This is a genomic window from Brevibacillus sedimenti, from assembly GCF_020923495.1.
Classification (GTDB): domain Bacteria; phylum Bacillota; class Bacilli; order Brevibacillales; family Brevibacillaceae; genus Brevibacillus; species Brevibacillus aydinogluensis.
The window spans coordinates 2049660-2165002 of sequence record NZ_CP064048.1 but is presented as its reverse complement, the minus strand read 5'-3'; the positions used below and the strand labels follow the sequence as shown (position 1 = coordinate 2165002).

Genomic DNA, 115343 nt, shown 5'->3' with positions numbered 1-115343 from the left:
CTTGCGTCCCTGTCAATCGTGACTTACACTGATGCGTAGAAGTGATTGGCCGGCAATGCCGACAGCAGGACATTGCCCGCCGGGGACGCCTGTCCCCAAGCGCACCGACAAAGGAGTGGCAGCCCTTTATGCTAATCGTGGAAGACCAAAACCGGGAGCTGCTGGACAGCCTGCGTGTCCATCTCGTAGATGCGCTTAGGCGGCACAAGCGCAAACCGTATCTGCCCGTCTGGGGTGAACTGTTTTGGGCGTTGCGGGAGATTGCCAAAACCGGACAACGGCTTGGCCAAGACATCCTCATCTACCCGATCCAGCCGATCGGAACCCTTCTGTACCGCTATCAATCCGACAAGTTCCAGGTCGACATCCCCGATCCCGGCATCACGATTTCGCTGACCGCCGAGCAGTTGATTGACGCACTGATCAACGGCAGCTTTGCGCCGATCGAATCCTTTCCCGTTCACAAACCGCCCTCCCTCGGCTAGACACCTGTCTGCCAGCTTTTGGAGGGGTTTTGACAACGAAACATAAAAAAGAGGCGGTCCCTCCTGCACAGTTTTGGACCGCCGTCACGAACTCCCCAAGTTCGTACATACTAGGAATTGTACTATGCTTTTCGCTTATCGAAAAGTGTCGTCTTTTGTTTTCTTCGTAATTTGTAAAAAACTGCACCATGGCGGGACGCGATTTTCAGGCGCGTGCTAACGTTTATCTTGCTTCTGCTCTGCTCCCGGCAGGATGTACAGGGTTTGATTTCCATTTATTTACTTTTTCTGCATACTATTTTTTCCTATCTGTCCGCACACCGCGGATGGGAAGACTGCCCTCTCCGCCAGCATGAAGATAAAAAAAAAGCTGCCTGTATGGTACAGGCAGTCCCTAGAAAGGGAGGGGTAATACGTGATGAATCAACTTTACAGACGGCAATACGGTCAAAAGGTTGCTGGAACTGGCTTTTTTACGAGCCTGGACCTATGCAAATGGTACAATCATCACAGCACAGTTTGTCCACAATATCAACAAGGGGGAAGTCATTCGTGAATCGTTTGTCGGAGGAAGAAAAACGGGGCGTGTACAAGGCCATCGTAAATCGCAGGGACATCCGTACATTTCTGGACAAACCGGTTCCAGACGAAAAGCTGTTTGCCATCCTGCAGGCCGGCCACCACGCTCCGTCTGTCGGCTTCATGCAGCCGTGGAATTTTGTCATCATCCGCGACGCGGCGACGAAACAGCAGCTGGCAGAGATCGTGCAAAAAGAGCGGCGGGCGCTGGCCATCCACTACGAGGGGACGGACAGGGAACTCGCCTTTTTGGACTTAAAAATCGAAGGGATCAAGGAAGCGCCGATTACTCTCTGCGTCACCTGCGATCCCACCCGAGGCGGGGACCACGTGCTGGGGCGCAACTCCATACCGGAAACGGACATCATGTCCGTAAGCTGCGCCATCCAAAACATGTGGCTGGCCGCTTATGCGGAAGGCCTGGCCATGGGCTGGGTCAGTTTCTACAAAAAGCCGGATGTGCGCCGCATCCTCGGCATCCCGCCGCATGTGGAACCAGTTGCCCTGCTGTCCATCGGCTACACCGACCACTATCCGGAACGGCCGCTGCTGGAAATCTTCCAATGGGAGCGCAGGCTTGACCTGGAGAAGCTCATTTTCGAGGAAAAATGGGGTCAGGTGCCGGACAGCGTGAAGATTGGTCAGAAGTAAGCACCGCACAAACACACAAAAAAGACAGGGCTGTCCCGTCCAGCAGCATCTGCCACCGACGGGTACAACCCTGTTTTTCGTAGATACACATTTGTCATACGCGATGCTTTGGCTTCACGAACGAGGCCGTGTCCGGTTCGTCGGGAGCGCCTCCAGCGGATTGTCAGGCCAGTAGTGTTTGGGGTAACGCCCTTTCAGATCCTTCTTCACGTCAAAATAGGCGCTGCGCCAAAAGCTGGCCAGATCGCGCGTCACCTGCACGGGGCGATGTGCCGGCGACAGCAGGTGGAGCGTCAGCGGCACCCTCCCCGGGCAATCCGGGGGTTTCCTTCAACCCGAACAGCTCCTGCAGCCGCACAGCCAGCACCGGAGCCTCGGGATCGCTGTAGTCGACGGGGATGCGCGATCCGCTGGGCACGACGATATGCGTCGGGGCGTATTCATCCAGTTCGCGCCGCTGCTCCCAGGAGAGCATCCCGGCGAAGATGTCGGTCAAGGAGAGGCGCTGCAAATCGTCGCGGCTTTTCAAACCGTACAGGTGCGGCCCGAGCCAGTCAGGCAGCGAAGCCGACAGCGCCTCCTCCGACACGTCCGGCCAGCCCTCCTCGTGCCGGCTCATGAACAACAGCCGCTGCCAAAACTGGCGGGCCTGCTTGGTCCACGGCAGGATGTTCAGCCCTTCTTCGGCGATCCCGCGAAGCAGCGCAGCCGCGGTCGCTTCCGGATCGGGGTCGGCCAGCGGTACGTCTTTCAGCACCAGGGCCCCCAGCCGTTTCCGTTGTCTCGCCCGCACGGCCTGCGCCTCGCGATCCCAGTATACGGCCGTCTCCGCCTCGATCTGGTCGGCGAAGTGCCGCTCCAGATCGGATATGTCGACCGGAGCAGCAAGATGCACACGTCCTTCCGTTCCCAGATCGTCCAGTTCGGCTGCCACCAGCCAGGGAGCCTGGGCCAACGGCTGCTGCCCGGCCAGTGCTGCCCCGCGGCCGTTGCGCAACAGAAACCGCCCGCTGTCGCGCCTCCGCGCGATTCGATCGGGGTAGGCGAAAGCGAGCAAAAGTCCGCACGCGTCTACGTCGTCGCCGCTGTTTTCAGCAATTCCCGCCTCACGCTTCCAGTGGTTCGCCTCAGCGAGAATCCGTCGGATGGCAGCCGCATCCACCGTGTACCCAGGCGGTGCGGCATCCCCGGGCCGCCCTCCCGCCGCTGCCTGTCGCAGCGTCTCCACCCGCAGGCGCAGATCGGCGTCGGCCGGATGATGACCGCTGCGCAAAATATCCCGTTCGCTCAGAAGTGCCGCCAGTTCGCAGGCCAATCCGCCCAGACCGAGGGGAATGGCCTTTAGGATCATGTGCGCAAGACGGGGATGCAGACCAAGCTCTGCCATCCGCCGTCCGTGCGGGGTAATCGCCCCGCTTTTCTCCAGCGCGCCGAGCTGCACGAGCAGGTCACGCGCCTGCGCAAGGGCGGCAGCCGGAGGCGAGTCGAGCCAGCGCAGCTCAGCCGGGTCCGCGACGCCCCAGGCAGCCAGTTCGAGCGCCAGCGGAGCCAGATCCGATTCCAGAATCTCGGGCGTGTTTCGCAATGCCAGGTGCCGGTGCTCCTGCTCTGTCCACAGCCGGTAGCATACGCCGGGGCCGAGACGGCCTGCCCGGCCCCGCCGCTGCTCGGCCGACGCCTGCGACACCCGGATCGTTTCCAGCCGGGCCATGCCTGTGCGCGGCGAAAAGCGCGGCACCCGCGCCAGGCCGCTGTCAATCACCACCCGGACCCCTTCCACCGTCAGGCTGGTCTCGGCGATGGAAGTGGCGAGGACAATTTTGCGCTCACCCGGCCGCCCCGGAGCAATCGCCCGGTCCTGTACCTCCTGCGGCAGATTTCCGTAGAGGGGGGCCACCCGGACGGAGGCGCCCAACTCCAGCTCGGCGAGCCTTTCTTCCACCCTGCGAATCTCTCCCGCTCCCGGCAAAAAGACCAGGATATCTCCCGGTTCCGACGCGAGCGCTTCCTGAATCCGGCGGACGACGACCGGCTTGATCGCCCCCTCCACCCGGCGATCCAGATAGCGCGTCTCCACCGGATAGGCTCGTCCTTCGCTCGTCAGCACCGGCGCATCGCCCAACAGCGCAGCCACCGGCTCGGCATCCAACGTGGCCGACATGACCAGGATGCGCAGATCGTCGCGCAGTACGGACTGAGCCTCCAGGCACAGGGCCAATCCCAGGTCGGCATGAAGGCTGCGCTCGTGAAATTCGTCAAAAATGACCAATCCCGTGTCCTCAAGTGCCGGGTCGGCCTGCAGCATCCGCGTCAGCACGCCCTCGGTAACCACTTCGATGCGCGTGGCAGGCCCGACCCGGGTATCCAGGCGCACCCGGTATCCCACGGTGTCACCCACCTGTTCCCCCAGCGAGGCGGCCATGTAGCGCGCCGCCGCTCGCGCAGCCAGACGGCGCGGTTCCAACATCAGAATGCGTCGTCCGGCCAGCCACGGCTCGTCGAGCAGGGCAAGCGGCACCCGGGTCGTTTTCCCCGCCCCGGGCGCAGCCACCAGCACCGCGCTGCTGCGGGTGCGAAGCGCCTCTTTCAACGCCGGGATGATCGAATCGACGGGCAATGTATTCATGCGATCACCTCATGTTTGTTTCAGCCGCGAACATCCTGTTCCACCTCTGCTATTATAGCCGCTTCGCCGGCGGTCGGCACGCGCTTTGACTCATGATGGGAGTGCGGGCCCGGCGGCCTTATGCTGTCAGCGCTCCGTAACGTAAGTATCGGGAGACAGCGCGGTCACAAACGGGCTCACCTCGCCGACAGCATACAGGTGCAGTTCATGCATCGCCCGCGTACAGGCAGTGTAAAACAGCCTGCGTTCCGCCTCCCGCCCGTACGTCACCCGAGACGCATCGTAGATGATGACCGCGTCGAATTCGACGCCTTTGGCCAGATAGGACGGGATGACGAGCACGCCCGGCTCAAAGGAGACCGTCTCCTTGCTGATCAGGCGCACCGGCAGCCGGCTGCTGAGTGCTGCGTACGCGTCCCGACTTTCCCGGGCGGTTTTGCAGATGACCGCAATCGTCCGGTGTCCCGCGTCTTGAAGCGCGCGGATGCGGGCGACAATCTTTTCCGCCAGATCGCTCGGATCGGCAGCTTGTGTCAAGGTTGGCTTTACGCCGTCCCGGTTAAACGGCTGAATCACTTCGCCCCCGGCGATCAGCCCGCGGGTAAACTCGACGATCTGCAGCGTGGACCGGTAGCTCCGCGTCAGCACGATCATCTCGGTCTGTCCGTCTTCGTACAGCGATGCGAGCGGGGAAAAGTCGGTTTGCGCATCGACGTGGGCGTAAATCGCCTGGTTCAGGTCGCCGAGCACGGTCATGCTGCTGTGCGGAAACAGCCGCCGGAGAAAAGCAAACTGAAACGGGGAGTAGTCCTGTGCCTCATCGATGAACACGTGCCGGACCGACGTGTTGGTGTGAAAGCCTTCGATCAACTCTTTTGCATACAAATACGGCGTGGCGTCCTCCCAGAACAGCTCGGACCGATCCAGCATCTCCACGGTCCTGGCGCATATCTCCGCCCACTGCTGCGGCCAGGGGAGATCGTTTGCTAAACGCATCGCGTACTGCGGATCGGCAAACAACTGCCGGTACACGGCCTTCATGTTGACAAAACCAAACTGCTTCACCCACCGGCGCAGCGGCTCGAAGTGCTCGTTGACGACCGTGGCGGCAAGCAATTCCCGTTCGCGCTCAAAGTCGTCAAACGACTCGGCGGTAAAGCGCTTTTCCCGCCGAAGCTGTTGATAGGCGCGGTAATACGCCTCCCGATCAAGCAGGTCGATCTCGTCTTCCACCCACGGCTGTGTCCGCTCCTGGCGCTCCTGCTTTCGCAATTCTTCCAGCAGCCACTCTGCCGTCAGCCTCAAGCGGTTGGGGAGGCGCAGCGAGGGATCGAGCGAGTAAAAATGCTCCCGGATTTGCTCGGCGACAATCAGGGTCCTGCCGCGGAAGGTCACATCCGCAAAGAGCAACCCCGCTTGCCGGAGCGATTCCACGTAGCGCTCGATCACCTGCTTGAAGGCGGCAGACGCCTTGAAGCGAATGCCTTCCATGCGGGCGTCATACCCCGGCTCGTCCATGGCGGTGTAGGCGTATTCCATCTGCGCAAACGGATCTTCGATGCGAAACGTCTCCCCCAGCCTGTGCTCCACGTACTCCTGAAACGTCGTCTGCTGCATGTTTTCCTCACCCAATTCGGGCAGGACGGTGGACACGTAGCTGTTAAACAGCGGATTGGGGGAAAACAGCACGATCTGCTCCGCCCGCAGCGTGTTCCGGTACCGGTAGAGAAGATAGGCCACCCGCTGCAGAGCGGCAGACGTCTTGCCGCTTCCCGCTGCTCCCTGTACGACGAGCAGCCGGCTTCGCTCGTTGCGGATAATGCGGTTTTGTTCTTTTTGAATCGTGGCCACGATGCTTTTCATCTGCCCGTCCGCCTGTCTGCCGAGCACTTCCTGCAGCAGTTCGTCGCCGATGGTGACCCCCGTGTCAAACATGCTCTGAATCCGGCCGTCACGGATGATGTACTGCCGCTTCAACTCCATCGTGCCGGTAATCGTACCGCCAGGAGTCTCGTACTGCGCTGGTCCGGGCGGGTAGTCGTAATACAGGCTGGACACCGGCGCGCGCCAATCGTAGATCAGAAACTGTTCGTCCTGTTCGTCGAGCAGGGAGGCGATTCCCAGGTAGATGCGCTCCGGAGTTTGCTCCCCGTCTTCGACAAAGTCGATTCGCCCGAAATACGGCGACTGTTTCAGTTTCTTCAGCGTGGCAAGCTGCCTGCTCGCATGGCGGTGGCTGCGTTCCCGCTCCGACAATACCTCAGCCTGCTGCTTGATGCTCGCGTACGTCTCTATCGCTTCCATCATATCGTCAACGTTGACCGTCACATCGTCCCAAAAGTTTTTACGGATCTCCACGATGTCCGCCCGCACGTTGCTGACATGCTCCTCAAGACTGTTGATTTTCCGGTCAATCACGCCGATGACACGTTCAACACGTTCTTTTTCTTCCCGCCACTCTCTCTCCGTCACGCTCATCGTATCGCTCCTCTTCAGCAAAATTTTGGACCACAGTGTTTGACAATCCACATCATTTGTGATAAGATTATATTGGGATATATTATTCAGTTTTTGTTGGTGGGTAGTGGCCACTCCTCATTCTAACACAGACGGATGCAAAACACAATGCGGGCGGCGCCAGAAGAACTTGTCCCATTCCCACGGCGATGAAATGAACGAAATATCAGCTAGAAAGCGATAGAGCAAACGGAGACGCGTGAATCGTCTCCGTTTTTCATAGATGCTGCCAATACTAATACCATAAATTTCCATGATAGAGCAAGCAACTTTCTCGTGAACTTTTGGAGGATGGACGAGGATCATACAAAATCGGTGAACGCATCCAATTTACCAGAGCAATTGAAACAGCCGGCGGTCCATGAGATTGGTGTCGATCGGACATTCCCTCGCGTTTTCGCCGTACTGCCATGCCCACACCTGTGCCGGGCAGGGGGGACGGACGGGTGCATACGCCGGTGCTTGACGCGAAGATGACGGGCCCGGCGTAGGCTCCTGGCTCCACAGTACGGTTCGCGTTCGCACCCTTTCGCTCCTTTCCTGCGCGAGACAATACGCTCGGGAAAAGGCGGGTTGACTCGGATCACAGTAAATCCCCGGACGATATCCTCCCTGATCGATTGCATCCACCCACCCGCGAATCCACGCTTCATCGACCTGAAACCGTTTCTCGATGTTGGCAAACAGGATGGTTCCCTTGGGAATCCCGAGCAGTTGAGCGTAGTACATGCTGTTTCTCGCAATGATTCGCCCCTGGTCATAGCCGACCGCTCGGGTGAATTTACTGTAAATCGGCAGGATTTTCACGCCGTTGCGATGCAGAAAAGACGCTTCCGCCTTCGTCAGTCCGTCGGCTGCATTGGGGACAGTTGCCAAATACCTTCCCCAGTAGGCAGGTTTGCCGAAGTTGCGCACTACACATTGATACAACTCATTTCCCACTCGGGAAGCTGAATCTACTCCCCACAGCATTGGTTCCGGCATGTGCGCTGTCCTCCCTCACACGTTGTTACCTCCATGTATATGGAGACAGCAGGAGAAACGCCAGCCCTGCAATCATTGCAAGCCCCTGCCCGCATCCCGTTTTGGCGCGGATGCGATCCGCTGCTTTGCCGGTCGTCAAAAGAGCGAGCGGGAACCAACACCCATTCCACCACGGACTTTGTCTGCATACTGAAAAATAACACTGACTTTCCCCTCGAGCAGTTTACAATATATGTTACAGGCTGCCTGGTTTTCCTGTTCGTTTTATAGGAGTGCGCTCCCTACATAAACAACATCATGCAAGGGGGAGAGAAATCTTGCGAAAACCGATCCTTCTAACCTTTCTGTTCATTTTGGTTGTATGCGGCGTTTATTTGATCGTGGACAGAATGACATACACGTCGTTTGCAGACATCGTAGAGGATCAAATACAACCAAATGACGAGGTTACAATCAGAATGGAGAGATATTCGGACGACGCAACCACAAAGATCGTTGATCAGGACAAGGTCAAAAACATACTTACAGATTTCTCAACCATGAGGTTGCAAAAGGTTAACGACTTCACGTCTCGTGGGGCTTATGCCATAAGGTTATATGTGAACGGTTCATATCGGTTTGGCATGGAACTTCTTGAAGATCACAACTACATACGGATCAGTCATGACAAGCGTGTAAATGTTTATAAAATCGTCAACGATGTCGATCCATTTACCGTACTTAAAATGCATCAGCTTGAGTTTCATACACTCGATCAAAAAACAAGTCAGCCATAAGCACGTGCGCCTGTCAGAAGCGTACTTTTGGCTGACTCCATATGTCGTGGGCACAGCCCGTAAAAGAGTTGTGCTTGTTTATTGGCCCAAAAAAGTTATCTAACGGCGTAATGACCTACACCTGACATAATGATTTTCCCCGAAGCCATTTAAAATTTTTTGAAACAAAACGTGTTTTCTGCCGTCTCCTATATGTGAGCAGCGAATCGTATTGGCGGTGAATTGGGTGTTTAATAAAATCGCAGTTGTGTCTTGTGCAGCAGTCAGTCTTGTAATCGGCATTTCCGTTTTCACATCTCAAACATTGTTTTCGTCAGATGTGGCACATAGTCAAAGTAATTCTTCAATTGGAAAAGACCAGATAAAGCAATGGATACAAGCGCAAAGCAAAGAGAAGAATCACTACTTTGAGCATCTTGCTTTCCAAGAAGTGAACATCGACCATGACGTTGATGTGGAAATTGCAGCAACCTTGACTGGCGGCACCAACATTGGCTCGTTTTTCATTTTTGACAAACAGAAAAATGAGGAATACAAACTGATTGCCGAACGGAAATGGAAAATTGATAATCTTACGGTACAGGAGCCAGCTACGGTGATACAAGATAAGAAGTTATACCAGATTGTTTATCATTCTGGCGGGACAGGTGCCCATACCGAAACCGTTGTGCTCTGGTATTTGGATGATAACGGGAATTTTGTTGAAGCTTGGGAACATCCGATAAAAGAAATTTCTACTTTTCAAGATGAATATTACGCCAAAATAAGCACCTTTCACATCGATGGCGATTATCTGTCACCGCCGGGATATAATTGACCCAGGTTCGCCGGAAAGAAAATGACCCACCCATAGCGAATATATCCCCTTCGTAATTAACGGCCAAGTTAATCTTCGGAGGGAGACACATGCTAAGGAGTGGGATAGTGATATCGTTACATACCATGAGGGCAGAAGGCAAGAGTATTCGTGAAATTGCCCGTCTAACGGGGCATTCTCGAAATACAGTTCGCCGATATCTCCGGGGTGAATTCTCCCCCGAAAAGGGAACCCGTAAATCTCGTGGTTCCAAGCTTGATCCGTATAAACCGTTCCTGCAGGAACGTCTTCAAGAAGGTATCTATAACTGCGAGGTTTTATTCGATCTTCTACGAGAAAAGGGGTATACCGGGGGACGTACCATCTTGAAAGACTATGTGAAGGACTTCCGTCCTCCCAAACAAGTTCCCGCTGTTCTTCGTTACGAGACGAAACCTGGTGAATATGCACAGGTCGACTGGGGACTGTGTGATTACGTAGATTTGGACGGTACAGTCCGAAAAGTGCCGGTATTTGTCATGGTATTGGGGTACTCTCGTTCCACCTATATAGAGTTCACTAAGCGTTGTGACATTCACAGCTTTCTTCGTTGCTTGATTCATGCTTTTGAATATTTTGGGGGCATCCCAAAGGTAATGCTGACCGACCAGATGAAAACCGTCGTACTGGGCATGGGAGATGATCGAAAACCTCGCTGGCATCCGCTTTTTGCCGACTTTGCTGCAGCGATTGGGCTTGTTCCAAAAGTATGCAAAGTTCGACGCCCCGAAACAAAGGGAAAAGTGGAACGAGGCGTTCAATACGTAAAAAACAACTTTCTTCCTGGCAAACGCTTCGTTGATTTACAGGATCTCAATCAACAAGCCCTACACTGGTGCGAGCGGATTAACCGCCGTATTCATGGAACAACCGGCGAACGTCCCATCGACCGACTCCGTGAGGAAAATCTGTCGCCTATCCCTTCAGCTGAACGATGGGAAAAATACTTGCATGAACCGAGACAGGTCAGCCGAGACGGATTTGTTAGCTACGATGGTGTACGATATGGGGTTCCATGGAGGTACAGTGGACGTGAGGGTACCGTGCGAGAAGTGAATGGGTGGGTGGAAATCTGGGCCGACGGCACATGTATTGCTCGACACCAAAAGGTCTATCGATCCCGTGCAACTGTTTTTTGTGAAAACCAGTATGCAGGTCTTACGACTGCTCAAGGATATGCCTATCCACGTCCGCAAGCCCGACAGATTTCATCGCAGCAAGTGGAAGTGCGTTCGCTGGATGTCTATGAGCAGCTGACGGGGGTGGGAGCATGATTGAACTGGAACAGGCACGGCTACGTCTTGAGGAACTTGGGCTTCAGCAAGCGGCTCTACTCTTGGATGCCCATTTGGAAGCGGCAAGTCATGGACAGCCCACCTATCTGTCCTTTCTCAACATGCTTCTAGATGCAGAGATAGCGGAACGTCAAAAACGGAATATGGAGGTACGCACCAAACTCGCACACTTGCCTTACCGAAAAACGCTGGAGGAGTTCGATTTTGCTTTCCAACCCAGCATTGACGAACGGTTGATTCGAGAGCTGGCCACGATGACTTTTGTAACCCGACACGAGAATGTCTTGTTCTTAGGGCCTCCCGGAGTAGGAAAAAGTCATCTGGCGGTGGCGTTGGCTGTAGAAGCCATCTCGCAAGGGATATCCGTTTACTTTGTCAGTCTCTCGCAACTCATCGAAGATCTGCGAAAAGCTTACACGGAAAACAGGCTGGATAAACGCCTACGCATCTATATTCGACCAAAGCTCCTGATTATTGACGAAATTGGTTACTTACCGTTTGACAGTTTGGCAGCTAACCTCTTTTTCCAGGTAGTAAGTGCAAGATACGAGAGAGGGAGTATTCTGTTGACCAGCAACAAGAGTTTCGGTGAATGGGGGGAACTGATGGGCGATCCGATACTTGCTACGGCTATCCTGGATCGGCTCTTACACCATTCCCACATCGTCAATATTAGGGGGAATAGTTACCGACTTCGTGAGAAGATGAGGACTGGAGCCTACGGCTCCCCCTCTACCACCTAACCAACAAAAAATCGCCGGGTGGGTCAATTCTAAACCGGCGATGGTGGGTCAAAATAAAGTCGGCGTTGACATTATCTCTATGTCTTTTCCACCGAATACAAGCGCCCGCTTGACAGCACAATTACGCCGCAATTTACACACACAGCCACAATGTATAAATTTAATGGCACATTGTTTGAGTCTGCTGAATAAAAAACAATGAAAAAAGCCCAAGAATGCGGAAATACCAACATTCTTGGGTTTATTAAATTCAACTTTTTCTCGGAAATTCGCAGTTTTCGGGGATGGCCACGTGTAATCGCACTCTTTTGTACGTTTTCATAGAGTTGTTAATTTCGAAATTCAAGTTTGCTATGATTCCTGGTTAAGATTCTAAGCCCACCATATATAAGATATCCAATTATACAACCTGTCATATTCAACATGATATCATCAACATCAAAAAAACCCAACATTGTAACAAATTGAAAAACCTCAATTCCAATTACACTGATGAAACAGATCAACAACGTCTTGGAAACTTTCCGGAACTTTGTAAAAATAGCAGGGATTAAGAACCCTAATGGACAGAACGCAATAATATTCCCCAAAATATTTCTGTAGGCAAAGTGTTCCCTCCGGTGTCATTTTTGCTTTCCATGCTTGCGAGACTTGGAGCGACATTGATCTTTTTCCTGTTTCCTAATACCAAAAACAATAAGGAAAGGTAAACATGGTATCCACCTTTCCTTATTTATTAAATAATCAAATACATTTTGTAAATTATCAGCTAACCCCACCAGTCGCACTGCAATAAAATTCTACAGTTATATTGTGATTTGAAGTAATGCCATTCAGGGTTAATTTTCCCCCAACAGTAATCTCATAAGTACGACCGCCATCGATTAGTCTCGGCACATACCCTGTTTGTGTCCAAGTTCCTTTTGATGCTTTCGAGGTGATAGAATTAATTCCAGCAAACACTTGTCTATTCGCATAAGGATTATATTCTGTTTCAAACGAACCCGTAATGCTTATCGTTACAGCCGTACCGTTAGCATCAATCGTTGCTGATTTCGTTTTTGAAACAGCTTGAACACCAAGGGATGGTCCTTCAGCGGGCACAGATTCAGTTATCGTTACAGTTGGATTTGCCCTCGCAATTGCTAATTTTCGAAATTCATCGGGTTCAACCCAATCTTCCTCAGAAAACTTATGCAAAGGTACAACTTCCAAATTTGCATTAGGATACTCCGCATTTACCTCTTTGACGATTTCAACATATTGCTTGTGATACGCTTCTTTTTGTTTTTGTGTCAATTCTGAAGAATAAGCGGATACCCCTCCGCCTGCCCCAAATACGAGTATTAATGCAAGTAGAGATGATACGAAGTTTGACACCTTACCAAACGATTTCATATTATCCCTCCTTTGTTAACACACTTCCAAATCATAGCGGAAATTGTAATATATTTCAAGTGCTTACAGAAAATTATTTGCATATTTCTATTCATGCACGCTGAAAGGTGTCTGTTGATGCCAGAAAGATATTGCCATTCGACTAGGGATTGCAAAGAATTTTGAGCAAATATGCATTCAAAGGGGTGCTTCCTGGTCCATTGCAGCTTCGTAACTGCTTGACATTCCTTTGAGGACTGTCTGTTTCGCTTCTTTTGCTCGATCTAATACGAATTATTGACATCCTCAATCTCCCAACTCCCCTGGAAATAACAAAAACCCTTGGTTTCCCAAGGGTTTCCTTCATCGTATGGTGGAGCATAGCGGGTTCGAACCGCTGACCTCTACACTGCCAGTGTAGCGCTCTCCCAGCTGAGCTAATGCCCCGTATCTCGTTGTTTTCTTTGGAACATCTCGTTCCTTACCACGAGATTGATTATAGCACATGCTGTCTTCAAAGATCAATAGGATTTTAAAAAAATTTTTCACCCTGACGAAACGCACTGCCCTGCATGCACCCACCAAGCGTAACGGACGGGCCATCTCTTCCGTATATGTACATAGGAACACACTCGGCTGACTGCTGCACGGCATACGCACACCGACCGAGAACACGATGGACAAGCGGATTGCGAACAGATCATCCGAAACGCTCACAAATCCTTGGCAACCGGAGGATACTCATGATACCGACATCATCCATCCCAATCGTACACCCCTGGAAAAAACACCTGCGCATCTGGGCAGCCGTCTGCCTGGCGGCGGCCGCGCTGTGGGCGGGTTACGTTTTGTGGCGGATCGATCAGACGAGCCGCAGCGCTGCACCGCAAAAAGCGGACGTGGCCATCGTGCTGGGAGCGGCCGTGTGGGGAGACCAGCCCAGTCCGGGGCTGCGGGAGCGGCTGGATTTGGCACTGCAGTTATACCGGGAAGGATACGTGCCCACCCTGATCGTCTCGGGCGGACTGGGTGACGGCAAAGGCGTGACAGAGGCTCAGGTCATGCGCAATTACCTGGTGGAGCAGGGCGTGCCGGCCGACCGCATCCTGATGGAATCCGAGGCGACCAACACGTATGAAAACCTGCTGTTCAGCCGGCAGATCATGCAGCAAAACGGCCTGCACAACGCGCTCGTCGTCAGCCACGACTATCACCTCGCCCGGGCGATGGACATGACGCGAGCGCTGGGCATATCCGCCCACCCCGTCGGGACGAAGTCCAACGTGATGTACAGGCCGTATCACTTGGTGCGAGAGGTGCTGGCGTACACCAAATGGCGGCTTACGTATCTGGGGAGTCAGCTTTCGATGCGCTGATTCTTGCGCATGATCAAATACACGTCCACGTAATGGCGGATCCGCTCCATGATGCGGGCCGCCTTTGTTCGTTCAATCCGGTTGCCGTTGGAGATGGAAAGATGCTCCTCCAATTCCTCCAGCGAGTAGTTGGAGGTGAACAGCGTCGGCAGGTGGTTGTTGACACGCTGGTTGAGGATGACGCCCAGCACTTCATCGCGCACCCAGGGGGTGAGGTTTTCGGCGCCGATGTCGTCCAGGATGAGCACGGGCACCTCCTTTAAAAGCTCCAGCTTGCCGGCGTATGACTGATCGGACAGCGAATCCTTCATCTCACGGACAAAATCGGGCACGTACACCATGAGCGAAGCGATGTTGCGCTCCGACAGCTCGCGGGCGATCGCCCCCATGATGTAGCTTTTGCCCACGCCAAACGGCCCGTGCAGATACAGTCCCTTTACCCGTTCGCCGCTGCCGACCGTCTGGCAAAACCGGATGGCCGCTGCCACAGCCGCCCTGTTTGCCTGGTCCAGTTCCAGCCGGTCAAAGCTGGCGGCCATCGTCTCCTCGGAGACGTAGTAGCTGCGCATCAAGCGGCGGCGGCGCATGTCTTCCTCATACGCCTGCTGCTTGTCGCAGGGAGAGATGGCGCTGACGATGGCCCCGTTTCTCACGCTGAGCTGGCTCCGGTGGCCCTTGACCAAGTTGGGGCACTGTTCCAGTCCCGGACAGTGCTCACACCAGTACTGCTCCTTTACCGCCGTGTAGACGCCGGACAGGGCCCGCAGGTAGTCGTCGCGGGACAAGTCTGGGTGTGCCTGTTGAAACGACTGCAAATAGGCGGAGGAGCGAAACATCTTGTCCAACTGCTGCTCCGGCGTCAGCAGGTGGCGCGGCGTCCGCTTGGCCAGTTCCTGCATGAATTGGCTGATCGATTCCATCCCTCATCACACTCCTCTCTGCCGTCTGCGCAGCGATTCCAACATGGTTTTCAACTCGGGATCGTCCTGGATGGACTGACCTTTGACCGTCTCCTGCGGTTCGCGCTCCTGAGAAAGCTGCCATTCCACGGAAGCAGGCAGCTTGTCCTGCAGGATGGGGCGACCGCTGCGGCGAACAGCGGTGTCTGTTTCCCGCTTCGGCCGCTTCGCCTTTTCCGTGTGCTGCGCCCGCTGGTCGGCGCGCTCCAGGATCTGCCGCACGGCTTCGTCCACGGTCGTGATCCGCTTCGCCTTCCAACTGTCGCGGATCGTCTCCATGTAGGCTTTGGGCAGTTCCATCTGCATGCTCTGCAGCGTGTGAAGCAGCAGCGCATTGGCCACCTCCACGGTCAGCCCGTCGCCAAACACCAGATTTTCCGCCCGTTCCAAAAAGACCCGGCTCACCCGGCCGCCTACCACCCGCTCCAACAGGGACAGGGGCGAGAGCTGCCGGCAGACGCGGGCAAACGCTTCGCTGCCCGGTTCCGGCAGGCGGCCAGGCCCCCACTCGTCATCGCCCGGGGCAGACGTCGCCGGTGTGCGGTGCAGCTTGTCGTCCGTGTAGCGCTGCACCAGCCGCTTGCGCAGGACATCCTTGTCCAGGCTGCCGTCCGGTTTGTACAGGGTCCAGTCGCGCAGTTCCTGCCCCAATCCCCAACTGTCCAGTTGATAAAAGTGGAACAGCTTGTACAAAAACTCCACGCTGTCTCCGGAAAAAACCTTGTCCGGGGAGGCGTTGTCCGGCAGGTAGTGGCGCAGTGAGGAAGCGCTGAGCCGGTGGTGGACCGCTGCTTCAACATCCGACTTCATCGGAGCCGCCGGATAGCGGGTCTCCATCTGCGCGAGAAACTGTTCCCGCTCCGATCCTTTGTGCACTTCCAACTCGGACGGTTTTAACGATTGAAACACTTCGTAAAAATCCTTGGTCACCGTCTCCGCCACCGGGTACTCCTGTTCCAGAGCGGCTCCCAGCGGGTCGGCGTACCGCTGCCGCAGCTGCCGGAAGCGGACGTTTTCGATTTTGTTCAATAGCATCACGGACAGCACGTAGTCGGCAAAAAACTCGTTTGGCGTCAGCGGCGGTTTTACCAGGTATTCGTAAAAATAGTCCCGCTGCTGATTCTCCCGCCTGCGAACAGCCAAAAGGCCCAGTGCCTCCAGCCGCTCCCGCGCCGCCAGCAAGCGGTCTAGCGAGAGATCGGTCATCAGCATCAGGCTGCGATGCGTGCTCTCCACCGCCGCTCCGTTCGCCTCCTGCACCTCGTGCACCAGCAGTTGGTAGAGAGAAAACGACTCCACACCGATGATCGGCAGGTAGAGCTGGGTGACGAAGCCCATTTCGGCAAAGCTGAGCGGACGTGCCAGCCGCACCAGATATCGATCTTTCGGCAGTAATTCGTTCCACACGAGACGAGGCATTGATCCTTTTCCTTCCTGACTAGTCTGGTTTCCCTATTATATCATGTCCGGCCGGTGATAGATACGACAGCGGAATGAAGGGGAAAAAAGGCAGCAGGAAAGACGCTCTTGCACATCGCAAGGGCGTCTACCCGATTGATTATAGGTTTCCCACTCCGCTGCCTTACTCCGCCTGCCCCGTTTTGCGCGCCTGGGACAGCAGTTCTTCCAGTTCCTTCATAAACACGTTGATGTCCTTGAACTGACGGTAAACGGAAGCGAATCGGACATAGGCCACTTCGTCGACGTGGTACAGCCGCTCCATCACTTTTTCCCCGACGTCCTTGCTGGGGATTTCCGACAGGCCGCTGCTGCGCAGTTCCTTTTCGATCTCGTTGACGACATTCTCCAACACTTCCAGCGGCACCGGCCGCTTTTCACAGGCCCGCACCAGGCCGCGAAGCACCTTTTCCCGGCTAAATTCTTCACGGGTGCCGTCTTTTTTAATAATCAACAGCGGCGTCTCCTCGACCACCTCAAACGTGGTAAAGCGGCGTTCACATTTTTCACATTCGCGCCGGCGGCGAATGGATTTGTTATTGTTAAAAGGTCGGGAATCTAGTACCCTGGTCCCATTGTAATCGCAAAACGGACAGCGCATTGCGGAATCAACTCCAATTATGACGGTACTTTCATTCAGTGTCCCTCAATTTCCCGCCGGAAGTCAAGTCAATCCTTGTACCTATTTCACGTCTGAGCCAATTGGAGTAAAATTTAAGTACAAGTTGGAGGGATTCCTATGCGCTTAGTTTCAGTAAGACAAGCCCGCCCGGGGATGAAGGTGGGCCGTACGATCTTTACCGAAGATGGGAAAACGTTACTAGGGGTAGGCGTCACCCTTACGGAACGGCTGATTAATGGGCTGACCCGCGCCGGCATCGACTCGCTGTACGTAGAAGACGAGCGTACGGAAGACATCGTCGTGGAGGAGGTCATCCGGCCGGAAACCCGCCAGACTGCCGTTGAAGCGATTGTCAAAACTGTCAAGCAAATCACCAACTCGAACAAGCTGGCCCGAAAGGTTTCGCTCAACGAAATGGGGCTTCTCTTTCAGCAGGCATGCAATTCCATCTTGGACGACATGATGGGCAATCATCAGCTCTTGCTCCATCTGACCAGTATTTCTACCCATTCTCCCTCGCTCTACCATCACTCGGTCAACGTGGCGGTGCTGGCGGCAGCAGTCGGCATGTCGCTAGGCTACAGCCGCAGCCAACTGATGGATTTGAGCATCGGCGCGATGCTTCACGACATCGGCAAGGTGCAGCTGCCGCCGGAATTGTTGCAAAAGCAGGAGCGCTGGAACGACGAAGAGCAGGAGATCGCCAAGCAGCACACCATGCTGGGATTCAACCTCCTGCGCAAGCAGCATGACATCTCGCTGTTGTCCGCACACGTCTGCCTGCAGCACCACGAGCGGTTGGACGGCAGCGGCTACCCGCAGGGGTTGAAAGGCAAGAACATTCACGAGTACGCGCAGATCGTCGGCATCTGTGACGTCTACGATTCGCTCACGTCTCCACGCCCATGGCGCAAACGGTACATGCCGCAGGACGCGCTGGAATACCTCTTCGGAGCGGGTGGACACCTGTTTGAGCATCATCTGATCAAAGCCTTCAGCAAGCACATCGCCGTCTTCCCGATCGGCAGCAGCGTCGTGCTGAACACCGGCGAGGTGGGCGTCGTCTGCCGGGTCGACCCGGACTACTGCCACCGTCCCACTGTCCGCGTCTTGAAGGACGGCCGCGGCAACGACTTGCGTGTGCCCTACGAACTGGATCTGAAGTCGCAAATTAACCTGTTTATCGTCGGCTTTGAAGACGAAGAATTGTTCTCGCTCGAAGGGCTTGTGCAGCCCAGTGCGAATTGAGTCACATAATAACCCCGCCTGGCTGTGCCTGACACTGCGCCGGGCGGGGTCTTCTTCTTTCTTCCGACTTCGAAAGACAGGGCGTTTCACGCTACCTGGCTTCCTTGTCACTCGAATCCGCTCGTACCTCCCTCTTCTTGCTCAAATCAGGACTGATATCCATCCATCCCTTCGGCTCAATGATCTGAAACTTGGAAGTGTCAATCTCTTTGTCAATGGCCAGCCGAAGCACTTCGATCTGATTTGAGACGGTACCTTTATCATCGGTCTCAAGCAGTTTCAACAACACGCCCGTTTCCTGATCAACCCACATCTTGAATCTGCTGGCCTGGTGTTTTTCGGCCAGTATACCGGATAGTGTACCTTCCAGTACTACTGCCGTTCGATCCAGATATGGTTCCGTCCCCACCATTTTGTGCGGATGCCGATAAAGCCAAAAGCCGTAAGCCTGCGGAAAAATGACATCGTGAGCCTCATGTGCATAGGAGGGATCTTTTCTGTATTCATAGACAGGGATTCCCTCTTCATCGATATAGTAACGGGGGCCTTTCTGGATTTTGCTTTCCTTCGTCACCGTTTTTATTTTCTGCTGTTTGACAAATGCCTTTTCCTGTTCGTATAAATGGATCATGGTCTCGCCGTTTGAGATGTGCTCACTTTGCTTCCCTGTCACGTTGCTTTTTACCTTTACATAGCTTCCAGGTGTATCGCCCGCGGATACGTCAAATTCCACAACCTCATCGACGCCAAGCGGCTTTTGCATGATCCGGTACGTCCCTTGAATGGTCGTGTAATAATCAATGGCATTGAGCATTTTATCCCGAATCGCTTCAGCAGTGATCTGTTGACGTGCCGATTGCTTTTCTGCATGTTGCTGAACTGCCGCTTCATTTGAAGGCTGCGACAAAACCTTTCCTGCATCTCCACCAGCGCCATGGGCGACTGACGTGAGGAGTAAACAAATACCTGTGCAGCCTGCTATCATCATTTTTTTTGACATGATCTGCCCTCCTTGTCCCATACCTTCCACCTTTCACTCGCGGTGTATTGATTGACAGTCTCCACATATTCAGACGTGTATGGAGCCGCAGCGCTTCACTTTCATTTATTATGGCAAAAATTTCTTACACACAGGATGTCAGTTCCCATTTGTTGTTCACCAGCGGCGGTTTGCATCCGCCCTGCGAATGCTTGCTGGTTGGCGGATATGCGCGGCACGCGAAATCGCAAAAAACCCCCTGGACCACCGCAAGGGTCCCAGGGGGGTTGTTGCCTGTTTACGGGCAGGTTAGTTCGCGGCTACGGCTGCCGCCTCTTTTGTCCGGGCGCGGTTGGCATCCTCGGACACGTGACGCACCAGATCGACCACGCGGCAGGAGTAGCCCCACTCGTTGTCGTACCAGGCGATCACTTTTACCTGGTTGGTGCCCATTACCATCGTGGAGAGGCCGTCGATGATGGACGAGTGATCGTTGCCATTGAAGTCGCTGGAGACCAGCGGTTCATCGCAAAATTCGATGTAGCCCTTCATGCTGCCCTCGCTCGCTTCACGCAGCACGCGGTTTACCTCTTCCACGGTTACCGGCTTCTTGGTGTTGATGACCAGGTCGACGACGGAGACGTTCGGCGTCGGGACGCGCAGGGCGAAACCGTTCAACTTGCCGTTCAGCTCCGGCAGCACCTTGCCCACGGCACGGGCGGCACCGGTCGTGGTCGGAATGATCGACTCACCAGCAGCGCGTGCGCGGCGCAGGTCCTTGTGCGGGTTGTCGATGTTTACCTGGTCGTTGGTGATGGAGTGAACCGTCGTCATCAGGCCCTGTTCGATGCCAAACGCTTCATGCAGCACCTTGGCCACCGGCGCCAGGCAGTTGGTGGTGCAGGAGGCGTTGGAGATGATGTGATGCTTCTCGTGGTCGTAAATGTCTTCGTTGACGCCCATGACAATGGTCACATCTTCTTCCTTCGCCGGTGCAGTGATGACCACCTTTTTCGCGCCGCTTTTCAGGTGCTTGCCGGCGCCTTCGCGGTCCTTGAACTTGCCGGTGGCCTCCACGACGATCTCCACGCCCAGTTCGCCCCACGGCAGATTGAGCGGATCGCGGTCGGACAGCACGACAGTCGGCTTGCCGTCTACGATAATCTTGTTGTCCTGTACTTCTACTTTATGAGGAAAACGCCCGTGAATGGTGTCGTATTTCAACAGATGAGCGAGTGTTTCAGGGGGATAACTGGCATTGATCGCAACGATCTCAATGTTGGGGTCTTGAACGGCGCGGCGAAAAACCATTCGTCCGATACGTCCGAAACCATTAATACCGATTTTGATTGTCATAATAAGAAACCCCTTCCTGCATTAAGTTACGCTATTCCTTACTTTCATTATAATAAGTATGACACAATTATCAATGTGTTTTACTCAAAAAATAAATATTTGGACGATTTGTCATCCTGTTTTTGGCTCGGTTATGGAGGACGAGCAGCGGCGTGATCGCTGCAAGCACGACAAAAGCCGCTTTCCCCCAAAGGAGAAAGCAGCTCTGACTGAAGACAATATGTACTTCGTGATCAATGAGATTCCGCAAGGAAACCTTTCCATCATTGTCAGGCCGAAAGGCCTGCATATTAATCAACCGAAGGTGGAGATAAAGTTCGGGCATGGAGTGATGGGCCAAGCGAGCTCCTTTGACGACCGGCTCAGCGGAAAAGCGCAGACGCGGGGAAAAACAGGGGGCACAAGTCTCACTTCATTGAAATACCCAGATGTTTGCCCCCTGCCCGCGTCTCGTTTTGGAGCGGAAGCAATCAGCTTCTTTGCTGGTCGTCAAGAGAGCGAGCGGGCCCGATCACCCATGCGCCATGGACTTTGTCTACACGCTGAGCCGCTTTCCCCCAAAGGAGAAAGCGGCTTTACTGCATTTCTTTGGAATAGATGTTGCGGTATCGGTCGTGGTAGTAGAGCACCCGCTGTACGTACAGGCGCGTTTCGCTGAACGGGATGTCTCCGAGCGTATCTCGCTCTCCGTTCCACTGCTCGCGCGTGAGCCATGCGTTTACCTTGCCGGGACCGGCGTTATAGGCGGCAATGGTTTTGACCACGTCGCCCTGAAACCTCTGCTGCAAGTAGGACAGGTACCAGGTCCCGATGTGGATATTCATCTTGGGATCGTACAGGTAATCCTTTTGCTTTGGCTGAAAGCCCGCCTGTTCCACAATCCATTTGGCCGTGTCGGGCATGATCTGCATCAGCCCGATCGCTCCCTTTTTCGAGACGTTGTCCGGCTTGAAGCCGCTCTCCGAACGGATGATGGCCAAAATCAGGAAGGGGTCTACCTGGTAGCGACGGGACGCCTCCAGAATCTCGTTTTGATACTTGATCGGATACATCCACTTCCAGACCAAGGGGGAGTTGATCAGCAAAAAGACGCCCATCAGCACGATCAGGACGCCTGCGGCTCGCCTGCCTCGCTTCATCCCGACAGCTCCGTCTTCAATTCTGCCAGCAGGCGCTCCACCTGCCGTTCCGTCTCTTCCCGCGTCCCGGTGTTGTCGATCAGAAAATCGGCGAGCTGTTTTTTCTGCTCAATGGGCCACTGCGCCCTCAGCCGCTTGTGCGCCTGTTCCTCATCCAGCTCGTCCCGCTCCAACATCCGCGCCAACTGTACAGAGGCCGGCGCGTACACCACGACAATTTTATCCACCAGATGCTGCAACTTGCTCTCAAACAACAAGGGAATATCCATAAACACGATGTCAGCGCCGTTCCGTTCCGCTGCTTCCGCCTCTTCCCGCATCACCCGGCGGACTTCCGGGTGGACGATGGCGTTCAGCTTCTGCCGCTCCGCTTCGTCGGAAAAGACGATTTCCCCCAGCTTCTTGCGGTTGATCTGGCCGTCAGCCAGCAGGATGTCCCTGCCGAAGTGACGAACGATCGCCTCGTAGGCAGGTTTGCCTTTCTCCACAACTTCGCGGGCGATCTGGTCAGCGTCAATGACAGGAATGCCGCGCTCCCGCAGCATGGCCGTCACCGTACTTTTTCCCGTGGCGATGCCTCCTGTCAACCCTAGAATCATGCCCGTTTTCCTCCTCGTCTGATGGGCTTGCCAACTTTTTGACAGGCGGGACAGATGTGCGTCCCCCTGCCGCCGACCACGAACCGGACGATCTCCGTTCCACAGCGGGTACACGGCTGCCCTTTGCGTCCGTATACCAACAGCGACTGCTGAAACATGCCCATCTCGCCCTGGCCGTTGACGTACGACTTGATCGAACTGCCGCCCTGTGCCACCGCCTCTTTCAGCGTGGTAACGATGCTTTCGTGCAGCTTGGCCACCTGTTTGGCGGTCAGGCTGCCTGCCGGCAGTTCCGGGTGGATGCCTGCCCGAAAGAGGGATTCGTCCACATAAATATTCCCCAACCCGACAATACATTCCTGATTCAACAGCAGCGGCTTGATCTTGGTCGTCCGCCCCTTGAGCAGACGGCCCAGCACGTCCGGCGTAAAGCTGTCCTCCAGCGGTTCGACGCCCAGTTTGGCCAGCGGCCCTTCACTCGTTTCCATCCCAATCGGAAACAGATCCATCGTCCCGAACTGGCGAACATCCCGGTAGCGCAGTTCGGTGCCGTCGGTAAAATGGAAAATCACGTGCGTGTGCTTCTCCACCGGGTCCTCAGCCTGGTACAGGCCGTAGCGCCCCTCCATGCGCAGATGGGAGACAAGCACGTCCTTGTCCAGAAAAAACTGGATGAACTTGGCCCGCCGCTTGATCTCACGAATGGTCTGGCCGGCCAGCTGCGCCTTGAACGCTTCCACGTCGTCCGGGCGGCGCACAATCCGCGGCAGCGTCACGCTGACGCGTTCGATCGTCTTGCCCAACACGAGGGTGCGCAGGGTGCGGACGACCGTTTCCACCTCTGGCAGTTCCGGCATGGGTCTCCTCCTCTCGTTTCTCTCTTGATGCTGTTCCGGTTACTTCGCGTCGTACCAGGTGCGTCCGTAATGCACGTCCACTTTCAGCGGCACGTCCAACTTGAGCGCGTTTTCCATCACGTCCGGCACCAGCTTCTGCATGACGGCCAATTCCGCTTCCGGCACTTCGAAGACCAGTTCGTCGTGCACCTGCAGAAGCATCCGGCTCTTCAGGCCTTTTTCACGGATGCTCTCTTGCATCCGGATCATCGCCAGTTTGATGATGTCGGCGGCCGTTCCCTGGATTGGGGTGTTCATGGCCGTCCGCTCCGCAAACGAGCGCAAATTGAAATTGCTGCTCTTGATGTCCGGCAGGTAGCGGCGTCGGTGCAGGAGCGTGGTGACGTAGCCGTCCTGCTTCGCTTGCTTCACGATCTCTTCCATGTACCGTTTCACGCCGGAAAAGACGGCGAAGTAGCGTTCGATGAAGTCCGCTGCTTCCTTGCGCGTGATGTTCAGGTTTTGCGACAAGCCGTAGTCGCTGATCCCGTAGACGATGCCGAAGTTGACCGCCTTGGCCTGACGGCGCATCAGCGGCGTGACCTCCGCCTCGCTCACCCCAAACACGTCCATCGCCGTCCGCGTGTGAATGTCCATCCCCTTGCGGAAGGCGTCAATCAGGTTTTCATCCCCGGAGATGTGGGCGAGAACGCGCAGTTCGATCTGCGAGTAGTCGGCAGCCAGCATGTACCAACCTGCTTCGGAAGGAATGAACGCCTCGCGGATTTTCCGGCCTTCCTCCAGGCGGATGGGAATGTTTTGCAGGTTGGGCTCGGTGCTGGACAGGCGGCCGGTCGCCGTGGTGGCCTGGTTGAACCGCGTGTGAATCTTGCCCGTCTTGGCGTGAATCTCCTTGGTCAGCCCCTCGATGTACGTGGAGCGCAACTTGCCCAACTGGCGGAAGTGGAGAATTTCCCCGATGATCGGATGGTACGGCGCCAGCTTTTCCAATACGTCGGCACTGGTGGACGGGCCGGTCTTCGTCTTCTTCAGCACCGGCAGATCCAGTTTGTCGTACAGGATCTCCCCCAACTGCTTTGGCGAATTGATGTTGAACGGCGTCCCGGCCAGCTCGTGAATCTTTGCCGTCAACGTCTCCAACTGGCTGTCCAGCTCTTCGCCCATCTCCAACAGCCGCTCGCGGTTGATTTTGACTCCCTGCTTTTCCATCGCGGCCAGGACCAGACTGAGCGGCGCTTCCAGATCGGTGAGCAGTTCGTTCAGCTTGTGCTGCGCCAGCTCATCCCGCAGTTTTGGCACGCTCTGCCAGATCGCAGCCGCTTTGCGCGCCACGTGTTCGCTGAGGACGCTCGTCTCCGGCACCTGCCGCTTGGCTCCTTTGCCAAACACCTCATCGTCCGGCAGCACGCCTACCTCGGCGTACTGGGCCGCGACACCGTCGAGGGTGGGATTGCTCTCCGTCGCATTCAGCAGGTAGGAGGCCAGGTAGACGTCAAAGCCGATGCCGGCTGCCTCCATGCCGTGCCAGGACAGTCCCACCGTGTCCCGCTTGCCGTCAAACACCCATTTTTCCTTGGTGTCGTCGGCCAGCCATTCGCGAAATGCCTGCCACTCCACGGCCACGTCGTACGGCACGTAGAACGAGATGCCGTCTGCGGCCAGACCGAAGCCGAGGATCGGCGCATGGTGGTAGTTGTCTCCGTCCATCTCCACGTACAGCGCCATGGGCGACGTCAGTTTTTCGGCATAGCTGTCTGTTCTGCCGCCCTCCACTACCTCGAAGGAAAACGGCGCGCGCTCTTGTCCCGACTGGCCCCCATCTTTCGGGGCGGCCGTCTTTACCTTGGACAGCAGCGACTTGAACTCCATTTTTTTGAAAAACTCGGTGACAGCCGCCGCATCGTAGCCGGAATACACCGTCTGTTCCACGTCCAGATCGACGGGGGCGTCCCGCATGATGGTCGCCAGCGCCTTGCTCATCCTGGCCTGCTCCACGTTTTCACGCAGGTTTTCCTGCAGCTTTTTGCCGGAGATCCGGTCGATGTTCTCCAGCACCGCTTCCACCGATCCGTATTCGCGCAAAAGCTTCAGCGCAGTCTTTTCCCCCACGCCGGGCACGCCCGGGATGTTGTCCGAGGCATCGCCCATCAGCCCCTTCAGGTCGATGATCTGAAGCGGCTGCAACCCGTACTTGTCCGCGATCTCCTTGGGCGTATACAGCTCCATCTCACTTACGCCCTTGCGCGTCAACGCTACGGATACATTGTCGGAGACCAGCTGGAGCATGTCCTTGTCCCCGGTAATCACCGTCGTCTTCCAGCCCGATTCGTCCGCCCGCCGGGTGAGCGTCCCGATGATGTCATCCGCTTCGTATCCTTCCAGTTCAAAGCGCCGGATGGAAAATGCGTCCAGCAGCTCGCGAATCAGCGGAAACTGCTCCGACAGCTCCGGCGGCGTCTTGGCCCTGCCGCCCTTGTATTCGGCAAACTCGCTGTGGCGAAACACGACTTTGCTCGCGTCAAACGCGACCAGCATGTGCGTCGGCTGCATCTCTTCCAGCACCTTGAGCAGCATGGTGGTGAAGCCAAGCACCGCGTTGGTATGCAGTCCCGCCGACGTGGACAGCAGCGGGAGCGCGTAAAACGCCCGGTTGGCGATGCTGTTCCCGTCAATCAACACAAAGTGGCTCAACTCGTACGACTCCTCTCGTTCCATCACTATTCCTTCAGTTTACCACAGGGGCACACCCCTGGCAAAACAAGTCTCCATCAGCGGCAGGGCCTGCGGGTAAGCATTCCTCTGCTTGAACAAACTAGGAAAAAACAGCGGAAAGAAGGCGATCACATGCGCAAACGAACCTGGGGGGCAGCCCTGCTCGCCGCTTGTCTGTTCTCCTGCACGGCAGGGGCGCACGCCCTCGCTCCCGGTGCTACCCCGGCGAAAACGGCCGCCAAGAAAGTGGCAGTAGTCATTGACGACTTGGGAAACAACATGGCGGGCACGGACGACATTCTCAACCTGCCCGTTCCCCTGACGGTCGCGGTGATGCCGTTTTTGCCCAGCACCAAACGGGACGCGGAGCTGGCCCATCGAAAGGGACACGACGTGTTTGTCCACCTGCCGATGGAGCCGGTAAACGGAAAGCGTTCCTGGCTGGGACCCGGAGCGATCACCACTGACCTGAGCGACGAGGAGATTCGCGACCGCGTCCGCAAGGCGATTGACGATGTTCCGCACGCGATCGGTTTGAACAACCACATGGGCTCCAAGGCAACAGCCGACGAGCGCGTCATGCGGGCGGTGCTGAGCGTGTGCAAGGAACGCGGCATGATCTACCTGGACAGCAAAACGACCCATCGCAGTGTCGCAGCCAAAATTGCCAAGGAGCTGGGCGTGCCGTTTTTGGAAAACGAACTGTTTCTGGACTCCGTCTACACCGTCTCGCACATTACCCGCCAAATGGAAACGCTGTGCCAGCGCATGAAAGACCGCCCCGTCAATATCGCCATCGGCCATGTCGGGCCGCCCGGCAAGAAAACGGCCTCTGTTCTGCGCCAGTACATTCCGCGCATACAACAGGAGGCGGCGATTGTCACCGTCTCTGGGCTGTTGAACAGCGTTACGCCTTAGCCGTTTCCAACCGGCTGATCTCGTCGCTTGCGGCTGTTGGCCTCCGCTCATCGCCTTGCACCTCGCCGGTGAGCGGACGGTCTTCATCGCTTCCGGCGTTCTCCCAGGAGTTTGTTGGAGCGGCCAGGCGATCGGCAGGCCCCACGCTTTGTTCGTGGCCTCCCAATGTCTAGCGATTGTGAATGTTTCGATAGACCTGTAAAATAGAGAGCATGCGATCTCCTTAGGACAAGAAGGTGTAGGCATGAACACTCCAAACGAAAAACCCTGGATACCGCCCTATCTCGCCCTCTTTTTCGGCGTGGCGGCCGTCTCCACCTCGGCCATCTTCGTCAAGCTGGCCAGTGCGCCGGCGCCTGTAATCGCCACGTACCGGCTGGTATTTTCCGTGCTGCTGACGCTGCCGCTGCTGTTCTGGAACCGCGGTGCCATCGGCGAAATGGTGCGGATGCCGAGAAGGCAGTGGCTGCTCTGTCTCCTGTCGGGGGCCTTTTTGGCCAGCCACTTCCTGCTCTGGTTTGAATCGCTCAACTTTACGTCCGTCGCCAGCTCTACCGTGCTGGTCACGTTGCAGCCGCTGTTTGCCTTCGTCGGCGGGTATTTCTTCTTTGGCGAGCGAATCCGCCCCCTGGCCCTGACGGGAGGGTTGCTGGCCATCGCCGGCAGCTTCGTCATCGGCTGGGGAGACTTTCGCGTCGGCGGCATGGCGCTGTGGGGAGACTTTCTGGCGCTGATGGGCGCCGCCACCGTCACCGGCTACTGGCTGGTTGGCCAGTACGTGCGGCAGCACCTGTCCTCGTTTTCCTACACACTCGTCGTCTACACGATCACCAGCGTGCTGCTGGTGGCGTACGATCTGGTGCTGGGGTACCCGCTGGCCGGTTACCGGGCCGAGGACTGGGGCTGGTTTTTCTGCCTCGCCTTGTTTCCGACGCTGCTCGGCCACTCGATTTTCAACTGGGTGATCAAATGGCTAAACACCACGACGATCTCCATGGGGATTTTGGGGGAACCGGTCGGAACGGCGATTCTGGCGTACCTCATCCTGGGGGAAGGGGTTACCCTTTCGCAATGGGTCGGCGGCCTGATCATTCTCACCGGCATCTACCTGTTCATCCGCTGCAATACAGCCAAAGGAGTGGAGTCTGATGAAGCAACCGCCGCATCGTCGGAAAAGCTTGCGTGAATTCGTGAGCGGTCTTGGCATCTGGGCCAAAATCGGCTGGACCATCCTGCTCGGCTACATCGTCGGCCGGATCATCTACTGGCTCAGCAAACTGTTCTAAAGTGCGTCGAAAATCCAGCAAAAACAGCAGCCGCTCAGGCTGCTGCTTTTTGCTGCTCTTGTGCCGCCTCTTTCTTGGGCGGCTTTTTGTGCATAAAGAAAATAAACGGGATGGACAAAAAGATTGGAATGGCCGACACGAGCAGGGCGTCGGCAATCCCCCGAACGACTGCCTCCTTGGCAATCATCCCGGCCAAAACGGATGCGGCTCCTCCCTGGGCGGTCGCGGCGTCCACCCCCGCCTGCATGAACAGCCCGGTCAGACCCTGGAGCGCCTCGCTCGCCGTGGTGGACGTCACAGACACGCTGTCCGAAATCGCCGCGGCGTGAAAGGACTGGCGCGAGCTCATGATCGTCGTCAGGATGGCAATGCCAAACGAGCTCATCACCTGCCGGATCACGTTGGACAGGGAGGATGCCTTCCCGACGCTGGCGCGGGGAATGGCGTTCATCCCCGCCGTGGACAGCGTCTGCATGCACAGCCCGATGCCGATCCCGCGAATCGTCAGCACCGTATTCAACCAACCGTGCGGCGTGTCGGCGGTCAAGGTGTGCAATTCATAAGTGGTCACCCCCATGACCAGCATGCCCACCAGGCCGACGGGACCGATCCCGTACTTGTCAAACAGCTTGCCGCTAATCGGCATCATCAACGCCATGGCAATCGACTGCGGCATCAGCAGAAGCCCGGAGTCCACCGCCGACATGCCCTGAATGTTTTGCAGAAAGATCGGCATCATGAATATCCCGCCCATCATCCCCATCATGACAAAACTGGAGCTGATGACGCTTAACGTAAACACAGGGATTTTCAGCAGGCTGAAGTCTAGCAGGGGAGACTCCCTGCCCGTCTCCACCCAAACGAACAGCACCAGGCTGCTAATTGCGACAAACAGCAAACTGACGATGAAAAATGAGTCCCATCCTTCCGACTGGCCCTTGCTCAGCGCGAGCAGCAGCGTCCCGAAGCCGATGATGGAAAGAATCGCTCCCGGAAAGTCAAACTTCAAATCCGGCTTTTTCGGCGTTTCCTTCAACAGGGCGCTGCTCATCACCACGGCGAACACGCCAAACGGAACGCCCAGCAGGAACAGGAACTGCCAGTTGAGGTATTCGACAATGTACCCGCCCAGCGTCGGCCCGACCGCCGGCGCCACCATCGCGGCGATGCCAAACAGCCCCAGAGCCAGTCCCATCTTCTCCCGCGGGACAATCATGTAGATCATCGACATCCCGATCGGCATAATCATCCCGCCGCTCAAACCCTGGATGACGCGGAAGGCGATCAGGCTGGTGTCGTTCCATGCCAGCGCGCAGAGGACGGACGAAGCTGTAAATGCGATCAGTGAGAGCAAAAAGATCCGCTTGTACCCGTATTTGTCGCCCAGCAGGCCGCTCATCGGGATCATGACGGCGTTGGCCAGCATGTAACCGGTCAACACCCATTGGATCGTGTCCGTCGTGGAGCCAAACACGTTTACCAGCGTAGGCAGGGCGACGTTGATCAAACTGTTGTTCAAAATGGCGACGAAGGTGCCCATGAGAATGGCCAAAAGCGAAATCCACATCTCGCTTCCGCTGTTCCCATGGCGCTGTGCCGCTGCTTCCGCCATGATTCTCCCTCCCGTCAGTTGACGATCACTTTGCTGCCCTCGGCCAAATCGTCACCAGGATTCAGCACGAGCTGGTCGCCAGCGGCTACCCCTTTGGTCACTGCAACCCAATCGCCCTTGATTTCCCCGACAGTCACCTCTACCTGATGCACGATGTCGCGGTCCACTTTGTACACGAATTGCTTGTTCTCCTTGGTCACGACGGCCGAGGAGGGGATTTTCACTTCGCTGTCGGTCGCCTGGTTTGGCAGGTACACCTCCGCCAGCATCCCTGCCCGCAGCGCGCCATCCTTGTTGTCCAAACGCACCTTGATCGGGAAAGAGCTGCTGTTGGTATCGGAGATCGGGCTGACGAACTCCACCGTACCCTTGAGCGTACGATTGTCCACTTTCACATCAACTGCCGAACCGACTTTCACCTGGTTGATCTGCTCCTGGGGCACGCTGGCCTCTACTTTGACCTGATCCATCTGGACCAGCACCAGCAGCGGAACGCCCGGCTGGGCCATCTCGCCGGGATCGATGCTGCGGCGAGCCACGATGCCGGAGATCGGGGCGACAATCTTGGTATTTTCATAAGTGCTTTTGGCCAGTTGCAAACCGGATTGCAGACGTTTCACTTCTGCCTCCAGCGCGGCCACGGAATTGGCTGTCGGTCCCGCCTTGGCCAAATCGTATTGAGCCTTGGCCTGATCGTACCCCGTCCGCGCTTTTTCCAGCTCCAGCGTCACCTTTTCCAGATCGGCCTGGGAGATCGCGCCGGAATCGTACAACGCCTTCATCCGATTGTAGCTGCTCTCGGCTACCTCCAGCGCCGCTTTTGCCTGCTCCACGCCGCTCTCCAGACGCTGCAGCTCCTGGCTGCGCGCGCCGGCCTGGGTGTCGAGCAGACGCGCCTGGGCGCTGGCGATGGCGGCTTCCGCCTGTCTGATTTGCTCCAGGTAATCGTTCGCTTCCAACGAGACGAGCACGTCGCCCTTCTTCACGACCGAGCCTTCCTTCACGTGCACCTGCTCCACTTTCCCTGCCAGTTTGGAGACCACCTGAATTTCTTCTGCCGGTGCGATCTTTCCGCTTGCGATCGAGCCGGCCTGATTCGATTCCAGCTTCCACACTTTCACGACCGGCTGGCTTTCTTCCGGCCCGGCTGTCGTTTCACTGCAACCTGCGGCGAGCAGCGAACAGGCCGCCACAATAATCCCCACTTGTTTCCATTTCATTGTCTTCATCACTTACATCCCCTTTACGTGCACTTTGATTTCCGCATTCAGACCAGGGGTCAGTTGGATTCCGGCGGCATTGTCAATCGCCACCTTTATCGGAATCCGCTGCGTCACTTTGGTAAAGTTGCCGCTGGTGTTAACGGACGGCAGCAGCGCAAAGGTGGAGTTGGTGGCTTGGCCGATTTCGGACAGGTGACCGGTCAGCTGTTTGCCCGGGTAAGCGTCCAGCGTGATGTCCACTTTCTGCCCCAGCTTGAGGCGGCCAAGCTCCGTCTCTTCCACATTGGCGGAAATGTACAGGTTATTCTCGTCCACCACCATGGCTACTGCCTGACCGGGAGAGACAACCTCTCCTTCCTTTGCCAGCGTCTTGATCACCGTGCCGGTAATGGGTGCCCGCAGCACCGCGTTTTCCAACAGGTTGGTCGTCAGATTGGTCGTATCCTGCTGTCCGACGATCTGATCCGCCACGACGACATCCCCCTCGTGAACCTTCAGCGACGTCAGCTTGCCGGAAATCCGCGGCATCACGCGGTAAATGTCACCGGCGACGCGGGCGTCCTGTGTGGTGACGTAGTGGCTCCCCTGATACCAGTAGTAGTAACCGATGCCGCCCCCTCCTGCTACCATCAGGAGCAGGATGATGTACAAGACAAGTTTTCGCTTCATGGTTTCTCCTCAACTTTCTCTTTCCAGTTTTTCGATCAGCGTCTCGAGTACATGGACGATTTGATCCATCTCCTCATCGGAAATGTCTTTGAACAACTTGTTGAAATACTCTTCGGAAAAGATCGGGATCTGCTCGACCTTTTCCTTCACCTTGCCCGTGCCGCGAATCCAGACTACCCGCCGGTCCTTTTTGTCGCGGACGCGTTCAACCATTTGTTCCCGCTCCAGCCGGTCGATAATGCCCGAGACCGTGCTGTAGGACAGGTCGACCGCCTTGCTGATCTGACCGATCGTCTTGGGCTCGCATTGGATTTGCTTGAGCACCATCAATTGCGGCACAGTCAATCCGAATTTCGCCAATTCTTTGGTCGCGATAGTAGTCAGCGTTTTGTTAAGCCGCTTTAACAGATCTCTCACCAAGATCGGCTTGCTCATCATGCGCCTCCTTTCGTTCAGAATTATTTCGCACCCGAAATTTTAAACACGAAATATATATTACGCCTTTTTCAAATCCTTGACAATACGTTATTCGTGCGCACAGCACATCCGACAAGCCGCCTCGGGCGCAGCGGCCCAAACAAAAACAGCACCTCGCAACGGGTGCTGTCCGGACTGAAGCCAATCGTTGAAGTTCCACGAGGAAACGCTCCTCCATCGTTTCCAGGCCGGAAGGCCTGCACATTGATCAACCGAAGGTGCAGAAAAAGGACATGGCATGGAGTGATGGGCCAAGTGAGCTCCTTTGACGACCTGCCCAGCGGAAAAACGAAAGACGTGGGGGATACAGGGGGCACAAGTCTCACTTCCTCGAACTACCCAGATGTTTGCCCCCTGCCCGCGTCGCGTTTTGAAGCGGACGCTGCCAACTTCTCTGCTGGTCGTCAAGAGAGCGAGCGGGCCCGATCACCCATGCGCCACGGACTTTGTCTACACGCTGACAGCACCTCGCAACGGGTGCTGTCTAGTCCGGAAGCTGCGGATCTGCCGGCGTTTCTTCCGGCATGTGATTGCGCACACTGGGCACATGCCTGGGTTCGTATTCGATTTCCGGGAATGAATGGATGGTAACCGTGATCTGTCCGTTTCCGGAATAGGCGCGAATCAGGATGGGATACGCGTACTTGTTCTGAAACACAAAATCAGGCCCGTTCCAGCTCACTGTGGCGTCCCGCCCGGGCGGGACGTACGCGACGTGGCGGCTGTGGGAGTATCGCTGCAAAATGTGCATGCCGGCGCGATCGACAGCGTTGTACAGGGTAGACGATACCTGACAGATACCCCCGCCGATCCCCTCGGACAGTTCTCCCCTGACAATAATTGGCGCTTCCAGATACCCCTTTTGCCGAGTGCGTGGGCCAACCACCTTGTTAAAGGAAAAGATTTCTCCGGGCAGGACGACGTAATTGTTAATCGCCTTGGCAGCCAGCATGATGTTATGAGAACGGTTTTTGTTCCGGGGATTGTAATAGGTGGAGTAGCCTCCGATGAACTTTTGCCGCACCTGGTTCAGCAGTTCGCGGTCCACCTTGGGCATCACCTCGCGAATGGCGGGCGTGATGCTTTTCGAACCGCTTCCGTAAAAGTAGTCGTAGACCTGTTCGGTAAACGCTTTTTCATGCAGCGCCCGTCCCCGCTTCTCGGGAACGATCCTGCCTGCTCCGTCAATCGTGGCGTTCACCGGTGCCTGGTACACCTGTTCCGCCACGCTTTTGATAACCCTCTCCAGCTTTGCTTCGTCCACCAGGGGAACTCCTGAAAACGGCAGCGTATAGTCGGCGCGGTCGAGTATGGCAATCGTCTCTTCTCCCCATTCGACCCGCAAAAAATCAGTCGCATCCAGCGGATTGGCCATCAAGAGCAGTGCCAACACAACAGGGAAACCCATCCGGACTGCTCACCTCCTCCGCATAGTATGAGCAGCCGAACGGGTTTCATGCGCACGGGCGGCAGCCGAACGTCAGGCCAGCCGCGCGGTCAGTTCACGCACAATGGACTGATGAACAGCCTCCACTTTATCACGGTCGGCCGCCTGTCCGTAGATGTCAGCCAGGCGATGGCGGCATATCTGCGCTTCGGCCAGGCTGGCGGTTCCCTTTTTCATCGCGGCGGCGTAGCGCCCCCTGATCTCGGCAAGTTGGTCGGCAAACACCTCGTCAGTGCCCGGCTCGATGGCCCGGGCGTACATGTCGATCACTTCGTCACTGCTTCGGTCGGGGAAGTACTCATGCGGCGCCGTGCTGTCAAAAATGGCGATGCTTTTTTCGGGCAGGATCACCATGTCCAGGCTGTTCGGGTCCAGTCCGCAGTGGTACACTTCGGCGTCGAAACCGCGCCGCTTTGCTTCCGCCACCAGTTTGTTCAGCATCGTCGACTTGCCGGAACCGGGTCGCCCTTTGATAAAGTAGCGTTTGCCGATGTCGGCGGTCAGATTGGCGATGTGATCAACCGGTCCGGACGGTGTGGCTGCGCCCAGATACATGTGCCGGATGCGGGCGTTCTTTGGCAGGGTTTCCTCTCCAAAAAACAGCTCCGTCACTTCTTCTGCGACGCGGTTGGCTTTTTCCCGATTCAGGCGAGAGATGTAGATTTCCTCCCACTCGTCGTGGATGGCAAGCGCCTGGGCAAACGCTTCGTACGCTTCCTGCGTCTTTTGGTACAGCGCTTCGTACCAGGTCGCAATCAGATTCCTGCGGGGAGCCAGGCGATTTGTGTCAATCACAGCCTGCAAGTTGACATAGGACTCAATCAGCCCCGGCGCCCTCGGCTGAAGCACACGCGGATAGCTCCCATCCACCACGGCGGCCCGCAGATCAGAGAAAATCACTCCGTCAAAGGCGCCGTTGACAAACGGGGAATGAATCCACTCCACGCTGCCGGCGCGGGGGGCAAGTTCGTCACCAATCTGCTTGATCAGCGTTGAAGCCAGGCCTTCCACTCCGCCAGTCAGGACAAACAGGCAGTCCATCTCCGCCAGGACGGAATCAAAAAAACAACGGTATCCTCTGGCCGTATTGCCGCCCGCGAATATATGTCGCTCCTTTGTATTCATTGACAACCCCTCCTGGATGTTGTGTGTCATGTCGGATCGGTTTATCCTATGCGATCATGAACCGATAGGCTTCTGCCCACGGCAAGAAAATGTGCGCCTTGCAGCCGTAAAAAAACCGGACAGCCCGCGGACTGCCCGGTATGATGGGCGTTACTTGTTCAGATCGGTCATCTTGCCGGTGTTGAGGTAAAAGATCCACTCGCAGATGTTGGTGACGTGGTCGGCGATCCGCTCCAGGTACTGGGCCACAAACAGCAGGTGAGTGCCCTGGCTGATGGACTGCTTGTTGCTGCTCATCACGTCGATCAGATCGCGGAAAATCGTCGAAAACAGCTTGTCGACGGCGTCGTCGCGAAGGGCAACTTCTCTGGCCGCTTCCTTGTCGCGGGTGATGTAGGCGTTCAGGCAGTCTCGCACCATGGCCTTGACGTGGTCTGCCATCAGCGGAATGTCGATCAGCGGCTTGACGTACGGCTCCACCATCAGCCGGCGCGTCGTCCTGGCGATGGCAACAGCGTGGTCGCCCATCCGCTCCAGATCGGTCACCAGCTTCAGCATCGTGCCCAAACGGCGCAGGTCGCTGCCCACCGGCTGCTGCAGCGCGATCAGGCGAAAGCAGCCGATTTCGATCTGATGCTCCAGTTCGTTGATCATCGTGTCATGCTCAATAACCTGTTGGGCCAAATCCGCGTCCCGTTCGACCAGACTTTTGATCGCCTTGTGGATGGCTTCCTCCACCAGCGTGCCCATGGACATCAGGCTGCGGTGCAGAACATCCAGTTGTTCCTCAAATGCGTGCCGCGTCATAGCTTCCCCTCCAATCTGTACACCCAATGCTACAGGGGGATTGTATACAGGGAGTGAAGAGATTGTTAGCATTGTGTAAAGTTAACAGCATGGCGGCAAGGCGGCCAAAGAAAAAGCGAGAGCCCTGCGACTCTCGCTTTACGATGATCCTTCTGACGGCAGCGTCACTGTAAACGTGGTTCCCTTTCCTTCCACGCTTTCCACGCTGATCTGGCCATGCAGGTTTTCCACCAGGTGCTTGACGATGGCAAGCCCCAGGCCGGTGCCGCCGGAATCGCGGCTGCGCGCCTTGTCCACGCGATAAAACCGTTCAAAGATGCGCGGGATGTCCTGCTCCGGGATGCCGATGCCGGTGTCCTCCACCTGAATCTGCACCTGCGCCCCCAGCTGTTTGACGCGCAGCGTGATAGAGCCGCCTTCCGGAGTATAGGCCAAGGCGTTGGACATGAGGTTGAGCACGATCTGCTGCAGGCAGTCCTTGTCCGTCGTCAGCCAGACCGCCGGCTCCGGGTCCGGCAGGGTGAGCGACAACCGTTTGCGGTTCACCTGCTCCTGCACGATTGCGGCCGTCGAGGCGATCAGCTCCTGCACATGGACCGGGGTCATCTGCAGTTGGATGCGCTTCTGCTCGATATTGGAGAGGTCGAGAACATCGCGGATCATGCGGTACAGCCGCTCACTTTCGTCGTAGATGATTTGCAGGAAATTGCGGCAGGTTTCCTTATCCTGCATAGCGCCATCCAGGAGCGTCTCGGTAAACCCCTTGATGGACGTGATCGGCGTCCTGAGCTCGTGCGAGACATTGGCGACAAATTCACTGCGCATCTTCTCCAGGCGGCGAATCTCGGTGATGTCGTGCAGGACGACAACCACACCTTTTGCCTCTCCCTTGAAGTTGATGTACGGCGCAAAGCTCACGTCCAGGATGCGTTCCTGCGGGTAGTAGATGTGCACCTCCTGGCGGAACTTTTCCCCCGTGTCCAGGCAGCGGTCGATGTACTGGCTAAGCCCAAAACTTTTGCTCGCCTCAATGTGCAGCCGGCCGACGAGATCGTGTCCGGACGTGCCGAGCAGCTTCTCAACGGCCGGATTGACCAGCATGATCCGCCGCTCTTCGGAGATGAAGATCACCCCGCTGGTCATGTTGGTAAGCACGCCGGTGAGGCGTTGCTGATTTTCGGAGATTTCGTACATCTGCTGTTCCAGACTGGAGGCCATGAAGTTGATGGCACCCGCCAATTGGCCGATCTCGTCATTGGACTTGATCCGCACCCGGCTTTCGTAGTGGCGCTGGGTAATATTGCGGGCCACCCGGGTAATTTCCTCAATCGGGCGAATGATGCTGTAGGAGATGCGCGAGACGACAATCGCCCCGACTACCAGCGTCACCAGTAGTCCCGTAAGCAGGCTGTACCACATGTTGTGGACGGTGTCGGTGATGTCTTTCATCGACATGGAGGAACGGACGGCCCCGATGGTCTTGTCTCCCTCTTTGACAGGCACGGCCACGTACATCATGTCGTAGCCCATCGTTTCGCTGTAGCGGCGGGAAATGCCAATGTCCCCGTTCAGCGCCGCGACATATTCCGGCCGGTCGGCGTGATTTTCCATCTCCTCCTTATGTGTGCTGTTGTCATAGAGCACCCTCCCCGTCCGGTCGATGATCGTAAGGCGCACCTCTTCCGGGGCTACCTGGCTCACACGGTCAGCCAGCATCTTCACGTCGGAAAAGACCTCGGGAGAGCGAACTACCTGGGCCACCAGTTTGGACTCCCGGGAAAGCAGTTCATGCAGCGTCTGCAGGTAGGATTGCTCCAACACCTTCGCAAAATAGGTTCCCATCAGCACAAGGACCAGCGAGATGAGTCCGAGAATGGTCATGGTCAGTTTGATGCGAAAGCGCGTCAAGGAAATGGCCTCCCGTCATCCTTCCAGTTTGTAACCCAACCCGCGCACCGTTTTGATGTAGCGGGGATTTTTCGTGTCGTCCTCCAACTTCTCGCGCAGATGGCTGACATGGACGTCGACAATGCGCGAGTCCCCGATGAAATCGTAGTTCCAGACCGCGTTCAGCAGTTGATCGCGGGTCAGCACGCGGCCGGGATGGCTGGCCAGGTAGTGGAGCAGTTCAAACTCCTTGGGCGTCAACTCCACCTTGTCGTCCCGCCGGTACACCTCGAATTTTTCCGGATAGATGCGGATCTCGCCAAACTGCAGCATCACTTCGTCCAGCGCCGCCGCCGATTCGTTCCCCGTCTGGACGCGTCGCATGATCGCCTTGACGCGGGCGATCACTTCCCGCGGGCTGAACGGCTTGGTCAGGTAATCGTCCGCTCCCAGTTCCAGGCCGAGAATTTTGTCCAGTTCGTCGTCCTTGGCGGTCAGCATCAGAATCGGCGTGTTGTTCCGCTCCTGCCTAAGCGTCTTGCACACATCCATGCCGTCCATTTTCGGCAGCATCAAGTCCAGTATGATAAAATCGGGCTGTTCACTTCTGATCACGTCCAACGCCTGTTTGCCGTCGTACGCGGTCACTACCTGAAACCCCGCTTTTTCCAGATTAAACTGCAGCAGCTTCACAATCGACACTTCGTCGTCTACAACCAAAATTTTGGTCACAAGCCAGTACCCCCCAGGTTTTGCGTCCTTCTCTCGCTAGCTAGCTTTACCAAAACAACGAAAAAACTCAATTTTAGTCTGCCAGATGCCCAAACAGCTTTACAAGTTAATTTTCAGTAAAGAATAACCGCCTGGAGTTTGTCTGCAAAAAATAACCTGAGCCCGGTACAATACCGAGCTCAGGCATCTTGAGGGCTTGTTTACCTTCTGTCACTTGACAGGGGAATACCGGTTTGCCGGACGTACTGCTCACTTAGTTAGTTGAGCACGTTCATCACGTTGCGAACCGATTGGACAGATTTGTCGAGCGCCGCTTTTTCTTCCGGCGTCAGATCCAGCTCGATCACTTTTTCCAGGCCGTTTCCGCCCAGCAGGGTCGGTACGCCCAGATAGAGGTCGCTGTATCCGTATTCGCCTTCCAGGTAGGCGATCGCCGGCAGAATGCGCTTCTTGTCTTTCAGGATCGCTTCCGCCATTTGCACCAGGGAAGCGGCCGGCGCATAGTAAGCGGAGCCATTACCCAGCAGATTGACGATCTCGCCGCCGCCTTTGCGGGTGCGTTCCACGATGGCATCCAGACGATCTTTCGGGATCAGTTTTTCCAACGGTATGCCGCCTGCGTAGGAGTAGCGCACCAGCGGCACCATGTCATCCCCGTGACCGCCCAGCACAAATCCGGTTACGTCTTCTACGGAGACGTTCAGTTCCATCGCCACGAAAGTGCGGAAACGGGCGGTGTCCAGCACGCCGGATTGGCCGATGACCCGCTCCTTCGGGAACCCGGACGTTTTGAAGAAGGTGTAGGTCATCGCGTCTACCGGGTTGGACAGCACGATCACGATGGAGTTGGGCGCATAGGTTTTCACCTGTTCAGCCACGGAGCGCATGATGCCCGCGTTGGTGTTCACCAGGTCGTCGCGGGACATGCCCGGTTTACGCGCAATGCCTGCAGTGATGATCACGAGGTCGGCATCTTTGATGTCAGCGTAGTTGGCCGTACCGGTGATGTTGGCGTCAAAGCCCAGCACCGGCGAGGATTCCATCATGTCCAGCGCTTTCCCCTTGGTCGGGTTTTCCAGTTGCGGAATGTCAACCAGCACGATGTCTCCCAGTTCTTTTTGCGCCAGGATGAATGCCGTGGTAGCACCGGTAAAGCCGCTGCCGATGACAGCGATTTTTTTGCGTTGGAATGCCATATTGGTTCGCCTCCAATTATTTTGAAGTGCAAAAGCCGGTGATCGTCTCGCTTACATCTCTGTTGGATTGATTACATGTTTTTGATCAGGGCATCGGCAAACTCGGAGCATTTCAGCTCAGTTGCGCCTTCCATCAGACGAGCGAAGTCGTAGGTTACGGTCTTCGCGGAGATGGTTTTTTCCATGGAGGAAATGATCAGGTCTGCCGCTTCGTTCCAGCCCAGGTGACGCAGCATCATTTCGCCGGACAGGATGACGGAAGACGGGTTTACCTTGTCCAGACCTGCGTATTTCGGAGCAGTACCGTGGGTTGCCTCAAATACGGCATGGCCGGTCAGGTAGTTGATGTTGGCGCCAGGTGCGATACCGATGCCGCCCACTTGCGCTGCCAGTGCGTCGGAGATGTAGTCGCCGTTCAGGTTGAGTGTAGCCACGACATCGTACTCAGCCGGACGGGTCAGGATTTGCTGCAGGAACGCGTCGGCAATCACGTCTTTTACGATGATTTTGCCTGCTGCTTCTGCTTCTTTTTGCGCCTTGTCAGCGTCGCCGCCTTCCGCTTTGATGCGGTCGTATTGTGCCCAGGTGAACACTTTGTCGCCAAATTCGCGCTCAGCCAGTTCGTAGCCCCAGTTTTTGAACGCGCCTTCGGTGAACTTCATGATGTTGCCTTTGTGCACCAGCGTGACGGATTTGCGCTTGTTGGCCAGCGCGTAGTTGATTGCCGCGCGCACCAGACGTTCGGTCCCCTCTTTGGAAACCGGCTTGATGCCGATACCGGAGGTTTCCGGGAAGCGGATTTTTTTCACGCCCATTTCCTTTTGCAGGAATTCGATAACCTTTTTCACTTCCGGGGTGCCTTCCGCCCACTCGACACCGGCATAGATATCCTCGGTGTTTTCGCGGAAAATGACCATATCAGTCAATTCAGGATGTTTCACCGGAGACGGAACGCCTTGGAAGTAGCGAACCGGACGCACGCACGCGTACAGGTCCAGCTCCTGGCGCAGTGCCACGTTGATGGAGCGGATGCCGCCGCCGACCGGCGTGGTGAGCGGACCCTTGATTGCGATCAGGTATTCGCGAACAGCAGTCAGGGTATCCTCCGGCAACCACTCGCCGAATTGGTTGAACGCTTTTTCTCCTGCATATACCTCAAACCAGGCGATTTTCTTTTCGCCTTTGTACGCCTTTTCCACGGCCGCATCCAGTACGCGGACAGCCGCTTTCCAGATGTCGGGACCGGTACCGTCACCTTCGATGAACGGGATGATCGGGTTGTTGGGAACCACCAGTTTTCCGTTGTCTACCGTGATTTTTTCACCGGCAGCAGGCTGCGACAGGGTTTTAAACACAAGAATCCCTCCAGTGTGAAAAAGTAGTGAAAGATATTTCCAGACGTAGGAGAACTACCACGCGACGTGGTAGTTCTCAAGCTTGCGCTCAGGAGTGTCGCACCGCTTTGGCGGCCGCCTCCTCCACGCTCGGAAAAGCAAAGGTCTTAGCGCTGGTCGATCGGCACGTAATGCCGGTTGACCGGTCCGGTGTAGTCAGCGCGCGGACGGATCAGGCGGTTGTTTTCATACTGCTCCATGATGTGCGCGGTCCAACCGGACATGCGGCTGATGGCAAAGATCGGCGTGAACAGGTCGCTTTCCAGTCCGAGCGAGGTGTAAACAGACGCGGAGTAGAAATCGACGTTCGGCTTCAGGCCTTTTTCGCCGGTTACCATTTCTTCGATTTTGACGGACATCTCGTAGAGGTCGGAACGGCCCACTTGTGCCGTCAGCTCTTTGGACATTTGTTTCAGCCACTTGGCACGCGGGTCGCCGTCCTTGTACACGCGGTGTCCGAAGCCCATGATCTTTTCCTTGTTGTCCAGTTTTTTGCGGATGTAGGATTCCACGTTGTCGATGGTGCCAATTTCCGCCAGCATGGCTGCCACCGCTTCGTTTGCGCCGCCGTGGAGCGGCCCTTTCAGCGTGCCGATGGCAGAGACGATGCCGGAGTAGATGTCAGTCAGAGTTGCGACAGTGACGCGCGCGGAGAACGTAGACGCGTTGAACTCGTGATCTGCGTGCAGAATCAGCGCAACGTCAAATGCCTTCACGGCCGTCTCCGACGGTTCTTCCCCGTCAACATGTACAGGAAGTTTTTCGCGATGCTGTAAGACGGATTGGGGGCAACCGGCTCCATTCCCTTGCGGATTCGCGCAAACGCTGCCACCAGGGTAGGAGTTTGTGCCACCAGTCGAATCGACTTGCGGTAGTTGGCCTCCGGAGACATGTCCTGCGCCTCTTGGTCGTAGAGCGCTAGCGAAGAGACAGCTGTGCGCAACGCCGCCATGGGGTGTACGCCTTTCGGATAAGTGCGGATGCTGTCGATGACTTCTTTCGGCACCGCAGCATTTTCACCCAACTGCTTTTTCAAAGCCTCCAGCTGATCGCGCTTCGGTAGGGCTCCATGCCAGAGCAGGTATACGACTTCTTCAAAGGTAGCGTTTTCAGCGAGTTCGTCGATGTTGATGCCTCCGTAGCTGAGCACACCGTCGACGATGGAACAGATCGAAGATTGAGCGGCAACAACGCCTTCCAGTCCACGAGTAGCTGTCATGTAACTCTCTCCTTTTCCACTCTAAGCTATATGAAGTTGTCAGGATGAAGTAGGGGCGGTTCTTTTTACTACCCCCCTCCGCTGTGAATGAAGTGCTGAGGTTCATCATTCGCTTTCTCGTCGGGCCGAAAGAGGAGGAGAGACCGGATGGCCTTGCAACTGCATGGCAATAAAAAGAATCCAACCGTAATTCGACACAATTATAAAAGATTATAGCGATTTTGTGAATGAAAAAAGTACAACTTGCCCGGAAAGCGCAAGGTCCAGCCAAAACTTGTCAGCCCCGGAAAGCATGCTGCATAATAGGTACATGGAAGTTCGCCGTCCCCTTGGGGCCAGAAAGGAGAACGCGTTTGAATCGGGAAAACTGGGTGGAACGCCTCTTTCAACTGCTTCGATTAATCTGGGTCTGTCTGCTCGTGTACGCGGGCTTCAAGCTGACCCAATTTGCATTACCCTTACTTTACCCATTTCTCATCTCGTTAGTCATCGCGCTGATCATCCACCGACCGGTCACCTATCTGACGAAAAAGGCTCGGATCCCCCGTTGGCTGTCGGTGACCGTCGCGCTGCTTCTGCTGATGGTGCTTACCGCCGGCGTCGTCACCCTGGTCGTCACCGAGACGGTCGTCGAGATCGGGGAACTGGCCAGACAGCTGCCCGGGTTTGCCAACGAGCTGGGCACGTACCTGCAGCGGACGATCTCCCAAGACTTCCTGATGGGGTTGTACAACCAGGTGCAATGGTTCTACGAGCAGCTAGACCCCAGTTACAAGGAAAAGATCGACAGCACCGTGGGCAAAGGGATCACCTCGATCACCCAGGCCGGTCAGCACCTGATCGTGCAGTTCCTGGAAGGGCTGAAAAACCTGCTCCTCTCGCTGCCGAACCTGGCGACTGTGCTGGTGATTTCGATCTTGGGCGCCTTCTTCATTGCCAAGGACTTCTTCCTCTGGGAAGCGCGCTTCCGCCGCCTTATGCCAAAGGGCGTAAACAAACGGCTGAATCAGATTTTCAAAGACCTGAAAGCCGCGCTGTTCGGCTTTGGCAAGGCGCAGCTGACGCTGATTTCGCTCACCGCCGCGATCGTGATTGTCGGCCTGTTGATCCTGCGCGTCGAATACGCCATCACCATCGGGCTGATCACCGGTCTGGTGGATCTGCTTCCGTATCTGGGCACAGGGACGGTCTTTATCCCCTGGATTGTCTATCTCTTTTTCAAAGGCAACTACAGCCTGGTGATCGGCTTGTCGATCCTCTACGCGATCGTGTTGATTTTCCGTCAGATCATCGAACCCAAGGTGGTGGCGGAAAACGTCGGTCTCGACCCACTGCTGACGCTGGTCGCCCTGTTCGTGGGCCTGAAACTGTTCGGCTTTCTCGGGCTGATCATCGGTCCCGTCTCACTTGTGCTGATCAATGCACTGGTGAAGGCGGACGTCTTTTCCGACATCTGGCGATACATCAAGGGCACGTAAAAAGGAGGCGCCATTCCTCCTTTTTTTCGTGTCCTGGCGCCGATTTACCTGCGGAAAAGGATGTGCACGCGGCCGCTGGAGATGAGCGACCAGAGCCAGCGCTTCAAGAGATGGCGCACGATTAACCGCGTGTAGGGGATGAGAAACAACAGCCCGAACAGGTCGGTGAAAAAGCCCGGCGCCAACAGCAGCACTCCACCCGCGAGAATGAGCGCGCCGTCGATCAGCGCTTCCGTCGGCATCTGGCCGCGCGAGAGCTGGAGCTGCAGCAGCCGAAGCACCTGCATGCCCTGCCGTTTGGCCAGCCAGGCGCCAACCAGTCCGGTCAGGATCACCAGCGCCACCGTGTTCCAGCCGCCAATCACTTTGCCTACCGCGATCAGACCCCACAGCTCAATCGCCGGCACGACGACAAACAAGACCACAAGGATGCGAAACAGCATGCTACGCTCCTCCTTCGTACTGAGCCAGGAGCCAGGCATAGACGTCCGGTTCCGCACGGGAGAGACGAATCGGTTTCATCGTCGGCGTCGTGAAGGCGTGCATCGTTTTGCCGGACACCAGCAGCGTCTCGTCCGGGATGCGGTACACCTCGTAGGCAAATGTCAGCCGCACCGGCGTCAGCTCTTCGATCCGCGTGCGTATTTCCACCCAGTCATCGTACCGCGCCGGCAGCTTGTACCGAAGCGTCGCCTCCGCGACCGGCAGCAGCACCCCTTTTTCCTCCAACTCGCGATAGGTTAGCCCCGAGTGGCGAAGAAACTCCGTCCGCCCCACTTCAAACCAGGTCAGATAGTTGGCGTGATAGACCACGCCCATCTGATCCGTTTCGCCGTACCTCACCTGCAGTCGGTGAGTATGTACAACCGCACTCAATGCAACCGCCCCTTTCTCCTGTTATTGTACCACAGTCCTGCGATAAAACCTGCTTTCCGCCGCCTCCTTTCCCTTGCGGACGGACAAAAAAACCGGCGAAGAACGAAGCAGTTCGTTTCTTCTCCGGTTTTGGTTGCTGTAATACGGGGGCGTTAGCGGATCGGGCACGCGCCGCCTTCGCACGATTCCGCCGTCACCAGGTCGGAATCGCCGCCGTTCTCAAACTGCTGCAGGATGGCCGGGTCAAACGGCTTCATCGACGCTTTCAGCGCTTCATACTCCTCTTTGGTGCAGGCTTCGTACGGAGCAAGCTGGTACGTGCCCCCGTCGAGCTGCAGGAACGACACACCGACGAAGTTGTCCCAGTTGGAGTAGACGATCTCTTCCACCTCGCCCCACTCTTCCGGCCGAACCGTAATCGTGTTGGAGGAGTTGTGCTCCGTATACTCTTTCTGGAAGCGGAAATAGGTCTCAAACTGCCGTCTGGCGCTGACCTGTTCCTTGGTCTCCTTGGCTCCGGAAGCCACCGGAAAGTCGATCACCAGCGTACGGGCGTTGGCCATGCGCTCCTCGTGGGTGTCGCCCGGCGTGCCCACTTCCGGATGGACTCTCCAGCCCAACGCCTGAACCGCTTTTGCCAGCGGATCTTCGGCGTTGATCCGAATGCGGCGGATGTAGTACGGCGAGTGGGACCAGTGCAGACCGCTGGATACACCGCCGGCCACCTGGGAGAGCGTGCCCTCCGGCTTCACCGTGGTCACCAACAGCGGCGCGTTGACGCGCAGCTCGTATGCGTAGCGATTTGCTTCCTCACGCGCAGCTTTACCGAGCAGACGAAGCAGTTCCACCTCCTGCTCCTCGGTGTATCCGAGCGAAGCGATGGCGTCCTTTACTCCGGTCAGCGACGTGCCGAGCAGACGGTCACGCTGCTGCACCCTGTCCCAGTGAGGCAGTTCCAGCGTCACCAGCGTCATGCGCAGTCCGGCGCGGGCCGATCTGCGCTGCGCGTCCAACAGGCCGTCCAGATCCAGGTATTTGGAGCCATCCGGGCTTTCCTTGACGAACTGCACCAGATTGACGGTGGTCAGGTTGCACACGCCGTAGGAGTCGAGCAGAATTTCCGCACACGGGTTGAGCCCCTCCGCGTTAGGACGGCGCCGGTTGGCCTCTTCCAGGTTGATGAAGCCCGGCTCGCCTTCCATCTGCATCATCGTAAAGACGAGGTGCAAAAATTCCCGGCTCGGCTGTTTCGTGAAGGCAATGGAGTTGTTGGACATGCGGCGATGATCCAGTCCAAAGCGGCCGTCTCCCACCTTTTGAATCGTGTCAAACCAGGACGGCTTCCGATCGCCCAACAGTTCGCCCACCATGCGGTGATGAGCGAGCTGCTCTTCTGTCCAAAATCCGTTGATGCCGTATTTGGCAAACAGGCACTCATAGTCGTCATGGTCAAACAGGAAGATCTCCGCCGTACGGCGTACGCCCCCCACCACGACGTTGGCTCCGATCAAGTTGCCGATGTCGAGAATGTGGATCGGACGCACCTTTCCGTAGCCCTTCTCGTCGCTTTCAATTGGCTCCAGATACGGATCGATTTTGTTTTTCAGCACCTTGTCGATGCCCTCAAACATTTCGCGAAGCGGTTCGTGGCCGCTGGCCGTACCGCCGAAGCGCTTCAGCCGCTCCCCTTTGGGGCGGACGCTGTTGTAGGAGATTTTCACAGTATGGATGTGCTCATATTCCTTTTTCGTCAGGATGTCCAGGTAGAGGCGCAGCGACTCGACCCAGCCTTCCTTGCTGTCACCGACGTAGATTTTGGCAAAGCCGTTTTCCAGCACTTTCAGTTCGGAGCGCTCCAGCCGCTGGTGTTTGGGCAGGGGCTTGTACTCCGAGGAAAGCAGGGTAACATTGGTGCGGATCGGCGAGAGTCCTGCCGCCATCTCCTTCGTGCACTTGAAGCCGACGCCTGTTCCCACCAACAGCAGGTAGAACAGGTCGCACAGATCCTCCCAGGATTTGATGTTCAGGAATGAACAGTTGAAATTGGCCAGCGGATACAAATCAGCTACGCCGTTTTCCGCTCCGCCCACCCAGAGGGTGCGGCCGGACAGGAACTGTCTGAGATTGAACATGTTATCAAACAGTCCTTCCGCTTCCTTCTCCAGTTCCTGCAGATCAGGGGTCAGCCCAATCTTTTGCAGATGCTGATAGGCCAGCTTGATATTGTAATCCACCGAACGGCGACAGGTTTCTTTCCAAGTCTCCCGTCTGCCTTTTTCCGGAAGAAAACGGGAATACGTCCGATAATAAACGAATTGTCCCAGTGCATTCATGTGCGGCGGGAAATCGGGGTAACGGTCCAGAAATTCATCCCGCAAAAAACGGGTTCTCGTCTCTGTAGCCAACATGTCGGTTCCTCCTTCAATACTATCATCTCTAGTTAACCCCTTTTCCCGCAAAAACTCAATAGTTTTTTCTATATGTTGTGTGCAATATTTTTCGACAACACAATATGTAGTGTTTTTGTGAAAAAAGGGACTTGACAAGGCTGTTCGCCTGCCGGGAGAAAACACGCTCACGAAGTCCTCATTTTAGCAGATTTTTTGTCGTTTTTCAGCCCCCCTCCTGCACTTAGCGTGCCCGAAAAGAAAACCGCCCTGTCCACCGTGCAGTATGGACAGGGCAGAACGATGAGGCATATCGAAAAAGCGGCATGACAAAACGAGGGGGACGCGTTCCATCCCCCTCCCAGATTCAGGGTATTTATAGCAATTCTTTACAGCACCCTGGCATGTCCAGTGTAAATGTGGCCGTGTTCGGAGTCGACTGTGACGATTTGACCGTCTTTCAGCAGTTCCGTAGCACGCGTGACGCCGACGATGACCGGGACGTTGAGGTTGAGCCCGACAATGGCGGCGTGAGAGGTGAGTCCGCCCTCTTCGGTAATGACCGCGCCCGCCTTTTCAAATGCGCCGATCATGTCCGATTCCGTTCCAATCGTCACGAGGATGCTGCCTTCCTGCATCTTCTCCAGCGCTTCCTTCGCCGAGCGTGCAACCACGACCCGGCCGGTCACCACCTTGCGCCCGATGCCTTGTCCCTTCGCCACAATGTCGCCGATGACGTGAATTTTCATCAGGTTGGTGGTGCCTACTTCACGCACCGGCACGCCCGCCGTGATGACCACGAGATCACCGTGGCGGACATACCCCGCCTCCAGCGACTGCTGCACGGACAGCTCCAGCATTTCGTCAGTCGTATTGGCCATTGGTCCAAGCACCGGGTAGACCCCGTTGACGAGCGCGAGACGGCGCACCACTTCAGCGTGCGGCGTAACTGCGACGATCGGCGCTTTGGGACGGTACTTGGAGACCATGCGCGCGGTATGACCGCTCTCCGTCGCCGTGATGATGGCCGCCGCATCCAGGTCGAGCGCGGCGTTGGCCACGGCCTGGCTGATCGCGTCTGTAATGGTCACCTGCTTTTGCACAGCCTGGTTGTACAAAATCTCCCGGTAATTCAGTTCCTGCTCCGCTCTGAGCGCAATCCGGTTCATCGTCTCCACCGACTCTACCGGATATTTGCCGGCTGCCGTTTCGCCGGAGAGCATGATCGCGTCCGTGCCGTCAAAGATGGCGTTGGCCACGTCGCTTGCCTCCGCCCGGGTGGGGCGAGGATTGCGCTGCATCGAGTCGAGCATCTGCGTCGCGGTGATGACCGGTTTGCCTAATTCGTTGCACTTCTTGATCAGTTTTTTCTGCACCAGCGGCACTTCCTCCGCCGGAATTTCCACGCCCAGGTCGCCGCGGGCCACCATCAGTCCGTCGGAAACGGCGAGAATTTCGTCTACGTTGTCCACGCCTTCCTCGTTCTCAATCTTGGCGATGATGTCAATGTGAACGCCGTGGCGTTCCAGAATTTCGCGAATCTCCAGGATGTCGGCGGCCTTGCGCACAAACGAGGCAGCGATAAAATCGACGCCCTGCCGGATGCCGAATTCGATATCCTGTGCATCCTTTTCCGTAATCCCCGGCAGGTTGATCTTGACGCCCGGCACGTTGACGCCCTTTTTGCTTTTCAGCGTGCCGCCGTTCTTGATGCGGCAGATGATCTCATGCCCCTCTACCGCTTCCACGGTCAGACCGATCAGCCCGTCGTCGATCAGGATCGTGTCGCCCTTCTTCACGTCGCGCGGCAGATCGGCATAGGTGATCGAGATGCGTTCCGCCGTGCCGGGCACGTCCTCTGTGGTCAGCACGATCGTCTGGCCCTCCTGCAGTTCCACTGCATCCACGGCCAGCGTGCCGGTGCGGATTTCCGGTCCCTTGGTATCCAGCAGGATGGCCACCTGCTTGCCCGTCTCCCGGGCCGCCTGCCGGATGTTGGCGATCCGGGCGGCATGCTCCTCGTGGGAACCGTGGGAAAAGTTGAGCCGGGCCACGTTCATGCCGGCGTGGATCAGTTTTTTCAGAGTCTCGACCGACTCGCTCGCCGGTCCGATGGTACATACGATTTTCGCCTTACGCAGCACTGTGCGTCCCTCCTATGAAACAAGCTGTCAATATACGCCGTACTAAATGGACAGCGTGCGCGCCAACTGATAGATGGACAAGTCGAGCTGGTGCTTTTGCGCCAACGCATCCTTGAAATCGACGTCGACGATCTGGTTGTTGCGGATGCCGACCATTCGGTCCCGCTTTCCTTCCAACAGCAGGTCAACGGCCGCCGCCCCCATGCGGCTGGCCAGCATGCGGTCAAACGCAGTCGGCGAACCGCCCCGCTGGATGTGGCCGAGCACGGTCACCCTGGTTTCCCAGCCGGTCCGCTGCTTGATTTCCTCTGCGTAGGTGGCAGCGCTGCCGACGCCTTCCGCCACGATGATGATCGAGTGCTTCTTGCCGCGGCGGTTTCCAGCGTGCAGCCGTTCGATGATGTCGTTCATGTCATGGTCTGCTTCCGGAATGATAATTGATTCCGCACCTGCCGCCAGACCGGCCCACAGCGCCAAATCTCCGGCGTCGCGCCCCATTACTTCGATGATGTAGGTGCGCTCGTGCGAAGTGGCGGTGTCGCGGATTTTGTCGATCGCTTCCACAATCGTATTGAGCGCGGTGTCAAATCCGATGGTGAAATCGGTACACGGAATGTCGTTGTCGATGGTGCCGGGCACGCCGATGGTGGGAATGCCTTTCTCCGTCAGCTTCTGCGCCCCGCGGAAGGAACCGTCGCCACCGATCACGATCAAACCTTCGATGCCGTGCTCGTGCAGTTGGCGTACCGCCTTCTCCTGTCCTGCCTCTGTTTTAAACTCTTCACTGCGGGCCGAAAAGAGGATGGTTCCTCCCCGATGGATAATGTCCCCGACTGACCCCAGCGTCATCTCCTGGATATGGCCGCGCATCAGCCCTTCGTACCCGTGGTACACTCCGTACATCTGCACGCCGTGATAGGCGGCACGTCGAACGGCGGCGCGAATCGCCGCGTTCATCCCCGGAGAATCTCCGCCACTGGTCAATACTGCGATTTTCTGCATGGAAACCACCTCTCCTGTCCTAAACAAAGGCCCAACGACCCTTCTTATCGTCATTAGCATGTCTTGAAACAGAAACAGTATGTGCCAAAGAGCCTTTGATACATGCTGTATCAGTTCCGGATTTATATCTGTTACACTCATTGCGGAATATGTGCCATACTTTTTGAATGATCTGACAAATTCCGCGTCCGAATACGATTTTAGCAGATTTTTCGCGCAGAAAAAAGCAAAAAACGCCTCCTCTGGATCAGAAGGAGGCGTAGGCACCAATCTGTTTAAACTTCTCGTAGCGATCCTGTATCAGTTGTTCCGGACTCAACCGGTCGAGCTGTTCCAGTCCTTCCAGCAGCTTCGCCTTGACCCGGCTGGCCTGCTGGACCACATCGCGGTGTGCCCCACCAAACGGCTCCTCGATGATCCCGTCGATCACACCCAGCTCCAGCAGGTCGGGCGCGGTAATCTTCATCGTTTCCGCCGCGCGCATCGCCAGGCTGGCGTCCTTCCAGAGAATGGCCGCCGCCCCTTCTGGCGAAATGACCGAGTAGGTGGAGTTTTCCAGCATGTAGACGCGGTTGCCGACGCCGATCGCCAAGGCGCCGCCGCTGCCGCCCTCGCCGATCACGACGCAGATGATCGGTACGCGGAAGCCGGCCATCTCCCGCAGGTTGCGGGCAATCGCTTCACTCTGGCCGCGCTCCTCAGCCGCTTTGCCGGGATATGCCCCCGAGGTGTTGATAAAGCAGATGATCGGGCGGCCGAATTTGTCCGCCTGCTGCATGATCCGCAGCGCCTTGCGGTAGCCTTCGGGATGGGCCATGCCAAAGTTTCGGCTGATGTTTTCCTTGGTGTCTTTTCCTTTCTGGTGGCCGACCACTGTGACCGGACGGCCGTCCAGTTTGGCAATGCCGCCGACAATCGCCAGATCGTCGCCAAAACAGCGGTCACCGTGCACTTCCAGAAAATCTGTGAAAATATGATGAATGTAGTCCAAAGTCGTGGGCCGCTCGGGGTGGCGGGCGATCTGCACGCGCTGCCAAGGCGTCAGATTGCCGTAAATCTGCTCGGCCAGGTCCTTGGCCTTTTTCTCCAAACGAACAACTTCATCGGAAAAATCAATTCCTTTTTCCTCGGTAAACCTGCGCAGTTCCTTGATCTTTTCCTGCAGTTCCACCAGCGGCTTCTCAAAGGGAAGTTCGCCTGCCATTTCTACACTCCCTCCCGAATCGTGTGCAGCTCGACGATTTTTGCCAGCGTGGTCCGCATGTCCTTGCGATGCACCACCATGTCGAGCTGTCCGTGCTTCAGCAGGAATTCCGCCGTCTGAAAATCTTTCGGCAACTCCTGGCGAACCGTCTGCTCAATCACGCGACGGCCGGCAAACCCGATCATTGCGCCCGGTTCGGCGATGTTGTAGTCGCCGAGCGAGGCGAAGCTGGCGGTCACCCCGCCGTATGTCGGGTTGGTGAGCACGGAGATGAACAACAGCCGCTCCCGGTCCAGCCGGGCCAGCGCCGCGCTCGTCTTGGCCATCTGCATCAGGCTGAGCACGCCCTCCTGCATCCGCGCACCGCCGGACGCGGAGAAAAGGAGAAACGGCAGTCGCCGCTCCACGGCCCGCTCGATCGCCCGGGTGATCTTCTCGCCGACGACCGAGCCCATGCTGGCCATCCGAAAGCGGGAGTCCATCACGCCGATGACGATGCGGTTGCCTCCCAGCACGCCCTCGCCGGTGATGACCGCCTCGTTGAGATTGGTGTTTTTCATGTCTTGTTCCAGCTTCTCCAGATAACCGGGAAAGCCGAGCGGATTGGCGGTGATCAGGTCTGCGTCGAACTCCTCGGTCAGCTTCCCGTCATCCAGGAGCGACTGGATGCGCTCGGGAGCGGACATGGGGAAATGGTACTGGCAGCCTTTGCAGACGCGCAAATTTTTCTCCAGGTCCTTGGAGTAGTGGATGCTCCCGCAGTGCGGGCATTTATTCATCAGTCCCTCGGGAACTTCCTTTTCCTTGGGTCCCGTCACAGTGGCGCCGTCCGCGCCGGCGGGAACGCGCGCAATCGTCTCCGCAGGGACAGTCGCGAACTTTCGCTTCTTCCCGAACAGGTCTTTAAGCACAGTTACACCTCACCTTTCTGGTCAGTGAAGGATCGTGCCGAGTATTTCCTGGACTTCGTGAACTTCGCTTTCGGGCACGAGAATTTCGTACTGCTTGGAAATTTTCGCCTCGCGTACCTTGACCAGGAATCCTTCATCTGTCAATCGTTGCTGTATCCGTTCCGCTATTTTTGCGCTAGGAGCGATGTAGATGACCGTCCACATGCTGGCAACCTCCTTCAGCGTCCAAAACAGGTCTGCCTCATCATATCACAGCGCCAGCGCTCGTCGCAAATCAGCAGAGGGAACGGACTAGGCGGGACGCACGACTAGAGCTTGCTGTTTTCCAGGTGCTCGCGCATTCTCTCCACCGCCAGTGCTTCGTCTCCCTCGCGAATGGCTTCCATGATCCGACGGTGCTCCGCCAGCGCGGTGCGGGCCCGACCTTCGCGTCCCAGCGATTCGCTGCGGACGCTGTCGCTGTACTCGACGAGCGGTGCCCAGATGCGATGCAGAATGGAGTTGCGGCTGGAGCGGCAGATCACGCGGTGAAACTGGTAGTCTTCCTCGGTGGGAACCTCGCCGCGCTCCACGCGCTCCTCCGCCGCCGCCAAGATCCGCTCCATCTCGTCAAAGTGCTTGTCTGTGGCACGCCGGCAGGCCAACCGCACCGCTTCCAGCTCCAGAATTCGGCGCATTTCGATCAGGTCTTTTTTCGTCTTGTAGTCCCGCAGGATAAAGTAGCCGAGAATGTCAATCAGGCGGTTGTGTCGGTAGTGCTTCAAAAAGGTGCCTTCTCCCCGGCGGGTTTCAATCAGTCCCAGCAGTTCCAGGGCTCGAAGCGCCTCCCGGACGGAAGAACGGCCCGCTCCCAGTTGTTCGGACAGCTCCCGTTCGGACGGCAGCTTGTCGCCGGGGCGCAGGTTTTTTTCCCGAACAATTTCATGGATCTGCAGCAGAATGCCTTCGTACACTTTTCGTTCTTGCGCAGAACCGAGCACTTTTCACCCTCCTCATTGACTGTCTACGGCGAAGCACCCTCCTGACCGCGCACACGGTTGGGAGGGTGTTCTTCGTTGTTTCCCGTACGGCCGGGATTACGCCTTTTGCAGCGAGATGGCGGCCAGTTTTGCCGTTCTTTCCTTGACCTCTTCGGGATCGACGGTAATGCGGGCCACGCCGCTTTCCATCGCCGCCTTCGCCACCGCCGCTGCCACGTGGGGAGCGACGCGCGGGTCGAACGGTGCCGGAATCACCTTGTCAGCAGACAGCTCTTCCGGCGAGATCAGATTGGCGATGGCGTAAACCGCCGCTCGTTTCATCTCTTCGTTGATGTTGGTGGCGCGGGTATCCAGCGCACCGCGGAAGATGCCCGGGAACGCCAGGACGTTGTTCACCTGGTTGGGGAAGTCGGAACGGCCCGTGCCCACCACGGCAGCACCCGCCGCTTTTGCTTCGTCCGGCATGATTTCCGGAACCGGGTTGGCCATCGCAAAAATGATCGGATCGCGGTTCATCGACCGGACCATCTCCTGGGTAACGGCACCGGCCACGGATACGCCGATGAACACGTCGGCGCCCTTCATCGCTTCAGCCAGATCCCCTTGCTTTTTGCTGCGGTTCGTAATTTTCGCCATTTCTTCCTTGACCGGGTTCATGCCAAAGGTACGGCCTTCGTACACGATCCCCTTGGTGTCGCACATGATCACGTCTTTGACGCCCATGGACAGGAGCAGTTTGATGATGGCGATGCCTGCCGCTCCCGCCCCGTTGGTGACCACGCGGACATCCTCCAGCTTTTTGTTCACCACGCGCAGAGCGTTGATCAGACCGGCGGCGGTCACGATAGCCGTACCGTGCTGGTCGTCGTGGAAAATCGGGATGTTGGTTTCCTTTTTCAGGCGCTCCTCAATCTCAAAGCACGCAGGCGCGGCGATGTCCTCCAGGTTGACGCCGCCAAACGTCGGCTCCAGCAGTTTCACCGTCTCCACGATCTTGTCGACGTCAGTGGTGTTCAGGCAGATCGGGAAGGCGTCGACGCCGGCAAACGACTTGAACAGAACGGCTTTGCCTTCCATGACCGGCATGGCCGCTTCCGGACCGATGTTGCCCAGTCCGAGCACGGCGGTACCGTCACTGACCACGGCCACCAGGTTGGCTTTCATCGTGTAGTCGTATACTTTGGACACGTCGTCAAAGATTTCCTTGCACGGCTCTGCCACACCCGGCGAATACGCCAGGCTCAGGTCGCGGGCATTGCGCACCGGCACCTTGGTAACCGCTTCCAGTTTCCCTCTGTGCTTCCGGTGAAGTTCCAGTGCATCCTCTCGCAAATTGGACACAAGTACCACTCCATTTCATGTCTATCTGGTATCGCTCTGATTCACTTATCTATATCGAACCTAAGTGGTCAGACCACTTTTTTGGGTATGTCCCCATTATAACAAAACCCATTCTCCTGTAAAGCCGCCGAAAACGGCGAAAAAGGGAGGACTTGGTTCATCCTCCCCAGTTTACTGGCAATTCTTTTTGAATTACGCTGTCACTTCCCACAATTTCTCGCGCTTGCTCCAAAAAGGCAGCATCCACCTCTACGCGAATCGCGTCCGGCAGGCGGATTGTCTGCTTTTTTCCTTCGTAGTACAGGACGACGGGAATCGTTCCTTTTTTTTCGACAAACAAGCGCTGCAGCCGGTGCAGTGTCGAATCGCGCTCCTGTTCCGGCGTAATTTTGACAAACAGCACGGGCTCTGTCGACGGCCTGGGCAGTGCTTCAACATCCCACATGCGGGAGACCAGCAGCTTCACCGTATCGTCCTGATGATCCACCCGTGCTTCCACAACGACGATCCGCTCCCGCTTCAGCAGGTCGATGTATTTGGCGTACACCTTTGGAAAGACGACCATCTCCACCTGGGCGGTTTTGTCCTCCAGCGTGACGAAGGCCATCGGTTCCCCTTTCTTGGTCTGAATCCGCCGCTCTTCGACGATCATGCCCACCACTTTCACCGTCTGGTCCCGGGCGCACTCCGCCAGCGCAGAGACGGCGTGCACCTCCGGCCGGTTGAGCAGGTGGGCGAACTGGTCCAGCGGATGTCCGGACAGGTAGACACCAAGCAGTTCCCGCTCTTCTTTCAACTGCTGGCTGCGCGAAAACGGTGGCACATCGGGGTACTCGGACGGCAGGCGCACAGGCTCTGCTCCGTCTTCGCCGGCAAACAGGTTGAGCTGGTCGGCGTCCCGCTCCTGCCGCCTGCCCGTCGCTTTGCCCATCGCCTCGTCCAGCAGCACCATGAGCTGGCTGCGGTGACCGGGCAGCGAATCCAGCGCGCCGCACAGAATCAGCGATTCGACCACCCGCCGGTTGACCAGCCTGCCGTCCACCCGGGCGCAGAAGTCAAACAGGTCGCGGTACGGACGTTTGGCCCGCTCCTGCACGATCGACTCGATGGCGCCGTAGCCGACGTTTTTGACCGCCGCCAGTCCGAAGCGGATCGCCTCCTTTTCCACGGTAAAAAAGGCCTGACTCTCGTTTACGTCCGGGGGCAGCACGGTCAGCCGCAGCCGCCGCGCCTCTTCAGTGTACTCGGCGATGCGCGTCTGGCTGCCGATGGAAAGCGACAGCAGCGCGGCCATGAAGGCGAGCGGGTAGTTGGCCTTCAGGTAGGCCATCTGGTAGGCGATGATCGCGTAGGCGACCGAGTGCGCCTTGTTGAAACCGTAGTCGGCGAAGCGGACGATCAGGTCGTAGATTTCGTTGCCGAGCCGCTCCCCGTAGCCCTGTCTGACGCAGCCGGCGACGAACTTCTCCCGCTGCTCGGCCAACAGTTCCCGTTTCTTCTTGCCCACCGCCCGCCGCAATATGTCCGCCTCGCCCAGGCTGAACCCGGCCAGCTTGGAAGAGATCTGCATGATCTGCTCCTGGTAGATCATGAAGCCGTGCGTTTCTTTCAGGATCGGCTCCAGATCGGGGTGGGCGTAGTGCACCTGGGTTTCGCCGTGCTTGGCCCGGATGTACTGCGGGATAATTTCCATCGGCCCCGGCCGGTAAAGGGCGAGCACGGCGACAATGTCGGCCAGGCTGGTCGGCTTCAGCTCGCGCAGCACGCTGCGGAACCCCGCCGATTCCAGTTGAAAGATCCCCGTCGTCTCGCCGCGGCTGAGCATCCGGAAGGTCTTGGCGTCGTCGGGGGGAATCCGCTCCAGGTCGAGGTCGATCCCCTGTTCTCGCAGATGGCGCAGCGTTTCCTGAATGATCGTCAGGTTGCGCAGGCCGAGAAAATCCATCTTTAACAGACCGATCTCTTCCAGCGCTTCCATCGGATACTGGGTCAAAGCCAAGCCTTCGCTGCCGGTCTGCAGCGGCACGTACTCGGTCAGCGGCTCCGGTGCGATCACTACGCCGGCCGCGTGCGTGGAAGCGTGGCGGGGCAGCCCCTCGACGCCCCTGGCCGCTTCGATCAACTGCTTCGCCTGGCCGTTCGTCTCGCACAGCTTGCCCAACTCTGGATTGAGCTGGAACGCCTTGTCGATGGTCATGCCGGGAGACTGCGGGATCATTTTGGCCACCCGGTCCACCAGGCCAAGCGACAGCCCCAGTGCCCGCCCCGCATCGCGGACAGCAGCCCGTGCCGCCATCGTGCCAAACGTGATGATCTGCGCCACCCGGTCATGACCGTACTTGTCGGCCACGTAACGGATCACCTCGTCCCGCCGCTCAACGGAAAAATCAATGTCGATGTCCGGCATCGTCACCCGCTCCGGGTTGAGAAACCGTTCAAACAGCAGGCTGAAGCGAAGCGGATCAACATTGGTGATCTTCAGCGCATAGGCCACCAGGCTGCCCGCCGCCGAACCGCGTCCCGGCCCGGTCGGAATGCCCTGCTCATGGGCGTGGCGCATGAAGTCCCAGACGATCAGAAAGTAATCGGTAAAACCGGTCCGCGTAATGATCGCCAGTTCGTGTTCCAACCGCTCGCGCACCTCGGGCGTGATCTCGCCGTAGCGCTCGCGGCAGCCTTGTTCGCACAGTTCGCGCAGGAAAGTTGTCGGTTCCTGTCCGGCAGGCAGGGGAAACCTGGGCAAAATGTGCTGGCCAAACGACAATTCCCACTGACAGCGTTCGGCGATGGCGGCCGTGTTGGACAGCGCTTGCGGCGCATAGGCAAACAGGCGGGCCATCTCGTCGCCGCTTTTCAGGTAGTACTCGTCGGTCTCGTAGCGGAATCGGTTCTCCTCGTCCACCGTCTTGCCCTCGCCAATTGCCAGCAAAATGTCATGCTGCCGGTGCTGCTCCCGGTAGACGTAGTGCACGTTGTTGGTGGCGACGAGCGGAATGCCCGTCTCCCGCCCCAGATGGAGCAGCCGCTGATTCAGCCTGCGCTCGATCTCCAACCCGTGATCCTGCAGTTCCAGGTAAAACCGGTCAGCGCCGAACACCTGCTGATACCAGAGCGCCGCCTGTCGGGCTCCCTCGCTGTCGCCGGCGAGCAGCAGCCGGGCCACCTCCCCCTCCCGGCAGGCGCTCAAAGCGATCAGCCCCTCGCTGTAGTGGGCCAGCGCCTCCTTGTTCAGCCGGGGGAGGATGAAGTGGCCCTCCGTGTTGGCCAGCGTTGCCAGCTTGAGCAGATTGCGGTAGCCGCGATCGTTCTCCGCCAGCAGCACGAGATGGTACGGTGCGGGGGCATTGCGCACGCGATCCTGCAGGTTTCCTTCGATGACGTACGCCTCCATGCCGATAATCGGCTTGATGCCTACGTCCCGGCAGGCCTTGTAAAACGGCACGGCGCCGTACAGGTTGGCGTGATCGGTCATCGCCAGGGCCGGCATGCCCAGCTCCGCCGCCCGGCGCACCAGTTCCTCGATGCGGGCCGCGCCGTCGAGCAAACTGTATTCCGTGTGCACATGCAGATGGACAAAGGGGGTCATCGCGTTCCTTCCTCTCTTGTTCCGTCCCGTTGTCGTTTTCTTTCATTATACTTCATCCCGCCCCTGTCAGGGCAGGCGTGGGCTTTACAATCCCTTGCCGCATGGGTATAGTGAAGATAGGGATTCCCTTGCCAGCAACGGCCGTCGAACGGGAATCAAATGAAAGAGACCGAAGCGTTGCCGCGCTCCGGTCATCGCACAATAGACGTTTCCGCAAAGGGAACGGCCCGTTGGGAAGAGGAGTAGGTCGCGGAGCTGTCGGACTCACGCGCGGCCTACTTCTTTTTGTTCGTCAGGAGCATGACAACCAGGCTTCCAAACGCCAGCATCAGACTCAACGCTTGGTATACGGTCATCGCGTCACCCCCTTTCTTGCAGGGATGGAAGTGCCCCCTTTGCGAACTGATGTGCTATTGTACAAGAAAATTATACCACAAAACCATATGAGAACAAACATTCCCCTGTCCAGATTGCCCGCTTTCGCAAACTTTGGTAGGATAGTACCAGATCGCAGGAGAGGATGAATCCATGCATGTGGTTTGCGACCTATGTAACCGGAGTGCTGGCTTCCCTGGTGGCCAGCGTGTACTACAGCATTACCGCTCGTCAGCGTGGGATGCACCCGTTGGCGTCGCGCATGACCCTGGGCAAGATGAACATGTCGCTCGGCGTGTTGGTCACGCTGCTGGGACTCAATCAGTTGACGTTTGACCAGCTGGACGTGATCCGCGTCGTGATCGCCCTGGTGCTCCTGTTTGTCGGCGGTGTCAACCTGATTCTCGGCACACGCAACTTCCTCCGCTACCGCGCTGCGTGGCAGGCGGAACTGAAAAAAGGCTCGTAGCCGTCAGGGGCCGAGCCTGCCATGGGAACGTTTTTCCTCCGTTCCCATTCGTTTTTTCTGGCCAAAATCGCTGTTCCTGCGTATAATGAGCCTGTGTGACATTCTTGCTTCAGACAACCGAAGCGGCAGGTGCCGACGGTTGTCCTTTTTTTGTTTATGCTGCTTTTGCAGCCGCTCCGCTCTTCAGCGCAGGTCTTCCGCCTTGGCCCACATCTCCGGGGGATTCAACTCGTAGATGCCGTTCTCCCGGTACATATAGTGGTTCATCACAAATTCGCGCCGGATCGTGGCGTAATCGTCGTGGAAGCGGCGGATGTACTCGTTGATTTCCCGCTCCTCGTACTTTCGTCCCCGCTCCAGTCCCCGCACCATGTGTTCGAAGACGATCAGCTTTTTCTTTCGCTGAGTCGGGATGTGCTTCAGCCTGCCGTCCGCCGTGAAGAAATGGCGGATCACCTGCATTTTCTCCGCCGCCCACTTCTCGTCCGTTTCCTCCATCTCTGCCGCTCCTTCCGTTCCTTTCGCCTTGTCCAGCAGGGTCAGAAGCGCCTGCGATTTGCGCGTCAGATTGGTCTCGTGCAGGGTAAAGTAAATCGTGTTTTTTTCCCGCCGCTCATAGACGATCCCGGCCTCGCGCAGCTTTGCCATGTGGTGCGTGATGGTGGGCGGGGTGACGCCCAGCTTGCCGGCCAGCGCTTGGCCGTGCAGCGGACCGTTCGCCAGGAGCGCGACGATGCGCAGACGGGTCGGGTCTCCCAGCGCTTTGTAAAATGTGACCAGCTTTTCCAGCTGCATGGAAACCCCCTCCTTCCGTTTCAATCGTGTATATCGTGTCCATTACATTAGATGATTGTCTAATCATAAACATAAGCCGCTTTTTCTCCGCTGTCAATGCGGACCGCGAAACGTCCGGGCCGGTCAGCACGTATATACCAGTAAGAACTGGAAATGTTCAATCGGCAAAGAAAGAAAAAAGGGAGGACAACCATGCGCGATCAATCCCCCTACCGAATCATTCTGTATATCGGTTATTTCCTGATTGGGATGCTCGGTTTTTTCGTTGCAGTCGGACTGCTCAACTTTTTTCTGTCTTCGTACAGATAACCTCACCAATTGACATTGTACAGGTCAGCAAGCCAAAAAGGCCGTCCGCGGCACTGCCGTCCGGACGACCTTTTTTGTGTGTAATTCCGTTTGCGTGATCCCGATTGATTAGCGATCGATGATCTGCGCCGTTACCATCGCCTGTCCCACCTGCTGGTCGCCGTGGTACACGCAGACTTCCACCTTTCCGAAGCGGCGGCTGATGTCCATGAGGCGCGGCCGCACCTCGATCTGGCTCTCCATCTGCACCGGCTTCAAAAAGTAGACGGTGATGTTCTCCGGCACCATGTCCCCGCGCCGCTGCAGCCGCAGCAGGTTGCACGCCGCTTCCACCATGACGGTGGTCATGATGCCGCTGGCAATCGTCCCCAGGTGATTGGTCATCTGGGGTGTCACTTCCCCCTTGTAGACGAGCTGGTCTCCCTGCCGCTCCTCACGGAAGTGGGACATGATCAGGTTGGGGAACGTCTCGCTCATCTGCGGCTGCTTGGCCGTATACTGCAGCGCCTTCAGCACGTCGTTGCGGCTGAGCACGCCGACCAGTTTGCGGTAGTTGTCCACCACCGGCAGCAGTTCGATCCCCTCCCACACCATCAGATGCGCGGAGGAGGCCACGGAGACGCGCGGCGACGTGGTGATCGGATTTTTCGTCATCACCTTGTCGATCGTCGCTGTCTCCTCGTGGCCGATGATGTCTTTCGACGTGACGATCCCAATCAGCCGCATCTGCTCGTCGACGACGGGAAAACGGGTGTCCTGATACAATTCCGTATACTGGTGCCACTTGGCGACCGTGTCCGTCGGGAGCAGCACGGGCGTCTCCGCCAGCGGTTTGAGGATGTCTTCCACCATGACGATCTCTTTTTTGATCAGCCGATCGTAAATGGCCCGGTTGATCATGGAAGCGACGGTAAACGTGTCATAGCTGGACGAGATGATCGGCAAGGCCAGCTGGTCGGCCAACCGCTTTACCTCTTCACTGGTGTCAAAGCCGCCGGTAATCAGGACGGCCGCTCCCTGCTGCAGGGCGATTTTGTGCGCCTGATAGCGGTTCCCCACGATCAGCAGGCTGCCCGCGTCGATGTAGCGCATCATCGCCTCCAACTGCATGGCGCCGATGACGAACTTGTTCAATGTCTTGTGCAGCCCCTCGCGGCCGCCCACGACGTGACCGTCGACGATGTTGACCACTTCGGCGAACGTCAGCCGTTCAATGTTTTCCTTTTGCTTTTTCTCGATCCGCACCGTTCCGACGCGCTCGATCGTGCTGACGTAGCCCTGCGTTTCCGCTTCCTTGATCGCCCGGTAGGCGGTGCCTTCGCTTACATCCAGATCCTTGGCGATCTGGCGCACGGAGATCTTCGTACCGATCGGAAGACGGTCAATATATTGTAGAATTTGTTCGTGTTTGGTTGCCATCTGCTTGTACCCACCCTCCATCCTATGCTTCCACAGCGGTATCGTTGCCCCCGGCTCGCGCTGCAGCCGGGACCGGCCAACCCGGGATGTTCAGGTACTCTCCTGGGTTCACTATACCCGATGGCCGGGTAAAAAAAAAGAGTAGCTTTGCGGCTACTCCGGCAGAAAGTATATCATTAAGGGGGTTTTCATCGTGTCTTTATCTTACCCCGGTAATATTACAGAAAGATTACAACGGCTTTACAGTTTCGTTTCAGAGTACCATGGCCCAAAAAACAGGCCGCATCGCTATCTCCACAAGGCGGCCAACAGCCCCTGCACCAGTCCGATGACACCTCCCAGGATAAACCCGAGAATGGTGATCATGCGAAACTCCCGTCCGGAAATCCCCACGATCATCTCCTCGATCCGTTCGATCGGGAAGCCCTCCACCTGCCTGGTGACGATGTCGCGGACGGAGAGTTTGTGAAACAGCCGTTCCACATTGTGCTCCACTGTCTCCACCATCCAGCGCGCCAGCCGGGGAATCACCTGGTCCGCCACCGTCTGTCGCAGCGGGGAGAGCAGTTGGCAAAGCGGCTTGTCCAGAAGCCGGACGCCCTGCTCCTCCAGCTTGGCAAACAGGGCAGACGACCACGCTTCCACCTGCTGCGCTCCGATCCAGTCATACACGTCCCGCACGGTTTTGTCCAGCCATCTGTCTGCTTCCTGACGCAAAAAGCGGTTCAGCCGATTCACCAGTTCCGGATGGGCCAGCAGGTCGTCCAGGTAGGGAAGCAGTTTGCCGACGATTTTTTCCTCCGTCAGAAACATGCCGACCAAGCCGCCAAACATGCCTCCTCCGCCGAGCATTCCGCGCATCATCTGCTGCACCGTCTGCTGACCGTCGGGTGAGTGCAGATAGGCGCGAAAACGCTCCAGCAGGAGACGGCTGGCATCCTCCAGCGCCGTGTCGATCCGGGCCATGCCCTCTGCGGGGATCAGTTCGCGCAGCCGCTTCTGTTCATGATGATGAATCAGTTCGTTGACAAACGCCTGCCACCGTTGCTGAAGCGGACGGCGCACGCTCTCGCTTATCCCGCCGTCTTCGGCCAACAGCTCGGGAGCGGCAGCGTGCAGAAACTGGCGCAGGGTGCGGCCGTCCGCACACCATCTGTCGACCACGCCGGTCAGCCAGGTGTTCAACGTTTTCTCCATTCCGCTTTGAGCCAGCGCCCGTTTGATGCCCTCGGCGGTCAGCAGGTACTCTTCCACCAGCCGACCCATGTGGACGGCGATCTCATCCCGCCGGCGGGGAATCAATCCGGGTGTAAACGGCACCCGCCAGCCGCCGATCTGCCACGGTTTGTGCGGGCGAAACAGCATGCGGATCGCCAGCTCGTTTGTCATGCCGCCAATGGCGGAACCGACCGCCACGTTCATCAGCAACACTAACCACGCATTCATCTGGCCAAACGCCCTCTCTTCTCCTCAATGGAACCAAAGTATATGCCTGCTCATAAAATAGACTAACTTCATGTCTGATGGGAAGGGGATTGCCATGTCTTACGTTCCAACGGTTCTGCAATCGTACGATCCCAAGACGGACAACGATTTGTATCTGCCCCAAGCGTGTCTTCGCAAGTGGAAGCTGGACACGTCGACGCTTACTGTCCAGTTTGGCAGCAAGACTGCTTGCGCCCGCGTAACGGGCATGGAACGAAGCGGCCTCACCCTGATTCGCCCCTCACTGGCCCACACGCTGCATCTGCCTATGGGAGTTCCCCTGCTGGCACGTTATTACGCGAGCCAGCAGCGTCTTGTTTTTGGCCCCTATCTGGGCGTTCTGGTCTCCCGCTACAACCCCCAGTCCCCAGCCGCCCCGTTTGGTCCGTTCACCTCGTTCTTCGACGAGATAGCGGACGTCTGCCTCCGCCGCGGCGGAATCGTCTGTGTATTTCGCATGCAGGACGTCAACTGGAAACAACAGATCGTCCACGGCATGGTTCGCCACAACGAAAAGTGGCGGCAAACGGTGCTGCCGTTGCCTCAATGCATCTACAACCGGCTTTCCCGAAAGCGGGAGCAAAGCGAGGCCATGGGTGATTGGATCGAGCGGTGCAAGGAATTCAACATCCCGTTTTTCAATGAACAATTTCTCAATAAGTGGCACGTTCACACAGCGCTGGAAAACGAGCCGGCGGCTGCCGAACACCTGCCGCAGACGGTATGCTATTCCGGTCTGACGGATCTGAAACAGATGCTGGAGCAGCACAAAACCGTCTACGCCAAGCCGGCAAACGGCAGCATGGGCCGCGGCATCATCCGCCTGCGGCGCACCGCCGGCGGGTATCAGACAGCCCGGCTCGGCAGCGCGACCCGATCATTTTCCAGTATTTCCGGCCTGCATCGATACCTGCAGAACCGGACAAACGGAAAGCCGTACCTGCTGCAGCAGGGGCTGCCGTTGATCGGCATCCAGCAGCGCCCCGCCGACTTTCGCGTACTGGTGCAAAAAAACCGCAAAGGCGAATGGGCCGTCACGTCGATGGTCGCCCGTCTCGGCCAAAACAGCATCGTCTCCAACGTCTCCCGCGGCGGCGTGATGATCGGTGCCGCCCAGGCTCTGCGCGTCTGCGGCCCCTGGGCAACGGGTACACGTCCGACCGTCGCGACACTGCGAAGCGTTGCGCTGAAGCTCTCCCGGCTGCTGGAGCAGTCGCTCTCCGGCCGGTACGCGGAATTTGGCGTGGATCTCGGCGTCGACATTCGCGGCCGGGTCTGGCTCCTGGAAGTGAACAGCAAGCCCTCCAAAACGGCCAGCGCGATACCTGAGGCGGCCAGGGAAGACAGCTCTGTCCGGCGCGTACGTCCATCCGTTCTGCGCATGCTGGATTACGCCGCCTATTTGTGCGGGTTTCCCCGGACAGCCAAACGGAAACAAACCGGCAAGAAAATCAGACGAAGGTGACCCTCCATGACGGCAAAGCAAAAAAGCCTGGGCATTATGACCCGATGCCACGGCCCGCATTTTCAGGAAAAATCGTACTACAAAAAACTGGCGCTGATCGGACGCAAGGCAGGCATTCACGTCTTTGTCTTTTCACCGCGCCAGGTTGATTTTGAGTCCCGTACCGTCGCCGGGTTCGAATATCGTAACGGCGCCTGGCGCAGCGGAATCTTTCCGCTGCCGGACGTCATCTACGACCGCTGTTTTGTCGGTCCGTCATACCGCCACTATAAACCATTCGTGAAGAAGTTGCAAAACGACCCGCAGATTACGTTTTTGGGCCACGGTCTCTCCGGCAAGTGGCAGGTGCACCAGATGTTGAGCAAGTCGCCGGAGTTGGCGGCGTGGATTCCTCCGACCGAGATACTGACCATTGCCGCGCTGCGGGAGATGCTGGTAACGTACGGTGCTGCCGTAATCAAACCGTCTGCCGGCACGCACGGTGCCGGCGTGGTGCGGATCGTTCCCACTCTCAACGGCTTCGAGATTGTCGGGCGGGATCGGAAAAACGAGCCGTTTTCCCGCACGATTCGCACAGCGCAAGGGCTGAAGAGCTTCATCGCCAGCTTTACCGCCGGGCGGACGTTTCTGGTCCAGCCGTATCTGTCGCTGCACGCACCGGACGGGACGCCTTTTGACGTGCGCGTTCTGGTGCAAAAGAACGGCCTCGGTACGTGGGAAATCACCGGAAAAGCCGTCCGGCTGGGCGACAAGCGCAGCATCACGTCCAATCTCCACGGCGGCGGCAAGGCTGTGCCGCTGGGTCCTTTTCTCGCCCAGCATTATCAGCCGGAAGTGCAAACCCGCATCGAACAGGAAATCGACCGCCTGGCGACTGAGCTTCCTCCCTATCTCGAGAAGGTGCACGGCCGGCTGGTTGAGCTGGGGATTGACGTCGGCATCGACACGGCGGGCAACGTCTGGATCATCGAGGTAAACAGCAGACCGGGACGGACCGTGTTCCGCCTGATTGACGATCCAAAGGCCCGGCTCCGCTCCATCGCGCATCCGGTTCGCTACGCCCGCTATCTCATGAAAAGTATGTAGGAGGTACACAACGCATGGAATCGATCATAGTGCGGCTCCGCTTCCTGTCCTACCCGCATGTCTCCGGCATTATCCTGCCGTCCCACCTGTTCCAAAAGCTGCTGCTGCGTCCCCGCCAAAAGATCAAGGTCTCGCTGGGAAAACGGGAAGTGGTCACGACCGTCTTTCAGGACCGGCGAAATCCGGACAGCAGTATCGTCAAGGTCACGAGCCTGTTGAAAGCCGATCTGGGCATTCCGCACGGCGGGCTGATCCACATCAAATGGGAAGATGACACCCTGCGCATCGGCCCCTCCATCGGTATTGTCACCACTGGACTGCGCAGCAATTCCCGCCAGCCGATCGGAGCGCGCACCTCGTTTTTTTACAACCTGCTGCAGGCTCAAGAGGGGAAAGGCGTCTTTTACTTTATCTTCTCTCCGCACGACGTAAACTGGAACGATCACCGCGTGGACGCCTGGTTTTTGCGCCCGTCGAAGCGAGGCGGATACGTCTGGCGGAAAATGAACACCGCCCTGCCCGACGTCGTCTACGACCGCATTCCTTCCCGGATGATGGAGCGTCAGGAAGCGGTTCAGGAATTTAAATTCAGGCTGGCTCACTACGTAAATCTGCCGATGTTTAACCAGGGGTTTTTCGACAAATGGACCGTGCATCAAATCCTCTACCCCAATCCCGAAGTGAATGAACACATCCCGGAAACCTATTCCTCGCCGTCGCTGCAGACGCTCCGCACGCTTTTGCGGAAATACCCGCTCGTCTATCTGAAGCCGAAAAACGGCAGTCTGGGGTACGGGATCGTCAAGATCGTCCGCCATCCGGGCCGCGGCTTTGACGTCACCTACCACTCCGGCAGCAAAATCGTCAAGCGGCGCTTTGCCAAGCTCTCCTCGCTGTACCAGCACGTGTTTCGCACCCGCCGTGTCGGCTCCTATCTGGCTCAACAGGGCATCTCGCTCATGACGTTTGACGGCCGGCCGTTTGACTTCCGCGTCCACCTGCACAAGAACCAGCAAAACAAATGGGTCGTCTCCTGCATGGCAGCCAAAGTGGCCGGCTCCGGCAGTGTCACCACCCACGTCCGCACCGGCGGAACCGTCATTCCAGGCGATGAACTTCTGACATACCTGTTCGGCAGAAAGAAAGACCTGATGGTTGAACGCATCACCCGAGCCGCCATCCTCATCGCCACTGCGCTCGAACAGGCGAGAGGGACAGACATGGGAGAACTGGGGCTGGACATGGGGATTGACACCCACGGCCACGTCTGGATGTTTGAAGCCAATTCCAAGCCGGGGCGGTCCATCTTCAAACACGCCAGGTTGAAACAGGCGGACCAGGAATCCAGCCGCCTGCTTGTCGACTACAGTTGCTATCTGGCCAACTTTTAAGCAGCGAGGCGAACCACCGTACAGGAAGGAGGAAACACCCATGCTCCAACAGCGCTCCGGGTGGCTGACCATCCTCCCCAGCGGCCGATGGTTTTTGCACGTCCCGCGACAAGCGCTCACGCCGAACAACCCCCGGCAGTTGATTGCCCACCTGGGGCCGTTTGACTGCAAAAAACGGCTGCACCTGGGCAATCCAAAGCCGAAGCCGGGCCGCATCCGTACCCGCATCAACTGCAAGACCGTCGACAACACTTTGAAGATCGGACCGTTGATCGGCATTCTGACTGTCGGGGACGGACCGACCTTTCTCGGCAATCGTGACCATTTCAAGGACCTCTCCCTCTCCGGCAAAAAGTTGGGCGCGTTGGTCTACGTATTTACTCCACAGGGGATCAACTGGGAAAAGAAACACGTCCGCGGCTATCTGTACGACGATCAGCAAAATCAGTGGCTGGAAACCGTGCTGCCGTTTCCGCACGTCGTCTACAACCGCGTCCCGTCGCGCCAGGCGGAAAGACGCTCGGACGTGAAGCGAGCCCTGGATCAGATCGAGGACTTGCAGAACGTCACGCTTTTCAACCGCTGCTTTTTTGACAAGCACACGCTGTTTCGCATGCTCAGCAGCCACGCAGAGGTAGCCCCCTTTTTGCCGGAGACGAAGAAGCTGGATACGTTTGCCCATTTTCGGACCTTCTGCAACAAACACCGGTTTGTCTACCTGAAGCCCGTTCGGGGCAGGGCCGGTCAGGGCATCATGCGGGTGGAGCTAAACAAGAACGGCTGGTTCCTGCAGCGACTGCAGGAAAAACGCGCGATTTCCCGCCGCTTCTCCTCGCTGTACGCCGTCTGGAAACACGTCAAATTGCACATGCGGAAACAGGGGTACATCATGCAGCAGGGAATCCATCGGGCGCTGTATCTGGGAAAGCCGTTTGACGTGCGCGTCCTGGTGCAGAAAAACGGCAAGGGCGAGTGGTGTGTCACCGGAATCGGCATCCGTCGCGCCGGATCGCAAAACATCACCACCCATGTGCCGCGCGGCGGCTCGATTCACCCCCTGTCCACCGTGCTGAACGCCCTGTTCCAGGAAGATGCTGCGGCTGTTGAAACGAAGATCAAGGAGACCTCGCTGACCATCGCCCGCGCCCTGAACGAAGAGATCAAAGCCTTGGCGGAAATGTCGATGGATCTGGGACTGACCGCGGAAGGACAGCTTTGGTTTTTCGAGGCCAATGCCAAGCCGGAAAAGTTTGACGAACCGTCCATCCGCCGTTCCTCCCTGTCCAACCTGATCCGTTACGCACAATACGTCTCCCGCCTTCCCGGCGGCAAGGGAAAGGCGGCGGGATCGAGGAGCTAAATCGCCGGCTGATTGAGGCCGGCATGTTTTTTACCCATGTGCAATTGTAGGCATAGTACCGAGCATCCGTTTTCTTCCAAATGAGAATTCTCTTGAATTGACGTTGCGTGCATGAGCTTCTAATCCTTGGAAATGATAATGGCAGGAGGTGTAAACACACATGAATCACTTCACACAAAACCAACAATATCAGCAGTTTCCGTCCATCGGTGCCCCTGCCAGCGCCATGTTTCAACCTGGTTTTGCCGGGACCAACGTGCAGGAGGTGCGCCAACTGAACCAAGGCGGTTATTCCGCATCCCTGAGCGGCGGGTACGCGCAGCAAGCTCAACCTCAGCAGCCGATCAGCCATTCGTTCGGCAGCGCTCAAGCCATTTTCCAACCCGGTTTCGCCGGGACTAACGCACAGGAAGTCCGCCAGCAAAACCAAGGCGGCTATTCCGCATTCCTGGGCGGCGGGTACGCGCAGCAAGCTCAGCCGCAGCAGACGATCAGCCCGTCGTTTGGCGGCGGTGTGCAGGCCGTGTTTCAACCCGGCTTTGCCGGCACCAATGTACAGGAAGTGCGCCAACTGAACCAAGGCGGCTATTCCGCATCCCTGAGCAGCGGGTACGCGCAGCAGGCTCAGCCGCAGCAGTCGATCAGCCCGTCGTTTGGCGGCGCCCAAGCCATTTTCCAACCTGGCTTCGCCGGCACCAACGTGCAGGAAGTGCGCCAGCAAAACCAAGTTGGCTATTCCGCATCCCTGGGCGGCGGGTACATGCAGCAGGCTCAGCCGCAACAGTCGATCAGCCCGTCGTTTGGCGGCGCCCAAGCCATTTTCCAACCCGGCTTTGCCGGCACCAATGTGCAGGAAGTGCGCGCCCTCAATGCAGGCCAGCCCGCTCCGCAGCAAACTGGCTCCATCTTCCCGAGCAGTTTCTGATGTCGGCACAACCGGCTTACATGAAAAACGTGACCGTCCCAAAACGGGCGGTCACGTTTTTTCGTGTTGATTGCAAGCATGTCCTGCGCCGGGCAGATTGCCTCAGCCGGAGACGGTCGGCGCAGCGGAGGGTTGGGCTTCTCTTGCGGCCATGATCGCCGCATACAAGTCATGCAGGTCTTGCAGGCTCTGCTCGTCCACGGTAAATGTCACGTCTCCAAACGTGTATCCGTCCCTCTCGACGCACGCCAGACCAGGGCCGTCATGCTGCCACTGCACCTGGACGCAGGCCTCTGTCTCATCCAGCAGCTCCCGCACCTTTACGTGCTTTTCCAACGTATCGCGGAAGCGCTCCATTACCTCCGCCTGACGCTCGTCCTGCCGCGCCAGCCGATAGAGAGCCATCTCTATTTGCAGCCAGCAGGTGACGTAGAAGTGAAACTCCAGAAACAGCGTGGTCATCGCCTGCCGCAGTGCCGCGTCGCTGCCGCTCTCCCCTCTTTGCAGCCAGGCTGCCCTGACGTCCGCCTTTTTCTCCTGGATTAGATCGTAGTGGCTGACCGCTCCCCGGTAAAACTTGCGCACGATGTTGTACAGCATCTCCGGCGTGCGGGGCGGCAGCCCCCGGTAGCGATGTTTGACATCCCGCATCGTCACGTCGCCTCTTCCTGTGGTTTCTCGTGCTTTCATTGTACCGCAGAACCGGCGATCGTGCGCACCAAAAACCTCTGATTACAATTTACAATGTCTTCATGCCGGGCTTCCAGTTGGCCGGGCAGAGACCGCCCGCCTGCAGTGCCTGCAGCACGCGGAGCGTTTCGTCGACGCTGCGGCCGACATTCATGTCCGTCACGACCTGGTAGCGCAGCACACCTTCCGGGTCGATGATGAACAGACCGCGATGGGCCGCGCCGGTTTCTTCGTCAAGCACGCCGTAAGCCCGGGCCGTCTCCTTGGTAAAGTCGCTGGCCAGCGGGAACTTCACGGGCCCGATGCCGTTTTGGTCGCGCGGCGTTTGAATCCAGGCGCGGTGCGTATAGACGCTGTCCGTCGACACGCCCAACACTTCGCAATCCAGGTCGTGGAATTCGTCCAGGTGATCGCTGAACGCGGTCACTTCCGTCGGGCAGACAAAGGTAAAGTCAAACGGCCAGAAGAACAGAACGAGCCACTTTCCTTTGTAATCGGCCAGGGTGACGCGCTCTTCCAGCGTCTCCAGGTTTTTCGTCGTCAGCATGTTAAAATCGGGGGCCGGTTTGCCTACTTTCAGTTCCACTTGCGGTGCTGTCACGTTCGTTGTCATGATGATGTCTCTCCTCTCCGGGTATGGGTATTGGGTTACTGGGCCTGTTCTTCCAGGCTGGCCAGCGCTTTTTTGATGCGGTTCGGGTTAAATCCGAGAATCTGCTTGTCGCCGATCAGCGTCAGCGGCACGGACATCACGCCCAGACGTCCCAGCTCCTCGCGATACGCCTCGTTTTCGTCAATGTTGCGCTCTTCGTACGCGATGTTTTGCTCCTCCAGATAGGATTTCAACTGCTTGCAGAAGCCGCAGTTGGTGCTGGAATACACGATTGCTTGTGCCATGAAATGATCGCTCCTCTTCTCTTTGGAATGCTTATTTGTACTGTGGTACGATTTTGGACCGCTTGTTGATGTACTTGTCGGCAGCCATCGCCGCGATGGCGCCGTCAGCGGCTGCAACGACCGCCTGCTTGACCGGTGTTTTCCGCACTTCGCCGGCGCCAAACACACCCGGTACGGCAGACTGCATGTACTCGTCGAGAATCATGTACCCTTCTTCATCCAGCGGGACCTGATCCTCGAGAAAATCGGTGCCTGGTTTGCTGCCCGACAGGAAGATGAACACGCCGTCGACAGACAGCAGCTCCTCTGCGCCGTCCGGCCGCCGGATGCGGACGCCTTCCACCTTCTGTTCGCCGACGATCTCCAGCGGACGTGTGCGGAACATTACCTCCGTATTGGGCAGCTCCGGCATCTCGTCTACGCCCTGCAGGTCGCCGCGCGGGATGATGAAGGTGATCTTGCCGGCAAATTTGGTCAGCGCCATGGCTTCTTCCAGCGCCTCTTCCGTGTCGCCGATGACCGCGACGTGCTTCCCTTGGTAAAACGCGCCGTCGCAGGTGGCGCAGGTGCTGACACCTCTGCCCAACAGGCGTTCCTCGCCGGGCAGCATGCGGTTGCGTCCCTTGGAGCCGGTGGCGACAATCACCGCTTTGGCTTCAAACGTACCGTGCGCGGTGTAGATGCGTTTCACCTCGTCCTCCACATCCACGGCCGTAATCGTCGTCTGCAGGAACTCGGCGCCAAAGCTCTTGGCCTGCCGATTCATTTTGTCCAGCAGTTCTTTACCCGTCAGCTCGCCTTCCACGCCAGGGTAGTTGGCGATCTTATGGGTCAGGGCAAGTGCGCCGGTGCCGGGCGCTTTGTCGATCACCAGTGTCTTCAGGTTGCCCCTCGCCGTATAGATGGCTGCGGATGTGCCTGCCGGACCTGCGCCGATCACAATCACATCGTACATTCCAGCTCCCCCCTCTTTCCCAAATCAAATTAAAATAATTATCAACTAGGAACAGTTATCATTATACTTGATACAAAATGAAAGTCAATATCTATTTATAATTATTTTAAATAAAAACACGTATGTAAAACATGTTTGACATTTTTCCATATGATTGGTACGCTGTATATGTAAAACATCTTTTACATTTCCCCAATGGAGAGACCGCCATGGAAAACAAGATCAAGCAGCTGCGCAAGCTGAATAACATCTCCCAGGAAGAACTGGCCAAGATGTGCGGCGTCTCCCGGCAGACCATCAACGCCATTGAAAACAACAAGTACGATCCCAGCCTCAAGTTGGCGTTTCAGCTTGCCCGCGCGCTTGGAGTGACAGTCGACGAATTGTTTCACGCGTAAGGAGGAGATGTAAGATGAAGATGACGACACGGATATGGGGTGCCGCAATAATCGGAACGGCCACTGTCATCATTGCGGGGTTTACCGCATATAAGTTGCTGATGGGCCAACCCGTCGGCTTCAATGAGTTGATGCCCACGGCTGTTCTGCTCGGTTCGTTTTTTACCGCAATCACCTGGGGATCGCCTGAAGAGGGCGACGGCCCAGCCCAGGATGAAGAACTGGGTCGGTATATCACGATGAAAAGCGCCAAAATTAGTTACTTTATCCTCATCGGCCTGCTGCTCGCTGCGCTCGCCGTGGAAAAATGGGCGTTCGACCGGGAAAACATGGCGCTGATTGTGGTCACCTGCTTCGCGATGATCGTTTTACCCTTTACGGAATGGATCGTGTCCAGGCAGTACCGCTGAAAGGAAATCTCCCCAACGCACACAAGCCCGAGCTGTCCCGCCCGGGCTTGTGTTTTTTCTCTCCTATAAACCTATAACACGTTGGCTGTGCAGATGTGCCGGTAGCGATTGCAGCGGCCCATCCCCTCCGCGTCCGCTCTCTTTCGGCCGTCAAAGAACAGTCGCTCCGCTTCCAGTTCCTCGATTCGTTCGATCGTTCCCTGCAGATAGTCCGTGACGCGCCGGATCGTTGTGTCAATCCGCGCAAGCAGTCCGCCGTAGCGGATATCCAGCACCTCCCAGCCAAACGGCTTGTAGATGCGATGCCACTGATCGCGATGCACCTGCCGCAGTTCATCGACGCGCCGGTGCAGTTCGGGCAGATCGCGGGTGCACAGCTGCTCCAGCTGATCCCGCCTGTTTTCCTCGTACGAGCGCTTCAGCCTGATGCCGATCTCGCTTTTCACGCTCAAGACTTCACACAGCCTGACCGGCACCTCAAATACGTGCCGCCACGCCTCGTTTTTCCGCGCCGCCTCTGCCAGCGCACCGGCCAGCCAGCGATAATGGGAAGCGACGTCCCGCCCCTCCACGTGCCGGTCAAACAGACCAAGCAAGACGTCCTGCCAGAGCAGGTACCGGCCGGGATTGTCCGGCTCCAGCGGCTGCCGCCACTCGGCACCGGGGGGCGTGTCAATCGAGCCGAGCAGCCTGAACGCATCGGGATCGGCGCCCGTGCAAAAGCGAAATCGCCTGTTCAGCTTGCCCTCGTCCAACTGCCGGGCGTAGCCGTGTTCGGCAAACAGCTGCAGGCCGAGCAGGCTGGAAAACAGGTGATTCTCCCCTCCGTCGTCCATCCAGATCGTGGCAAACACATCCCTGATCCCCTCCCGCTTGCACGCCTCAAGCGCTGCGTTGGTGGCGAGGAACGTTTTCTCGTAATGGGTCCCGATCCCGGAAAACGTCCAGATTCCCCCGGCAAAGACGGGCGGGGAGCCGAACTGCTTGTGCAGACGAATGTACTTCTCGTAAAAGGCCGGGTCGGTGTGGTAGTAGTCCCAGTAGACATACCTGACGTCCTGCGGCATGCCGGCGATCACGTCTTCAGGGATGACGGCGGCCTCATCGTAATAGTCACCTGTCTTTGACCCGATCCGGATGTACATGTCGCTCCAGATCATCGGCGTAAGCCCCAGTCTGCGCGTAATTGCCAGCACGCTGTTCAAGTGCTGCGTCATGATGTCAAACCGGGACCGGTACCCGTGCAGGTCTAGATACCTCCCTCTCCCCAGCCCGTGCGCTTCGTCCATCCCGATGTGAATGTTCTTGCTGCGAAACGGCCTGGAGGCTGCCGTGATCATCTCTTCGACAAATTGATAGGTTCGCTCGTCCCCCGCCAACAGCACGTCCGACGTGTCCCGCAGTCCGTCAGCCGCCTTCCACTTTAAAAACGTCTCCAGGTGAGCCAGGGTCTGGATGCACGGGATGACCTCTATGCCAAACTGATGGGCGTAATCGTCGATCTCCCGTAGTTCCCGGTGCGAGTACCGGCCGCGCATGTAGCCGAAGTAGGGTTTGCTGTCGACAGTGTACGTGTCTTCCGTGTACAGCATCAGCACATTCAGGCCCATGACTGCCATGTGCCGCAGCAGCGTTTTCACGCTGTCCACGGTCGGCACGGCATTGCGCGACGCGTCCACCATCACGCCATTCATGGCAAACTGGGGTTCCTCCCGTATCCGGACCGGCCTGGTTGGCCCCTCCCGCAAAGCCTCTGCGAGCAGGCCAAGACCGCGGAAGAAGTGAATCGGCTGATCGTAGCGAATCTCGCCCCGTCCGTTTTCCCACGATACCGTCAAGTCACCCGGCGTGCGGATTGCGCGAACGGGTATGCCGTCCGGCGCGAGATACACGCCCAGCTGCCCGCCAAGCGCTTCCACACCCGCCGCCAACTCCGCCAGTTCTCCGTCCAGGCAAATGCCAAGCCGTGTGCTCATCCGTTTCTTTTCCTCCCCTTCGCATAAGCACTCACACCTTCACCACATACGCCTGCCCGCCCTGCCCCGCATCGCGGCGAATCAGTATTACCTCACCGCTCATGTGCGTTCCGGCGAATTGATAGCTGTCCGGTCCTTGATGAGAGAAGAGCGCCACCGCCGACCGCCCCTCCCGCCGGATCTCCAGCGCCGTTACCTGCTTTGCATCCAACAGGCGGTCCCGCGTATCCCTCACCTCCAGTTCCCGCACGAAAAGGCCGGCTTCCTCCCGCCCCAGATGGGTGGTCAGGACAGTTACAAAGGCGTGAAACCCGTGTGCCGCCTGCCGATAGACCAGCTTCTTCGCCGCCCGCTTCTGGTTGTAGTGGCGGGAAATCCAGCAGGGCTGCATCGTCCATTCGCCTTGGCCGAGCTGTATCAGGGTCAGATTGGCGCCCTCGGAAAAGGCGGTACGGGCCGTATTTGTCTCCCGATCGATCTGCAGCGGGACGTCCTCGGCAAAGTGAAAGTGCTGCGCGTATCCGTGAGCGCCTTCGGATCGGAAGGTATCCACCACGATCCAGCAGTCCGGCGGCACGTACAAAATCCGCCGCAACACCTGCACCGGCTGGCTGAGCGACAGGTACCCGTCGTGCCCCGCCTGCGCGTACGCATACGCCTCGTGAATGCGACAGTACCTGTCAACGGGCAGCGCCGTCCTGCCCCACAGCCACGAGTCGATGTAAGCGGACATCGGCAGGCCGTCCACGGTGACGACGTTGTGCTGAAACGCTTCCTTAAAATATTTGCGCTCGTCGTTTTCCATGTAGGTATAGCGGCCGGCATCGACGAGAAACTCGCGACCGTAGGCAGACAGCTCGATGTGCAGCAGATCGTCGTGACCGTGCGCTTTTCCCGTCAGGGCCATGTGTCCGGCGTCAAACAGCAGATAATGGGCGTCCGGCGACCACTCGCTGCGCATGGCGACATACCCCGCCTGTTCGAGATGAACCGAAACAAACGCAGGTGGTTCGGCCGGGAGCCGCTCGTACGCCTCCACCCCCTCGCGGCCAAAGTACCAGATGCCCTGATAGTCCAGCACGGGATAGGCCTGCGATTTCAAATCTCCCCGGGAAAACAACACGGCGCCCTGGCAGAGGATGTCGCGAATGTCGGTATCGTCGCTGTCGCTGGCCATCGGCTGGTGACCGTTTGGTTTCATGAGCGCGAGCGAAGCAGTGTACATGTTATGGAGCGTCCGCTTCAGCTCGTCGGGATACGCCACTCCGTTTTTCTCCGCCAGCCAGACGCATTCAAACAGACACTGCAGCACTTCGTGGTGATACATCGGAGACTGTTCGTTGTGCATGCCGTCTTCAAACACCTGCAGGCGGACCATCGCGGACAGCCGCTCGATGGCCGCGCGCAGCCACGTCTGCGCCTCAGCCAGGTCAGGAAACAACAACCCGATTTGAAACAATCCGTTTGTTTCCAAAAATCCCCAGTTGCTCTGCCGATCGTGCGGCACGTAGGCGATGTGCAGATACATGCCGTGCAGCCGCAGCGCCTCCCAAAACAGCCGCTCTTCGTCCCTTCCCCATGCGGGAGAGCTGCGGACACAGTGATAGCCCTTGATCCAGTTGACGATCCGGATGCCGCTGTCCAGTTTGCGCCACGTATCCTTTACGTTGTAATAACGTTCTCGGCTGGCGTGCACCTCTTCTTCCGTCAGCGGGTTTTGCTCCAACCAGTCCTTCATCAGCCGAACAAAGCCGGCCGCGTACTTTTCGTCGCCGGTCAGCCAGTACGCCTGCCCCAGTTCCGCCATGTACCGCGCCCGATTGAGCATGACTGTCCACTCAAAATCACCGTTGTGCCGGTACGTCCAATCGATGCGTCCGGGAAAGGTGACCGGCGTGTCGCAGCGCTCCATGTCCCAGCGGTGGGTAAAGATAAAGGTGTTTTCGCAGGCGAGGTCCGCCCGTTTCAACACCTCGTCCACCTCCTGCGGCCAATGGGATCGGCAGGCGGCAACCACATAGTCCCGGTCCTGCTCAGACCAAAAATACGCAGGCGTTGTCCTGTGTTCAGCCATGATTTCTCCTCCTCGCGAAGCGGGACGTCCTTTACGCGTGACTCGTCCCCGCTCCGTTCATTCTGTACGCGCGATCATCTTTACCTCTTCGAGCGATTGCGTGACGCACGACTCCGCCTGCTCGCCGAAGTATTCGAAGGAGACAAAGCCCCGGTAGCCGCGCCTGACCAGCTCAGCCAACAGCTTCCGATTGTCCACGTCCCCCGTAAAGACGGAGACGGGAACGCTGTCGGCCCACCGCTGCGGCTGCCAGCGGTAGTTTTTGAGATGGACGTGATCGATCCAGCGGTACAGGCGATCCAGCGCGACCAACTGGTCCCGTCCGTCCACGTACAGGTTGAAGCCGTCAAAAATCAGGCGCAAGCGCGGATGATCGGCCGCAGCCAGCAGCGTTTCCACTCCCTCGATGCTGTCGGCGTAGGTGTTGTTGTGCAGCTCCACGGCCACGGTTACACCGTATTGCTCCCCTCGCTTCGCCGCCTGCTGCAGGGCGGCAATCATCCGCTCCCGCTCTTCTGCCGTCGACTGAGCAAACGGCTTCGTGCCGGCAAAGACGCGCACGGCCGGACAGCCCAGCGCGACCGCCTGCCGCATCGCTGCCTCCGTCTCCGCCAGACTCTCCGCTTCCCTGCCGGGAGAAAAATTGGCATACGTGCTGAGCATCGGCACGGCCATCCCCAAGCGGTGCAGCAGGTCGCGCACCTGCGTCAGCGTCCTGTTACGTCCTTTTTCTTCGGCCAGATGTCCCGTCCAGATTTCGAGCCCGTCCAATCCCAAGCGTCTGGCGACAGCGACTGCCTCTTCCAGCGAGTGTTCCTTCCATCCCGTCGTGCACATGCTCCATTTCACCGCGCTGACCTCCCCTGTGCGACTTCCACTTCCGCGCCGAGGTGATGCGAGCGATACATCGCCTCCACCACGCCGACGACACTTTTCCCATACGCCCCGGAGCACTCCGGTTCGGAGCCGGTGCGGATTGCCGCAAGCAGCGCCGCAAACTGCAGGGCGAACGGATCAGCTTCCTCTTCCACCTCGACGCGCCGGTACTCCCCGCCGTCGCTCATCCACAGCCCTTTGCCGCTGACCAGTTTCAGCATCCCGCCGGTAAAGATCAGCTCGGTTTCGTCTTTCGCCGCTCCCTTGTATCCGGACTGTGAAATCGTCGCCACCACGCCGCTGTCCGTCTCCAAATAGGCCAGGCCGCTCCCCTCGACGTCTCCCCTCGGGCCGAAGTGGCTGACAGATGCCTTCACCCGGACCACCCTGCTGTCCGTCAGCCACTGCAGCTTGTCGACGGAATGGACGCCCAGATTCATCAGTATGCCGCCGCCCGCCTTGGCCTTATCCAAAAACCAGGCAGGCCGCTCTTCACGGAAGTAGTGGAGGTGGCGCGTGTCGTTGACCATCACCAGCCGGCCCAGCGCCCCGGTTTTCATCAGCGCTTTGGCTTTGCGGTTCTCCGGCTTGAAGTGCTGGGTATGCCCCACCATCAGCGTCACGCGGTGCTGCTGCGCCGCCCGGATGATCGCATCGCACTCCGCTTCGTTCCTCGCCATGGGCTTTTCCAACAAGATGTGGCAGCCGTGCTCCGCAGCGAGGACGGCGGCCTCCCGGTGCAGGTGGTGCGGCAGGGCCACAACCGCGATATCAGGCTGTTCCCGTTCCACCATCTCCCTGTAGGACGTGTAGGGAGTGACGCCGAAGCGTCTGCCAACCGCCTGTGCCCGCCCGGCGTCGATGTCGGCGACCGCGACCGCCTTTAGCTCGCTGCTCGTTTTGATCGCCTCCAAATGGCTGTTGGCGATTTCGCCCGCCCCGATGACGACGACCCGGTACATGTCCATCACCCTTTCCGCTTGCCGCAGGGAGCTGTCCCGCGGCCGTTTACTTCAAACCGGAACTGCCTGCTCCGTGGACAAAGTACTTTTCTCCGATGAGAAAGACGATGAGAATGGGCAGGAGACTCAACAGCGCGGCCGCCACCAGGTACTGTTCGTTCCCGAACCACTGCCCCTGCAGCGCCAGGATGCCGATCGGCAGCGTGTACTTTTCTTTGGACGTCAGGTACAGCACCGGCATCAGAATTTCGTTCCACTTGGTCATGAAGGTAAAGATGGCCAGCGTGGCGAGAGCCGGCTTGCACATGGGCAAAAATATCCGCCAGTAGATTTGGAACGGATTGCAGCCGTCCAGCTTGGCCGCGTCTTCATACGCGGTCGGGACGCTCAAAAACGCCTGCCGCATCAGGAAGATCCCGAACGGCTGCCCGAGCCACTCGATAATCCACAGCGGCATCAGGGTATCCAGCATCTTTAGCTCCTTGAAGATGATAAACTGCGGAATCATCGTCACAACGGCGGGAATCATCATCGTTCCCAGCACGATCAGAAACAGCGTGTTTTTGAAGGGAAAATCCAGTCGGGCAAACGCGTAGGCGATCATGGAGTTGGACAGAATGGCCCCGATGACAGACAGGATCGCGACGATCAGGCTGTTCAACGTGTAGGTGCCAAAATCAGCCATGTTCCAGACTTCGGCGTAGTTGCTCCACTGCACGGGATCGGGCAGCCACGTGGACGGTACGGCCGTGTACTGCTGATACGTCTTCAGCGAGTTGAATACGGCGGTGACAAAGGGCACAAGCATCACGAGCGAACTGAACAGAATCACAGCGTAGCCGGCTGCTTTTTTCAATCGGAAGTAGTTCATGGAACGCCTCCTTTCACTCCGGGACCCATCCTTATTTCTCGTAATACACCCAGCGCTTTTGCAGTTTGACCTGGATCAGCGTAAGCACGAACAAAATGATGAACAGCACCCAGGCGATTGCCGAGGCATAGCCCATATGGAGGAAGGAAAAGCCTTCGCGATACAGGTACACCATCAGCAGCAGGCTGGCGTTGTTGGGGCCGCCGGCCGCCGTGGCGTCCACCGATCCGCCGGTCATCACGTAGATTTGCTCAAACGCCTGAAACGTGGAGATGGTGCTGAGGATGAGGACCAAAAAGGTCGTCCCGGAGATCATCGGCATGGTGATCTTGAAAAACTTTTTGACTGTTCCCGCTCCGTCGATGTCGGCCGCCTCGTACATCTCCTGCGGAACGTTTTGCAGACCCGCCAGAAAGATCACCATGATGTAGCCGACCCCCTTCCAGACAGCCACCAGCACCAGGATGGGGATGACCAGCAACTCGTCCTGCAGCCATTTCTGCGGCTCCAGCCCCAGCCGCATGAGCAGGGAGTTGGCCATGCCGAAACGCGGGTTGAAGATCGCGTCGGCCACGTAGTAGATCACCGTCCAGGAGGAGATGACCGGCAGAAAATGGGCCAGCCGGATCAGCTTCAACCCCCTCAGCTTCTGGTTCAGCGCGACCGCCAGCACCAGTGCCAGAAAGGTCTGGGCCGGCACGAACAAGACGGCGAAATAAACGGTGTTCCACAGCGCTTTCCAAAACACCGGGTCCTGCACCAGCTTCTCGTAATTGGCCAGACCCACCCACTTTGGCGGATTCAGGATGTCATAGTCCGAAAAACTGAAATAGAGCGAGGCGAGAAACGTCACCGCCACAAACACGACGAAGTGGACGATGTAAGGGGAGACCATTAAAAGTCCCCATCTCCCCTCGCTCTTCTTTAGGGCATTTTTCTTCACCGTTTCCATCTCGACGCGCCCTCACTTTTTGTAAAATGCGTCCAGCACCTGCTGCACTTCTTGATCCGCCTTGGCCATCGCTTCCTCTACCGACATCTCGCCCAAGAAGGCACGGTTCATGTTGTCGTTAAACTTGCTCAGCCACTCTTCCCACACCGCGTTGTCGTCCAGCCGGCCGGCGAAGGCGAAGCTGTCCAAAAACGCCTGCTTGTTTTGCGGCGGAGTGCCGGTATCGAGGAACAGCGGGGAGTTCGCCACCGATTTTTTCACCGGCACCGCTTCGCCCAGACGGGCCCATTCCTGCTGCACCTCGTCGTCCGTCACCCAGTACTTGATCCACTCCCAGGCAGCCTGTGCCTTCGCGTCGCTCGTCTTGCTGTTGATCACCCAGGAATTGGCGATGATCGGGGCAAACCGCTTGCCGTCCGGCCCTTTGGGCAGCAGGGTAACGTCGTAGTTCAGGCCCGCTTCGTTGGCCGCCAGCACCCTGGCGTAAATGCCGATCCGCATCGCTGCCTGCCTGCTGGGGAACGGGGCGACCGGGCTTTTAAAGCTTTTCAGATCGCTCGGATCGGTAAACAGGTTGCGCTTCATCCCGTCCACAATCCACTCCAGCGCCTGCTTGTTTTCCGGCGATTGGATGATCGATTTTTGCATCGTCTCGTCCAATACGCCGCCGCCGTAGGACTTGAGCACGCTCATCCAGCCCTCGGTGATGCTGAAAAAGGCCAGGCCGAATTGATTGACAGCCTTTCCGTCAAAGGCCGGGTCGCGGGCATTGCGTCCGCTGCTGTCAAGCGTAAGCACTTCAGCCGCTTGTTTCAGATCGTCCCAGGTCCAGTTTTCGTTCGGGTACGGCACTCCCGCTTTGTCAAACATCTCCTTGTTGTAAAACAGCACCGCGATCTGCAGCCCCTGCGGCACTCCCCAGTAGCGTCCGTCGGCGTCCTTGTTGAACTCCAGGCCGTAGTAGTCGTCCGTGTTCAAGTCCCTCATGACCCAGTCGGTCAGATCCCTGGCAGCCCCCCGCTCGGCAAACTTGGCCACGTAGACACCGTCGGAGAGCCAGACGTCAGGCGCGCTGCCGGCGGCAATCTGGGTGTCCAGCTTTTGAAAGAACTTGCCGTATGGCGCCGATTCTGTCGTCACTTCGATGTTGCGGTGCTTTTCCATGAATCGCTTCACCAGCTCCTGCATTTTTGCATCCGAGGAGCCGGACGAGTAGTAGCCGAGTTTTATGGACACCTTTTCGCCGGTCTCTCCAGAGGCGTCCTGGCTGCCCGAGCAGCCGCTGATGAGCAGCGTTCCGCTCAGGCCAACGGCTGCCAGCCATTTGATGATGCGGTGTTTACGCATGCGAATCCCCCCGTTTTTTTCCGTTACCAATCGGATGAGCCGGGTCTGCCGTCAGGACGGTGGACCGCTCATCCAGGTCCAAGCCCCATTCGGCAATAATATTGAAAACATTCAGATAAATGCTGCTGTACTTCAACTGTACGCAATCCCCAGATAATGGGTCAATGTCGAAAACCCGTCTGAAATTCCTTCCCGCTCACTCGGCCGAGGCCCGCTCATGCTCGCTGTGGTTGATCGGAGAGGCGGCAAAAGAGAGGCGGTACACCTGCCGCGGCCTGCCCCGCGACGTGATTTTTTCCACCCCGACGATCTCCACCAGCCCGGCGTCGAGCCACTGCAGCAAGATGCGGTGGGCGCTGCGTACGGTCACCCCAAGAATCGAGGCCAGCTCTTGCGCGGTGTACTCCGTTTTCCCCAGACGCGTGACCTGTGCCATCAGTTTGCTCATGTAGGCAGCGGTCATGCCCGCCTTTTCCGCCTTTTGCAGCAGGTCCTTGTCGGTGATGGACAGCCCGTACACCATCGGATGCGCCATTTCGACCGGTCCGATGACGCTCCTGTCTTCCAGCACGATGAAGCAGATGTCCCCTCCGAACTCTTTGGATTGGCGGAGCGCCAGCCGGGCGTGGGTTCCCGCTTCGTTGGCCGACTTGCCAAAGCCGACGCCAATACTGAGCGAAACGCCCAGGGCGGATTTCGCGTCCGACAAGAGCGGAATGAATTTGTACCCTCTCGTCTCCCGTTCGAAAATTCCCCGGGTGGTGACAAACTGGTACTCTCCCCCGCCCAGGCTGGTCAAATAGCCGTCCAGGCAGCCCACGTAATCGAGAAACATCCGGTGAATCTCCAGTTTTCGCTTCTGCACGTCGTACTCGGACGAGCTCCGCTCTACCCACTGCGTGTAGCCGTCGATCTGAATCAGTCCGAAGACGATTTGCGACTCCTTGTTGCGCCGCTTCTCCGTGGACAGCAGCGCCCGCTCCAGGGATACGGTGATGTCCTGGATGGTGGGCGTCACCCACTCGTTGGGAATGCCAAGACTGGTCAGCGCGTCGGACACGGCCTTCACGCCGGTCAGCGCCCCGTCGCTTATCCCCTGCTCAAACGCTTCCCGGTGAAAGCGGATCATCTCCTCCACCTGATAGGAGCCCCCGCTGTAGTAGTGCATCTCGGCAAACGGCTCTCCCAGTTCGTTCAGCACTTTTTCCACCGCCTGCGGGGCAATCGTGTCAATGGAGAAGCAGCCCCTCTTCCTGTACGGATACAGGCGAAACAGCGCGCGGTACAGTCCCGTTCCCGTCAGCGGCACGTAGTGGACCGGGACGGTAAAGGACACGGATTCCTTGGCGATTTTGTACGGATAGTAGCCGGAAAACAGCAGCACCTCCACTTCGTCCATCAACTCTCGGGCAAAGACGGGCGCGTCCGTAATCTGATCGGAAGCGCGAAATACGGGGATGAAATTGGGAAACGATTTGATCGCCTCCCGGATGTTTTCCACAATCGCGACTGGTCCGATAACCCCGATCTTGATTTTGATCTGCATCGCCACGCCCTCCTCCCTGCGCCTGTTGGGACTTATGACAGCCACTCATCCAAATGTTTTTGGACAAACCAATCGTCATTCAGCTCCGGGTACTCCCGGTACACGCGGTCAATCTCCTCCATCTGGCCTTCCGACAGTTCTTCATCCGGCCGCAGGCACCATCGCCCCGCCAGCAGCCCCTGCCGCCGCAGCACTTCGTGGATGCCGGGGATGCACCCGGCAAAGTGATGTGCGGGGTCGAAAAAGGCGGCATTGGCGTCCGTAACGGCGATGCCGCGGACCAGCAGCTCTGCCGGAATCATCCCGCTCTCCCTCGCCCGCTTGATCTCGTCGAGCAGCCTCACAGCCGCATGCGTCCAGACCGCCCAGTGGCCGAGCAGCCCCCGACGATCCGTTTTTCCACCGGCTTTCCGTCCACCCAAACCCGATAGATCGTCAGCAGATCGGCGACGATGTTGTCGTCGTTGCCCGTGTACAGGGCAATGTCGTCACGGCGGCTGGATTGGCAGACGGCCCGCACGACATCGAGCGTCTGGTACCGGTTGAACGGGGCGATCTTCACCGCCATGACGCCGGGAATCTCGGCAAACTCCCGCCAAAACGCGGCGCTCAGCACCCGTCCCCCGACTGCGGGCTGCAGGTAAAAGCCAAACACCGGGATTACTTTGGCGATCTCCTCGGTTCGCCGCAGCAGGTCCGCTTCACTCCAGTCGTGAAGCCCTCCCATGCTGACCAGCCCCAGATCGTAGCCCAGTTTGGCCGCCAATTCCGCTTCGTGCAGCGCCTGTGCGGTGGGGCCGCAAATGCCTGCTACCTTGATGAACGAGTCGGTTTTTCCCGCCCGCTCCACTTCCTCGGCAGCGAGACGCAGCACCGGTTCCAGCAGATTGATCTCCCGGTCCCTGATCTCAAACTGGGTCGTGTGGACTCCCACGGCCACTCCACCGGCTCCGGCAGCCAGATAGTATCGCGTCAGCCCGCGCTGCCGCCGTTCGTCCAGCTTGCGTGAGGCATCGAGCGCGAGCGGGTGGGCCGGAATCACCACCCCTTCGTACAGGTTTTTGGCGACAGCCGGACGAAGCCCTTGGACCACCTCAAAATTCCCCCTTTCGCTCCTGGAAGCGCGTCGCTTTGTTCAAAATCTCGCCGCCCGCTTCGATCCACTCCACCGTCCAGTCGATCATCTGCTGAAGCGAGACCCGCGGGTACCCGAACAGCCGATGGGCTTCAGACGCATTGCTCAGGAGGGCGGTATCCTGCTCCTCGTTCACGAAGATGGGATCGACCCCAAAGCGCTTGGCGAACTGTTCAGCCAGCCAGCGTACGGAAATCGTTTCCGGACCGGTTACGTTCAGGATGCGAGGAGGCGTGTCGCACAGGGCGAGCGAGCGGATCGCCATTTCGTTGGCGTCCCCCTGCCAGATGACGTTGACGTGCCCCATGCTCAAATCAATCGGCTGCCGCTCGCGGACGGCTGAGGCTACTTCCAGCAGGACCCCGTATCTCATGTCTATCGCATAATTGAGCCGAAAATGCAGCATGGGGATGTTGTAAACGGTTGAAAAATAGGAGAAAATCCGCTCCCGGCCCAGGCACGACTGCGCGTATTCGCCCACCGGCGCAACCGGCGTCTCCTCGGTGGCTCCTCCCCCTTTGACCGGCATGAGCGGATACACGTTCCCCGTCGAATAGGAGACGATCCGCGAGTGGCGAAACGCTTCCGCTACCCGGCCCGGCAGGTAGGCATTCATCGCCCAGGTATACGGCTCTCGGCCAGTCGTGCCAAACTTTTGGCCGGCCATGTAGATGACATTCTCCGCCTTGGGCAGCTGCTGAAGCTGTTGGTCGTCCAGCAAATCGGCCGATATCGTTTCAATCCCGGCTGCCTCCAGCTTGGATCGGAGCGTCCCGGAGGAAAAACGGGAAACGCCAATCACCCGCTGCTTCCCTCCTGCCGCCCTGATCGCGTTTTTCGCCAACATGGCCAAACTGGGTCCCATCTTGCCGCCGACGCCGAGGATGATCAGATCCCCGTCCAGTTGGGATACCGCTCGAACCAAATCGTCTGAAGGTTCTGTCATTTTCCGTTCCAATTCTTCCACTGTCTTCATGCGTTCACCCCGATTTACGTGTTCTTCCTGCGAATGTTCTACTACACAGCGCTGTAGGTTTATTGTAAGAAGGGGGACGTAGAACAGACAAGGACGAAAACGCGTCTGAAATTCGGGGTGGACAGCGGCAGGAAAATCCCTATGACGTAATTGCCCACTATTTTTTTACCATTCTGAATACGACAAAAATCATTGACGAATCAAGCAAATCAGGCTACAGTACCCCTATCTCACTTAAACGCACAAAAGCACAAAAGCCGTAAAGCTAAAAAGCGGAAACGTGCATACATTCCACTTTTTACAAGGAGTATGACTATTGATGAACAAATCGTTGTCGTTTGCGCAAAGCGCATCGGTGCTGGCTGCCGTCGTTGCCGTGCTGTTTCCCGCCATGTTCTGGGGAAAAGCCGAGCCGCACATGCCGCTGTTGGCCGCGACCGTGGCCTCCACGGTTCTGCTGCGCCTGTACGGCATCAGGTGGAGCCGTATGGAGGAAGGCCTGGTGAAAGGGGTGCAGTCAGCCGTCGCGCCGATGCTGCTTCTCGCGCTGATCGGCATCCTGATCGGGGTATGGATGATGAGCGGAACGATTCCGACCATCCTGTACTACGGGATCGCCATCATCCAGCCGCAGTATTTTGCGCTGAGCGCCCTGTTCCTGACGCTCGTCATCTCTACCGTAACCGCAAGCTCGTTCACCACGGTCAGCACGGTCGGCATCGCGATGATGGGTGTCTCCACCGCCCTGGGGATGGACCCGCTCGTAACGGCAGGTGCCGTCATCTGCGGCGCTTGTTTTGGGGACAAAATGTCGCCATTGTCCGACACGACCAACATTGCCGCCGGAGTGACGGACGTGCCATTGACGACGCATATTCGCTTCATGACGCGGACGACCGTCCCCGCATTTGCCATTACCGTGCTGTTCTTTGCTCTGCAGGGACAGACAGCGCCTGTCGACCTGCAGGGAATTTACGCCATCCGGCAGGAACTGGAGCAGCACTTTACCATCTCGGCCCTGACCCTGCTGCCGGCGTTGGCTGTGCTCTTCTGCTCCGCCATGCGCATACCGATCATGCCGACGCTGGTTACGGGCATTGCCGGCGGGATCGCGGTCGCTGCGCTGCTGCAGGGCGTGACCTCGCCGGCCGAGTGGCTGAATGTGATGCAAAATGGGTTTCACGCCTCGTTTTCCAATGACATTGTCGCCTCGATCGTCAACCGCGGCGGCCTGATGTCGATGACCTGGTCGCTCTCCCTGATCCTGATCGCTCTCTCGCTGGGCGGTCTGCTGCACCACAGCGGCGTGTTTGATGGCCTGTTTCGCTCGCTGATGCAACGGATCAAGCGAGACAGCGGGCTGGTCGGGCTGGCCGGAACCTCCTCCATTCTGGTCAACGCGCTGACCGGTGAGCAGTACCTCTCCATCCTGCTGCCTGGCCAGATGTTTCGGGAGACCTTTGCCCGCAGGGGGATGGAGCTCAAGCGTCTCTCCCGCACCCTGGAGGACTGCGGCACGCTGGTCAATCCCCTCATTCCCTGGGGCGTGAGCGGCGCGTTTTTCACCAACATGCTGCACGTATCAACGGTTGAATACCTGCCGTACGCCCTGTTTTTGTGGCTGTCGCCGCTGTTTACCTTTATCTACGCCTGGTTCCGCCGCTAAAGCACTACGCCGAACCGTACACCGTGGTACAGTTTTTCCCGTTGTGCTTGGAGCGGTAGAGCGCTTCGTCTGCCGCCCGCTTCAACCCGTCTGCCGTGTCGGCGTGCTGGGGATAACATGCGATTCCCACGCTGACCGATACCGGAATGACCTGCTCTTCGCAAACCAGCGGGTGCAGGCGCAGGTACTCCCGGACAGCGCCCACTTTGGCCATCGCTTCGTCCAGCGTCGCCCGCGGGGACAGCAGCATGAACTCGTCTCCGGCGTAGCGGTAGACGCTGTCTTCCGGTGCGGCGCTCTGTTTTAACGCCTCGGCGATGCGCCGAATCAGCGCGTCGCCCAGGTGATGGCCGTACTGGTCGTTCACCGCTTTCAGATGGTCGGAGTCGAACATGATCAGCGCGACGGAGGACGGCTGGCTCTCTAGAAGCTGCTCCAGATCGCGGTGAAAGGCGCGGTAGTTCAGAATGCCGCTCAGCTCGTCCCGGAACGACATCTGGTACATCCGATCGTACAGCCTGGCGTTTTCAATCGCGCTGGCCACCTGGAAGCCGATGATGGCAAGCAGTTCCTCGTGCTCCTTTTTGTAGGCAAATTCGCGGTACGACTGGGCGGAGATCACCCCTTTGATCTGGTTGTCCAGCATCAGCGGCACAAAAATGCAGGCATTGGTGTCGTTGTCGGGGTTGCCCCACCGCACGGACGCCCCTTCCGCCTCATCATCCGACGTCTGCAGATGGACGGTTTGCCGGGTGGCGAGCACTTTGGAAATCAAACCTTTTCCGTAGGGGAGGGTGATCGGACCGTAGTTCACCCCGCTGTCGATGCAAAGCGGAATGCGGATCTCGTTGTCCCCTTCATCGTAAAAGGCGATCAGGAAGGCGTCTGTCGGCATGACCCGGGAGACCAGTTCAAAGGCCTTCCACAGAATCTTTTCTTCCTCAAAGGTCTTGGCAAAGATGTGGCTGAGGTCGTGGATAATTTTTAAATGTTCTGACAACCACAGCAGATGTGTCACTTTTTCATGCAGGGTGACAATTCCCTCCAGCAGTTGTTTGTGACCGATGTATTCAGGCTCCGGGAGATCCCCGGCAAGTTGGCGGGAGAGCGCATCCACTTCCTCGCGGTCCACCTGTTCGATCCGGTGCAGCCACTGGCTGTACCGTTTCAGCAGGTGCAGCGTGTACTCTTCCCTGGTCGATGGTTCTTCACGCATGTACAACCCTCCAGCACCTTCGAGCGTTGATCCTGTTGGCGCTTCGCCGCCGACTGCGCTTTCCCTATCGCTTTCTCTCGTGATAACGGTCGACTGCGGCGCGAATCGCCTGCAGCACCGCTCCCTGACCAGGCGCCAGGAAACGTTCCTGCACCTCCTGCACAATCTCCGCCATCCCGTTCGCGACTGATTTTCCTCTCAACAGCGAGGCGAGAAAGTCGCTCGTTTTCTCCATGACAAACGTAAAGCTGGCATCGCAGATGACATCGTCTTCCACGTCGATGATCAGCACACATCCCACCATCGTGGACAATTCGTACAAGGTCGTCCCCTTGGGTATTTGGGCAAAGCCTGCCGTCAACACGGTCCGCCTGTCCGTCCAGTCCGCCATCCGATTCATCCTCCCAGCTCATTGTTGGAATAGAACCCTTCGTCCGATCCGCTCCCTTGTTTGACGGACGAGAAAACGGCTACCCCTTCAAGGCAATAGCCTGTGCCGAATTTTATTGTTATGTACAACCAATTTTACCCTATTCCATCTGTTGTTTCCATCCTCTGGTCGATGGGTCAGATACATATACCGACGCCTCCCGCACAACAAAGCAAGGCGCAGGCGATCCGTGTCACCGGACCGGCCTGCGCCGCTGTCTCGTGTGTCTATTTCTTCGCTTGATCAATGGCGTTCCGCACCTTGCCGCCTGCCTGGCGCAGCCGCTCCGCCGCTTCCGCCGCCGACAGGCCGGCGAGCTTCATCACGATCGCCACGCGGGCGTCTCCGCCGGCTTCGGCGATCAACTGCTCCGCTTCGGCGTAGCTGACGCCGGCTGCCTGCATGACAATGTGCTTGGCCCGCTCCCGCAGTTTGTGGTTGGTCGCCTGTACGTTGACCATCAGGTTGCCGTACACTTTGCCCAGGTGGACCATGCTGGCCGTCGTCAGCATGTTCAGCACCATCTTGGTGGCGCTCCCCGCCTTCAGCCGCGTCGATCCGGTCACCACTTCCGGGCCGACGACGATGTTGATCGAGACGTCCACGCCCTGGCTGATGTCGGGATCGGGATTGCAGGAGAGGGAGACGGTGGCCGCCCCCGCGCCTTGGCTTCTTCCAGCGCGCCGATCACGTACGGCGTTCGGCCGCTGGCGGCTATGCCCACCACTACGTCACCGGCGCGGACGCCGCACCGGCGGACGTCTTCTTTTCCCAACTCCGGCGAGTCTTCCGCCCCTTCGATCGCTTCCTTCAACGCTGCTTCCCCGCCGGCGATGATTCCCTGCACCATTTGCGGATCAGTGCCAAAGGTGGGCGGACACTCCGCAGCATCCAGCACCCCCAGCCGGCCGCTTGTGCCGGCGCCGAAGTAAAAGAGGCGCCCTCCTGCTTCCAGGGCGGCGGCGATCATGTCCACAGCCCGTGCCACCTCGGGCAGAACACACTGTACGGCGTGCGCCACCTTTTTGTCCTCTTCGTTCATCAGCGTCACGATTTCCAGGCTGGACATCTGATCCAGCGACTCGCTCGCCTGGTTGCGCATCTCCGTTGTGAGCTCAAACAAGTTCTCCCCCATTGGCTTCCCCCTCTGGATGGTATCGGCACAGATTTTTCCTGACTGCTGCATTGACTGACAGGCCTGCCCGCCTCAGCGCCTCGGCCAGACAACCGGTCACCGGCAGCGCATCCGGCAGGACCGCCTCAAACCGGGCCATCTGCAGCACGGCGCGGCGCAGCATCGTATCAGATGCCAACAACCCGCCCGCCAGCACTACGGGCAGCCGCTCTCCAGCCTTGGCCCGACACGCCTCCGCCAGCTCCACGAGCGAAGCGGCTGCCTGCCGCACCAGCCGTCCGGCCACCTCGTCTCCTGCGGCAGCCGCCCGGTCCACCAGGATGGCCGCCCCGGCCAATTCCCTGCGCGGATTGGGCGATCCGTACAATCGAGCGATCAGTTGGTCGGGCGCCTCCACCCCGTAGTGCGACACCAGCATCCCGGTCAGCGCCGTCGGGTCGCCGCGGCCGTCAAACGCCCGGAGCACAGCCGCCACCGCCTGCCGGCCCAGGTCATAGCCGCTTCCCTCGTCGCCGACCAGATATCCCCAGCCTCCGACGCGATGCCGGCTCCCATCCGCCGTCAGCGCGTAGGCGATGGAACCGGTGCCGGCAATCAGCACGATGCCCGGTTCGCCCCAGGTGCCGGAGTAGAGTGCGGCCACGGCATCGTTGTCGATCTGCAGCCGCTCTCCCCACTCCGCTCGAAACGCGTTGGCAATCTGCGTCTGCACCTGCGGCCGGTCGGCACCGGCCAATCCGAAAAACAGCCCTTCCACCTCGTGTGCCGCCGCACCCGCCTGTTGGAAACAGTCGCGCAGCAACGCGCGCAGCGTCTCCTCCACCTCCGGCCAGGGGCGCGACAGCGGATTGCTTCCCTCTCCCATCGCCAGGGCGACGATCTGCCCGTCCGCACCGCAGACAGCCGCCGTAGTCTTGCTCCCGCCGCCGTCGATGCCGACAAACCAGCGCCGCTGTTCACTTGACCGCACCGGCTGTCAACCCCTCCATGAACTGCCTGGACGCCAGGAGAAACACGACGATCATCGGCAGGGCGGAGAGCGTCAGGCCGGCAAACAGCAGGCTCCAGTCCGTCTCGTACTCGCCGAACAGCACCATCATCCCCACCGGGATCGTCTTCAGCGTCTCTTCCTGGATGAAGATCAGCGGAAAAAAGAAATCGTTCCAGGCGCTGATAAAATTGATGATCACCACGGTCCCGAGCGCGGGCCGAATCAGCGGCAGCAGCACCCGCCACAGGATTTGAAAGTGGCTGCAGCCGTCGATTCGGGCGGCCTCCTCCAGTTCCACCGGCAGCGTGCGGAAAAAGCCGGTGAGGATGAACACGGAGATCGGGATGCCGCTCGCCGTATATATCACAATCAGCGACCAGAGGGAGTTTAACAGCCCCAGCTTTTTCATCAGCATGAACAGCGGCACAATCCCCAGCTTGATCGGGATCATCAAGCCGATCAGAAAGAAGAAGTACAGCACCCCTGTCCAGCGGAACGAGAACCGGGCCAGATAATAGGCGGCCATTGCCGAAACGAGGGCGATCAGCACGACCGAGGCGACGCTGACAACGATGCTGTTCCAAAAAAAGTGGCCAAACGGCACTGCCTCCCACAGCTTGCGGTACGTCTCCAGGCTGAACGAGCGGGGCAGCGAGAGCGGATCAGAAAAAATCTCCACATTGGTTTTAAACGACGAGACGATCATCAGCACAATCGGGTACGTCGCCACCAGCGCAAACAGATAGGCGAACACATACTGCAGCGACCGGACGCCCACGCCAGTTTTCACAAGACTGCTCCTCCTTTCCGCTCCGTCAGTGCTGCACTTCCCGTTTCCGCATCAGGTAGAGAGAGAGGGCTGAGACGGATGCGACGATGAAAAAGATGACGATGGCAAGCGCCGAGCCCAGACCAATGGAGATGTCTCCGGCGCCTCCCGCCCCGCTGAACGCCAACCGGTAAAAGTAGACGGCCAGCGTGTCGGTGGAATAATACGGTTCGCCCATCGACCCCTGCATGGCGTACACCAGTTCAAACGCTTCGAACGCCTGGATGAAGGTAAAGATCGTCATGATCGTGATCGAAGGCATGCAGAGCGGAAGAATGATCTTCACCAGCATGCGAAGGCCGCTCGCCCCGTCCAAGCGGGCCGCCTCGATCAGCTCCTCGGGAATGGACTGCAGCCCGGCGAGGAAGATCAGCACCGCAAACCCGATGCCAAACCAGCAGTTGACGAGAATGATTGCCAACAAGGCGGTATCCGGGTCTCCCAGCCAGGGCCTGGCCCACTCCGAAAGGCCCAGCTTGTGCAACAAGGTATTGAGCGCCCCGTAGTTGGGATTGAGGATCAGCTTCCACAAAAAGCCGACCACGATGACGGACAAGAGTCGAGGGAGGAAATAGGCCACCTTGAGGAAACCGGCTCCCCTGAGCTTCCGGTAGATGAGAAAGGCGAGCACAAAGGCGATGCCGTTTTGCACAATCATCTCGACCACGAAGTAGATGACGTTGTGGCCAAACGCGTTCCAGAACATTTCCTGAAACGGCTCCACCCGAAACAGCGTGATGAAGTTTTTCAGGCCGACGTAGGCGCCTCTGGAGATGCCCTCCCACTCGTACAAGCTGTAGGTGAAGGCAGACACGATCGGGTAGACGACAAACAATGTGTAAATCACGAGAGCCGGAAGGGGAAACAGGTGGACGAGCCACCGCGCTTTTCCCTTTGAACGGGCAGCCCGTGTCTTTGCTATGCTCATGTTCACCCACCCCCTGATGAGGGCAGCGGAGCGGAAACAAGCACGCTCTCACCCCGCCGCCATTTTCCACAAATGTCTACTTCTTGAAAGCGGGGAACCATTTTTCCGCTGAATTCTGCACCTCTTGCGCCACCTGCTCCGGCGTCAATTTGCCGAGGTACATGCCCTGCAGGGCGTTCTCCAGCGTCTTTTTCGTCGACGGATTCCCTTCCGCAAAATGGACCACCATCAGATACGGCGTGGCGATGCTCTGCGACATCTCCGCCATCTTGTTCACCAGCGGGTCGTCGGTGCTCACTCCGGGCACGGCGCTGATCCGTTTGAACTCGCTCGCAAACAGCTCGCCGAATTTTTTCGTCGTCATAAACTCCAAAAACTTCAGCGCCTCCTGTTTGTGTTTGGACTTGGCGTTGACTGCGTACGAGCCGTCCACCCAGGTGGTCAAAACGTTGCTGCCGTCATCCGTCGGCATCGGGAAGAAATCGATCGGCAGATCCGGGTTCATCTTTTTCAACCCTTCCAGCTCAAAGCTGCCATTGATGAACATGGCCGCCTTTTCCGTGAAAAACATCGTGCGGATGTCGTTCAGTTCCAGGCCGACGAAATTTTCCGGGAAATAAGGGACCAGCTCCTGCATCCGCTGCAGCGATTTGACAAACTCAGGGCTGGTGAAGGTACTCTCCCCTTTCAGCAGCTTGTCAACAAACGCGTTGCCGTTGTAGGTTCCCGGTGCAATCACGCCGTGGCTGAGTGAGAGCAGCCATCCTTCCTTGGCGCCAAACGCGAATGGCACCACGCCGTTTTCCTTCAGTGTTTTGGCTGTGGCGATCAGTTCGTCCCAGCTTTTCGGCTCCTTTAACCCGTACTGGTCGAAGATTTTTTTGTTGTAGTAAATCTGCGTCGAGTTGAGCGAGAGCGGGACGCCGTATATCTTGCCGTCTTTGCCTGTGGCAGCGGCCAGGACGTCCTGGGGAAACTCGCGTATGCCGGGCAGATTGTCAAGCGGCTCCAAATGGCCCGCCTCCGCCAGCGAGATGCCGGGCGCGTAGGGCCGAAGCTGCAGGATGTCGGGGCCGCTGTCACTCTGCAGGGCCGTGTTCAGGATCGTGTCGTACTCCGTGGCCTTGAGCGGCTTGAAGTCGATCTTGATGCCGGGGTTCTCTGCTTCAAATGCCTGGATGATCTTCTTGTACCCCTCCGTGTCCTCAACGCGCCAACTGTTCATGGTGAGCGTCACCTGCGCGGAGCCGCCCTGCCCTCCCTGCTCGCCCGACGGTTTGGTCGTCTCTGCTCCGCCGCTGCATCCGGCCAGGGCCATCGTGGCGGCCAGCACAACCGAAGCGGCTGTGTGCAAACAGAACCTCTTCATGCTCCAACTTCCCCCTTTTGTACACTTGACTGCAATTTATGTCAGGTCCGGCATGAGCCGGGCCGTGACGGCATCGTGCAGGATCGGCCGCAAGCGCCTGAGCGCGTGATCGCGGCCAAGATGGACGGCATTGGTGAGGAAAATGACGGCCCATCCGCGCTCCGGATCGATCCACATGCTGGTCCCGGTAAAGCCGGTGTGGCCGAAGCTGTTCCGGCTGAATCCACAGCCGCAGCTCAGCCCCTCACCGGCGCAGTTCACCTCCCAGCCCAGGCCCCTCGCTCCTCCCTTGCCCTCCGTGCGGCAGCGTACGGCCTGCTCCCTCCATTTGGGGGTGATCGGCGCCGGATCGCTGCCCAGCCACAACATGGCATAGCGGCACAGGTCGTCGGCGGTGGCAAACAAGCCGGCATGACCGGCTACTCCTCCCATCGCGTACGCTTTTTCGTCGTGCACCTCACCGGTGAGGAAGCCGTTGGTCAAGCGGCACCACTCTGTAGACGCAATATTGCGAAAAATTTTCCGATCCGGACGGAAGCAGGTGTGCCGCATGCCCAGCGGATCAAACAGGCGCCGCTTGACATAACGGTCCAGCGGCTCTCCGGTCAGCTTCTCCACGAGCAGCCCCAGCCAGATCATCCCCAGGTCGCTGTACACCACGCGTTCGCCGGGCGGATGCAGCAGCGGCAGCGCGTACAACGTCTCCGGCAGCGGAATGTGAGCGTCCCTGCGCCGTTTTTCCGTGTCGGCAGCCAATCCCGCCGTATGCGTCAGGAGCTGCTCGATGGTGATATCCCGCTTGTCGGCCGGACAGTCGGGAAAGAAGCAGCCTACGGGATCGTCCAGGGCGAGCCGCCTCTCCTGCAGCAGCAGCAGAACGGCAGGCAAGGTGGCTGTCACTTTCGTCAGCGAAGCGAGGTCGAACAGCGTATCCGGCGTCACCGGCTGTCCGTCCGGCAGACTGGTCCGGCCCACGTCACAGGCGAAGAGGAGGCCGCGCCTGTTGACGACACGCAAGGCGGCCCCTGGTATCAACCCCTGCTCCACCCATTCCTCCAGCAGCCGCTTGACGCTTTCCATCTTCGCTTCCTCCTCTACGACCGCTTGGTCCGGCTCACGGCCAGGCGCGTTTTTTCCAGCAGCGGGATCACTTCCTGATGCCTTCTGGAGACCATGGCGATAAACACAATGTCGATCACGTTCAACTGGGCGATCCGGGAGGCCATGGCGCCGCTGCGGATACTCTTTTCGACCGAACTGGTGAACAGTCGGATGTCGGCCAGCTCGGCGACGGGAGACGGCCCAAATTTGGTCAGGGTGATGATGGTCGCCCCCTGCTGTTTCGCCTCCGTCAGCGACTGAATGATGTCTTCCGTCTGTCCCGAGTAGGAGATGCCGATTGCCACGTCCCGCTCCGTCAGGTTGACGGCCGACGTGAGCTGGGCGTGAAAGTCGGAATACGCTTCGCACCAGAGGTTGATCCGGGAAAACTTTTGCTTGATGTCCTCCGCGATCACGGCAGAAGCGCCTACTCCGTACACGTCGATCTTGCGGGCCCGGGACAGCGCTTCGGCCGCCCGCTCCACCTCTTCGGCTGATAGGACGGAAAGCGTGTCCTTGATCGACTGGATGTTGTTCCAACTGATCGCCTGCATGATCGAGTCCACGCTGCCCTCCATCATGATTTCCTGGTAGCTGTCCGACTCCGACTGCTTGTTCAGATCCCCGGCGATTCTCAGCTTTAATTCCTGGTATCCCTTCATGTTCAGCGTCCGCGCCAGGCGAATGATCGTCGCTTCCGAAACGCCGCTCAACTCCGCCAGCTTCTGGACCGACAGCTTTACCACCTCATGCGGATGGGCGAGAATAAAATCGGCCACTTTTCGTTCGGACGGCTTCAATTCTTCCAACATTGCTTGCAGACTGACAAGACCTCCGCTCAGCATCCCGACACCACTTCCTACCAAAACTTCCCTTTTATTTTATGTAATTTTATTTCTAAAGTCAATCGCTGTTTATTAAACAATATTACAACAACGGCAAAAAAATGTCCGTTGGAAAGGGGCAACACTCGAAGACGTTGTCGTTTTGGACTTCCTAAAAAACTTGATGAAGGCATGCGTCTACATCCAAAAGGGGATAAGCAGGCTGACCTATATTATGACAAAGGGGAAAAGCATTTGTTTGGAATGGATGAAACTACTGCACATGCGAGCAGGTTTACTTTTTTGTTATATCATTTGTAATATATAGGTGGAAATTTACATAATGAGGAAGATAGAAAAAACACTAAGGGAGGTATTAATGTGGAATTTTATTACTTAGGAATACTGATGATCCTATTCGTTCTGTCAACGCCGACTTTATTTTGACCCACCATCGCCGGTTTAGAATTGACCCACCCGGCGATTTTTTGTTGGTTAGGTGGTAGAGGGGGAGCCGTAGGCTCCAGTCCTCATCTTCTCACGAAGTCGGTAACTATTCCCCCTAATATTGACGATGTGGGAATGGTGTAAGAGCCGATCCAGGATAGCCGTAGCAAGTATCGGATCGCCCATCAGTTCCCCCCATTCACCGAAACTCTTGTTGCTGGTCAACAGAATACTCCCTCTCTCGTATCTTGCACTTACTACCTGGAAAAAGAGGTTAGCTGCCAAACTGTCAAACGGTAAGTAACCAATTTCGTCAATAATCAGGAGCTTTGGTCGAATATAGATGCGTAGGCGTTTATCCAGCCTGTTTTCCGTGTAAGCTTTTCGCAGATCTTCGATGAGTTGCGAGAGACTGACAAAGTAAACGGATATCCCTTGCGAGATGGCTTCTACAGCCAACGCCACCGCCAGATGACTTTTTCCTACTCCGGGAGGCCCTAAGAACAAGACATTCTCGTGTCGGGTTACAAAAGTCATCGTGGCCAGCTCTCGAATCAACCGTTCGTCAATGCTGGGTTGGAAAGCAAAATCGAACTCCTCCAGCGTTTTTCGGTAAGGCAAGTGTGCGAGTTTGGTGCGTACCTCCATATTCCGTTTTTGACGTTCCGCTATCTCTGCATCTAGAAGCATGTTGAGAAAGGACAGATAGGTGGGCTGTCCATGACTTGCCGCTTCCAAATGGGCATCCAAGAGTAGAGCCGCTTGCTGAAGCCCAAGTTCCTCAAGACGTAGCCGTGCCTGTTCCAGTTCAATCATGCTCCCACCCCCGTCAGCTGCTCATAGACATCCAGCGAACGCACTTCCACTTGCTGCGATGAAATCTGTCGGGCTTGCGGACGTGGATAGGCATATCCTTGAGCAGTCGTAAGACCTGCATACTGGTTTTCACAAAAAACAGTTGCACGGGATCGATAGACCTTTTGGTGTCGAGCAATACATGTGCCGTCGGCCCAGATTTCCACCCACCCATTCACTTCTCGCACGGTACCCTCACGTCCACTGTACCTCCATGGAACCCCATATCGTACACCATCGTAGCTAACAAATCCGTCTCGGCTGACCTGTCTCGGTTCATGCAAGTATTTTTCCCATCGTTCAGCTGAAGGGATAGGCGACAGATTTTCCTCACGGAGTCGGTCGATGGGACGTTCGCCGGTTGTTCCATGAATACGGCGGTTAATCCGCTCGCACCAGTGTAGGGCTTGTTGATTGAGATCCTGTAAATCAACGAAGCGTTTGCCAGGAAGAAAGTTGTTTTTTACGTATTGAACGCCTCGTTCCACTTTTCCCTTTGTTTCGGGGCGTCGAACTTTGCATACTTTTGGAACAAGCCCAATCGCTGCAGCAAAGTCGGCAAAAAGCGGATGCCAGCGAGGTTTTCGATCATCTCCCATGCCCAGTACGACGGTTTTCATCTGGTCGGTCAGCATTACCTTTGGGATGCCCCCAAAATATTCAAAAGCATGAATCAAGCAACGAAGAAAGCTGTGAATGTCACAACGCTTAGTGAACTCTATATAGGTGGAACGAGAGTACCCCAATACCATGACAAATACCGGCACTTTTCGGACTGTACCGTCCAAATCTACGTAATCACACAGTCCCCAGTCGACCTGTGCATATTCACCAGGTTTCGTCTCGTAACGAAGAACAGCGGGAACTTGTTTGGGAGGACGGAAGTCCTTCACATAGTCTTTCAAGATGGTACGTCCCCCGGTATACCCCTTTTCTCGTAGAAGATCGAATAAAACCTCGCAGTTATAGATACCTTCTTGAAGACGTTCCTGCAGGAACGGTTTATACGGATCAAGCTTGGAACCACGAGATTTACGGGTTCCCTTTTCGGGGGAGAATTCACCCCGGAGATATCGGCGAACTGTATTTCGAGAATGCCCCGTTAGACGGGCAATTTCACGAATACTCTTGCCTTCTGCCCTCATGGTATGTAACGATATCACTATCCCACTCCTTAGCATGTGTCTCCCTCCGAAGATTAACTTGGCCGTTAATTACGAAGGGGATATATTCGCTATGGGTGGGTCATTTTCTTTCCGGCGAACCTGGGTCAATTATATCCCGGCGGTGACACGTTCTTGCCATATACAATTTCTTAGAAGCTATTAAATGGATTGTCGAGAAAAATGAGAAGGAATTTAATAAACGAAGAATAGTTTCTATAGTAAGTTTCGTTATTTTTATGATTATCTATATTCTTTCATTCAAATTAAAATAAACCTGAAACTATCGCTAAAAAACAAAAATCATGGTTGTCGAGAAATTCTCGACAACCTGTTACAAATGAAATCGGTCATATAAGCTAATAGTATAAAAAATATGTTCAGCATAAACGTAAATATAGGGTCTGTCAATGATTTTGTGTAAACTCCAATAGCCGTTAGGCTCAGCGGAGATATGGTTGAACTCGCTCCGGAAACTGAACGGACAGTTGTAACAGAATTTGGCCCCAGTTCTGAACTCTCCCCGTCCACTTTCGTAACACATCCATGGTTGCCAGGTAGAGCATTTTGAGCAGGGCTTCGTCTGTAGGGAAAATGGCTTTTCCTTTGGTGACTTTTCTCAGTTGGCGATGGTAGCTCTCAATGACATTGGTTGTGTAGATCAGTTTGCGAATTTCGGGTGAGTACTTGAAGAAGGTGGAGATTTCCGCCCAGTTCGTACGCCAGGAACGGACAATAAGGGGGTACTTTTGTCCCCACGTCTGCTCGAATTGATTCAGTTCTTCCAAGGCGGCCTCTTCCGTGGCCGCTTTATAAATCGGCTGCAGGGCCGACGTGATCTTCTTGATGTCTTTGTAGGAAACGTATTTGATCGAGTTGCGAATCTGGTGGATGATGCACTTCTGGATTTCCGTGATGGGATAGCAAGCGGAAATGGCCTCGGAGAAGCCGCGAAGATTGTCCACACAGGTAATGAGGATGTCTTGCACGCCCCGGTTTTTCAACTCGTTTACGACATGAAGCCAGAACTTTGCCGATTCATTTTCCCCGATCCAGATGCCAAGTACATCTTTGTGGCCTTCCAAGTCAATGCCAATGGCCATGTAGGCGGCTTTGTTGACGATGGCACCGTCTTGTTTCACCTTGAAGTGAATGGCATCCAGGAACACGACCGCATATACAGCCTGCAAAGGACGGTTTTGCCATTCTTTGATCAGCGGGACGATCTTGTTGGTCACGTTGGAGATGAGGGTAGGAGAAACCTCGATGCCGTAGAGCTGCTGCAGGTGATCCTGAATGTCGCGGGTAGAAACACCCTTGGCATACATGGCAATGATTTGGTCTTCGATACCCGTCACGTTCGTTTGGTTCTTTTTGACGATGGTCGGCTCAAACTCACCGGCCCGGTCACGCGGAACCTGAATGTCCACATCGCCGTACTCGGAACGCACCTTTTTCTTGCTGTAGCCGTTCCGGCTGTTGGTGGTTTTCTTGTTTTTCGTGTCGTGCTTGGCGTAGCCAAGAGATGTCTCCAGTTCGGCTTCCAGCATCTCTTGAAGGGTGTCGGCAAACAACTCCTTCAGGGCCGATTGGACGTCTTCCACCGATTGCATGTTCTTTTCCTTGATCCACTGCTTGAGTTGCTCTTTGGTCATCAGGCTCATGGGCTCTCCCAACCTTTCTTAGAATTCATTGTACTCTATTTTGAAGGTTAGGAGTTTACACAAAATAGTTTATAGACTCTAAATATAGCCCGTGATGCCGTGAATCTACCGTTCCTCAAGTCCCCTATGCGTTGCATCATTTCCAATCCTGCCTCCAGTGTGAGCATATCCGCTGCAAGCAAACGCTTCACCACATATGCTTTTATACCATCCCCAGCACTGAAATGCCTATCTCGCGAATCCGCATCAGTCATGTTTGTAAAACCTCAGGAAATCATTCCATGAATTGCATTTTTAGCAGGGTACATAAGTAGACAATCCTCCATGAAAATTTTCGGGACAGTAACAAAAGGGATATCATACGATGAGTTTTCTCCGCCTCTTGACCTTTCCGCAACGGCAACCCTTACGCTCAAAGCGACACCATCATCATTACGTGGAGGGGAGTCCAGATGAAGACGACACTGCTCAAAGGCTGCACGATTCTGACGATGCGGGAGGGAGAGCAGCCGTTTGCGGGGGACATCCTGATCGAGGGCGAGCGGATCGCCGGCGTCGCCCCTGTCATCGACCGTGAGGCAGACGAGGTGATTGACGCCAGGGGAATGGCGGCGATGCCCGGCCTGATCAACGCCCACAACCACGCCGCCATGTGCCTGATGCGCGGCTTTTCCGACGACCTGAAGCTGATGGACTGGCTGGAGAAAAAGATGCTGCCCGCTGAAGCGCGGATGACGGAAGAGGACATCTACTGGGGCACGCTGCTCGCCGCAGCGGAGATGATCCGCTCCGGCACGACCGCGTTTGCCGACATGTATGTCTGCATGGACGCGGTGGGACAGGCGGTGCTGGACAGCGGGATGCGGTCCTCGCTCACCCGGGGTCTGGTCTTTCTCCAGGATGACGGAGGCAAGCGGATGCAGGAAGGGATCGACCTGGTGGAAAAGTGGTCTGGTGCTGGCGATGGACGCATCACCACGATGTTTGGCCCGCACGCCCCCTATACCTGCCCGCCCGAACCGCTGCGGGAGGTGATCGCACTGGCTCGGGAGCGGCGCGTGCCCATCCACATCCACCTGGCGGAAACGATCGAGGAGACGGTCAAGCTCCGCGACAAGTACGGACAGACCCCGACCGAATACCTGTACCAGCTCGGCCTGTTCGACCACCATCATGTCCTCTTGGCCCACGCCGTCCACCTGACGCGCCGAGACATCGGCTACCTGCGCGGCATGCGCGGCGGCGTCGCCCACAATCCCGTCAGCAACCTAAAGCTGGGCTGCGGTATTGCGCCGGTGACCGATCTGCTGGCGCAAGGCATCACCGTCGGCCTTGGTACGGACGGCGCCGGCAGCGCCACCACGCTGGACATGTTTGCGGAGATCAAAGCCGCCACCTGGCTGCAGAAGCTGGATTACGGCGACCCGACCCGGCTGCCGGCCGAACAGGTGCTGCGCATGGCGACGATCGAAAGCGCCAAACTGCTGGGCATCGACCACGAGGTAGGGACTCTGGAAACGGGCAAAAAGGCAGACCTCATTCTGATCGACCTCGACAAGCCTCACCTGCAGCCTGTCCACAACATCGCCTCGCTGATCGCCTACGGCGCCCAGGGCGGAGACGTCGACACCGTATTCGTCAACGGCCGCATGCTGATGCGGCGGCGTGAACTCCTTACCCTCTCCTGGGAAAAGATCAAAAAACAGGCGGCCAAGCGGGCGGCGAGACTGGTCCAGGGGTTGTGACGAAACGCACGGACGCAAAAATACAAGCCGTGTTCCCCATTGGGAGCACGGCTTGTGTTTCGTATGTGCCACACACTTCTGAGCGGGTACAGGTACGCCCGCCGTGATCGCATGGCAGGAAGCATCAGTCATGTTCCTGGTCGTTCTCATCCGGATGTTTCTGTTCCTTGCCGCCAGAAGAGAGGCGGCCGGCGCGTCTGGCGGACTCACGAAGCAGAAATTCAATATGGGCATTGACGCTGCGGAATTCATCGGCCGCCCACCGTTCCAGCACCTCGTACAGATGCATGTCAATTCGCAAGGGAAACTGCTTCTTTTTGGCCATATCCCTGTACCAGCATCTGCTCTAGTAGATCGTGCCCGTATTGATGACCGGATGAGCTTCCCGTTCGGATACAATGGCTACCATCAGATTGTTGACCATGGCTGCCTTTCGTTCTTCGTCCAGGTCGATCACGCCGTCTTCCTTGAGCTTGTTGACGGCCATTTGAACCATGCCGACAGCCCCTTCCACGATCTTCTGCCGAGCGGCAATGATCGCGGCTGCCTGCTGCCGCTGCAGCATCGCTCCCGCAATCTCCGTCGCATAGGCCAGATGGGTCAGGCGCGCCTCCAACACCTCAACCCCGGCAACCTGCAGCCGCTGCTGCAGTTCGCGGGCCAGTTCCGCCGCGACCTCATCCGCATTGCCGCGCAGTGAGCTGGCATTGATGTCTTCAAACGTATCGTAGGGATAGCTGCTGGCAATGTGTCGGAGTGCCGTTTCGCTTTGGATTTCCACAAATGTCTCGTAATTGTCTACGTCAAACAAGGCTTTGGCGGAATCAACCACGCGAAACACGACGACGGCCGCAATCTCGATCGGATTTCCTTCCACATCGTTGACCTTCAGCTTAGAGCTGTTGAAGTTGCGAACGCGCAGCGACACCTTTTTACGAATCGTAAACGGCGTTCCCCACCAAAAGCCGCTCCGGCGCACGCTGCCCAAGTATTGACCGAAGAAGATGAGCACCTTTGCTTCATTGGGCTGTACGATGAAGAACCCCGAGATACCCACAGCGGCAAGCAGCAGAAAGAGGACGCCGATCAGACTGCCCTCGCTGAGGAAATACAGTCCCAATGCAAAAAGAACGACTTCCAGCAGCAAACCGATAAACCCATTCAGCGCCCACGTCCGTTTTTCCGTCATTTCCGCACGCCCCTTTTTATAATGATTTTAAAGTGATATCATAAGTATATCATTTAGATATGAGCGATGTAAAGCAGCACATGTCATGAAAATAACGCCACATATGCCGCTGCGCCTGCTATTGGTACAAACAAAAAAGCCGCCCTCCCGGTTTGAAAGGGAGGAACGGCTGTGTCTGCCTGTTTGACTGGACGTACTTCACATTCGTTCGCACTGCCCGCTTTTGTCTGCACAAAGCGTTTACAATTGGATGCTTTCTCCCGGCTTCAGCGCCTGTCCATCGATCCGTTTTTCCTTCAGCCGGGCGATGAACGCCTCTCCGTCCTGCTGGATCGGCGGGAACGTATTGTAGTGAATGGGCACGACGAACTTGGCCTTGAGCCACTCGGCGGCCGTTTCCGCGTCTTCCGGTCCCATCGTGAAGACATCCCCGATCGGCAGGAAGGCAACGTCGATGTCGTGGCGCTCCCCAAGCAGCTTCATGTCGCCGAACAGGCCGGTATCTCCGGCGTGGTACACGGTCTTGCCGCCGATGTTCACGATGAACCCGCCGGGCATGCCCAGGTAGACGATCCGCTGCTCCTCGTCGTAGACCATGCCGGAGCTGTGGAACGCCTGGGTCATTTTTACGCGGCCAAACGGGAACGCTGCCGACCCGCCCAGATTGAGCGCCATCGTCTTCGCGCCCTGCCAGGCCAGGTAGTTGGCCAGTTCAAAAGTGGCGATAATCGTCGCATCGTTCTGCTTGGCCAGCTCCACGGCGTCGAGGATGTGATCCTGGTGGCCGTGCGTCAGCAGGATGTACTGCACGCGAATGTCGGACAGCGCGGTCGTCGCCAGCGGATTGCCGGAGATGAACGGGTCCACGATGATCGAATGTTCCCCACTCGTCAACTGTACGCAGGAGTGGCCGTGATACCGGATATCCAACATGTGATCTCCCTACCTTCCCTCAACAATGATCTTGCTTTCCCTCTGATGATAGAAGGGAATGAAAGCCATGTCAAATCGCTTACGCGGCATGCGCGTTTTTGTCGCCGATCGCGCTCCTGCTTCGCATCACTAGGCTGACTGCCACCATCACCACGACGTTGACGATCAGCGCGACGATGCCGACGTTCAGATCCTGAATCGCCTGCGGCAAAAAGGGAAACAGGCTGCCGACCGTGGTCTCGCTCAGCGTAATGGCAGCCACCGTGGCCACCCCGGCGATAATGCCGGCCGCTGCCCCGTGTTTGGTCACCACATTGCGCTTCATCAGACTGAACAAGAGAGCGGGAAACAGCTGCGTCACCAGGCTGTACCCCATCAAGAGCAGCGCGACAATTGCACTGCCGCCTTCAAACGTAAAGTAGAGGGAGATGAGCGCCACCACCGGCACCAGGTACTTGGCCAGCTTGGAAATCTGCGCGTCGCTCGCCTGCGGGGCGAACACCTTGTACACGTTTTTCGCCAGCAGCGTGGAGGCGGCCATCAGGATCATCGACCCTGGCACGATGGCGGTCAGCAGGCCCGCTGCCCCGATCACGCCGACAAACCACGGGTCAAACGTCTGGATGGACAGGCGCAGGAGCGACAGGTCGCCGTCCGCCCCCTTCAGACCGGGCACCTGCAGAATGGCGGCAAACCCTACAAAAAACACAAACAGCAGCACCAGCGAGTAGAGCGGCATGATGATCGCATTTTTTCGGAACACCCGCTCGTTTTCCGCCGAGTAGGAGGAACCGAACGTGTGCGGCCACATGTAGAAGCCCAGCACGGTCAGAAGCACCGTGGAGATAAACCAGGAGGGGCTCATGCCGCTCTCCGGCAGGGCGAGAAATCCGGGCATCGCCGCTTCCACCGCTTCAAACATCGGCTGAATGCCGCCGTAGTAGTGGAATGGCAGATAGAGACCGAGAAAGACGACGACAAACAGAATCATGATGTCCTTGAGCATCGCTGTCCAGGCGGAGCCGTGAATGCCCGAGACCATGACGTACAAGGTGACGGCGATGGTCCCGATCCAGATGGCCGCCTGACGGGAGATACTGCCGTACGACGCTTCCGACACGATGATCCCCAGGCCCTGGAGCTGCAGCACCAGATAGGGAATCATCGCCGCCACGCCGACGAGCGAGACCAGGATGCCCAGATACGGGCTGTTGTACTTGCTGACGAAAAAGTCCGACTGGGAGACCAGCTTGTGCTCCTTGGCATAGCGCCAGATGGCGGGGAGCAGCCAGTAGGAGAGAACGTAGGCCAGCGCGCCGTACGCGATGATGTAGAACGTCGGTCCGCCCTTGCTGTAGGCCCAGCCGCTGCCGCCGAGGAATGTAAACGTGGTGTAGATTTCCCCCGCCATCAGGAGAAAGACCAAAATGGTGCCGAAGCCGCGCCCCCCCACTGTCCACTGCTCCAGATTCATGTCCTTGCCTTTGCGCGCCCGGATGCCGAGGTAGAGAGAAAGCGCCAGAAAGGCGAAAATGACCAGCAGCGCGGCGTTCATTTTGCATCCTCCTCCCTGTTCGCCGGGTCCAGTTTGTACACGACTGCCATGATCACCGATGTGAGCACGACCCACATGACGACCCAAAAGAGGAGAAACGGCAGACCGAACACGTATGGGGTGACGCGGTTAACCAGCGGGATGCAGGCGAGAATGCCGATAAACGGCAGCAACGCCAATACATGAATCACCTTCATGGGACCCTTACCTCTCCCTTCCGTTTCTGTTCGAACCTGTGCGATTCAGACTGTGTCAATCTGCGCATGGGTGTTCCCGTCAAGAGGTGCTGCCGCCGCCTGGCGGAGCGGCGGACAAGCAAGCCATCGCCAGGGAACGGTCACATCACGATTTTGCGGGCAGCGTTGACAAACAACTTCACGCCCACCTGCAGCGCATCCTCGTCCACGGTAAAGCGCGGATGGTGATGCGGGTAGATAATGCCTTTCTCCTTGTTGCCGGCACCCACGTAGAAGAAGCAGCCCGGCGCTTTTTGCTGGAAGGCGGAGAAATCCTCGCCGCCCATGTTTGGCTTGATATGCTCCACCCATTGGGGACCCAGCGTCTCCACCACCACTTCCTCCATCAGCCTGGTCACGTCGGCGTCGTTGATGACCGGACGGTAGCCAAACTCGTACTTGAACTCGTACGAGGCGCCGTGCGCTTCCGTAATCCCTTTAACCACCCGCTCCATCAGGGCCGGGACAGACTCGCGCAGTTTCTGGTCGAAGCTGCGCACCGTACCGCAGATGCTGACCGATCCCGGAATTACGTTGTGCATGGTGCCGCCGACAAACTGGGTGACGGAAACGACCAGGTTGTCCAGCGGATCGGTATTGCGGGAGACGATGTGCTGCAGGTTGGTCACCACCTGTGCGGCAATCGCGATGCTGTCGACGGTCTGGTGGGGCAGAGCAGCGTGGCCCCCTTTACCCAGGACCGTGATCCAGAACGTGTCCGGTGCAGCCATCATCGGCCCGGGACAAATGCCGACTTTGCCATACTCCAGCGGCGACCACAAGTGCGTGCCGATCACTACGTCGACGCCGTCCATCACGCCCGCCTGCACCATTTCTTCCGCTCCGCCGGGGTACAGTTCTTCTGCGTGCTGGAACAGAAAACGCACCTCGCCTTTGATCCGGTCTTTCATCCCCGACAAAATCTTGGCTGTCCCAAGCAGCATCGCCGTGTGGCCGTCGTGTCCGCAGGCGTGCATGACGCCCGGATTTTTCGAGGCAAAATCAAACGTGTTTTCTTCAGTAATCGGCAGGGCATCCATGTCCGCCCGCATCGCCAGGACCCGCCCCGGCTGGGAGCCGATCAGCCGTGCCATGACGCTGGTCTTCGTCGGACGATGCACCTCCAGGTTGCCAAACGACAGGAGTGTATCGTATACGAATTGGGCCGTCTGTTCCTCGTGGAAAGACAGCTCCGGATACTGGTGCAGATAGCGCCTCCACGCGATCACCTGCTCCTTGATTTGTTCCACCGCGTCGTTTAACGTCGCTGTTGTCGTCATCATTCATGCCTCCTTGTGATGTGCGCCCCCCTTGCAGACGGCTTGCGCTGGTCAAGGGAGCTCACATTCCGTATTTTTCAATAATTATGTCAATTCACTCGGTGACAGTACGGTTCGGTACAGCGCGTTGGCGCCGTATCCGCATTCCTCTTTGCTGGTATACAGCTGCATGCAGTCGTGGTGTCAGGGCGAGGCCGTCTAGAACCATTGAGCGAAGATGGGATAGTACCAGCCAGCGCCTGGGGACTTATTTGTGTTTGTATTTATATCCTCTGTGTTTAAACGATGGCTGTAAAGGGATTATTTTCCCGTTTCTTTCCGTGTAATAGTATCTTACATCAGGTTCATCTGCAAAAACCACCTCTGCACCGAAGACCGGAAGCTTCCCGAATACGCCATCGATGCGAACGATCAGCTTCTCATCAATATTTCTCTCGGTAATGAGATAGTGGCGTACCTTTTTCTCCAAACTTACCAACGTTCCTTTTACATATATAAATGGAGAAGACAAGAGGAACAGGCCGAGCAATGCGAAAATCACCGTTTTTTGTTCATTTCGTCAGCCCCCAAGAGCAATTCCCGGCCAACCGAACCGAACCAACCCAACCGCCCTTTTCGTCGATCCAAAAGGGATCTCCCTTGATTTTTTGCCGGGCAATCGGTAAAATGTTAGCTCAAAGAGGAAGTACATGGCGATGAGGAAGAAGAGTAGGCATCACAGGAGACTGAAGAGAGCTGATGGCTGGTGCGAATCAGCGTCAACTGGATGTTGAATGGGCTTCCGAGCTCCGGACCGAACCCGCCCGGCGGCAGTAGGCTTCGGCGTGAACGTCCGCACGTTACAACGGACACCGTATCACTGGTACGGAACAAAGCGATTTCAACCACGAGCACGCACATATATGGCACGGTCGTGGATTGAAATAAGAAGGGTGGCACCGCGGTTCATCCGTCCCTGTTATGGGCGGATGGACCTTTTTTATTGATCTTCAACTTCATCGTCACATTTGGAAAGGAGCGAATCCAATAATGAAAACCATCTTTTCCGGCATCCAGCCCAGCGGCATCCTCACCCTGGGCAACTACCTGGGCGCGATGAAGCACTTCGTCCCGCTGCAGGATGAATTCAACTGCTACTTCTGTATCGTCGACCAGCACGCCATCACCGTTCCGCAGGACCCGGCCGCGCTCCGCGAAAACATTCGCCGCCTGGCGGCCCTCTACCTGGCTGTCGGCCTTGACCCTGAGAAAGTGACCCTGTTTATCCAATCGGAGGTACCGGCCCACGCCAAGCTCGGCTGGATCATGCTCTGCACCTCCTACGTGGGCGAACTGGAGCGAATGACCCAATACAAGGACAAATCCCAAGGGCGCGGCGAGTCCATCCCGGCGGGCCTCCTGGCCTATCCGCCGCTGATGGCGGCCGACATTCTCCTGTACGGCACGCATTACGTCCCGGTCGGTGAGGACCAGAAACAACACCTGGAACTGACCCGCGACCTGGCCATCCGCTTCAACAAACGCTACGGCGAGATCTTCACCATCCCGGAAATCCGCGTGGCGGAAGTGGGCGCGCGAATCATGTCGCTGCAGGACGGGACCAAGAAAATGAGCAAATCCGATCCCAACCAGGGCGCGTACATCTCCATGCTTGACGAGCCGGACACAATCGCGAAAAAAATCAAGCGGGCGCAGACCGATTCCGACAACGCCGTCCGCTACGACAAGCAGAACAAGCCGGCCATCTCCAACTTGCTGACCATCTACTCGCTCTGCTCCGGCAAATCTCTGGAGGAGCTGGAAGAGATGTACGCCGGCAAAGGCTACGGCGTCTTTAAAACCGATCTGGCCGAGGTGGTCATCGAGACGCTGAGACCGATCCAGGATCGCTACCACCAGCTGATCGACTCGCCGGAACTGGACGCCATTCTCTCTGCCGGCGCCGAAAAGGCGAACCGCGTTGCCAACCAGATGCTGCACAAAGTGGAAAAGGCCATGGGCATGGCCCGGTTGTAAACAAATTGGATGCGGGGAACACTCCCCTGCCAAAAGGCTGTCTTTCGGGACAGCCTGTTTTTTTATGTTCGTTTTTTCATACCCGAAAGTAGGCTAATGTTCACTTGTAGCTGCTTTTTCCCTTGTAATAAGATGGGAAAAGTGTAAATCCCCCCGAGCGATAGCAGTTCTTTCGCTTGACAAGTGGCCTGTACGCACCAACTACTCAACGGAGGATCTTGCCATGCAACCAGCTCGTTTTCTCTACCTGTTACTCTGTCTGGCTGCCGGTTTTCTGGTCGGCTTTTCGTCGCCCGACAAGGGGAAAAAAGCAACCTGGATCTGGCAGGCAGAGCTGATCGACACCCAACGCCAAAAAATTCTTGACTTTGCCAAAAACCAAGGGATCAATCTGATCTATCTGCGCATCGACAGGGACAAGCCCTTTGACTACTACCGTCCGTTCATCCGGGAGGCTCAGTTGGCCGGTATCGACGTGCACGCCTTGGGCGGACATCCGCGCTGGGCGCTTACTGTCGACCGGGAGCGAATGCTCGGCCTCGTGGACTGGGTAAAACGATACAACCGCACAGTGGACCAGGTGGAACGCATCCGGGGGGTGCACCTGGACATCGAGCCGTACCTGCTTGACGAGTGGTACGACGATCAACCCGCCGTACTGAAACAATGGATGGGAAACATCGAAGCGTTTGTGACCGCAGCCCGAGAGGAGAACGGTCTGGAAGTGGGCACCGACATGGCCGCCTGGTTCGATCAATTTCCGGTGCCGGGAACAGCCGATATGCCGTTCAGCACATGGATGATCGACACATTTGACCACGTCACCCTGATGGCGTACCGCAACAAGGTGGACGGCTCCAATGGCATCGAAGCGATCGTCAAGAACGAGATGGAGGCGGCGGACGCCCTCGGCAAACAGGTGATCATTGCCGTCAACACAAAAGAGATGCCGCATGAGCCGCACACGACGTTTTTTGGGGTGGGCGCGGAAGAGATGGACGCTCAGCTCGCCGAAGTGACATCGCGGCTGGGCAGACATTCGTCTTTCACCGGCGTCGCGGTTCACGATTACCGCTACTGGCGAAACATGATCAAGCATACGGACTCGACGACGAAGCCGCTGCTCGGCACGTACATATGGCACGCCGAGCACGCGATTACCGAAGGGGACGAGATTCTCGCCTTTTCCAAAGAGCAGGGAATCAATTTGCTGTACGTGCGGCTGGACCTGGAGCAGCCCTACGAGGCGTACGCCGATTTTGTGGAAAAGGCAACGGAAGCTGGAATCGAGGTGCACGCGATGGGCGGACACCCGATCTGGGCCCTGGAGCAGTACCGGGAGCGGATGCTGAAGTTGGTCCGCTACGTGAAAGGCTACAATCAAAATGTCGCTCCCAATCAGAAGTTCCGCGGCATCCATCTGGACATTGAGCCCTACGTCATGCCCGTCTGGCGGGAGGACAGAGACGAGGTGCTGCGGCAGTGGATGAGCAATCTCGACGCGTTCGTGGAAGAGACGAAACGGGATTCCAACCTGGAGACAAGCTGCGACCTGGCCGTCTGGCTGGATCAGTTTGACGTCCCGGACGACCCCGGAACCCCTTTCAGCAAATGGGTAATCGCCCGGCTGGACCATGTGACGCTGATGGCTTTTCGCGACTACGCCGAAGGACCGGGTGGCATCGCCGCCGTGTCCAAGGATGAATTGAGATTTGCCGACGAGTTGAACAAGAAGCTGATCATCGCCGTGGAAATGAAGGAAAGCGGAGAAGGAGAACACATCACGTTCCACGAGGAAGGGAAAGCGGAAATGATGCGTCAGCTCGAAAAACTGCCCAATCTCTTGGCAGAGCACCCGTCGTACAAGGGGAATGCCGTCCACGCATACGAATACTGGAAGACAGCCAAGGACTAAGCGGCTGTCCGCTAACACAGTCACCCACACCGGAGCTTCCCGGTGGGGGTGACGTTTCTGGCATCCGAAAGGCCCGTATCGCTGTGAACGGGGCTTTGCATCGACCTGCTGACACGAGGATGACGGAAACGTGTTCTCCTCGAAACCGGCCACTTGGTCTGCACACTGAGACCCGTGCGGTGCGCACGTGTCATCTGCCACATAGACATCAGGGATTCTCCTTCTTCACGGAAAGCGTAAAGTGAAACTCTCCCCACTCCGGCGCCCCGGCGGACGCCTGAGTCACCCCCGCCGCCAGTTCATTGTGACCGTCCTCGACGACGTAGTGAACGACGCCCTCAAATACACGCGCTTTTCCTTTTACTTCATACGTATGTTCGTTTGTCGTTTTCACCGTTACGCCTTGAAACCGGTCATTTTCGTATTGTGTTTGTCCGTCATCCGGCTGTGCAGGAACGGCATCGTTTGGCTGGTCGGACGGAGCCGTGGCGGGCGGTTGATCCGATGGTGCCGTAATGGGCTCCCTGCCGGGTTGGGCCTGGTCGTTCGGCTTCTCTTTCGACGCCGTGCAGCCAAGGAGCAGCCCGACCAGCAGGCAGAGCACAAGCAACGCGCGCATGGTATCCCCTCGATTCATGGTGGGCTGTTTACATTTTCTTTATAAGGTTAGACGGCGTCCGCAGCGCATCGTTTCAGGAAAAAATACCCGTTTTGCACCCGCAAGGAAAAGACGGCCGATGCAGTGGCGACTCTTTCGCGGATGACAGCCGTCTGTCAATGGCGTTAGGCCTTCGTCTGAGCCGCCTCCGCTCTCATGCTGGCTCTCATCTCCGCCCGCTTTGCTTCTTTCAGACGCGGACAGGTGTAGCAGTAACGGCCACCCTCCGTGCGGTAGTAGAGACAGCAGGCGCTTTTTATGCTGACGTGCCGCTCGGAATCGCACAGGTCTTCGATCAGCCGCAGCTTCACCCCCAACAGATTTTTCGCTTGGCCGAACACCTGCGGGTCAAGCTGCTCGGTCAAAAAACGGAAGTCGTCAGCGATCCGGCGGCGCAACAGCTCATGCTCCGCCGCCTTGAGCCATTCGTTCCGTTCGTAATGATATCGGGCCGGAAGCTGTCCCCATAATTGGCCGACATGCACCCCGGATGCAGCAGCAACAGCCTCCAAAAGCGGCCTGAGCGTGTTTCCATACACATCTTGAAGCACACTGCTGCGCCACTCTGTTCTCGCTGCCTCATCGGCCGGCCCGTCCTCCTCCGCCCAGCGGTTGAGCATGAACGAGAACCGGTAATAGCCGTCCTGGTTGTACAACTGCACGCTAAGGTTGTTCAGCGACAGGTCAAACGTCTTGTTCCAGACGGACATCGCGTACTGGACGGCCAGGGCCGGTCCGCTCAGCCACCCGCTGAAAAAGGTGGCGGCAGGAGCCAGATCCGCTGCTTTGAGCAGTCGGGCGTACACACTGATCAGGCTGGACATTTGTGCTGTTTCCAACAGTTCGGACGCGGGGCCGGACCAGACAGCATTGTCCATCTCGCGTCTGCTGACAAAAAAGTGCCGTTCCAGTTTGTCACAGTCACTTTGCTGCATGCTCATCATCTCCGGTTCAGGCATATTTTCTGTTCAATAATTGATAGTGATAATTGTTATCATATTCATGGGTATTGTACTACATGCTGCTGGGCCCTACAACAGTCGAATATGCACGATGGGCAGACGCACTTTGACCGATGCTATTCGGAAAAACCGGTCTTGCTGTGCGGCGAGTACGTCGTGCCATCACCGGAAGCAAAAAAACCGCTCCGTTTTCGGGCGGTTTTGCTTGCTATTTCGCATCAGTATGGATTGTCAGCCGCTCCCAACCAACAGAGGCGGCCATCGGCTGTGTCACCTGTTTCTGGCGTACAGCCAGTTGTAATAGCTGGCATGCTTCAGCTCATCGGTCATGATTTCAAACACGGTATCCCGATACTGCAGCAGCATGTATTTATAGATCGTGCGGTAACGTTCGAACGTTTTCAATTCGCCAAACAGGGCCTGCTCAATCCCGTCCAGATAGCTCACCGGAGGCTGCAGCGCCTCGATCTCATAGTGTGCCGCAGGACGCTGTCCGGTCAACTGGCCGTAGATCTGGAGAAACAGCCGGCGGTGTCTCCGCTCGTCATCGCGGATGCCGGCAATCACCTGTTTTTCCTGCTCGGTCGGTGCTTGCTCGATCAGAAAGTCGTATAACAGCTCATCCCGCCGCTCTCCCGCAATGCCTTCCTGCAACATCCGGAGGACGACCTTCATCCGCTCATCGTACCCCTCCAGCGCGGCGAGCCGCACGGGCAAGTAAGAAGTGTACTGAAAAGGTCCATACCAGTATCCGCTCATCTCGATCTGGTCTCCTTTGTCGTGATTCACCTACAAGATATGCGCCCGCCTGGCAAGAGGAGCATGGAAATTGCCGAACACGGCAAAAGCAGGTTGTCACGACGAACAGCCGCCCCGCGCACAGCTGGCGAAAGACGGCTGTCGACGAAAAGAGACGTGCGGATTGGCCTGTCACACGATTCGCCGCGGCTGGCGGATTGCACTACGCTACAAAGGGCAGCACCATGTTCAGCAGGAACAGCCCAGCGATCACGTAGAGCAGCGCCGGCACCTCCCGGCGTTTGCCAAGGGCGAGCTTCAGCAGCGGATAGGCGACGAAGCCAAAGGCGATCCCGTCCACGATGCTGTAGGACAGCGGAATCAGGGCGATGATCAGGAAGGATGGAAAACCTTCCGTGAAATCACGCAGGTTGATGTTCTGCACGTGTTGCAGCATCAGCCCGCCGATGATGATCAACACCGGCGCAATCGCGCTGTCGGGAATCAGCTTGACCAGCGGCAGGAACACCAGCGTCAGCAGGAAGAGCACGCCGGTGACCAGCGAGGTAAGGCCGGTTCTCCCTCCGGCGGCAATACTGGCGGCCGATTCCACCGAAGCCACCGTGGGGCTGGTGCCCAGCATGCCGCTCAGGGCGGTGGACACGGCAGTCGCCTGCAGGGAGCGTTGAAACTTCTGCGGCTGGCCCAGCATGCCGGTATGGCCGTGCAGCAGGCCGATATTTTCAAAGACGATCACCATCGCCATCGAAAACACAGCGGCCCAGAACGTCAGCGTCCACACCCCGGAGAAGGACAAGCCGGCGAACACCCGGCCGTATTCGTGCAGCGACAAGGAGGCCAGTCCGCCTGTTTCCGGCTGTACCAACCCCGCCAGCATCCCCATCACCGTCCCGGCAGCAATCCCGATCAGAAAGTTTCCCGGCACGTTTCGGATGAACAAAACCAGCGTCAGGACAAGTGTCGCCAGCGTGACGATCACCTGCGGGCTGGCCAAATTGCCCAAGGCGACAAACGTGGAGGGATTGGTGACGATCAAGCCCCCTTTCTGCAGCCCGATAAAGGTGAGAAACAAGCCGATCCCCACCGTGATCGCCTCTTTGAGAGAGACGGGGATCGCCTCCGACAGCAGAGTCGCCGCCCGTGTGAAAGCGATGATGGAAAACAGGAGCCCGGCGAGGAAGACGGCGGCCAGCGCCTGCTGCCAGGGCAGTCCCATCGTCTGGCACAGCGTATAGGTAAACAGCGCGTTGATGCCCATTCCCGGCACCAGAATCATCGGTGCGTTGGCCCAGAACGCCATCAGCAGCGAACCGGCAAACGCAGTCAGCACCGTCGCCAGGATACCGGCTTCCAGAGGAATCCCGGCGTCCTGCAAGATCGAAGCGTTGACGGCGACGATATAGACGATTGTGACAAAGCCGATGCATCCGGCCGTGATTTCCCGTTGGACGGTCGTGTCAAAAGCACGCAAACGAAAGATGTGATCCAACCATGTACGCATTTTACATGTCCCTTCTTTTTTTCGCTTGCTTCTCATGTTTTGTTGCCGAGACATATGCTATCATAGCTCGTATGATATGAAAAATATTGATTCAATCTCATATCCATATGAAAACAATATGGAAGAAACGGAGGCTTGCGCGGTGGACATTCGTCAGTTGCGCTATTTTATCGCCATTGCCGAAGAAGGGCAGATTACCGGGGCCGCCAAGCGATTGCGCATGGCCCAGCCGCCCCTCAGCCAGCAGTTGAAGCAAATGGAAGAAGAACTGGGCGTCGCGCTGGTGGAACGTGTGGGAAAACGAATCGAGCTGACGGAGGCGGGCGTCACACTCTACCGGCAGGCGCTCAACATCGTGCACCAGATGGAGGAAGCGATCGCAGAGGTACAGGAAACCGGGGCCGGCATCCGCGGCACGCTGTCAATCGGCGTAAGCGCTCTCTCCTCCTACGGGCTGCCGGAACAAATCCGCCGGTTTCAGCAGCAGTATCCGCTGATCATCTACAAGGTGTGGAAAGGAGATACGCAGTTGCTGAGCCAGTGGCTGGAGCGGCGGACGATCGAAGTCGCCATCGTCCGCCTGCCTCATTCGCTGTCCGGCTGCACCACCATCCCGCTGGACGAGGAGCCGTTCGTGCTGATCGTTCCCGACTCCTCCCCGCTGGCCGGCACCGGCCGGATCCACATGCGGGACATCGCCGATCATCCGCTGATCATGCCCAGCGCGCCGGGGCTGG

99 protein-coding genes, 1 tRNA gene, 4 pseudogenes and 1 other annotated feature (1 of these 105 only partly in view) are annotated in these 115343 nt (G+C 57.3%); of the genes and pseudogenes, 25 read left to right on the top strand and 79 right to left on the bottom strand.

Features of this window, described 5'->3' with window-relative positions:
• The first annotated feature begins 128 nt into the window (after positions 1–128).
• Both IRT44_RS10640 and bluB read left to right on the top strand, forming a co-directional pair.
• Positions 129–485, top strand: a complete 357-nt coding sequence (locus IRT44_RS10640) for a hypothetical protein (RefSeq protein WP_171566686.1) — start codon at positions 129–131, stop codon at positions 483–485.
• A 552-nt stretch (positions 486–1037) separates the two neighbouring features.
• The gene (gene bluB / locus IRT44_RS10635; RefSeq protein ID WP_171566687.1) at positions 1038–1715 is read left to right on the top strand and encodes a 5,6-dimethylbenzimidazole synthase; all 678 of its coding nucleotides are present in this window, start codon (positions 1038–1040) and stop codon (positions 1713–1715) included.
• A 114-nt stretch (positions 1716–1829) separates the two neighbouring features.
• Here the strand turns inward: bluB and hrpB are convergent.
• From hrpB to IRT44_RS10620, 3 genes and pseudogenes are all read right to left on the bottom strand, one after another.
• Positions 1830–4341, bottom strand: a pseudogene (gene hrpB / locus IRT44_RS10630) (ATP-dependent helicase HrpB).
• 126 nt (positions 4342–4467) lie between these two features.
• Positions 4468–6819 carry an RNA polymerase recycling motor HelD gene (gene helD, locus IRT44_RS10625; RefSeq protein ID WP_230076641.1) on the bottom strand — a complete coding sequence of 784 codons (2352 nt, stop codon included), beginning with the start codon at positions 6817–6819 and terminating at the stop codon, positions 4468–4470.
• Between the two features lie 369 nt (positions 6820–7188).
• Complete coding sequence (locus IRT44_RS10620) at positions 7189–7842, bottom strand: glycoside hydrolase domain-containing protein (protein ID WP_171566690.1); 654 nt, start codon at positions 7840–7842, stop codon at positions 7189–7191.
• Positions 7843–8159: 317 nt separating this feature from the next.
• Between IRT44_RS10620 and IRT44_RS10615 the strand changes: the two genes are divergently transcribed.
• From IRT44_RS10615 to istB (IRT44_RS10600), 4 genes are all read left to right on the top strand, one after another.
• Positions 8160–8618, top strand: coding sequence for a hypothetical protein (locus IRT44_RS10615; protein WP_230076640.1), 459 nt, complete (start codon positions 8160–8162; stop codon positions 8616–8618).
• Positions 8619–8844: 226 nt separating this feature from the next.
• Positions 8845–9435 (top strand): hypothetical protein, encoded by a 591-nt coding sequence (locus IRT44_RS10610; RefSeq protein ID WP_230076639.1) that lies wholly within the window; start codon positions 8845–8847, stop codon positions 9433–9435.
• A gap of 89 nt (positions 9436–9524) precedes the next feature.
• Positions 9525–10748, top strand: coding sequence for an IS21 family transposase (gene istA / locus IRT44_RS10605; protein WP_008409807.1), 1224 nt, complete (start codon positions 9525–9527; stop codon positions 10746–10748).
• Positions 10745–11512: an IS21-like element helper ATPase IstB gene (gene istB / locus IRT44_RS10600; protein ID WP_008409491.1), complete on the top strand. Its 768-nt coding sequence runs from the start codon at positions 10745–10747 to the stop codon at positions 11510–11512. The genes istA (IRT44_RS10605) and istB (IRT44_RS10600) overlap by 4 nt, the downstream gene beginning before the upstream one ends.
• A 329-nt stretch (positions 11513–11841) precedes the next feature.
• On the opposite strand, the gene IRT44_RS19475 is transcribed toward istB (IRT44_RS10600), so the two are convergent.
• The 3 genes from IRT44_RS19475 to IRT44_RS10590 form a co-directional block, all read right to left on the bottom strand.
• A complete protein-coding gene (locus IRT44_RS19475) occupies positions 11842–12102 on the bottom strand; it encodes a VanZ family protein (RefSeq protein ID WP_409978417.1) in 261 nt (86 codons plus the stop codon).
• A 175-nt stretch (positions 12103–12277) separates the two neighbouring features.
• Entirely contained in the window at positions 12278–12910 is a 633-nt protein-coding gene (locus IRT44_RS10595) for a hypothetical protein (protein WP_171566694.1), read from the bottom strand.
• Between the two features lie 350 nt (positions 12911–13260).
• Positions 13261–13336: transfer RNA gene (locus IRT44_RS10590), tRNA-Ala, on the bottom strand.
• A 296-nt stretch (positions 13337–13632) separates the two neighbouring features.
• Between IRT44_RS10590 and IRT44_RS10585 the strand changes: the two genes are divergently transcribed.
• A complete protein-coding gene (locus IRT44_RS10585; RefSeq protein ID WP_171566695.1) occupies positions 13633–14265 on the top strand; it encodes a YdcF family protein in 633 nt (210 codons plus the stop codon).
• On the opposite strand, the gene dnaI is transcribed toward IRT44_RS10585, so the two are convergent.
• The 3 genes from dnaI to nrdR form a co-directional block, all read right to left on the bottom strand.
• Entirely contained in the window at positions 14247–15185 is a 939-nt protein-coding gene (gene dnaI, locus IRT44_RS10580) for a primosomal protein DnaI (RefSeq protein WP_171566696.1), read from the bottom strand. The genes IRT44_RS10585 and dnaI overlap by 19 nt on opposite strands.
• 6 nt (positions 15186–15191) lie before the next feature.
• Positions 15192–16643: a replication initiation and membrane attachment family protein gene (locus IRT44_RS10575; RefSeq protein WP_171566697.1), complete on the bottom strand. Its 1452-nt coding sequence runs from the start codon at positions 16641–16643 to the stop codon at positions 15192–15194.
• Positions 16644–16806: 163 nt separating this feature from the next.
• Positions 16807–17283, bottom strand: a complete 477-nt coding sequence (gene nrdR, locus IRT44_RS10570; RefSeq protein ID WP_171566698.1) for a transcriptional regulator NrdR — start codon at positions 17281–17283, stop codon at positions 16807–16809.
• Between the two features lie 138 nt (positions 17284–17421).
• On the opposite strand from nrdR, the gene IRT44_RS10565 reads away from it, so the two are divergent.
• On the top strand, positions 17422–18552 hold the full coding sequence (locus tag IRT44_RS10565) for an HD-GYP domain-containing protein (protein ID WP_171566699.1): 1131 nt from the start codon (positions 17422–17424) through the stop codon (positions 18550–18552).
• A 91-nt stretch (positions 18553–18643) separates the two neighbouring features.
• Here IRT44_RS10565 and IRT44_RS10560 read toward each other — a convergent pair whose 3' ends face one another.
• From IRT44_RS10560 to polA, 6 genes are all read right to left on the bottom strand, one after another.
• Positions 18644–19552 carry a sigma-E factor regulatory protein RseB domain-containing protein gene (locus IRT44_RS10560; RefSeq protein WP_230076638.1) on the bottom strand — a complete coding sequence of 303 codons (909 nt, stop codon included), beginning with the start codon at positions 19550–19552 and terminating at the stop codon, positions 18644–18646.
• A gap of 288 nt (positions 19553–19840) precedes the next feature.
• Complete coding sequence (locus IRT44_RS10555; RefSeq protein ID WP_212133732.1) at positions 19841–20887, bottom strand: glyceraldehyde-3-phosphate dehydrogenase; 1047 nt, start codon at positions 20885–20887, stop codon at positions 19841–19843.
• A 575-nt stretch (positions 20888–21462) separates the two neighbouring features.
• The gene (locus IRT44_RS10550; RefSeq protein ID WP_212132262.1) at positions 21463–22026 is read right to left on the bottom strand and encodes a lytic transglycosylase domain-containing protein; all 564 of its coding nucleotides are present in this window, start codon (positions 22024–22026) and stop codon (positions 21463–21465) included.
• On the bottom strand, positions 22023–22625 hold the full coding sequence (coaE, locus tag IRT44_RS10545) for a dephospho-CoA kinase (RefSeq protein ID WP_171565720.1): 603 nt from the start codon (positions 22623–22625) through the stop codon (positions 22023–22025). The genes IRT44_RS10550 and coaE overlap by 4 nt, the downstream gene beginning before the upstream one ends.
• Positions 22622–23482 carry a DNA-formamidopyrimidine glycosylase gene (gene mutM, locus IRT44_RS10540; protein WP_171565721.1) on the bottom strand — a complete coding sequence of 287 codons (861 nt, stop codon included), beginning with the start codon at positions 23480–23482 and terminating at the stop codon, positions 22622–22624. The genes coaE and mutM overlap by 4 nt, the downstream gene beginning before the upstream one ends.
• 39 nt (positions 23483–23521) lie before the next feature.
• On the bottom strand, positions 23522–26173 hold the full coding sequence (gene polA / locus IRT44_RS10535; RefSeq protein ID WP_230077876.1) for a DNA polymerase I: 2652 nt from the start codon (positions 26171–26173) through the stop codon (positions 23522–23524).
• Between the two features lie 153 nt (positions 26174–26326).
• Between polA and IRT44_RS10530 the strand changes: the two genes are divergently transcribed.
• Entirely contained in the window at positions 26327–27112 is a 786-nt protein-coding gene (locus IRT44_RS10530; RefSeq protein ID WP_212132264.1) for a divergent polysaccharide deacetylase family protein, read from the top strand.
• On the opposite strand, the gene IRT44_RS10525 is transcribed toward IRT44_RS10530, so the two are convergent.
• Entirely contained in the window at positions 27102–27257 is a 156-nt protein-coding gene (locus IRT44_RS10525) for a hypothetical protein (RefSeq protein ID WP_171565723.1), read from the bottom strand. The two genes, IRT44_RS10530 and IRT44_RS10525, sit on opposite strands and share 11 nt — an antisense overlap.
• A gap of 99 nt (positions 27258–27356) precedes the next feature.
• On the opposite strand from IRT44_RS10525, the gene IRT44_RS10520 reads away from it, so the two are divergent.
• Positions 27357–28298 carry a DMT family transporter gene (locus tag IRT44_RS10520; protein ID WP_230076637.1) on the top strand — a complete coding sequence of 314 codons (942 nt, stop codon included), beginning with the start codon at positions 27357–27359 and terminating at the stop codon, positions 28296–28298.
• Positions 28261–28398 (top strand): hypothetical protein, encoded by a 138-nt coding sequence (locus IRT44_RS10515; RefSeq protein WP_171565712.1) that lies wholly within the window; start codon positions 28261–28263, stop codon positions 28396–28398. The genes IRT44_RS10520 and IRT44_RS10515 overlap by 38 nt, the downstream gene beginning before the upstream one ends.
• 34 nt (positions 28399–28432) lie before the next feature.
• Here the strand turns inward: IRT44_RS10515 and IRT44_RS10510 are convergent, their stop codons facing one another.
• The 12 genes and pseudogenes from IRT44_RS10510 to citZ form a co-directional block, all read right to left on the bottom strand.
• A complete protein-coding gene (locus IRT44_RS10510) occupies positions 28433–30010 on the bottom strand; it encodes a DHA2 family efflux MFS transporter permease subunit (RefSeq protein WP_230076636.1) in 1578 nt (525 codons plus the stop codon).
• Positions 30011–30024: 14 nt separating this feature from the next.
• Positions 30025–31242 (bottom strand): efflux RND transporter periplasmic adaptor subunit, encoded by a 1218-nt coding sequence (locus IRT44_RS10505; protein WP_230076635.1) that lies wholly within the window; start codon positions 31240–31242, stop codon positions 30025–30027.
• Positions 31243–31902 (bottom strand): HlyD family secretion protein, encoded by a 660-nt coding sequence (locus IRT44_RS10500; RefSeq protein WP_171565727.1) that lies wholly within the window; start codon positions 31900–31902, stop codon positions 31243–31245.
• 9 nt (positions 31903–31911) lie between these two features.
• The gene (locus IRT44_RS10495; RefSeq protein WP_171565728.1) at positions 31912–32337 is read right to left on the bottom strand and encodes a MarR family winged helix-turn-helix transcriptional regulator; all 426 of its coding nucleotides are present in this window, start codon (positions 32335–32337) and stop codon (positions 31912–31914) included.
• Between the two features lie 526 nt (positions 32338–32863).
• Entirely contained in the window at positions 32864–33787 is a 924-nt protein-coding gene (locus IRT44_RS10490) for a VanW family protein (protein ID WP_171565729.1), read from the bottom strand.
• A gap of 72 nt (positions 33788–33859) precedes the next feature.
• A complete protein-coding gene (locus IRT44_RS10485) occupies positions 33860–34951 on the bottom strand; it encodes a PRK06851 family protein (RefSeq protein WP_230076634.1) in 1092 nt (363 codons plus the stop codon).
• Between the two features lie 150 nt (positions 34952–35101).
• Positions 35102–35758 (bottom strand): phosphate signaling complex protein PhoU, encoded by a 657-nt coding sequence (gene phoU / locus IRT44_RS10480; protein ID WP_230076633.1) that lies wholly within the window; start codon positions 35756–35758, stop codon positions 35102–35104.
• A 138-nt stretch (positions 35759–35896) separates the two neighbouring features.
• On the bottom strand, positions 35897–37666 hold the full coding sequence (pnpS, locus tag IRT44_RS10475) for a two-component system histidine kinase PnpS (RefSeq protein WP_230076632.1): 1770 nt from the start codon (positions 37664–37666) through the stop codon (positions 35897–35899).
• Positions 37667–37681: 15 nt separating this feature from the next.
• Positions 37682–38377, bottom strand: coding sequence for a response regulator transcription factor (locus tag IRT44_RS10470; protein WP_171565732.1), 696 nt, complete (start codon positions 38375–38377; stop codon positions 37682–37684).
• Between the two features lie 257 nt (positions 38378–38634).
• Complete coding sequence (gene mdh / locus IRT44_RS10465) at positions 38635–39573, bottom strand: malate dehydrogenase (protein ID WP_171565733.1); 939 nt, start codon at positions 39571–39573, stop codon at positions 38635–38637.
• A 71-nt stretch (positions 39574–39644) separates the two neighbouring features.
• Positions 39645–40928 (bottom strand): NADP-dependent isocitrate dehydrogenase, encoded by a 1284-nt coding sequence (gene icd, locus IRT44_RS10460; protein WP_171565734.1) that lies wholly within the window; start codon positions 40926–40928, stop codon positions 39645–39647.
• A gap of 146 nt (positions 40929–41074) precedes the next feature.
• Positions 41075–42186, bottom strand: a pseudogene (citZ, locus tag IRT44_RS10455) (citrate synthase).
• A gap of 353 nt (positions 42187–42539) precedes the next feature.
• Here citZ and ytvI point away from each other — a divergent pair.
• Positions 42540–43664, top strand: coding sequence for a sporulation integral membrane protein YtvI (ytvI, locus tag IRT44_RS10450; RefSeq protein ID WP_171565736.1), 1125 nt, complete (start codon positions 42540–42542; stop codon positions 43662–43664).
• 44 nt (positions 43665–43708) lie between these two features.
• Here the strand turns inward: ytvI and IRT44_RS10445 are convergent, their stop codons facing one another.
• The 12 genes from IRT44_RS10445 to IRT44_RS10390 form a co-directional block, all read right to left on the bottom strand.
• A complete protein-coding gene (locus tag IRT44_RS10445) occupies positions 43709–44107 on the bottom strand; it encodes an FxsA family protein (protein ID WP_371808889.1) in 399 nt (132 codons plus the stop codon).
• Position 44108: 1 nt separating this feature from the next.
• Positions 44109–44540, bottom strand: a complete 432-nt coding sequence (locus IRT44_RS10440; RefSeq protein ID WP_171565737.1) for an acyl-CoA thioesterase — start codon at positions 44538–44540, stop codon at positions 44109–44111.
• A gap of 152 nt (positions 44541–44692) precedes the next feature.
• Complete coding sequence (gene nrdJ / locus IRT44_RS10435; RefSeq protein WP_171565738.1) at positions 44693–46948, bottom strand: ribonucleoside-triphosphate reductase, adenosylcobalamin-dependent; 2256 nt, start codon at positions 46946–46948, stop codon at positions 44693–44695.
• Positions 46949–47316: 368 nt separating this feature from the next.
• Complete coding sequence (pyk, locus tag IRT44_RS10430) at positions 47317–49071, bottom strand: pyruvate kinase (RefSeq protein WP_230076631.1); 1755 nt, start codon at positions 49069–49071, stop codon at positions 47317–47319.
• A 42-nt stretch (positions 49072–49113) separates the two neighbouring features.
• Positions 49114–50073, bottom strand: coding sequence for a 6-phosphofructokinase (gene pfkA / locus IRT44_RS10425; RefSeq protein WP_171565740.1), 960 nt, complete (start codon positions 50071–50073; stop codon positions 49114–49116).
• 247 nt (positions 50074–50320) lie between these two features.
• Positions 50321–51277, bottom strand: a complete 957-nt coding sequence (gene accA / locus IRT44_RS10420) for an acetyl-CoA carboxylase carboxyl transferase subunit alpha (RefSeq protein ID WP_171565741.1) — start codon at positions 51275–51277, stop codon at positions 50321–50323.
• A 2-nt stretch (positions 51278–51279) separates the two neighbouring features.
• Complete coding sequence (accD, locus tag IRT44_RS10415; RefSeq protein ID WP_171565742.1) at positions 51280–52188, bottom strand: acetyl-CoA carboxylase, carboxyltransferase subunit beta; 909 nt, start codon at positions 52186–52188, stop codon at positions 51280–51282.
• Between the two features lie 21 nt (positions 52189–52209).
• A complete protein-coding gene (locus IRT44_RS10410; protein WP_230076630.1) occupies positions 52210–52392 on the bottom strand; it encodes a glutamate decarboxylase in 183 nt (60 codons plus the stop codon).
• Positions 52393–52496: 104 nt separating this feature from the next.
• A complete protein-coding gene (locus tag IRT44_RS10405; protein ID WP_171565744.1) occupies positions 52497–53168 on the bottom strand; it encodes a FadR/GntR family transcriptional regulator in 672 nt (223 codons plus the stop codon).
• Positions 53169–53264: 96 nt separating this feature from the next.
• Positions 53265–54509, bottom strand: a complete 1245-nt coding sequence (locus tag IRT44_RS10400; protein ID WP_171565745.1) for an NADP-dependent malic enzyme — start codon at positions 54507–54509, stop codon at positions 53265–53267.
• Positions 54510–54666: 157 nt separating this feature from the next.
• Entirely contained in the window at positions 54667–58095 is a 3429-nt protein-coding gene (locus tag IRT44_RS10395) for a DNA polymerase III subunit alpha (RefSeq protein WP_230076629.1), read from the bottom strand.
• A gap of 275 nt (positions 58096–58370) precedes the next feature.
• Entirely contained in the window at positions 58371–58451 is an 81-nt protein-coding gene (locus IRT44_RS10390) for a putative holin-like toxin (RefSeq protein WP_256379878.1), read from the bottom strand.
• Between the two features lie 176 nt (positions 58452–58627).
• Here IRT44_RS10390 and IRT44_RS10385 point away from each other — a divergent pair, with 176 nt between their 5' ends.
• On the top strand, positions 58628–58939 hold the full coding sequence (locus IRT44_RS10385) for a YtpI family protein (RefSeq protein WP_171565747.1): 312 nt from the start codon (positions 58628–58630) through the stop codon (positions 58937–58939).
• Between the two features lie 183 nt (positions 58940–59122).
• On the opposite strand, the gene IRT44_RS10380 is transcribed toward IRT44_RS10385, so the two are convergent.
• From IRT44_RS10380 to IRT44_RS10370, 3 genes are all read right to left on the bottom strand, one after another.
• Positions 59123–59734 carry a DUF2087 domain-containing protein gene (locus IRT44_RS10380; protein ID WP_212132281.1) on the bottom strand — a complete coding sequence of 204 codons (612 nt, stop codon included), beginning with the start codon at positions 59732–59734 and terminating at the stop codon, positions 59123–59125.
• 417 nt (positions 59735–60151) lie between these two features.
• On the bottom strand, positions 60152–61462 hold the full coding sequence (locus IRT44_RS10375) for a DRTGG domain-containing protein (protein WP_171565749.1): 1311 nt from the start codon (positions 61460–61462) through the stop codon (positions 60152–60154).
• 288 nt (positions 61463–61750) lie between these two features.
• Entirely contained in the window at positions 61751–62908 is a 1158-nt protein-coding gene (locus IRT44_RS10370; protein ID WP_212132282.1) for a DUF445 domain-containing protein, read from the bottom strand.
• A 94-nt stretch (positions 62909–63002) separates the two neighbouring features.
• On the opposite strand from IRT44_RS10370, the gene IRT44_RS10365 reads away from it, so the two are divergent.
• From IRT44_RS10365 to IRT44_RS10345, 5 genes are all read left to right on the top strand, one after another.
• A complete protein-coding gene (locus IRT44_RS10365; protein ID WP_171565751.1) occupies positions 63003–64412 on the top strand; it encodes a YheC/YheD family endospore coat-associated protein in 1410 nt (469 codons plus the stop codon).
• A 6-nt stretch (positions 64413–64418) separates the two neighbouring features.
• Complete coding sequence (locus IRT44_RS10360; RefSeq protein WP_230076628.1) at positions 64419–65498, top strand: YheC/YheD family endospore coat-associated protein; 1080 nt, start codon at positions 64419–64421, stop codon at positions 65496–65498.
• Positions 65499–65512: 14 nt separating this feature from the next.
• Entirely contained in the window at positions 65513–66889 is a 1377-nt protein-coding gene (locus IRT44_RS10355) for a YheC/YheD family endospore coat-associated protein (RefSeq protein WP_230076627.1), read from the top strand.
• Between the two features lie 40 nt (positions 66890–66929).
• Positions 66930–68249 carry a YheC/YheD family endospore coat-associated protein gene (locus tag IRT44_RS10350; protein ID WP_171565754.1) on the top strand — a complete coding sequence of 440 codons (1320 nt, stop codon included), beginning with the start codon at positions 66930–66932 and terminating at the stop codon, positions 68247–68249.
• Between the two features lie 160 nt (positions 68250–68409).
• The gene (locus tag IRT44_RS10345) at positions 68410–69174 is read left to right on the top strand and encodes a hypothetical protein (protein ID WP_212132284.1); all 765 of its coding nucleotides are present in this window, start codon (positions 68410–68412) and stop codon (positions 69172–69174) included.
• Positions 69175–69276: 102 nt separating this feature from the next.
• On the opposite strand, the gene IRT44_RS10340 is transcribed toward IRT44_RS10345, so the two are convergent.
• The 4 genes from IRT44_RS10340 to IRT44_RS10325 form a co-directional block, all read right to left on the bottom strand.
• Positions 69277–69825, bottom strand: coding sequence for a hypothetical protein (locus tag IRT44_RS10340; RefSeq protein ID WP_212132332.1), 549 nt, complete (start codon positions 69823–69825; stop codon positions 69277–69279).
• An 88-nt stretch (positions 69826–69913) separates the two neighbouring features.
• Positions 69914–70477 (bottom strand): peroxiredoxin, encoded by a 564-nt coding sequence (locus IRT44_RS10335; protein WP_171565756.1) that lies wholly within the window; start codon positions 70475–70477, stop codon positions 69914–69916.
• Positions 70478–70512: 35 nt separating this feature from the next.
• A complete protein-coding gene (locus IRT44_RS10330; RefSeq protein WP_171565757.1) occupies positions 70513–70761 on the bottom strand; it encodes a glutaredoxin family protein in 249 nt (82 codons plus the stop codon).
• Between the two features lie 31 nt (positions 70762–70792).
• A complete protein-coding gene (locus IRT44_RS10325) occupies positions 70793–71716 on the bottom strand; it encodes an NAD(P)/FAD-dependent oxidoreductase (protein WP_212132285.1) in 924 nt (307 codons plus the stop codon).
• A gap of 209 nt (positions 71717–71925) precedes the next feature.
• Here IRT44_RS10325 and IRT44_RS10320 point away from each other — a divergent pair, with 209 nt between their 5' ends.
• Positions 71926–72114 (top strand): helix-turn-helix transcriptional regulator, encoded by a 189-nt coding sequence (locus tag IRT44_RS10320; RefSeq protein ID WP_171565759.1) that lies wholly within the window; start codon positions 71926–71928, stop codon positions 72112–72114.
• A gap of 14 nt (positions 72115–72128) precedes the next feature.
• On the top strand, positions 72129–72524 hold the full coding sequence (locus tag IRT44_RS10315; RefSeq protein WP_171565760.1) for a hypothetical protein: 396 nt from the start codon (positions 72129–72131) through the stop codon (positions 72522–72524).
• 71 nt (positions 72525–72595) lie between these two features.
• Here IRT44_RS10315 and IRT44_RS10310 read toward each other — a convergent pair whose 3' ends face one another.
• The 10 genes and pseudogenes from IRT44_RS10310 to IRT44_RS10265 all read right to left on the bottom strand — a co-directional run bounded on the left by IRT44_RS10310 (position 72596) and on the right by IRT44_RS10265 (position 85239).
• Positions 72596–74500 (bottom strand): beta-N-acetylhexosaminidase, encoded by a 1905-nt coding sequence (locus IRT44_RS10310; protein WP_230076626.1) that lies wholly within the window; start codon positions 74498–74500, stop codon positions 72596–72598.
• A 31-nt stretch (positions 74501–74531) separates the two neighbouring features.
• Positions 74532–76574: an alginate lyase family protein gene (locus IRT44_RS10305; protein ID WP_230076625.1), complete on the bottom strand. Its 2043-nt coding sequence runs from the start codon at positions 76572–76574 to the stop codon at positions 74532–74534.
• A 57-nt stretch (positions 76575–76631) separates the two neighbouring features.
• A complete protein-coding gene (locus IRT44_RS10300; protein ID WP_230076624.1) occupies positions 76632–77423 on the bottom strand; it encodes a sugar phosphate isomerase/epimerase family protein in 792 nt (263 codons plus the stop codon).
• The gene (locus IRT44_RS10295; protein ID WP_171565764.1) at positions 77420–78418 is read right to left on the bottom strand and encodes a Gfo/Idh/MocA family protein; all 999 of its coding nucleotides are present in this window, start codon (positions 78416–78418) and stop codon (positions 77420–77422) included. The genes IRT44_RS10300 and IRT44_RS10295 overlap by 4 nt, the downstream gene beginning before the upstream one ends.
• Positions 78419–78458: 40 nt before the next feature.
• The gene (locus tag IRT44_RS10290; RefSeq protein WP_171565765.1) at positions 78459–79283 is read right to left on the bottom strand and encodes a carbohydrate ABC transporter permease; all 825 of its coding nucleotides are present in this window, start codon (positions 79281–79283) and stop codon (positions 78459–78461) included.
• 31 nt (positions 79284–79314) lie between these two features.
• Positions 79315–80235: a carbohydrate ABC transporter permease gene (locus tag IRT44_RS10285; RefSeq protein ID WP_171565766.1), complete on the bottom strand. Its 921-nt coding sequence runs from the start codon at positions 80233–80235 to the stop codon at positions 79315–79317.
• Between the two features lie 12 nt (positions 80236–80247).
• Positions 80248–81582 (bottom strand): ABC transporter substrate-binding protein, encoded by a 1335-nt coding sequence (locus tag IRT44_RS10280; protein ID WP_212132290.1) that lies wholly within the window; start codon positions 81580–81582, stop codon positions 80248–80250.
• Positions 81583–81778: 196 nt separating this feature from the next.
• Entirely contained in the window at positions 81779–83128 is a 1350-nt protein-coding gene (locus IRT44_RS10275; protein ID WP_230076623.1) for a helix-turn-helix domain-containing protein, read from the bottom strand.
• A 32-nt stretch (positions 83129–83160) separates the two neighbouring features.
• A pseudogene (locus IRT44_RS10270) lies at positions 83161–84221 on the bottom strand (dihydrodipicolinate synthase family protein).
• A gap of 1 nt (position 84222) precedes the next feature.
• A complete protein-coding gene (locus IRT44_RS10265; protein ID WP_212132292.1) occupies positions 84223–85239 on the bottom strand; it encodes an NAD-dependent epimerase/dehydratase family protein in 1017 nt (338 codons plus the stop codon).
• A 319-nt stretch (positions 85240–85558) separates the two neighbouring features.
• Between IRT44_RS10265 and nhaC the strand changes: the two genes are divergently transcribed.
• Complete coding sequence (nhaC, locus tag IRT44_RS10260) at positions 85559–86905, top strand: Na+/H+ antiporter NhaC (protein ID WP_230076622.1); 1347 nt, start codon at positions 85559–85561, stop codon at positions 86903–86905.
• Between the two features lie 4 nt (positions 86906–86909).
• Here nhaC and IRT44_RS10255 read toward each other — a convergent pair whose 3' ends face one another.
• The 12 genes and pseudogenes from IRT44_RS10255 to IRT44_RS10200 all read right to left on the bottom strand — a co-directional run bounded on the left by IRT44_RS10255 (position 86910) and on the right by IRT44_RS10200 (position 99857).
• Positions 86910–88121, bottom strand: coding sequence for a sensor domain-containing diguanylate cyclase (locus IRT44_RS10255; protein WP_230076621.1), 1212 nt, complete (start codon positions 88119–88121; stop codon positions 86910–86912).
• A gap of 64 nt (positions 88122–88185) precedes the next feature.
• A complete protein-coding gene (locus IRT44_RS10250; protein WP_171565773.1) occupies positions 88186–88512 on the bottom strand; it encodes a DUF3870 domain-containing protein in 327 nt (108 codons plus the stop codon).
• Positions 88513–88778: 266 nt separating this feature from the next.
• Positions 88779–89686 (bottom strand): annotated as a pseudogene (gene murQ / locus IRT44_RS10245) (N-acetylmuramic acid 6-phosphate etherase).
• Positions 89667–90656 (bottom strand): N-acetylglucosamine kinase, encoded by a 990-nt coding sequence (locus IRT44_RS10240; protein WP_230076620.1) that lies wholly within the window; start codon positions 90654–90656, stop codon positions 89667–89669. Before IRT44_RS10240 ends, murQ begins: the two are co-directional and overlap by 20 nt.
• Positions 90643–91467 (bottom strand): carbohydrate ABC transporter permease, encoded by an 825-nt coding sequence (locus IRT44_RS10235; protein WP_171565776.1) that lies wholly within the window; start codon positions 91465–91467, stop codon positions 90643–90645. The genes IRT44_RS10240 and IRT44_RS10235 overlap by 14 nt, the downstream gene beginning before the upstream one ends.
• A 25-nt stretch (positions 91468–91492) precedes the next feature.
• The gene (locus IRT44_RS10230; RefSeq protein WP_171565777.1) at positions 91493–92434 is read right to left on the bottom strand and encodes a carbohydrate ABC transporter permease; all 942 of its coding nucleotides are present in this window, start codon (positions 92432–92434) and stop codon (positions 91493–91495) included.
• A 76-nt stretch (positions 92435–92510) separates the two neighbouring features.
• On the bottom strand, positions 92511–93803 hold the full coding sequence (locus IRT44_RS10225; RefSeq protein WP_212132297.1) for an ABC transporter substrate-binding protein: 1293 nt from the start codon (positions 93801–93803) through the stop codon (positions 92511–92513).
• Positions 93804–93839: 36 nt separating this feature from the next.
• On the bottom strand, positions 93840–94883 hold the full coding sequence (locus IRT44_RS10220) for a serine hydrolase domain-containing protein (RefSeq protein WP_212132298.1): 1044 nt from the start codon (positions 94881–94883) through the stop codon (positions 93840–93842).
• Between the two features lie 14 nt (positions 94884–94897).
• A complete protein-coding gene (locus IRT44_RS10215) occupies positions 94898–95749 on the bottom strand; it encodes a MurR/RpiR family transcriptional regulator (protein WP_230076619.1) in 852 nt (283 codons plus the stop codon).
• Between the two features lie 474 nt (positions 95750–96223).
• A complete protein-coding gene (gene istB / locus IRT44_RS10210; protein ID WP_008409491.1) occupies positions 96224–96991 on the bottom strand; it encodes an IS21-like element helper ATPase IstB in 768 nt (255 codons plus the stop codon).
• Positions 96988–98211, bottom strand: coding sequence for an IS21 family transposase (gene istA / locus IRT44_RS10205; RefSeq protein WP_008409807.1), 1224 nt, complete (start codon positions 98209–98211; stop codon positions 96988–96990). Before istA (IRT44_RS10205) ends, istB (IRT44_RS10210) begins: the two co-directional genes overlap by 4 nt.
• A gap of 425 nt (positions 98212–98636) precedes the next feature.
• A complete protein-coding gene (locus tag IRT44_RS10200) occupies positions 98637–99857 on the bottom strand; it encodes an IS256 family transposase (RefSeq protein ID WP_230076618.1) in 1221 nt (406 codons plus the stop codon).
• A 452-nt stretch (positions 99858–100309) separates the two neighbouring features.
• Here IRT44_RS10200 and IRT44_RS10195 point away from each other — a divergent pair, with 452 nt between their 5' ends.
• Positions 100310–101602, top strand: a complete 1293-nt coding sequence (locus IRT44_RS10195) for an amidohydrolase (protein ID WP_230076617.1) — start codon at positions 100310–100312, stop codon at positions 101600–101602.
• 124 nt (positions 101603–101726) lie between these two features.
• On the opposite strand, the gene IRT44_RS10190 is transcribed toward IRT44_RS10195, so the two are convergent.
• The 6 genes from IRT44_RS10190 to IRT44_RS10165 form a co-directional block, all read right to left on the bottom strand.
• Complete coding sequence (locus IRT44_RS10190) at positions 101727–101927, bottom strand: type II toxin-antitoxin system antitoxin (RefSeq protein ID WP_171565782.1); 201 nt, start codon at positions 101925–101927, stop codon at positions 101727–101729.
• Positions 101928–101948: 21 nt separating this feature from the next.
• Positions 101949–102791, bottom strand: a complete 843-nt coding sequence (locus IRT44_RS10185; protein ID WP_230076616.1) for an SPFH domain-containing protein — start codon at positions 102789–102791, stop codon at positions 101949–101951.
• 240 nt (positions 102792–103031) lie between these two features.
• The gene (locus tag IRT44_RS10180) at positions 103032–103724 is read right to left on the bottom strand and encodes a metal-dependent hydrolase (RefSeq protein WP_171565784.1); all 693 of its coding nucleotides are present in this window, start codon (positions 103722–103724) and stop codon (positions 103032–103034) included.
• Positions 103725–103803: 79 nt separating this feature from the next.
• The gene (locus IRT44_RS10175; RefSeq protein WP_171565785.1) at positions 103804–105279 is read right to left on the bottom strand and encodes a sodium:solute symporter family protein; all 1476 of its coding nucleotides are present in this window, start codon (positions 105277–105279) and stop codon (positions 103804–103806) included.
• Positions 105276–105476 carry a DUF3311 domain-containing protein gene (locus tag IRT44_RS10170; RefSeq protein ID WP_171565786.1) on the bottom strand — a complete coding sequence of 67 codons (201 nt, stop codon included), beginning with the start codon at positions 105474–105476 and terminating at the stop codon, positions 105276–105278. The genes IRT44_RS10175 and IRT44_RS10170 overlap by 4 nt, the downstream gene beginning before the upstream one ends.
• Positions 105477–105616: 140 nt before the next feature.
• Positions 105617–106795 carry a M20 family metallopeptidase gene (locus IRT44_RS10165; RefSeq protein WP_171565787.1) on the bottom strand — a complete coding sequence of 393 codons (1179 nt, stop codon included), beginning with the start codon at positions 106793–106795 and terminating at the stop codon, positions 105617–105619.
• Positions 106796–107481: 686 nt separating this feature from the next.
• Positions 107482–107755, top strand: a binding site (T-box leader).
• Positions 107756–107824: 69 nt separating this feature from the next.
• Between IRT44_RS10165 and trpS the strand changes: the two genes are divergently transcribed.
• Both trpS and IRT44_RS10150 read left to right on the top strand, forming a co-directional pair.
• Positions 107825–108811 (top strand): tryptophan--tRNA ligase, encoded by a 987-nt coding sequence (gene trpS, locus IRT44_RS10155; protein ID WP_171565789.1) that lies wholly within the window; start codon positions 107825–107827, stop codon positions 108809–108811.
• Positions 108812–109034: 223 nt separating this feature from the next.
• A complete protein-coding gene (locus IRT44_RS10150; protein WP_171565790.1) occupies positions 109035–110726 on the top strand; it encodes a hypothetical protein in 1692 nt (563 codons plus the stop codon).
• 208 nt (positions 110727–110934) lie between these two features.
• Here IRT44_RS10150 and IRT44_RS10145 read toward each other — a convergent pair whose 3' ends face one another.
• From IRT44_RS10145 to IRT44_RS10130, 4 genes are all read right to left on the bottom strand, one after another.
• Positions 110935–111345, bottom strand: coding sequence for a Gmad2 immunoglobulin-like domain-containing protein (locus IRT44_RS10145; RefSeq protein WP_171565791.1), 411 nt, complete (start codon positions 111343–111345; stop codon positions 110935–110937).
• 164 nt (positions 111346–111509) lie between these two features.
• Positions 111510–112319 carry a (2Fe-2S)-binding protein gene (locus tag IRT44_RS10140; protein ID WP_230076615.1) on the bottom strand — a complete coding sequence of 270 codons (810 nt, stop codon included), beginning with the start codon at positions 112317–112319 and terminating at the stop codon, positions 111510–111512.
• Positions 112320–112616: 297 nt separating this feature from the next.
• On the bottom strand, positions 112617–113105 hold the full coding sequence (locus IRT44_RS10135) for a ferritin-like domain-containing protein (protein WP_171565868.1): 489 nt from the start codon (positions 113103–113105) through the stop codon (positions 112617–112619).
• Positions 113106–113307: 202 nt separating this feature from the next.
• Positions 113308–114606, bottom strand: coding sequence for an NCS2 family permease (locus IRT44_RS10130; RefSeq protein ID WP_212132301.1), 1299 nt, complete (start codon positions 114604–114606; stop codon positions 113308–113310).
• Positions 114607–114748: 142 nt separating this feature from the next.
• Between IRT44_RS10130 and IRT44_RS10125 the strand changes: the two genes are divergently transcribed.
• On the top strand, positions 114749–115343 hold the 5' portion of the coding sequence (locus tag IRT44_RS10125; RefSeq protein ID WP_171565794.1) for a LysR family transcriptional regulator. It continues 290 nt past the right edge of the window; only the first 595 of its 885 coding nucleotides appear in the window; it begins with the start codon at positions 114749–114751; the stop codon falls past the right edge of the window.

Coding starts and splice junctions, on each gene's coding strand:
- IRT44_RS10520 (WP_230076637.1), top strand. CDS start 27,357: ATGAACACTCCAAACGAAAAACCCTGGATACCGCCCTATCTCGCCCTC.
- IRT44_RS10220 (WP_212132298.1), bottom strand. CDS start 94,883: ATGGAAAGCGTCAAGCGGCTGCTGGAGGAATGGGTGGAGCAGGGGTTG.
- IRT44_RS10170 (WP_171565786.1), bottom strand. CDS start 105,476: ATGAAGGTGATTCATGTATTGGCGTTGCTGCCGTTTATCGGCATTCTC.
- phoU (WP_230076633.1), bottom strand. CDS start 35,758: ATGACGCGGCACGCATTTGAGGAACAACTGGATGTTCTGCACCGCAGC.
- IRT44_RS10295 (WP_171565764.1), bottom strand. CDS start 78,418: ATGGACATGTACCGGGTCGTCGTCATCGGGGCGGGCGAAATCGCCAAC.
- IRT44_RS10365 (WP_171565751.1), top strand. CDS start 63,003: ATGTCTTACGTTCCAACGGTTCTGCAATCGTACGATCCCAAGACGGAC.
- IRT44_RS10565 (WP_171566699.1), top strand. CDS start 17,422: ATGCGCTTAGTTTCAGTAAGACAAGCCCGCCCGGGGATGAAGGTGGGC.
- IRT44_RS10485 (WP_230076634.1), bottom strand. CDS start 34,951: ATGAATACAAAGGAGCGACATATATTCGCGGGCGGCAATACGGCCAGA.
- IRT44_RS10265 (WP_212132292.1), bottom strand. CDS start 85,239: ATGAAGACAGTGGAAGAATTGGAACGGAAAATGACAGAACCTTCAGAC.
- IRT44_RS10410 (WP_230076630.1), bottom strand. CDS start 52,392: ATGTGGACGGTCATCTACATCGCTCCTAGCGCAAAAATAGCGGAACGG.
- IRT44_RS10165 (WP_171565787.1), bottom strand. CDS start 106,795: ATGACGACAACAGCGACGTTAAACGACGCGGTGGAACAAATCAAGGAG.
- IRT44_RS10275 (WP_230076623.1), bottom strand. CDS start 83,128: ATGCAGATCAAAATCAAGATCGGGGTTATCGGACCAGTCGCGATTGTG.
- IRT44_RS10150 (WP_171565790.1), top strand. CDS start 109,035: ATGCAACCAGCTCGTTTTCTCTACCTGTTACTCTGTCTGGCTGCCGGT.
- IRT44_RS10380 (WP_212132281.1), bottom strand. CDS start 59,734: ATGCAGCTGGAAAAGCTGGTCACATTTTACAAAGCGCTGGGAGACCCG.
- IRT44_RS10190 (WP_171565782.1), bottom strand. CDS start 101,927: ATGGCCAAAAAGAAGCAGTTTCCCTTGCGAATTGACATGCATCTGTAC.
- nhaC (WP_230076622.1), top strand. CDS start 85,559: ATGAACAAATCGTTGTCGTTTGCGCAAAGCGCATCGGTGCTGGCTGCC.
- IRT44_RS10175 (WP_171565785.1), bottom strand. CDS start 105,279: ATGAACGCCGCGCTGCTGGTCATTTTCGCCTTTCTGGCGCTTTCTCTC.
- IRT44_RS10530 (WP_212132264.1), top strand. CDS start 26,327: ATGCGCAAACGAACCTGGGGGGCAGCCCTGCTCGCCGCTTGTCTGTTC.
- istA (WP_008409807.1), bottom strand. CDS start 98,211: ATGCTAAGGAGTGGGATAGTGATATCGTTACATACCATGAGGGCAGAA.
- coaE (WP_171565720.1), bottom strand. CDS start 22,625: ATGATTCTAGGGTTGACAGGAGGCATCGCCACGGGAAAAAGTACGGTG.
- nrdR (WP_171566698.1), bottom strand. CDS start 17,283: ATGCGCTGTCCGTTTTGCGATTACAATGGGACCAGGGTACTAGATTCC.
- IRT44_RS10585 (WP_171566695.1), top strand. CDS start 13,633: ATGATACCGACATCATCCATCCCAATCGTACACCCCTGGAAAAAACAC.
- IRT44_RS10180 (WP_171565784.1), bottom strand. CDS start 103,724: ATGTTGGATATCCGGTATCACGGCCACTCCTGCGTACAGTTGACGAGT.
- IRT44_RS10145 (WP_171565791.1), bottom strand. CDS start 111,345: ATGCGCGCGTTGCTTGTGCTCTGCCTGCTGGTCGGGCTGCTCCTTGGC.
- accA (WP_171565741.1), bottom strand. CDS start 51,277: ATGGCAGGCGAACTTCCCTTTGAGAAGCCGCTGGTGGAACTGCAGGAA.
- IRT44_RS10575 (WP_171566697.1), bottom strand. CDS start 16,643: ATGCCTCGTCTCGTGTGGAACGAATTACTGCCGAAAGATCGATATCTG.
- IRT44_RS10130 (WP_212132301.1), bottom strand. CDS start 114,606: ATGCGTACATGGTTGGATCACATCTTTCGTTTGCGTGCTTTTGACACG.
- IRT44_RS10285 (WP_171565766.1), bottom strand. CDS start 80,235: ATGGAAACGGTGAAGAAAAATGCCCTAAAGAAGAGCGAGGGGAGATGG.
- IRT44_RS10515 (WP_171565712.1), top strand. CDS start 28,261: ATGAAGCAACCGCCGCATCGTCGGAAAAGCTTGCGTGAATTCGTGAGC.
- IRT44_RS10375 (WP_171565749.1), bottom strand. CDS start 61,462: ATGGCAACCAAACACGAACAAATTCTACAATATATTGACCGTCTTCCG.
- IRT44_RS10395 (WP_230076629.1), bottom strand. CDS start 58,095: ATGACCCCCTTTGTCCATCTGCATGTGCACACGGAATACAGTTTGCTC.
- mutM (WP_171565721.1), bottom strand. CDS start 23,482: ATGCCGGAACTGCCAGAGGTGGAAACGGTCGTCCGCACCCTGCGCACC.
- IRT44_RS10355 (WP_230076627.1), top strand. CDS start 65,513: ATGGAATCGATCATAGTGCGGCTCCGCTTCCTGTCCTACCCGCATGTC.
- istB (WP_008409491.1), bottom strand. CDS start 96,991: ATGATTGAACTGGAACAGGCACGGCTACGTCTTGAGGAACTTGGGCTT.
- IRT44_RS10305 (WP_230076625.1), bottom strand. CDS start 76,574: ATGGCTGAACACAGGACAACGCCTGCGTATTTTTGGTCTGAGCAGGAC.
- IRT44_RS10280 (WP_212132290.1), bottom strand. CDS start 81,582: ATGCGTAAACACCGCATCATCAAATGGCTGGCAGCCGTTGGCCTGAGC.
- IRT44_RS10370 (WP_212132282.1), bottom strand. CDS start 62,908: ATGAATGCGTGGTTAGTGTTGCTGATGAACGTGGCGGTCGGTTCCGCC.
- istA (WP_008409807.1), top strand. CDS start 9,525: ATGCTAAGGAGTGGGATAGTGATATCGTTACATACCATGAGGGCAGAA.
- IRT44_RS10360 (WP_230076628.1), top strand. CDS start 64,419: ATGACGGCAAAGCAAAAAAGCCTGGGCATTATGACCCGATGCCACGGC.
- IRT44_RS10550 (WP_212132262.1), bottom strand. CDS start 22,026: ATGAAGCGAGGCAGGCGAGCCGCAGGCGTCCTGATCGTGCTGATGGGC.
- IRT44_RS10200 (WP_230076618.1), bottom strand. CDS start 99,857: ATGAGCCTGATGACCAAAGAGCAACTCAAGCAGTGGATCAAGGAAAAG.
- IRT44_RS10510 (WP_230076636.1), bottom strand. CDS start 30,010: ATGGCGGAAGCAGCGGCACAGCGCCATGGGAACAGCGGAAGCGAGATG.
- IRT44_RS10140 (WP_230076615.1), bottom strand. CDS start 112,319: ATGCAGCAAAGTGACTGTGACAAACTGGAACGGCACTTTTTTGTCAGC.
- IRT44_RS10350 (WP_171565754.1), top strand. CDS start 66,930: ATGCTCCAACAGCGCTCCGGGTGGCTGACCATCCTCCCCAGCGGCCGA.
- IRT44_RS10225 (WP_212132297.1), bottom strand. CDS start 93,803: ATGAAGAGGTTCTGTTTGCACACAGCCGCTTCGGTTGTGCTGGCCGCC.
- IRT44_RS10445 (WP_371808889.1), bottom strand. CDS start 44,107: ATGCTGTTTCGCATCCTTGTGGTCTTGTTTGTCGTCGTGCCGGCGATT.
- IRT44_RS10135 (WP_171565868.1), bottom strand. CDS start 113,105: ATGAGCGGATACTGGTATGGACCTTTTCAGTACACTTCTTACTTGCCC.
- pfkA (WP_171565740.1), bottom strand. CDS start 50,073: ATGCAGAAAATCGCAGTATTGACCAGTGGCGGAGATTCTCCGGGGATG.
- IRT44_RS10560 (WP_230076638.1), bottom strand. CDS start 19,552: ATGTCAAAAAAAATGATGATAGCAGGCTGCACAGGTATTTGTTTACTC.
- IRT44_RS10230 (WP_171565777.1), bottom strand. CDS start 92,434: ATGAGCATAGCAAAGACACGGGCTGCCCGTTCAAAGGGAAAAGCGCGG.
- mdh (WP_171565733.1), bottom strand. CDS start 39,573: ATGGCATTCCAACGCAAAAAAATCGCTGTCATCGGCAGCGGCTTTACC.
- IRT44_RS10340 (WP_212132332.1), bottom strand. CDS start 69,825: ATGCGGGATGTCAAACATCGCTACCGGGGGCTGCCGCCCCGCACGCCG.
- IRT44_RS10185 (WP_230076616.1), bottom strand. CDS start 102,791: ATGACGGAAAAACGGACGTGGGCGCTGAATGGGTTTATCGGTTTGCTG.
- IRT44_RS10215 (WP_230076619.1), bottom strand. CDS start 95,749: ATGCTGAGCGGAGGTCTTGTCAGTCTGCAAGCAATGTTGGAAGAATTG.
- trpS (WP_171565789.1), top strand. CDS start 107,825: ATGAAAACCATCTTTTCCGGCATCCAGCCCAGCGGCATCCTCACCCTG.
- IRT44_RS10250 (WP_171565773.1), bottom strand. CDS start 88,512: ATGGCGGACTGGACGGACAGGCGGACCGTGTTGACGGCAGGCTTTGCC.
- IRT44_RS10310 (WP_230076626.1), bottom strand. CDS start 74,500: ATGAGCACACGGCTTGGCATTTGCCTGGACGGAGAACTGGCGGAGTTG.
- IRT44_RS10620 (WP_171566690.1), bottom strand. CDS start 7,842: ATGCCGGAACCAATGCTGTGGGGAGTAGATTCAGCTTCCCGAGTGGGA.
- IRT44_RS10490 (WP_171565729.1), bottom strand. CDS start 33,787: ATGGGTTTCCCTGTTGTGTTGGCACTGCTCTTGATGGCCAATCCGCTG.
- IRT44_RS10320 (WP_171565759.1), top strand. CDS start 71,926: ATGGAAAACAAGATCAAGCAGCTGCGCAAGCTGAATAACATCTCCCAG.
- istB (WP_008409491.1), top strand. CDS start 10,745: ATGATTGAACTGGAACAGGCACGGCTACGTCTTGAGGAACTTGGGCTT.
- IRT44_RS10290 (WP_171565765.1), bottom strand. CDS start 79,283: ATGAACTACTTCCGATTGAAAAAAGCAGCCGGCTACGCTGTGATTCTG.
- IRT44_RS10345 (WP_212132284.1), top strand. CDS start 68,410: ATGAATCACTTCACACAAAACCAACAATATCAGCAGTTTCCGTCCATC.
- nrdJ (WP_171565738.1), bottom strand. CDS start 46,948: ATGTTGGCTACAGAGACGAGAACCCGTTTTTTGCGGGATGAATTTCTG.
- dnaI (WP_171566696.1), bottom strand. CDS start 15,185: ATGGAATCGATCAGCCAATTCATGCAGGAACTGGCCAAGCGGACGCCG.
- IRT44_RS10255 (WP_230076621.1), bottom strand. CDS start 88,121: ATGCGTGAAGAACCATCGACCAGGGAAGAGTACACGCTGCACCTGCTG.
- IRT44_RS10500 (WP_171565727.1), bottom strand. CDS start 31,902: ATGAAGCGAAAACTTGTCTTGTACATCATCCTGCTCCTGATGGTAGCA.
- IRT44_RS10330 (WP_171565757.1), bottom strand. CDS start 70,761: ATGGCACAAGCAATCGTGTATTCCAGCACCAACTGCGGCTTCTGCAAG.
- IRT44_RS10640 (WP_171566686.1), top strand. CDS start 129: ATGCTAATCGTGGAAGACCAAAACCGGGAGCTGCTGGACAGCCTGCGT.
- helD (WP_230076641.1), bottom strand. CDS start 6,819: ATGAGCGTGACGGAGAGAGAGTGGCGGGAAGAAAAAGAACGTGTTGAA.
- IRT44_RS10335 (WP_171565756.1), bottom strand. CDS start 70,477: ATGACAACGAACGTGACAGCACCGCAAGTGGAACTGAAAGTAGGCAAA.
- IRT44_RS10325 (WP_212132285.1), bottom strand. CDS start 71,716: ATGTACGATGTGATTGTGATCGGCGCAGGTCCGGCAGGCACATCCGCA.
- IRT44_RS10555 (WP_212133732.1), bottom strand. CDS start 20,887: ATGACAATCAAAATCGGTATTAATGGTTTCGGACGTATCGGACGAATG.
- IRT44_RS10495 (WP_171565728.1), bottom strand. CDS start 32,337: ATGAGCAAGCCGATCTTGGTGAGAGATCTGTTAAAGCGGCTTAACAAA.
- IRT44_RS10195 (WP_230076617.1), top strand. CDS start 100,310: ATGAAGACGACACTGCTCAAAGGCTGCACGATTCTGACGATGCGGGAG.
- IRT44_RS10385 (WP_171565747.1), top strand. CDS start 58,628: ATGTGGTTTGCGACCTATGTAACCGGAGTGCTGGCTTCCCTGGTGGCC.
- IRT44_RS10390 (WP_256379878.1), bottom strand. CDS start 58,451: ATGACCGTATACCAAGCGTTGAGTCTGATGCTGGCGTTTGGAAGCCTG.
- IRT44_RS10315 (WP_171565760.1), top strand. CDS start 72,129: ATGAAGATGACGACACGGATATGGGGTGCCGCAATAATCGGAACGGCC.
- IRT44_RS10595 (WP_171566694.1), bottom strand. CDS start 12,910: ATGAAATCGTTTGGTAAGGTGTCAAACTTCGTATCATCTCTACTTGCA.